97 protein-coding genes, 1 tRNA gene and 1 rRNA gene (1 of these 99 running past the window's edge) are annotated in these 115,343 nt (G+C 43.3%); 57 read left to right on the top strand and 42 right to left on the bottom strand.

Annotated features, from left to right (window positions below):
• Positions 1 to 247: the beginning of a hypothetical protein gene (locus GVN20_RS10460; protein ID WP_166558281.1), read on the bottom strand. The gene continues 605 nt to the left of window position 1, outside the view; 247 of the gene's 852 nt are visible here — the first part of the coding sequence; the start codon lies at positions 245 to 247; its stop codon lies off the left edge, out of view.
• 2 nt (positions 248 to 249) lie between these two features.
• Positions 250 to 843, bottom strand: coding sequence for an RNA polymerase sigma factor (locus GVN20_RS10455; protein ID WP_166558280.1), 594 nt, complete (start codon positions 841 to 843; stop codon positions 250 to 252).
• 165 nt (positions 844 to 1,008) lie between these two features.
• On the opposite strand from GVN20_RS10455, the gene GVN20_RS10450 reads away from it, so the two are divergent.
• Entirely contained in the window at positions 1,009 to 2,232 is a 1,224-nt protein-coding gene (locus GVN20_RS10450) for a serpin family protein (protein ID WP_229599035.1), read from the top strand.
• 68 nt (positions 2,233 to 2,300) lie between these two features.
• Here the strand turns inward: GVN20_RS10450 and GVN20_RS10445 are convergent, their stop codons facing one another.
• Positions 2,301 to 4,331, bottom strand: a complete 2,031-nt coding sequence (locus GVN20_RS10445; protein WP_166558278.1) for an FAD-dependent oxidoreductase — start codon at positions 4,329 to 4,331, stop codon at positions 2,301 to 2,303.
• Between the two features lie 146 nt (positions 4,332 to 4,477).
• Here GVN20_RS10445 and GVN20_RS10440 point away from each other — a divergent pair, with 146 nt between their 5' ends.
• Complete coding sequence (locus GVN20_RS10440) at positions 4,478 to 5,161, top strand: PorT family protein (protein WP_166558277.1); 684 nt, start codon at positions 4,478 to 4,480, stop codon at positions 5,159 to 5,161.
• 118 nt (positions 5,162 to 5,279) lie between these two features.
• On the opposite strand, the gene GVN20_RS10435 is transcribed toward GVN20_RS10440, so the two are convergent.
• From GVN20_RS10435 to hpt, 3 genes are all read right to left on the bottom strand, one after another.
• Positions 5,280 to 7,652 carry a M1 family metallopeptidase gene (locus GVN20_RS10435; protein WP_166558276.1) on the bottom strand — a complete coding sequence of 791 codons (2,373 nt, stop codon included), beginning with the start codon at positions 7,650 to 7,652 and terminating at the stop codon, positions 5,280 to 5,282.
• Between the two features lie 92 nt (positions 7,653 to 7,744).
• Complete coding sequence (locus tag GVN20_RS10430; protein ID WP_166558275.1) at positions 7,745 to 8,353, bottom strand: HupE/UreJ family protein; 609 nt, start codon at positions 8,351 to 8,353, stop codon at positions 7,745 to 7,747.
• Positions 8,354 to 8,407: 54 nt separating this feature from the next.
• Complete coding sequence (gene hpt, locus GVN20_RS10425) at positions 8,408 to 8,938, bottom strand: hypoxanthine phosphoribosyltransferase (protein ID WP_166558274.1); 531 nt, start codon at positions 8,936 to 8,938, stop codon at positions 8,408 to 8,410.
• A gap of 96 nt (positions 8,939 to 9,034) precedes the next feature.
• Here hpt and GVN20_RS10420 point away from each other — a divergent pair, with 96 nt between their 5' ends.
• Entirely contained in the window at positions 9,035 to 10,273 is a 1,239-nt protein-coding gene (locus tag GVN20_RS10420; protein WP_166558273.1) for a lipopolysaccharide assembly protein LapB, read from the top strand.
• An 84-nt stretch (positions 10,274 to 10,357) separates the two neighbouring features.
• Here the strand turns inward: GVN20_RS10420 and prfB are convergent.
• The 6 genes from prfB to gcvH form a co-directional block, all read right to left on the bottom strand.
• Positions 10,358 to 11,435, bottom strand: a protein-coding gene (prfB, locus tag GVN20_RS10415; RefSeq protein ID WP_166558272.1) for a peptide chain release factor 2 whose coding sequence is annotated in 2 segments (ribosomal slippage) — positions 10,358 to 11,374 and positions 11,376 to 11,435 — 1,077 coding nt in all. Because the reading frame shifts where the segments join, the coding sequence is not laid out codon by codon here.
• Between the two features lie 132 nt (positions 11,436 to 11,567).
• Positions 11,568 to 12,017 (bottom strand): DUF4920 domain-containing protein, encoded by a 450-nt coding sequence (locus GVN20_RS10410; RefSeq protein ID WP_166558271.1) that lies wholly within the window; start codon positions 12,015 to 12,017, stop codon positions 11,568 to 11,570.
• Positions 12,018 to 12,091: 74 nt separating this feature from the next.
• Positions 12,092 to 13,168, bottom strand: a complete 1,077-nt coding sequence (locus tag GVN20_RS10405; protein WP_166558270.1) for a hypothetical protein — start codon at positions 13,166 to 13,168, stop codon at positions 12,092 to 12,094.
• A 4-nt stretch (positions 13,169 to 13,172) separates the two neighbouring features.
• Positions 13,173 to 13,712, bottom strand: coding sequence for a DUF4199 domain-containing protein (locus tag GVN20_RS10400; protein ID WP_166558269.1), 540 nt, complete (start codon positions 13,710 to 13,712; stop codon positions 13,173 to 13,175).
• Positions 13,713 to 13,727: 15 nt separating this feature from the next.
• Entirely contained in the window at positions 13,728 to 14,999 is a 1,272-nt protein-coding gene (locus tag GVN20_RS10395; protein WP_166558268.1) for a dihydroorotase family protein, read from the bottom strand.
• A gap of 72 nt (positions 15,000 to 15,071) precedes the next feature.
• Positions 15,072 to 15,449, bottom strand: a complete 378-nt coding sequence (gene gcvH, locus GVN20_RS10390) for a glycine cleavage system protein GcvH (RefSeq protein ID WP_114070346.1) — start codon at positions 15,447 to 15,449, stop codon at positions 15,072 to 15,074.
• A 192-nt stretch (positions 15,450 to 15,641) separates the two neighbouring features.
• Here gcvH and GVN20_RS10385 point away from each other — a divergent pair, with 192 nt between their 5' ends.
• From GVN20_RS10385 to GVN20_RS10305, 17 genes are all read left to right on the top strand, one after another.
• Complete coding sequence (locus GVN20_RS10385; protein WP_166558267.1) at positions 15,642 to 17,630, top strand: alpha-L-fucosidase; 1,989 nt, start codon at positions 15,642 to 15,644, stop codon at positions 17,628 to 17,630.
• A complete protein-coding gene (locus tag GVN20_RS10380) occupies positions 17,627 to 19,135 on the top strand; it encodes a c-type cytochrome domain-containing protein (RefSeq protein WP_166558266.1) in 1,509 nt (502 codons plus the stop codon). The genes GVN20_RS10385 and GVN20_RS10380 overlap by 4 nt, the downstream gene beginning before the upstream one ends.
• A 391-nt stretch (positions 19,136 to 19,526) precedes the next feature.
• Entirely contained in the window at positions 19,527 to 20,903 is a 1,377-nt protein-coding gene (gene murD, locus GVN20_RS10375) for a UDP-N-acetylmuramoyl-L-alanine--D-glutamate ligase (RefSeq protein WP_166558265.1), read from the top strand.
• Positions 20,896 to 22,065, top strand: coding sequence for an FtsW/RodA/SpoVE family cell cycle protein (locus GVN20_RS10370; RefSeq protein ID WP_166558264.1), 1,170 nt, complete (start codon positions 20,896 to 20,898; stop codon positions 22,063 to 22,065). The genes murD and GVN20_RS10370 overlap by 8 nt, the downstream gene beginning before the upstream one ends.
• Before the next feature lie 68 nt (positions 22,066 to 22,133).
• Entirely contained in the window at positions 22,134 to 23,228 is a 1,095-nt protein-coding gene (murG, locus tag GVN20_RS10365; protein ID WP_166558263.1) for an undecaprenyldiphospho-muramoylpentapeptide beta-N-acetylglucosaminyltransferase, read from the top strand.
• Between the two features lie 45 nt (positions 23,229 to 23,273).
• Entirely contained in the window at positions 23,274 to 24,662 is a 1,389-nt protein-coding gene (gene murC / locus GVN20_RS10360; protein WP_166558262.1) for a UDP-N-acetylmuramate--L-alanine ligase, read from the top strand.
• Between the two features lie 57 nt (positions 24,663 to 24,719).
• Positions 24,720 to 25,481 carry a cell division protein FtsQ/DivIB gene (locus tag GVN20_RS10355; protein ID WP_166558261.1) on the top strand — a complete coding sequence of 254 codons (762 nt, stop codon included), beginning with the start codon at positions 24,720 to 24,722 and terminating at the stop codon, positions 25,479 to 25,481.
• A gap of 14 nt (positions 25,482 to 25,495) precedes the next feature.
• On the top strand, positions 25,496 to 26,851 hold the full coding sequence (gene ftsA / locus GVN20_RS10350) for a cell division protein FtsA (protein ID WP_166558260.1): 1,356 nt from the start codon (positions 25,496 to 25,498) through the stop codon (positions 26,849 to 26,851).
• Positions 26,852 to 26,900: 49 nt separating this feature from the next.
• The gene (ftsZ, locus tag GVN20_RS10345; RefSeq protein WP_229599034.1) at positions 26,901 to 28,403 is read left to right on the top strand and encodes a cell division protein FtsZ; all 1,503 of its coding nucleotides are present in this window, start codon (positions 26,901 to 26,903) and stop codon (positions 28,401 to 28,403) included.
• A 7-nt stretch (positions 28,404 to 28,410) separates the two neighbouring features.
• Complete coding sequence (locus tag GVN20_RS10340; RefSeq protein WP_166558259.1) at positions 28,411 to 29,112, top strand: DNA alkylation repair protein; 702 nt, start codon at positions 28,411 to 28,413, stop codon at positions 29,110 to 29,112.
• A 141-nt stretch (positions 29,113 to 29,253) separates the two neighbouring features.
• Positions 29,254 to 30,096 carry an acetyl-CoA carboxylase, carboxyltransferase subunit beta gene (accD, locus tag GVN20_RS10335; protein WP_166558258.1) on the top strand — a complete coding sequence of 281 codons (843 nt, stop codon included), beginning with the start codon at positions 29,254 to 29,256 and terminating at the stop codon, positions 30,094 to 30,096.
• Between the two features lie 83 nt (positions 30,097 to 30,179).
• Positions 30,180 to 31,151, top strand: coding sequence for a radical SAM protein (locus GVN20_RS10330; RefSeq protein WP_166558257.1), 972 nt, complete (start codon positions 30,180 to 30,182; stop codon positions 31,149 to 31,151).
• A 102-nt stretch (positions 31,152 to 31,253) separates the two neighbouring features.
• The gene (gene ybeY / locus GVN20_RS10325) at positions 31,254 to 31,667 is read left to right on the top strand and encodes an rRNA maturation RNase YbeY (RefSeq protein WP_166558256.1); all 414 of its coding nucleotides are present in this window, start codon (positions 31,254 to 31,256) and stop codon (positions 31,665 to 31,667) included.
• A 108-nt stretch (positions 31,668 to 31,775) separates the two neighbouring features.
• A complete protein-coding gene (mnmG, locus tag GVN20_RS10320; RefSeq protein ID WP_166558255.1) occupies positions 31,776 to 33,638 on the top strand; it encodes a tRNA uridine-5-carboxymethylaminomethyl(34) synthesis enzyme MnmG in 1,863 nt (620 codons plus the stop codon).
• 235 nt (positions 33,639 to 33,873) lie between these two features.
• Positions 33,874 to 35,499, top strand: coding sequence for an Ig-like domain-containing protein (locus GVN20_RS10315; RefSeq protein ID WP_166558254.1), 1,626 nt, complete (start codon positions 33,874 to 33,876; stop codon positions 35,497 to 35,499).
• A 558-nt stretch (positions 35,500 to 36,057) separates the two neighbouring features.
• Positions 36,058 to 37,896 (top strand): tetratricopeptide repeat protein, encoded by a 1,839-nt coding sequence (locus tag GVN20_RS10310; protein WP_229599033.1) that lies wholly within the window; start codon positions 36,058 to 36,060, stop codon positions 37,894 to 37,896.
• Positions 37,897 to 37,934: 38 nt separating this feature from the next.
• A complete protein-coding gene (locus GVN20_RS10305) occupies positions 37,935 to 38,456 on the top strand; it encodes a phosphoglycerate mutase family protein (RefSeq protein WP_166558253.1) in 522 nt (173 codons plus the stop codon).
• A gap of 32 nt (positions 38,457 to 38,488) precedes the next feature.
• Here the strand turns inward: GVN20_RS10305 and mraY are convergent, their stop codons facing one another.
• The 3 genes from mraY to GVN20_RS10290 all read right to left on the bottom strand — a co-directional run bounded on the left by mraY (position 38,489) and on the right by GVN20_RS10290 (position 42,538).
• On the bottom strand, positions 38,489 to 39,703 hold the full coding sequence (gene mraY / locus GVN20_RS10300) for a phospho-N-acetylmuramoyl-pentapeptide-transferase (RefSeq protein WP_114068227.1): 1,215 nt from the start codon (positions 39,701 to 39,703) through the stop codon (positions 38,489 to 38,491).
• A gap of 100 nt (positions 39,704 to 39,803) precedes the next feature.
• The gene (locus GVN20_RS10295) at positions 39,804 to 40,319 is read right to left on the bottom strand and encodes a hypothetical protein (RefSeq protein WP_166558252.1); all 516 of its coding nucleotides are present in this window, start codon (positions 40,317 to 40,319) and stop codon (positions 39,804 to 39,806) included.
• Positions 40,320 to 40,423: 104 nt separating this feature from the next.
• On the bottom strand, positions 40,424 to 42,538 hold the full coding sequence (locus tag GVN20_RS10290; protein WP_229599031.1) for a helix-hairpin-helix domain-containing protein: 2,115 nt from the start codon (positions 42,536 to 42,538) through the stop codon (positions 40,424 to 40,426).
• Positions 42,539 to 42,736: 198 nt separating this feature from the next.
• On the opposite strand from GVN20_RS10290, the gene GVN20_RS10285 reads away from it, so the two are divergent.
• Complete coding sequence (locus GVN20_RS10285) at positions 42,737 to 45,310, top strand: phosphoenolpyruvate carboxylase (RefSeq protein WP_114463210.1); 2,574 nt, start codon at positions 42,737 to 42,739, stop codon at positions 45,308 to 45,310.
• 58 nt (positions 45,311 to 45,368) lie between these two features.
• On the opposite strand, the gene GVN20_RS10280 is transcribed toward GVN20_RS10285, so the two are convergent.
• The 5 genes from GVN20_RS10280 to asnS form a co-directional block, all read right to left on the bottom strand.
• Complete coding sequence (locus tag GVN20_RS10280) at positions 45,369 to 47,117, bottom strand: family 43 glycosylhydrolase (protein WP_166558251.1); 1,749 nt, start codon at positions 47,115 to 47,117, stop codon at positions 45,369 to 45,371.
• Between the two features lie 29 nt (positions 47,118 to 47,146).
• Complete coding sequence (locus GVN20_RS10275) at positions 47,147 to 48,067, bottom strand: aspartate carbamoyltransferase catalytic subunit (RefSeq protein WP_166558250.1); 921 nt, start codon at positions 48,065 to 48,067, stop codon at positions 47,147 to 47,149.
• A gap of 87 nt (positions 48,068 to 48,154) precedes the next feature.
• Positions 48,155 to 49,018, bottom strand: coding sequence for a bestrophin family protein (locus GVN20_RS10270; protein WP_166558249.1), 864 nt, complete (start codon positions 49,016 to 49,018; stop codon positions 48,155 to 48,157).
• Between the two features lie 45 nt (positions 49,019 to 49,063).
• A complete protein-coding gene (locus GVN20_RS10265) occupies positions 49,064 to 49,384 on the bottom strand; it encodes a DUF3467 domain-containing protein (protein ID WP_114068221.1) in 321 nt (106 codons plus the stop codon).
• A 95-nt stretch (positions 49,385 to 49,479) separates the two neighbouring features.
• Complete coding sequence (gene asnS / locus GVN20_RS10260; RefSeq protein ID WP_166558248.1) at positions 49,480 to 50,931, bottom strand: asparagine--tRNA ligase; 1,452 nt, start codon at positions 50,929 to 50,931, stop codon at positions 49,480 to 49,482.
• Between the two features lie 221 nt (positions 50,932 to 51,152).
• On the opposite strand from asnS, the gene GVN20_RS10255 reads away from it, so the two are divergent.
• On the top strand, positions 51,153 to 51,800 hold the full coding sequence (locus GVN20_RS10255; RefSeq protein ID WP_166558247.1) for a response regulator transcription factor: 648 nt from the start codon (positions 51,153 to 51,155) through the stop codon (positions 51,798 to 51,800).
• Here GVN20_RS10255 and GVN20_RS10250 read toward each other — a convergent pair.
• Together GVN20_RS10250 and GVN20_RS10245 are read right to left on the bottom strand one after the other, a co-directional pair.
• Positions 51,797 to 53,614 (bottom strand): sensor histidine kinase, encoded by a 1,818-nt coding sequence (locus tag GVN20_RS10250; RefSeq protein ID WP_166558246.1) that lies wholly within the window; start codon positions 53,612 to 53,614, stop codon positions 51,797 to 51,799. The genes GVN20_RS10255 and GVN20_RS10250 overlap by 4 nt on opposite strands.
• Positions 53,611 to 55,656, bottom strand: a complete 2,046-nt coding sequence (locus GVN20_RS10245) for a tetratricopeptide repeat protein (protein ID WP_166558245.1) — start codon at positions 55,654 to 55,656, stop codon at positions 53,611 to 53,613. The genes GVN20_RS10250 and GVN20_RS10245 overlap by 4 nt, the downstream gene beginning before the upstream one ends.
• A 269-nt stretch (positions 55,657 to 55,925) precedes the next feature.
• Here GVN20_RS10245 and GVN20_RS10240 point away from each other — a divergent pair, with 269 nt between their 5' ends.
• From GVN20_RS10240 to GVN20_RS10190, 11 genes are all read left to right on the top strand, one after another.
• Positions 55,926 to 56,999: an MFS transporter gene (locus GVN20_RS10240; RefSeq protein ID WP_166558244.1), complete on the top strand. Its 1,074-nt coding sequence runs from the start codon at positions 55,926 to 55,928 to the stop codon at positions 56,997 to 56,999.
• Positions 56,996 to 57,181, top strand: coding sequence for a hypothetical protein (locus GVN20_RS10235; protein ID WP_166558243.1), 186 nt, complete (start codon positions 56,996 to 56,998; stop codon positions 57,179 to 57,181). Before GVN20_RS10240 ends, GVN20_RS10235 begins: the two co-directional genes overlap by 4 nt.
• Before the next feature lie 61 nt (positions 57,182 to 57,242).
• Entirely contained in the window at positions 57,243 to 57,422 is a 180-nt protein-coding gene (locus GVN20_RS10230) for a hypothetical protein (RefSeq protein ID WP_166558242.1), read from the top strand.
• 1 nt (position 57,423) lies between these two features.
• Complete coding sequence (locus tag GVN20_RS10225) at positions 57,424 to 57,729, top strand: hypothetical protein (protein WP_166558241.1); 306 nt, start codon at positions 57,424 to 57,426, stop codon at positions 57,727 to 57,729.
• 131 nt (positions 57,730 to 57,860) lie between these two features.
• Positions 57,861 to 59,192, top strand: a complete 1,332-nt coding sequence (locus GVN20_RS10220; RefSeq protein WP_166558240.1) for a hypothetical protein — start codon at positions 57,861 to 57,863, stop codon at positions 59,190 to 59,192.
• A 52-nt stretch (positions 59,193 to 59,244) separates the two neighbouring features.
• The gene (locus GVN20_RS10215; protein WP_166558239.1) at positions 59,245 to 61,050 is read left to right on the top strand and encodes an ABC transporter ATP-binding protein; all 1,806 of its coding nucleotides are present in this window, start codon (positions 59,245 to 59,247) and stop codon (positions 61,048 to 61,050) included.
• A gap of 192 nt (positions 61,051 to 61,242) precedes the next feature.
• Complete coding sequence (locus GVN20_RS10210; RefSeq protein ID WP_166558238.1) at positions 61,243 to 62,931, top strand: trypsin-like peptidase domain-containing protein; 1,689 nt, start codon at positions 61,243 to 61,245, stop codon at positions 62,929 to 62,931.
• Between the two features lie 91 nt (positions 62,932 to 63,022).
• A complete protein-coding gene (locus GVN20_RS10205) occupies positions 63,023 to 63,907 on the top strand; it encodes a serine/threonine-protein kinase (protein WP_166558237.1) in 885 nt (294 codons plus the stop codon).
• The gene (locus GVN20_RS10200) at positions 63,883 to 64,779 is read left to right on the top strand and encodes a Stp1/IreP family PP2C-type Ser/Thr phosphatase (RefSeq protein ID WP_166558236.1); all 897 of its coding nucleotides are present in this window, start codon (positions 63,883 to 63,885) and stop codon (positions 64,777 to 64,779) included. Before GVN20_RS10205 ends, GVN20_RS10200 begins: the two co-directional genes overlap by 25 nt.
• 26 nt (positions 64,780 to 64,805) lie before the next feature.
• A complete protein-coding gene (locus GVN20_RS10195; protein ID WP_166558235.1) occupies positions 64,806 to 66,560 on the top strand; it encodes a serine/threonine-protein kinase in 1,755 nt (584 codons plus the stop codon).
• A gap of 12 nt (positions 66,561 to 66,572) precedes the next feature.
• Entirely contained in the window at positions 66,573 to 67,187 is a 615-nt protein-coding gene (locus tag GVN20_RS10190) for an outer membrane protein (RefSeq protein WP_166558234.1), read from the top strand.
• A gap of 89 nt (positions 67,188 to 67,276) precedes the next feature.
• Here GVN20_RS10190 and GVN20_RS10185 read toward each other — a convergent pair whose 3' ends face one another.
• Positions 67,277 to 67,978 carry an SGNH/GDSL hydrolase family protein gene (locus GVN20_RS10185; protein WP_166558233.1) on the bottom strand — a complete coding sequence of 234 codons (702 nt, stop codon included), beginning with the start codon at positions 67,976 to 67,978 and terminating at the stop codon, positions 67,277 to 67,279.
• 53 nt (positions 67,979 to 68,031) lie between these two features.
• Here GVN20_RS10185 and aat point away from each other — a divergent pair, with 53 nt between their 5' ends.
• The 6 genes from aat (at position 68,032) to GVN20_RS10155 (ending at position 74,633) form a co-directional block, all read left to right on the top strand.
• Entirely contained in the window at positions 68,032 to 68,667 is a 636-nt protein-coding gene (aat, locus tag GVN20_RS10180; protein ID WP_166558232.1) for a leucyl/phenylalanyl-tRNA--protein transferase, read from the top strand.
• A gap of 144 nt (positions 68,668 to 68,811) precedes the next feature.
• Positions 68,812 to 69,300: a (2Fe-2S)-binding protein gene (locus tag GVN20_RS10175; RefSeq protein ID WP_166558231.1), complete on the top strand. Its 489-nt coding sequence runs from the start codon at positions 68,812 to 68,814 to the stop codon at positions 69,298 to 69,300.
• Between the two features lie 55 nt (positions 69,301 to 69,355).
• Entirely contained in the window at positions 69,356 to 71,509 is a 2,154-nt protein-coding gene (locus GVN20_RS10170; protein WP_166558230.1) for a molybdopterin cofactor-binding domain-containing protein, read from the top strand.
• 190 nt (positions 71,510 to 71,699) lie between these two features.
• Entirely contained in the window at positions 71,700 to 73,493 is a 1,794-nt protein-coding gene (locus GVN20_RS10165; protein WP_166558229.1) for an acyl-CoA dehydrogenase, read from the top strand.
• Positions 73,494 to 73,629: 136 nt separating this feature from the next.
• Positions 73,630 to 74,145 carry a uridine kinase gene (locus tag GVN20_RS10160; RefSeq protein ID WP_166558228.1) on the top strand — a complete coding sequence of 172 codons (516 nt, stop codon included), beginning with the start codon at positions 73,630 to 73,632 and terminating at the stop codon, positions 74,143 to 74,145.
• Between the two features lie 83 nt (positions 74,146 to 74,228).
• Positions 74,229 to 74,633, top strand: a complete 405-nt coding sequence (locus GVN20_RS10155; protein WP_166558227.1) for an Hsp20/alpha crystallin family protein — start codon at positions 74,229 to 74,231, stop codon at positions 74,631 to 74,633.
• 55 nt (positions 74,634 to 74,688) lie between these two features.
• Here the strand turns inward: GVN20_RS10155 and GVN20_RS10150 are convergent, their stop codons facing one another.
• Entirely contained in the window at positions 74,689 to 76,254 is a 1,566-nt protein-coding gene (locus GVN20_RS10150) for an OmpA family protein (protein WP_166558226.1), read from the bottom strand.
• Positions 76,255 to 76,408: 154 nt separating this feature from the next.
• On the opposite strand from GVN20_RS10150, the gene GVN20_RS10145 reads away from it, so the two are divergent.
• Positions 76,409 to 78,133 (top strand): VRR-NUC domain-containing protein, encoded by a 1,725-nt coding sequence (locus GVN20_RS10145; protein ID WP_166558225.1) that lies wholly within the window; start codon positions 76,409 to 76,411, stop codon positions 78,131 to 78,133.
• Positions 78,134 to 78,191: 58 nt separating this feature from the next.
• Here the strand turns inward: GVN20_RS10145 and GVN20_RS10140 are convergent, their stop codons facing one another.
• The 3 genes from GVN20_RS10140 to prfA all read right to left on the bottom strand — a co-directional run bounded on the left by GVN20_RS10140 (position 78,192) and on the right by prfA (position 81,001).
• The gene (locus tag GVN20_RS10140; protein WP_166558224.1) at positions 78,192 to 79,316 is read right to left on the bottom strand and encodes an acyltransferase family protein; all 1,125 of its coding nucleotides are present in this window, start codon (positions 79,314 to 79,316) and stop codon (positions 78,192 to 78,194) included.
• A 94-nt stretch (positions 79,317 to 79,410) separates the two neighbouring features.
• Positions 79,411 to 79,839 (bottom strand): (4Fe-4S)-binding protein, encoded by a 429-nt coding sequence (locus tag GVN20_RS10135; RefSeq protein ID WP_166558223.1) that lies wholly within the window; start codon positions 79,837 to 79,839, stop codon positions 79,411 to 79,413.
• Positions 79,840 to 79,924: 85 nt separating this feature from the next.
• On the bottom strand, positions 79,925 to 81,001 hold the full coding sequence (prfA, locus tag GVN20_RS10130) for a peptide chain release factor 1 (RefSeq protein WP_166558222.1): 1,077 nt from the start codon (positions 80,999 to 81,001) through the stop codon (positions 79,925 to 79,927).
• Between the two features lie 283 nt (positions 81,002 to 81,284).
• On the opposite strand from prfA, the gene GVN20_RS10125 reads away from it, so the two are divergent.
• The 4 genes from GVN20_RS10125 to GVN20_RS10110 all read left to right on the top strand — a co-directional run bounded on the left by GVN20_RS10125 (position 81,285) and on the right by GVN20_RS10110 (position 86,277).
• On the top strand, positions 81,285 to 83,687 hold the full coding sequence (locus GVN20_RS10125; protein WP_166558221.1) for a 3-hydroxyacyl-CoA dehydrogenase/enoyl-CoA hydratase family protein: 2,403 nt from the start codon (positions 81,285 to 81,287) through the stop codon (positions 83,685 to 83,687).
• Positions 83,688 to 83,804: 117 nt separating this feature from the next.
• The gene (locus GVN20_RS10120; protein WP_166558220.1) at positions 83,805 to 84,875 is read left to right on the top strand and encodes a GRAS family protein; all 1,071 of its coding nucleotides are present in this window, start codon (positions 83,805 to 83,807) and stop codon (positions 84,873 to 84,875) included.
• A 15-nt stretch (positions 84,876 to 84,890) separates the two neighbouring features.
• Positions 84,891 to 85,886, top strand: a complete 996-nt coding sequence (locus GVN20_RS10115; protein WP_166558219.1) for a phosphotriesterase — start codon at positions 84,891 to 84,893, stop codon at positions 85,884 to 85,886.
• 157 nt (positions 85,887 to 86,043) lie between these two features.
• Positions 86,044 to 86,277, top strand: coding sequence for a PspC domain-containing protein (locus tag GVN20_RS10110; RefSeq protein WP_166558218.1), 234 nt, complete (start codon positions 86,044 to 86,046; stop codon positions 86,275 to 86,277).
• 49 nt (positions 86,278 to 86,326) lie between these two features.
• Here GVN20_RS10110 and GVN20_RS10105 read toward each other — a convergent pair whose 3' ends face one another.
• Positions 86,327 to 87,619 (bottom strand): acetylxylan esterase, encoded by a 1,293-nt coding sequence (locus GVN20_RS10105; protein ID WP_166558217.1) that lies wholly within the window; start codon positions 87,617 to 87,619, stop codon positions 86,327 to 86,329.
• 156 nt (positions 87,620 to 87,775) lie between these two features.
• On the opposite strand from GVN20_RS10105, the gene GVN20_RS10100 reads away from it, so the two are divergent.
• The 4 genes from GVN20_RS10100 (at position 87,776) to GVN20_RS10085 (ending at position 92,185) form a co-directional block, all read left to right on the top strand.
• The gene (locus GVN20_RS10100) at positions 87,776 to 88,822 is read left to right on the top strand and encodes a glycosyltransferase (protein WP_166558216.1); all 1,047 of its coding nucleotides are present in this window, start codon (positions 87,776 to 87,778) and stop codon (positions 88,820 to 88,822) included.
• A gap of 150 nt (positions 88,823 to 88,972) precedes the next feature.
• Positions 88,973 to 89,734, top strand: coding sequence for a class I SAM-dependent methyltransferase (locus GVN20_RS10095; protein ID WP_166558215.1), 762 nt, complete (start codon positions 88,973 to 88,975; stop codon positions 89,732 to 89,734).
• 3 nt (positions 89,735 to 89,737) lie between these two features.
• Positions 89,738 to 90,874 (top strand): glycosyltransferase family 4 protein, encoded by a 1,137-nt coding sequence (locus tag GVN20_RS10090; RefSeq protein ID WP_166558214.1) that lies wholly within the window; start codon positions 89,738 to 89,740, stop codon positions 90,872 to 90,874.
• A 48-nt stretch (positions 90,875 to 90,922) separates the two neighbouring features.
• Positions 90,923 to 92,185: an O-antigen ligase gene (locus tag GVN20_RS10085; protein WP_166558213.1), complete on the top strand. Its 1,263-nt coding sequence runs from the start codon at positions 90,923 to 90,925 to the stop codon at positions 92,183 to 92,185.
• 25 nt (positions 92,186 to 92,210) lie between these two features.
• Here the strand turns inward: GVN20_RS10085 and GVN20_RS10080 are convergent, their stop codons facing one another.
• On the bottom strand, positions 92,211 to 92,567 hold the full coding sequence (locus GVN20_RS10080) for a hypothetical protein (protein ID WP_166558212.1): 357 nt from the start codon (positions 92,565 to 92,567) through the stop codon (positions 92,211 to 92,213).
• A 229-nt stretch (positions 92,568 to 92,796) separates the two neighbouring features.
• Here GVN20_RS10080 and GVN20_RS10075 point away from each other — a divergent pair, with 229 nt between their 5' ends.
• Entirely contained in the window at positions 92,797 to 94,065 is a 1,269-nt protein-coding gene (locus GVN20_RS10075; RefSeq protein ID WP_166558211.1) for an aminotransferase class I/II-fold pyridoxal phosphate-dependent enzyme, read from the top strand.
• 124 nt (positions 94,066 to 94,189) lie between these two features.
• Positions 94,190 to 95,287 (top strand): Gfo/Idh/MocA family protein, encoded by a 1,098-nt coding sequence (locus GVN20_RS10070; protein WP_166558210.1) that lies wholly within the window; start codon positions 94,190 to 94,192, stop codon positions 95,285 to 95,287.
• 58 nt (positions 95,288 to 95,345) lie between these two features.
• Here GVN20_RS10070 and GVN20_RS10065 read toward each other — a convergent pair.
• A tRNA-Met gene (locus GVN20_RS10065) sits at positions 95,346 to 95,418 on the bottom strand.
• 125 nt (positions 95,419 to 95,543) lie between these two features.
• Here GVN20_RS10065 and era point away from each other — a divergent pair.
• The gene (gene era, locus GVN20_RS10060) at positions 95,544 to 96,470 is read left to right on the top strand and encodes a GTPase Era (RefSeq protein ID WP_166558209.1); all 927 of its coding nucleotides are present in this window, start codon (positions 95,544 to 95,546) and stop codon (positions 96,468 to 96,470) included.
• Between the two features lie 294 nt (positions 96,471 to 96,764).
• Entirely contained in the window at positions 96,765 to 98,072 is a 1,308-nt protein-coding gene (gene der / locus GVN20_RS10055) for a ribosome biogenesis GTPase Der (RefSeq protein ID WP_114068183.1), read from the top strand.
• Between the two features lie 59 nt (positions 98,073 to 98,131).
• Here der and GVN20_RS10050 read toward each other — a convergent pair whose 3' ends face one another.
• From GVN20_RS10050 to ubiE, 5 genes are all read right to left on the bottom strand, one after another.
• Positions 98,132 to 100,282, bottom strand: coding sequence for a S46 family peptidase (locus GVN20_RS10050; RefSeq protein ID WP_166558208.1), 2,151 nt, complete (start codon positions 100,280 to 100,282; stop codon positions 98,132 to 98,134).
• 44 nt (positions 100,283 to 100,326) lie between these two features.
• The gene (chrA, locus tag GVN20_RS10045; RefSeq protein WP_166558207.1) at positions 100,327 to 101,532 is read right to left on the bottom strand and encodes a chromate efflux transporter; all 1,206 of its coding nucleotides are present in this window, start codon (positions 101,530 to 101,532) and stop codon (positions 100,327 to 100,329) included.
• 89 nt (positions 101,533 to 101,621) lie between these two features.
• A complete protein-coding gene (locus tag GVN20_RS10040; protein WP_166558206.1) occupies positions 101,622 to 102,581 on the bottom strand; it encodes an isopenicillin N synthase family oxygenase in 960 nt (319 codons plus the stop codon).
• 153 nt (positions 102,582 to 102,734) lie between these two features.
• A complete protein-coding gene (locus tag GVN20_RS10035; protein ID WP_166558205.1) occupies positions 102,735 to 103,469 on the bottom strand; it encodes a porin family protein in 735 nt (244 codons plus the stop codon).
• Positions 103,418 to 104,140: a bifunctional demethylmenaquinone methyltransferase/2-methoxy-6-polyprenyl-1,4-benzoquinol methylase UbiE gene (gene ubiE, locus GVN20_RS10030; protein ID WP_166558204.1), complete on the bottom strand. Its 723-nt coding sequence runs from the start codon at positions 104,138 to 104,140 to the stop codon at positions 103,418 to 103,420. The genes GVN20_RS10035 and ubiE overlap by 52 nt, the downstream gene beginning before the upstream one ends.
• Positions 104,141 to 104,343: 203 nt before the next feature.
• Here ubiE and GVN20_RS10025 point away from each other — a divergent pair, with 203 nt between their 5' ends.
• Positions 104,344 to 104,676 carry a phage holin family protein gene (locus GVN20_RS10025; protein WP_166558203.1) on the top strand — a complete coding sequence of 111 codons (333 nt, stop codon included), beginning with the start codon at positions 104,344 to 104,346 and terminating at the stop codon, positions 104,674 to 104,676.
• Here the strand turns inward: GVN20_RS10025 and GVN20_RS10020 are convergent.
• From GVN20_RS10020 to GVN20_RS09990, 7 genes are all read right to left on the bottom strand, one after another.
• A complete protein-coding gene (locus GVN20_RS10020) occupies positions 104,663 to 105,265 on the bottom strand; it encodes an acetyltransferase (protein ID WP_166558202.1) in 603 nt (200 codons plus the stop codon). The two genes, GVN20_RS10025 and GVN20_RS10020, sit on opposite strands and share 14 nt — an antisense overlap.
• A gap of 4 nt (positions 105,266 to 105,269) precedes the next feature.
• The gene (locus GVN20_RS10015; protein ID WP_166558201.1) at positions 105,270 to 105,878 is read right to left on the bottom strand and encodes a sugar transferase; all 609 of its coding nucleotides are present in this window, start codon (positions 105,876 to 105,878) and stop codon (positions 105,270 to 105,272) included.
• Positions 105,856 to 107,052, bottom strand: coding sequence for a glycosyltransferase (locus GVN20_RS10010; protein ID WP_166558200.1), 1,197 nt, complete (start codon positions 107,050 to 107,052; stop codon positions 105,856 to 105,858). The genes GVN20_RS10015 and GVN20_RS10010 overlap by 23 nt, the downstream gene beginning before the upstream one ends.
• Before the next feature lie 53 nt (positions 107,053 to 107,105).
• Positions 107,106 to 107,888 (bottom strand): glycosyltransferase family 2 protein, encoded by a 783-nt coding sequence (locus GVN20_RS10005; RefSeq protein WP_166558199.1) that lies wholly within the window; start codon positions 107,886 to 107,888, stop codon positions 107,106 to 107,108.
• Complete coding sequence (locus tag GVN20_RS10000) at positions 107,788 to 108,543, bottom strand: hypothetical protein (protein ID WP_166558198.1); 756 nt, start codon at positions 108,541 to 108,543, stop codon at positions 107,788 to 107,790. The genes GVN20_RS10005 and GVN20_RS10000 overlap by 101 nt, the downstream gene beginning before the upstream one ends.
• A gap of 7 nt (positions 108,544 to 108,550) precedes the next feature.
• Entirely contained in the window at positions 108,551 to 110,179 is a 1,629-nt protein-coding gene (locus GVN20_RS09995) for an acyl-CoA carboxylase subunit beta (protein WP_166558197.1), read from the bottom strand.
• Between the two features lie 180 nt (positions 110,180 to 110,359).
• Positions 110,360 to 111,136, bottom strand: coding sequence for a 5'-methylthioadenosine/adenosylhomocysteine nucleosidase (locus tag GVN20_RS09990; protein WP_229599029.1), 777 nt, complete (start codon positions 111,134 to 111,136; stop codon positions 110,360 to 110,362).
• Positions 111,137 to 111,299: 163 nt separating this feature from the next.
• On the opposite strand from GVN20_RS09990, the gene GVN20_RS09985 reads away from it, so the two are divergent.
• The 4 genes from GVN20_RS09985 to GVN20_RS09970 form a co-directional block, all read left to right on the top strand.
• Positions 111,300 to 113,987 carry an MGH1-like glycoside hydrolase domain-containing protein gene (locus GVN20_RS09985; protein ID WP_166558195.1) on the top strand — a complete coding sequence of 896 codons (2,688 nt, stop codon included), beginning with the start codon at positions 111,300 to 111,302 and terminating at the stop codon, positions 113,985 to 113,987.
• Between the two features lie 29 nt (positions 113,988 to 114,016).
• Positions 114,017 to 114,361, top strand: coding sequence for a carboxymuconolactone decarboxylase family protein (locus GVN20_RS09980; protein ID WP_114068168.1), 345 nt, complete (start codon positions 114,017 to 114,019; stop codon positions 114,359 to 114,361).
• A gap of 48 nt (positions 114,362 to 114,409) precedes the next feature.
• Positions 114,410 to 114,766, top strand: a complete 357-nt coding sequence (locus GVN20_RS09975) for a hypothetical protein (RefSeq protein WP_166558194.1) — start codon at positions 114,410 to 114,412, stop codon at positions 114,764 to 114,766.
• A gap of 514 nt (positions 114,767 to 115,280) precedes the next feature.
• Positions 115,281 to 115,343 (top strand): 16S ribosomal RNA (locus GVN20_RS09970); the annotation flags it as partial.

The raw sequence follows: 115,343 nt of genomic DNA, 5'->3' as shown, positions 1-115,343 counted from the left end.
TGTGGGTGTGTTGAGCCAAGTGGGTTTCATTTGACGAATTTGCGCGCCAAGTCAACCACCCTGCTACCAGAAGTAAACACACACCTGCCGCTGCCAACCAAGGCCCCTGCTGCCACCAACCCCCGATTCGGCGTTTTTTGTTCTGCTGCATACGTAGCTGCAGTTTTTCCCACGCTTCGTCGCGAGGTTTGATTTCAGCTTCCTTGAGCTTTTGGGCAAAGAGTTTGTCAATAGGGTGCTTTTTCATCTTTATTTCCCTTTTAAACTTTTCACCGCTTCAGCGGTTTGATTTAAATTTTCTATTTCTTTTATCATGTCTTGCAGCAAAGCACGTGCCCGATGCAGTTGCGACTTTGAGGTGCTTTCAGTAATTCCTAATTGCTCGGCAATCTCTGCATGTGAGTATCCCTCAATGGCATATAGGTTAAACACTGTACGATAACCTGTCGGTAACTTGGCGATAACTGCCATTAAGTCATCCACTTCGAGGGAGGCATCAGCCCATTCATAATTGGGAAGATGTTGTGCTTCTGGCGCATCAAGGTCTACTTTAATATGGCGCTTAGTGCGCAAATACATTAAGGCTTCATTGGTCATTAATCGACGCATCCAGCCTTCAAAACTACCTTCTCCTTTGAATTGGTCGATACGGTCAAAAATCTTCATAAACCCCTCAATCAACACATCTTCCGCTTCCATTTTATCGTTTATGTACCGTACACACACCGCCAGCAACCGCGCCGAGTACTTTTCGTACAAGTGGCGTTGTGCCTTGGCATCTCCCTTCTGTAAGGATTTTACCAATTGGGCTTCGCTCGTGAACAGTTGTAAAATTTTGACCATAATCAGGCTGTTTCAAAAGGTAGATGCAAATGCTTGGCACAAAGGTTGCATGAGTTTAAAAAAATTTATTCAAGTTCCAACCGTTATACATTCAACAACGTCATAGTGTTAGTTTCCAATTAAAACTTAACCGCTATGACAACTATTCCTAGAACAGCTTTAACCATGAGAACTTCTTCATTTTTTCAGTGCGTACTGGTCATCGCCGCGACCCTGATGCTGCTTTGGGTGGCCTTGGGGTGCAGCTCCACCAGCCCTTCGCCCGTAGGCGAAGAGGTAAAAATTTCAGAAAACTTTGCCAGTCTTACCGACGACTTTGCCTTTGATTTTTTTAAAAGGCTTAATGAGCAAGAGCCCTCCGACAAAAACGTATTTGTATCACCTTTGAGCTTGCACATGGCGCTGGGTATGCTACTCAACGGTGCCAACGGACAGACTGCCGACGAGATTCAAAAAACCCTCAAATTGAACGGAATCTCGTTGGCAGACGCCAACGCAACTTATTTAAAACTCATAGAAGGTCTACCCAAAACTGACCCTAAAGTTACGCTTGGATTAGCCAATTCGGTATGGAATCGAAATACGTTTCAGCCCGAAACCGACTTTGTTAACATCTTAAAAAATTCTTTTAAGGCAGAAGCGTCACAATTTAGTGGCTCGGATGCGACGCCCCTAAACACGTGGGCAAGCGATAAAACTAACGGCAAAATCAAGAAAGTACTTGATAAAATAGAGCCGCAAATGGTGTTGTTTTTGATGAATGCCCTGTATTTCAAGGGTGACTGGACGACAAGTTTTGACGAGCAAAAAACCACCGATTACCCCTTTCAACTGGCTGAAAGCAAAACGAAAAATGTCAAAATGATGCAAATGAAAAACAAAATTTCGTTTGCCAATCGTGATGGGTATTTTGCGTATAAACTTCCCTACGGCAATGGCCGCTATTCAATGACTGTATTGGTACCAATCGGTACACAAGGAGTCAATGATTTAGTAACCAAACTGACTGCTTCTGAATGGAATCAATTGCAACAAGGACTGAAAGAAGTGGATAATCTTTCGATTGGCTTACCTCGATTTACCATCGAATACGAAGTGTATTTGAACAATGTACTCGAAAAAATGGGCATGCCATCGGCCTTCCTCCCCAATGTAGCCGATTTAAGCAAAATCAGCAAAACGCAGAAGCTGAACGTTGGTTTTGTTAAGCAAAACACCTACGTGGCAGTGGATGAAAAAGGCACCGAAGCGGCTGCCGTAACCACCATCGGAGTAGAACTGACTTCGCTTCCTCAAACATATTATGCAGACCGTCCGTTTGTTTTTATCATCAGCGAAAAAACATCTGATACTGTTTTATTTATGGGAAAAATAGTCAATCCTTCTTAAATCAAAGCGCTTGTTGTATACCAAAAAAGGAGCCTAGGCTCCTTTTTTGGTATACAACAAGAAAAAATCTATTTGCTTGGTACAAACAAAACAGCATCTGCTACCACGACACCGTTCGCGTTTTGATTGGTAATCTCCACAAAATTTTCACTCCCTTTGGCAAACTTGTATGTGCCTAGTTTAATCCAGTCATTTACCTGTGTTTGCGACTCAACCACCACTTCTTTGATTTCAGTAGCGGTCTTTACTCTGACCATAGTTCGGCTCGCTTTAGCCTCGTCGGCAGCCTCACCAGGATTTCCACCACCGCCCGTTGGGCTGGGGTTGTAGACATACACCACATACTCTCCCGTTTGGGGAACATCTGGCTCAAAGCGTACACTGTTTTTTTCTTTGCCTTTCGAATTGTCTACCAACTGAGTCGCGGCATATTTTCCGCCCGTTTTAACAGCTTTCCAGTTACCGATTACAGTTATTTTTGTGGGGGTAACGTCATTATCCAATAAAATTTCTGCTTGGCTTCCATCCATCAGAGGGTTGGAAATTAACGCCTTCTGAAGGTTTGTTACGTTTATTTCCTGAACTGGCTTTTGGGTATCAATGGCCATTGCTGCCGCCACGGCCGAGGCTTGGGCCAATGCCATAAAAACGGGCTCCATGCGAATAGAACCATACGCAATATGGGTGGCAGAAAGACAAACGGGAACAAGAAGATTCTCGCAATCAGCCTTTTTAGGAATCAATGAACGATAACTGATAGGATAGGGGGGGAAGCCTCCTACTTGCACATCTCCTTCATTGCGAACTTCCATTTTGCCAGTTTTAGGGTTCTTGAACAAAATACGCTGGCAATTGTGCGAATCCATAGTGTAAGCCGCTAATCCAATTCCATCTTTGACCACCTCGCGCCCCTCGCAATTGTGTTGAGTCATCACGTATTCACCCACCAAACGGCGAGCTTCGCGGACGTAAAGTTGTGGACTGAAATGGTCATTGTCGATGTATTCATCCTTGGGATAGCCCCATTCTAACATTTGTTTACGGAGATGCTCGGGCATCCGTGGGTCATGCCCTACAAAATAGAGAAACCCTTTGGTGTAGTCTTCGTGGTCTTTGATGATTTTCTTACGGGTTTCATAATTGGCTTCCGCATAATCATGATTCATGCCAATCATATCGGTCGAAAACCCACCTTTGTTATTGATATCGGTTTTGGAATTGGGCATATCCGCAATGTGCATCACGCCCCAATTGATGTGCGGTGGTTTTTCAATGGCCACTTGCCTCAACAAGAGTTCATACTTAGTTGAATCATAGCGATCAGGACGCGTGATTGGAATCCGATTGGCTGGGTCTTTGGTCAGACACAGTCGAAAATTATAGGTTTGTAAAAGCTTATCGCCCGAACCGTTTGGGGCCAATGCCGCCGTCGATATTCCCCACAACAAACCACTCGAAGGGTCTCCTGGAATTTTGTAAGGGTCGACGCCCTCGGGAAATTGGTGTTTATCCAATAGCTGCACGCCATTCCATGTCTCGTTGTATTGGCTATTCGCCTCACGCCCAACGATGTAACTTACGCCCGCTTTGGCCATCAAATCCCCTTCATACGTACAGTCAATAAACATTTTTGCTTTTACCGTTCGCAGCCCTTGGCCTGGCTGATTAGATGACTCAACGGTGATTTCCTGAATTTTACCTTCTTTTTTAGAGGCAGACACTAAACGATACTCAAACCATACAGGAAAATCACCTTTTTTTACATATTCTTTAAACAGGTTTTCTGCCACATGCGGCTCAAAAGTCCATTGTTCAAACTTCCCATAGTGTTGACCTATTTGGCGGTAAAAATCCCTTGCAATGCCCGTAATTGCGTATTTATTTCCTATATCGGTTTGGCCTAAGCCTCCCGAACTTAATCCTCCTAAATGCTTTCCTGGCTCAATAAGCAACACTGTTTTGCCCGCTTTTTTAGCAGTATAGGCAGCAATGACTCCTGCCGAAGAACCCCCATACACACAAATATCATAGGTTTGGGCAACTGCTGACGCGAGAATCGAAACGATTAAAATGAATAGAAGAGCTATGCGTTTTTTCATAGATATTGGATTTATAAGAAAAAGATACAGACCTTTGAAACTTACTTTGATGCATTAAGTGGCCAAATCATTCAGCAAAACGGCACTATTTTCTTTGAATCTTTCGTTAGAAACATAAACAACTTTGAACACCATAAATATAGTATATGAAAAAGTTTTCGACTTCATTGTTTATTCTCCTTTTCGCAGCGGTTTGTTCGGGATATGCTCAGGGCGTGGAGTGGGGATTAAAAGCAGGTTTACAAATGACCCAATTTATGGGAAGTGACTTTGAGGGGGTGTTAGCTACGTCAAGTTCACGGATACCCGAGAAAATTTCCTCAAAAGGAGGCTCAACCTTTGGTTATACCTTGGGAGGATATGTGCGTTCGACTGAAAATGTATTTTTACAAGGAGAATTACTAGTTTCCATCAAAGGAGCTCAATTGGAACGGCTAAGTACATCGACCAAAACGAGTGTGCAGTACGGACAGTTGGATATTCCGTTTTCGATTGGCTATAAACACAATCAATTTGAAATCAGCGGAGGGCCTTTGTTATCCCTTCAGTTATTTGAAAATGGTACATTGAAAGAGTTTTTATCCCAATATTCCAATACGCCGCTTTCCTTTTCACCTTACAAATCGTACGCATTTGGTTATCATGCAGGAATCGGAGCAAACTTCAACAAACTTGGAGTCAATCTTCGTTATTTGGCAAGCATTCAGCCCGTTAGCGATATGTATATTTCGTACACAACGGCGGGCAGTGATCCGCAATTGCGTGAGAGTCTCTTTCAACAAAATTTCGGGTCTTTGCAATTAGCGATTTCTTATCGATTAAGTAAATAATCGGACAATAAAAAAAAGCCATCCTGACACATTATATCAGAATGGCTCTCTACAGGGGCGGGAGGGGGTAACCTTCGCCCTTTTTTTATGCCTAGATAATTATTAAGCCCTACGTTTGTTAATTCTTAGCGCCGCCTTGTTGGCCTGTTTTCGGGGGTTGGCTTTGCTGAGCTTCGCGCATTGGATTAGGCCCTCGCTGGAATCCCTGTGATTTAAACAATTGGAATTTGGTCGGTTGAGCTGGTTGACGCGGAAAACTGTTACTTTCTTCGTCAATATCAGCAATCTCACGATACGGGTCCAATGTCCATTGAACTACCTTCTTTTTGCTAGTAATAACTTTAGAAACATTTTGGTCGTTCAATCTCCAGATTTCAGCTGGGAATCTTGCTACCGAATCTGTTCCGTCCTCAAATTGCATCTTTACGATTACAGGCATAGGCAGGCCTCCTTTGTTTTTTACTTTCAATGTGTAGAAGTTCACCCCTGATTCGACCAACTTACGCTCATCTGGCGTTAAACTTGCCAAATACGTTTCGTATTTTTTCTTGTCGGCTTCCGTCACTTTGTAAGGGTCATAGGTGTTATAGAAATCCTTCATGTCAGGATTTTTATCAACTACCGACTCTTTAATGTAGTCTTTGTCTCGCTGACGAGCCACGGTGTTGCGTTTGGCTTCGGCTTGTTTTTTTGCTTCTGCTTTGTTGATTTCGGGATTTTGGGTATCCAACGCAAACCATTCCACTTCGACTAAGTCTTGGTCAACAGCCTCTGTGCCATAAAACCAACCTTTCCAAAACCAATCCAAATCCACGCCTGAGGCATCTTCCATAGTGCGGAAGAAATCAGCTGGAGTAGGATTTTTAAAGGCCCAACGGCGTGCATACTCTTTGAAAGCGTAGTCAAACAACTCGCGTCCCATTACCGTTTCGCGCAAAATGTTGAGCGCCGTAGCGGGCTTTGCATAAGCATTGGGGCCATAAAGCATGATATTGTCGGAGCTGGTCATGATAGGCACCAGATTTTTGGCATCCTGTTTCATGTAATCTACAATGAACTGAGGTTCTCCTCTTCGGGTTGGAAAATCTTTATCCCATTCTTTTTCGGCAAGGTACTGTACAAATGTGTTCAAGCCCTCGTCCATCCATCCCCACTGGCGCTCATCTGAATTGATAATCATAGGAAAGAAATTATGCCCCACTTCATGAATAATCACCCCAATCATACCGTATTTAGTACCTTCCGAATATGTTCCGTCTGGTTCTGGGCGCCCACCGTTGAACGAAATCATCGGGTATTCCATTCCACCACCGCTGGCATGGCACGAATAAGCCACTGGATAAGGATAATCTACCGAGTACTTTGAATAAGAGCGTATTGTATGCGCTACCACCATTGTAGAGTACTGTCCCCAAAGCGGATTTCCTTCTTTTGAATAAAGCGACATACACATCACTTTTTTGCCCGCTTGGTCTATCTGCATCGCATCCCAGATAAACTTACGGCTCGTAGCAAAGGCAAAGTCCCTCACGTTTTCAGCCTTATATATCCACGTTTTCTTACCTGTTGGTTTGCCTTTTTCGGCTTTTTCAGCTTCTTCTTGGCTCACAATCAATACTGGACGGGTAGCCGTTTTGGCTTTTTCCATGCGCCTAAGTTGCTCTGCCGAGAGCACCTGATTAGCATTTTGTAATTCACCCGTTGCGCCTACAATGTGATCATTGGGCACAGTTAAGGCTACTTTATAATTACCAAAAGTCAACGTAAACTCTCCTTGACCTAAGAATTGTTTGTGCTGCCAACCGTTCACGTCATCATAAACGCACATTCTGGGAAACCAGTGAGCAATAAAATAATTGGTGTTACCATCTTTCGGGAAAAACTCATAACCAGCCCGGCCGTAGTACTCATTGATAAAGTAGTTCCAGTCCACCGAAAAAGCATACGATTGGCCCGTCTTAATACCCACAGGTAGCTCTATACGCATCATAGTACCGTTGATGGTGTGTTTGAGCGGTTGTCCCGTTTTGGGGTCTTTTACTGAAGTAATTTTGAAGCTAAAATCACCAGCAACACTACCTCTAACCGAACTAGGAGCATTTAACCCCGTCACGGCATTGGATGACATTTGGTTTTGTATGCTGTTATTTTGTGAGGTAGCATTGATTGAGTTCTTTTCAAATAAATTTTGGTCCAATTGCAACCAGACGTACTTCAACTCATCGGGGGAGTTATTAAAATACGTAATGGTTTCAGTTCCTGTGATTTTGCGTTTTTCATCATCCAATTCGGCTTTGATGTCGTAGTCGGCGCGTTGCTGCCAAAAATCCTTTCCTGGCGCACCCGACGCAGTACGTGTAGTGTTTGGGGTCGGGAGCGATGCCCCCAATTGTTCAAAACGTGAGTTGGCGTTGTAGTTGCCCGCTGGAGGTTGAGCAAGCAAACCGCCAGCGGTAAGCATCAGCCAGTAAAAAATAAACTGTTTTCTCATCGGAAGTTGGTATTAGTTTGTTGGTTGTAAAAATAAAAGAAAATAGCAAAAATCGCCCTTATAGGTAGACACTTACCCTTTTTTCAGCGACATTATTCCACGGATAGACCTATAAAAGTTCGAAAAACCTCATTTCCCAAAATCAACGAAAGGGCCATTCCTGCCACAATTCCCGAAATCAAATGATTCCAAGTGAGACGCTTGACCCTTATCACATCCACAAAAAGAGAGGCAATGGCTAAGGCAATGGCCACTATCACAAGTTGACCCAATTCCAAACCAACATTAAACGCAAACAGCGGCATCACAATGCTATCTTGGTCGCCCAGCAAACTGCGCAGGTAATTGGAAAAACCCATGCCGTGAATTAAGCCAAAACACGCGGCCAATACATACCTCAGTTTGGGGGATTTTGGCTCACCCGTGCTCTTTTCTGAAAAATTAGAGACGGCCGTAATGAAAATCGTAATCGGAATCAATAATTCAATGAAGGCCGAACTGTAGGTAATCATTTTAAGCGTAGCCAGCGCTAGGGTTACCGAATGGCCCAATGTAAAAGCGGTAACCAAAACCAATACTTTTTTCCATTCTTTGAAAGCATAAATGGCGCAAAGTGCAATGACAAACAATATGTGGTCGTAGCCGTTGGGGTCCGTAATGTGGGAAAATCCGAGTTGAAGATAGGCTTGAAATTCAGACATAAGCTTTAGATAGATGTGGGTAAAAGGGTATTTAAAAGTAAAAATATCGGCCAATTAATCAGCCAGTACGTATATCGCATCCAAGTTTCGCCCCTGCTCGTCATAATCAAGGCCATATCCAACCACAAAACGATTTTCTATTTCGAACCCTACGTACTTTACAGTTAGCGGAGTTTTGAGAGCAGCTGGCTTAAAGAGCATGGAAGCAACCTGAATAGAGTCTGGTTTTTGAACCGAAAGCTGAAAAAGCAGTTTGTTCATCGTCAGGCCTGTATCCACAATGTCTTCCACAATAATCACGTGTCGGCCTTCAATCGACTCTTTCAAGCCCAAAATTTCCTTCAATTGTCCCGTGGATTCCGTTTTTGAATACGAAGAAACCCGAACAAATGTAATTTCGCAGGGGATAGGAACGTTTTTTATAAGCTCTGCTGCAAAGAGGAATGCCCCATTAAGTACGACCACAAAAAGAGGATTTTTGTCTCGGTAATCTTCGCTAATTTTGCGGCCCACTTCGGCAATCCGTTCTTCCAGCGTTTGTTTGTCAATGAATGGCACAAACCGTTTGTCTTTGACGACCTGCATGTTTGAGAAATATTAAAAAATTATTAAAAAAAACTTAAATTTATAAACTGTCCGAAAGAAATGTACGTTAATACGGTACAGCAAAGATAATAGACCATGAAAAAGAACAGTTTAAAATATTGGATATTCGGCTTTATAGGCATCATGATGATGGCTATAAAGCCTGCAAAAGCACAATTGTACGCATCTGCCGATTTTGACAGCAAATATGAGATGCTCCTCTCCAATCCTGGCGTACAAATCGAGGCCACAGAAGCCATCAATAAATTATACAACTTCAAATTTGCCGAGGCCGATGCCGAATTCCGCTGGTTACGTTATCGCTATCCAAACCATCCGATGCCCTATTTTTTGATGGGACTGGCCGAATGGTGGAAAATCGTTCCAAATACCGACGATACTCGCTACGACGACCGTTGCATTGCCCTCATGGATACTTGCATTACCTTGGCCGAAAAGCTCTACGATATTCGGAAAAATAAAATTGAACCTTCTTTCTTTTTGGCGGCAGCCTATGCTTTTAAAGGACGTATTCACTCCGAGCGCAAACACTGGTCACGGGCTACTTTTGCGGGAAAAAATGCCCTTAAATATTTAGAACGTTGCAAGGGCCAAAGCGAAATCAGCCCAGAGTTGCTGTTTGGAGACGGATTATTCAACTATTTTGCCGAATGGATTCCCGACAATTATCCGCTTCTAAAGCCTGTTTTATGGCTTTTTCCGAAAGGGAATAAGCAAACGGGCATCCAACAACTGGAAAAAGTCGGTAACAACGCGTTTTATACAAGGACCGAAGCCCGCTATTTTCTATTGCAGATTTACGGGTACGAAAATCAGTACGCAAAATCGTATGATTTGGCAAAATATTCTTGGGAAACCTACCCCGACAATCCATATTTTGAGCGCTATTATTTACGTTCAGCTTTTGTACGCGGAAACTCCGACGAAGCCGAGAAAATAGCGAATAGTATTTTGGCAAAAATTGACGCTGGAAAAACGGGTTATGAGGCCGTAAGCGGCCGAAATGCCGCGTATGTATTGGCCTATTATGCCAACAACTACCACCGCGACCTTCCTAAGGCCAAACTGTACTATCAGAAAACGCTTGATTATTCCACGCAAGCAAAAGCCTTTACCTCAGGCTATTACTTAGCGTCTTTGGTAGGATTGGGGCGAATTGCCGAGAAAGAAAAGAATTACGATGCCGCTCGTGAATACTACAAAACAGCGGTAGACAGAGGTGAGAAAAAATCCACCCAAGTGAAAGAGGCCAAAGATGCCCTCTCAAACCTCAATAAACTACGACGCGAGGAGCGTCGAAAACAACGGAATTGATTTATCAACAAAACAGGCTTTAGCCTAGATAATCTTAGGGCTAAAGCCTGCTTGTTGACAAATCATTGGGAATGAAATAAGAAATTATTGCAACATCAGATAAGCTTTAATAAACTCATCCAAGTCCCCATCCATTACTCCCTGTACGTCAGATGTTTCAACCCCAGTGCGTACGTCTTTGACCAATTTATAGGGATGCATCACGTAGTTACGAATCTGTGATCCCCATTCAATTTTTTTCTTGGAGGCTTCCACTTCGGCCCGCGCGGCATTGCGCTTTTCTACTTCAATTTGGTACAGTTTTGATTTCAACAAACGCAGGGCCAGATCACGGTTCAGGTGCTGACTGCGCTCTTGTTGGCATTCAATAACGAGTCCTGAAGGCTTGTGACGAACGCGAACGGCCGTTTCCACTTTGTTTACGTTTTGCCCACCCGCACCGCCAGAACGATACGTATCCCATTCAATATCAGCGGGATTGACTTCAATATCAATCGTATCATCAATCAAAGGATACGCATACACCGACGCAAAGGAGGTGTGTCGGCGCGCATTAGAATCAAAAGGAGAGATTCGTACCAAACGATGCACACCGTTTTCGGATTGTAAATATCCGTACGCCTGCGGCCCTTCAATCTGAATAGACGCCGACTTTATACCAGCACCATCTCCATCCTGATAATCAATCTGCGTGACTTTGTAATTGTGCTTTTCGGCCCAGCGAACGTACATTCGATAAAGCATTTCGGCCCAATCTTGACTTTCTGTACCTCCCGCCCCCGAGTTGATTTCGAGTACGGCATTAAGCTGGTCTTCTTCGTTGGAAAGCATCTTTTTCAGTTCAACTTCTTCCAACACTTTCAGCATAGCTTGGTATTCAGCCTCTACTTCGGCCTCTGTGGCTTCGCCCAATTCCAGAAATTCCTGCAAGGTTTCTAAATCACCAAGGCGTCCGTCAACGGATTCGTAGCTTTCGGTCCAACTTTTCAAACCACGGACTTCTTTCATGGTTTGTTCGGCCTTGGTGTTATCATTCCAAAACTCGGGTTGGCTTTGAATTTGTTGTAATTCGGTCAATCGTTCTTTCTTGGTATCGTAGTCAAAGATACCCCCTCAAAGCCGAAACGCGGGCTTTCAAGTCTTTCAACTGTTCTGTTGTCATAGTGTCAATGATAAATTTAAAGCTGGACAAACGAGCGAAATCAAGCTGTTCACTCTTTTTTGAACGGCAAAGGTACAAATAAAAAGCGGTCGGTCGGTTTTAGCCGACTGACCGCTTCATTTAGTGCGCATATTACTTCTTTACAATTACGCCATCGGCCACAAACGTAAGTTCGTGTTTAGGTTCCGTAATTTTTGCAATATCTTCTTTGCTTTTACCGGCATCTTCGGCGTAGTGCTGCAATTCTGCTACGGGTGTAGTTTTCATTTTAGCTTCTCCTTCAAACACTACGGTTTTGCCCGCAATGTCTTTCGGAACAAAGAAGCCGTAATCCTTAAAACTCACGCGCATGGTTTGACCATCGGCGGTTTTTACCTTCATCCAGCATCCTTTTGCCTGACACACCGACTCAACGGTGCCTACCACTTTGGCCGCAATTTTTTCTTTGGCCGCCATCTTCTTAGGCAATTCTGCCGATGCTAAGGCCCCTTTATCGTTTATTTTTTTTCCAAAATAGCTCTCCTGGGCGTAAGCACTCGTTATAAAAAGAGTGAAAAGTGCGGTAATGAGTATATTTTTCATGGTTTTAGTATTTTTTACAAATTTAATAAAAAACGTTTTCAATCAATATTTCTTCTCAAAAGGCAAAATCAAATCTACCATTCTTGGTCTGGAATAGTATAGGTTTTGAGAAATGCCCGCACAACCTCGTCATGTTGCAAATCTTTGAGGTCTTTTTTAAGATTTTTTACGGTCTTTTTAAACTCATTCACCTGCTGATTGAAAGCAAATTCTAAGCCAAAAGGGTTTGAAATCAAATAGGCCGACTGCCCCCCTAATGCAAGCGCCTGAAGCTGCAATTGCTGGTATTCTTCTTCCAGCTCTTTGGTCTGCTCACGCAAGATTTTGTTATAGTATTTGAGGTGGGTTTCAGCCAGCGTTTCAATGTGTGATTGGTCGATGCGCTCAAGCTCCAATTGTAACCGCAATAAAGCCAAGACGTCATTTTTTTCGTAGGCTTCGGTCACCCGTTGCATGATTTCTGTCTTGCGGTCTTTTTCAGTCTCGTCCGTATCGCGGTCGGGATGAAACGCCTTTACCAAATCAAGGTATATCGTTCTCACCGCTTTGGTACCCGTGCGAGTTTCCAATTCCTTTTTCGCTTCCCGGTTCAGCTGTTTTTGCGTCTTCGGACGTTGGTTGCGTTGTTCTCTCGATTGGTGTTGTTCTCCAAAGGCTGCTTGGTGTTGTGTCGTTTCCTGATTCTCTGACTTTTTTTCGTAATGTTTCCCAAACTCTTCTCCAAAATCAGCGCCAAATGCGGAAAACATATTATTGATACGCTCGGCCTCTTCAACGACTGCATCATAGCTACCTTCTGGGCTATATTTGTCATAAATCGGCTTAAACTCCTCCATCCCAGCCGCATCAATCAATTCAAACGCAATGTCCTGAATGAGATAGGCTAACTTTTTCTTTTCATTCTTTTTGAAAAATGGTGAGTCATGAGCGCGGTCAAAACGGTAGACAAGTTGGGCACGTTGCTCAAAATATTGTTTGCGTAAAGGTTCCAACTCCGTCAGGGCACGTTGTTGGATTTTGGTCATGGTTTCGCGGTACTCAACAATACTTTTTTCGAGCGTCTCAATTTTTTGTACCAAGCGATTAAACTCTTTCTGCGACTTCGTCTGTTCGGCTTTGGCCTTCGTTATTTGGACAATTTTAGCAGACATCGGCTTATGCTTCGGCTTTCTTTTTGCGGAAAATCAACGCAATCAACAAGATGGCAATGATAACCAGCAATAACGTAAACCGAAATTCATCAAAAATAAAACTTGAAGGCGTAAGCTGTGAAATATCCGCCAGTTTTTGTTGATAAATCTCTTTTCCCCACACTTTCATGGCCTCAGCCTGATTAGTAACCAACGAAGTGCGCAGCGTTTGTTTGTATCTATCAAGTGCACTTGGTGAGAAGTAAAAAAACATAGAAGTTAGATACCCGCAGAGTAATGCCCCCGTCAGCCAAACCACGTACCCAATCGAGATTCCTTCCCAGGCGTGCATGTATCCTTTCCCGATATTTTTGCGGTAATACCAACAAGCCGCCGCGATAATAATGGCGAAAAAACCCACGTCCAACGCCCGGCCAGTTCCCGAGAATTTCTCTAGGTTTTGGACCACCAAAAAGAACAAAAAACACACAAATCCCGCCAATACGCCGAACGCCAGCGGAATTTTCAAAAGGGGCTTATTAAAAAAGTTAATCACATTTCGCATGACTTATCCACAGAGTTATCCACATTTCTCCACTTTATTTCGATTAATAACGTATAAAGCTCTCCCTTTCAGCTGGTTTCCGAAAAAAGGAGAGTTTTTTGACTTAGAGCGCGTGCTGGAGAATACCCATTCTAAGTCGGGGTTAAAGAGGGTTAATTTGGCCAAATTACCCTCCGAAATTGTATGCGCTGGCAGCCGTAAAATAGTGCGCGGATGGTGCGTAAACTTATCCACAATTTGCTCAATGCTTAGCGTTTTGTTGTACGTGTTTAGCACTCCAAAAGCCGTTTCCAACCCAATAATTCCAAATTCAGCCAAGTCAAATTCTAGGTTTTTTGCTTCTTCGTCCTGAGGATTATGGTCCGAAACGACGGCATCAATGGTGCCATCGGCCAAACCTTCCCACAGGGCATCAATGTCTTTTTGCTGCCTAAATGGTGGGTTGACTTTATAATTCGTATCAAAATCTGTCAAAAGCGAATCTTCAAACGCAATTTGGTGCGCCGCAATATCGCAGGAAACGGGCAACCCCTGCGCTTTGGCCTGACGAATCAACGCCACGGCATTGGCGGTAGAGATGGTCGAGAAATGGAGTAGGGGAGTTGGGCTTTTTATGCCCACGTATTCCAACAATTTCAAATCTCGCATAATCATCAATTCTTCGGCAATCGACGGGATACCGCGCATTCCCAGCAACGTGCTGACTTCCCCTTCGTGCATTTGTCCAAACACCGTCAGATCAAAATCTTCGGGGCGATTCATCAGTACCCGGTTGACTTGCTGCAAATACTGAAGCGATTTGAGGAAAATGTGGGTATTTTGAATGGCATGAACACCGTCCGAAAAAGCCACCGCACCAGCGTGCGTTAAGTCAATCATTTCCGTAAAATCCTTGCCTTCACATCCTTTCGTGACCGCACCAATCGGGTGTACCGCCACGAGTTGGTCGGCGGCTTTTTGCTTTACATAAACCAACGTATTTTTTGAATCCAACGCTGGTTGGCTGTTGGGCAACACGGCGATTTCGGTATAACCGCCCGCAACGGCGGCTTCACAGGCGGTACTCAAATCCTCTTTGTGCTCATGGCCTGGGTCGTGAGAAGATACCCGCATATCTACCCAACCCGAAGAAATATGCCAATTGTGGCCCGTCAGAATTTCAGCATCTGGGGCATCAAGTTGGTCGCCAATTTTGGCAATTTTTCCATTTTCGACCAAAATATCTTTCGTTTGCCCATTATAAGGCGAGCGACTATCAATAATCTTAACAGAACGAATCAGTAGCATATATTTAAAAACTTTCACTTATTCACATTGCGGGTGAAAGGCTAAAAAAAAAGCCCCTTTCGGAGCTTCTATTTATTCGCCAATCAATTCTTTGTATTCTTCTACCGAAAGTAAACTATCTGTTGAACCCGTAATTTTGATACGAACCATCCAACCTTTGCCATAAGGGTCTTCGTTGACCAACTCGGGCGCGGCTTCTAATTCATCATTAAATTCAAGGACTTCACCTGATACGGGTATAAAAAGGTCAGAAACGGTTTTAACTGCTTCTACGCTGCCAAAAATCTCACCTTCTTCAACGGTCTGGCCCACCGTAGTGATGTCTACATAAACAATGTCACCCAGTTCTTGTTGGGCAAAATCCGTCACTCCAACTACTGCGGTATCATCGTCTTCAAAACGAATCCATTCGTGATCTTTGGTGTATTTAAGCTCTTCGGGGAAAGTCATGGTTTGTTGAGGCTTTTGTTTGGGCGTGCAAGATAATACGAAAACATAAATTATGCGAAATCCTTGGGTCACTTTACGTGTTTTTCTACCCAGCATCCTTCTAAATAAATCTCTATTTAGCTGATGGTTTGTGCTTAGGAAAGGAGAATAGCCTTCTACACAACTTTGATAGTATGAGTAAATAAAACCAATATGAAACTCCTGCGTATTCTGCTTGTTCTTCACTTTCCCGTTTTTCTTTTTGCCCAAACACCATTGCGGCGTTCAGAAAGTTTTTTTGGGCTGCATTTTGATTTTCATGCGGTGTTGGAAGATACACTTATCGGTAAAACCCTTACCGACAGAATGATAGACTCACTGCTACAAAAGGTAAAACCCGATTTTATTCAGGTAGATTGTAAAGGACATTCGGGCGTAACGAGTTATCCTACAAAAGTGGGCCATACCCCCAAACGCTTCGAAAAAGACATCCTTCGCCTATTTCGAGACGTGACAAAGCGCCACGGCGTTGCGCTTTATTTGCATTATTCGGGCGTGTGGGACAATGAAGCCGTGAAGCATCACCCACATTGGGCAAGAATCAATGCGGAAGGCAAACGCGACGAAAAAAAAACATCGCTGTGGAGCGCGTATTCTGACAGCTTGCTCATTCCACAACTAAAAGAAATGAGCGACTACGGCGTGGATGGCGTTTGGATCGATGGCGATTGCTGGGCCACCGAGCCCGATTACTGCGCTACCGCGGTGGATGAATTTCAAAAAACTACGGGTATTCAAGAAATTCCAAAAAAGAAATCAGACCCAAACTATGCACAGTGGCTGGAATTTCACCGAATGGCATTTCGTCGATACGTACGCAAATACACGGATGCCTTGCATAAATACAATCCTCGTTTTCAGGTAGCCAGCAATTGGTCGTTTTCGGCCATGATGCCCGAACCCGTGGATATCAACGTCGATTTCCTTTCGGGCGACACCGAGCCTCTAAACGGAGCCAATCAGTCGGCGTTTCAGGCACGGTGTTTGGCACCGCAGGGAAAACCTTGGGATTTGATGTCGTGGAGTTTTGGATACGGCTGGGACGACCAAGTGTTTTCGGCCAAAAGTGCCATCCAACTTTCTCAAGAGGCCGCGCAGGTGATTTCGATGGGCGGTGGTTATCAAGCCTATTGGACCCAACACCGAGACGGAAGCCTTAAAACCTACGCCTACGGAACAATGGCCGATTTAGCTAAATTTTGCCGCGAGCGTCAGCCCTTTTGCCAAAATACCAAACCCGTTCCTCAGGTAGGTCTGCTGTATTCAAATACGGGGTATAAAAGCGAAGTCACAACCGTTTACAATACGGGAGACGGCAAGCAAAGCCCCATGATTGGCACGCTCAATGCTTTATTATACAGTCAGTTGCCAACAGAAATACTACAAGAACACCATCTTCTCGGACATACGAAGGAATATCCCGTAATTGTCGTTCCAGAATGGAAAAAGATAAACGAACACCTACGAAACGAACTAGTAGAATACGCACAACAAGGTGGCAATCTAGTTATAATCGGTAGCGAAACCGTTAAAATTTTTGAAAAAGAATTGGGCGTTACATTAAGTCCAACCACACATCCTATTCCTTTTTGGGGCTTTGATAACCTAATCACTGGTACCAAGACAACCTATCGACCGTTTCAGTTATTGTCTGGCACACAGCCCTTTGGCCAATGGTACAGTCAAGAAGATACTCGTTTTGCCAAAGGGCCTGTGGCTACCGTTGCTTCGCTAGGAAAAGGGAAGATTGCGGGCGTTTATTTCAATTTTGGCGAACAGCATTACAAGCGCGAAACCTACGTAGGCCGCGATTTTTTGGGGAAACTGGTAAAAGAACTTTTTCACCCCAACGTGGAGGTCAATGGCTCAAAGCTGGTAAACGTGGCTTTGAATCAAAAAAATGGCACAACTTACGTAAACCTTATCAACATGGCGGGCAATCACGCCAACAAATCCATCCACGCAAACGACGAAATTCCGCCGCTTTATAACCTTCAAGTGTCGATAAAAACACCGCGTCGCCCTCGTCAGGTGATGTTACAACCCGAAAATAAACCTCTGCCATTTGCGTATAAAAATGGTAGCGCAGTCTTTGTAATAAGTAAATTAGCTATTCATTCGATTGCTGAAATCAAACTATGATTCTGTTACAAGCCTCTGATTGGGCCGCGTTTATTGGTCGTTTTCACCCTGTATTGGTTCACTTACCCATCGGTTTTTTGATTTTGGCGGGGTTGCTCGAAATCGGCCGATTGACCAACAAAATTGAAGTCAAAGAATCAACTATCACCTTTGTACTTTTTTGGTCAGCTATTGGCGCTACGGTTTCCTGCTTAGCTGGATATCTGTTGTCATTAGGAGGAGGTTATGAAGTCGAATTGTTGGATGAACATAAATGGCAAGGAATATGGGTGGCAGTAGCCGCTTGGGTAGCTTGGATGGCAAAATCGGAGTTATTGGTCAATAAAATTCCTTTTAGTAGCTTGCTTTATTTACCAGCTTTGACCGTTGGGGCAGTATTAACCATGGTTGCGGGGCATCATGGAGGCTCTTTGACCCACGGAGAAGGATATTTGACCCAAGAAACACCAGAACCTTTTCGCGGCTGGCTGGGCATGGAGCCCAAAGCCGAAAAAGGCTCCGATGAAATCAAACCCATCACCGACGTCAACAATGCGATGGTTTTCCAGGAAGTCGTAAATCCTATCCTGAAAGCCCGTTGTGTTCAATGCCATAATGCCAATAAATCAAAAGGGGATTTGCGCATGGACCAAATCGAACTGCTGAAAAAAGGCGGCGAAAATGGTCCCATTTTCGTTGCGGGTCAAGGCAGCGAAAGCGAATTAATCAAGCGTTGTCTGTTGCCGCTAGAAGATGAAAACCATATGCCTCCAAAAGGCAAAACGCAACTGTCGGACAACCAGATTGCGATACTTTCGTGGTGGATTGACCAAGGTGCACCTTTTGACAAGAAAGTGGCTGAGCTCAAAACTACCGATGCCATCAAACCCGCCTTAGCCTCGCTGAGCGGTTCGTCGCCGTCTGTTGGAAGTTCTCAGTTGACCACAACGGCCAAAGAATCTCCCGTGTTAAGCTTAAAAGTGCCCACCCCTGATGCAAAAGCCGTAGAAGCACTAAAAAAGGCGGGCCTATTGGTGATGCCGATTGCTAATGAAAGTAACTTGTTAGAAATAAATTCGGTAAATATCAGTACTTTAACCGACACTCAAGTCGCGCTTCTGGAGCCACTTAAAGAACAAATCATTTGGTTAAAATTGGGGGATACAAAAATTTCTGACCAAGCTGCAACTACAATTGCTAAGTTAAAAAACCTTCAAAAATTACATTTGGAAAATACGGCTGTTACAGATGCTACCATTCGCCAAATCAAAGCTTTACCGTATTTGGAATACCTCAATTTGGTCAATACTCAGGTAACCGATGCAGGTATAAAAGAGCTTGCTTCCTCAAAAAGCTTGATGAGTCTTCACGTTTGGCAATCAAAAGTAACAGAGGGCGGTGTAGCTGCCTTGAAGCAAGCAAAACCTAATCTGGAAGTGACGATTGGCATAAACGAACAACAAATCGCGGAGTTTATTAAAGCTGGTGAAACAGCCCCCAAACCTGAAGAAGGAAAGAAAAAATAATCTGCATTTAAAATAAAAACCATCGTAACTAGGTATCCGAGGTCTGTTGCTTGTGCGTAGAGCTTGGTTAGGCAAACGAATAAGGATATTAATACCCAATAGGGCTCATTTTCCAATATTTACCTTTTAGGTACATTTCAACGCATTGTGTATTCATCCAAAAACCAAAAATATCTCTCTTATTTTTATCGCTAAAAAGTATTTTTTCGTTTTAAAAAAACTTTGAAAATGCCTTGTTACGAGCATGTAGAAACTTAACTATAAGTACTTTATGCGATATATTTTTGGCTATTTAAGGATTTTTGCCATTTTCTTACCCTTGCTATTTCTTCCAAAAAAGCCTTAATTTGGCTTAAAGTTTCGTTTTCTTTCTTTACTCTATTATTTATTGATGATTTCCCGAAATACGTTTAAAACCGTTGTTCTAGGCGGAGGTGAAAGTGGTGTAGGCGCAGCATTGCTCGCCCAAGCCAAAGGATTTGATGTTTTTCTATCAGACAAAGGCACTTTATCTGAAGAATATCGTAATATCCTGAATGTCCATGGCGTTGATTTTGAAGAAGGGAAACATACAGAGGAACGAATCTTGGCTGCTGATGAGGTCATTAAAAGCCCCGGAATTCCCGATACGGCTCCGTTGGTCAAAAAATTATATGCTCAGGGAACACCCGTTATTTCAGAAATAGAATTCGCCGCAAGGTACACGAAAGCAAAAAAAATCGCGATTACGGGCAGTAATGGAAAAACCACCACTACCTTACTCACCTATCATTTACTGAAGTCGGCGGGCTTTAATGTAGGCCTCGCTGGCAATATCGGCGAAAGCTTTGCTAAGCAGGTCATTGAAGATAAATTTGATTGGTTTGTGCTAGAGTTAAGCAGCTTTCAACTGGATAATATGTACCAATTCAAAGCAGATATTGGTATATTGTTAAACATTACACCTGACCACTTAGACCGGTACGAGTATACTTTTCAGAAATACGTCGATTCAAAGTTTCGGTTACTTCAAAATATGCAACCGAGCGACGATTTTATCTATTTTGTTGATAATGAAGCCATCGCTTCTGAATTAGACAAGAAACCGTTCATGGTGAATCACTTACCCATTTCTTTCGTAAAAAAGGATAGCAATGGCGGTTTTTTACATGAAGGAAAATTGCATCTGACACGCCATCCCCGTACTTTTGAGATAAGCGCTAATGAATTACCGATTAAAGGTCCTCATAATGCCATCAATGCCATGGCGGCAACGTTGGCAGCCATGGCGGCAGGAGTAAGTGATGAACAAATTCGGCAGGGTCTTTTGACATTTCAAAACGCGGCTCATCGGCTTGAGCCCATCGCAGACATCAACGGCATCAAGTTCATCAATGATTCAAAAGCCACCAATGTAGACTCGGTTTATTACGCACTTAACAGTTTTGATACCCCAATTATTTGGATTGCTGGCGGAGTGGATAAAGGCAACGATTATACCCAAATCGAAGACTTAGTTCGTCAGAAAGTAAAAGCCCTTATCTGTCTGGGCAAAGACAATAGCAAACTTCTCTCGTTTTTTACCCCTATCGTTCCTGTAATCATTGAGACACAGGACGTAAGTAAAGCTGTAGCTCATGCTGTTTCGTTAGGTCATCCTGACGACGTGGCGTTGTTATCGCCTGCTTGCGCCAGTTTTGACTTGTTCAAAAATTACGAAAACCGCGGCGATTTATTCAAAGCGGCCGTTCTGGATTTTGCAATTAATTCCCAAAAAAACGATGAATAACGAGATGAATGCGCCCCCACCACAGTCCACCTCCCCATTTGACCGTTGGCAAAACGCCAAGGAATGGCTTCGTCAAAACCTGAAAGGAGATATTGTCATATGGATTATTGTAGCGCTTTTGTCCCTTGCTAGTATGCTTATTGTGTACAGCGCAACGGGAACACTTGCTTATCAGCGAGGTGGTGGTTATCCTGAATCTTTTCTGTTTAAACACGCCTTTTTTACGGGAATCGGCTTATTGGTTATGTGGGGCGTTCATCGTATCAATTATACCTATTTCTCGCGGTTATCGCGGGCTGCCCTCCTAATTTCTATTCCTTTATTGATTCTGGTAAAAGTAGCGGGGGTTACCATCAACGGCGCTACTCGTTGGTTGGCAATTCCAGGCACTGGCTTAACCTTTCAGCCCGCCGACTTTGCTCGTTTGGCGCTGATTGCCAATCTGGCAGCAATGCTTGCCAAACGTCAGCGCGTGCAATATGACTGGCAGATTTTCGGAAAAATGATTTTGTGGGTTGGGATTATCTGTTTTTTTATTGCCCTTACCAGTACCTCTACGGCCGTTTTGTTGGGATTCTCGTGCTTTTTGATGCTATACATTGGCCGTGTACCAGGCAAATATTTAGCCGTGATGGTCGTTTCTATTGGCATTGCGGGGGCAACAGGTCTTGTGGTAGGCCAACGCCTTGATACAGCTCAGGGACGTATCGAGCGATTTCTCAAACGTGATGAGTATCAAGCTAAGCAAGGTTTTATTGCCATCGCCAATGGCGGAACGCTCGGACAAGGACTCGGAAAAAGTCACCAACGAAACTACCTTACCCAAGCCTATTCTGACTTTATATACGCCATTATTATTGAAGAATACGGCATTATCGGAGGAATTATTATCATGATTTTGTATGCTATTTTGCTGGTGCGTGGAGTCCAAAATATCAATGAAACCAATCGAGCTTTCGGCGGGCTGCTCTCCGCAGGACTCATATTAAGCATTGGATTACAGGCATTTACAAATATGGCAGTAGCCGTAGGGATTTTCCCAGTCACTGGCCAACCGTTGCCTTTATTAAGCATGGGGGGAACCTCCGTTTTATTTACCTGTATCTCACTCGGAATTGTACTGAGTGTAAGCAGAGGGGATATTGAAGAAACAAATTTATAAGGCTTGAGAAGTGATAACGGGGTATCCCCCAATTTATCAAATTTTCATCCTTCTGGTCATAAAAACGTATGATAAAGAAAGTAATCATCAGCGGAGGTGGTACTGGTGGACACATCTACCCAGCCATTGCTATTGCCAATGCACTCAAAGCCATTGACCCTACCATTCAAATTTTGTTTGTGGGGGCTTTGGGTAAAATGGAAATGGAAAAAGTCCCCAAAGCAGGATACGAAATCATTGGCTTACCGATTGCGGGAATCAAACGAGAGCTTTCGGTTGATAACTTATCATTTCCCCTCAAACTCACGCGCAGTTTATTGAAAGCGCGTAGTATTATTAAAAGTTTTAAACCCGATGTAGCCATTGGCGTTGGCGGATTTGCCAGTGGGCCACTGTTGATGGTGGCCTCGTTGTTGGGAATCCCAACCTTAATTCAGGAACAGAATTCTTATGCTGGTATTACTAACAAATTACTTGCAAAACGCGCTAAAGCCATTTGCGTAGCTTATCCAAACATGGATTCGTTTTTTCCAAAAAACAAGCTCAAAATGACAGGAAACCCCGTTAGAAGCGACATTTTGGATGTAACCCACAAACGTACACAGGCTTATGCCCATTTTGGGCTGCAACCCAACCACAAAACGCTCCTTGTTATTGGGGGAAGTCTCGGCGCCAAGACAATCAATGAAAGTATTGAGGCAGGATTGAAATTACTCATTAATTCAGGATACCAAGTTCTTTGGCAAACCGGAAAACCCTATGCTGAAAAAGCCGCAAACGCAATAAACTCACTCAAAACACCTTATGCTAAGTCATTTGATTTTATCTATGAAATGGATTTAGCCTACGCGTTGGCCGATGTTGTGGTTTCAAGAGCAGGCGCTTTATCCGTATCGGAGCTGTGCTTAGTGGCCAAGCCCGCTATTTTGGTTCCTTTCCCATATGCCTCCGAAGACCACCAGACCAAAAATGCGATGAGTTTGGTAGAGCAAAATGCCGCCCTTTTGATTAAAGACAAAGATGCTCCCGAAGAACTTGTACAAACAGCCCTGCGATTATTACAAGACACTGAAAAACAACAGACTTTGAGTCAAAACATCAAAAAGCTGGGCAAACCCAATGCTGCAAAAGAAATTGCTGAAACGGTTTTAGGACTTATCTAACACTTAATTACAGGGCCTTAATAACATATAAGAATCAACAGAAGAATGCAAATTACAGACTATAAATACATTTATTTCCTCGGTATCGGAGGTATTGGAATGAGTGCGTTGGCGCGTTGGTTCGGCGTGAATGGATTTGAGGTAGCTGGCTACGACCGTACACAAACGCACTTGACCGATACGCTCCATGCAGAAGGTATTTCTGTACATTTTGAAGATTCGGTAGATTTAATACCTGCTGCTTTTTTACAAAATCCAGGCCAAACACTTGTTGTTTTCACACCAGCTATTCCAAAAAATCATTCCGAATACAACTATCTGAAAGACAATGGGTTTACCCTACAAAAACGTTCACAGGTGCTGGGCCTAATAGCCGGGGGGATGTTTACTGTTGGGGTAGCAGGAACGCACGGCAAAACCACAACATCCTCCATGACTGCGCATTTACTTCGTCATTCAGGAGTAAACTGTGCGGCATTTTTAGGAGGAATAACACAAAATTACGGTACCAATATGCTGCTCAACGCGCCTACCGCGCAGCTCAGCCAAGTACCCTGCGTGGTGGAAGCAGATGAGTTTGACCGTTCTTTTTTGACTTTGTTTCCAGATATCGCCATTGTGACCTCCACCGACGCCGATCACTTAGATATTTACGGAAGCCACGATTCTGTTTTGGAATCTTTTTCAGCCTTTGTAAGTCAAATCAAGCCCAACGGTCGTCTGTTTATGAAAAAAGGGTTGACGTTGGCTGATAAAACGAAGGCAAAAGTCGAAGAATACAGTTTGAACGAAGGCGCCTACCACGCTCAAAATATTCGAATCGAAAATGCCTGTTTTATCTTTGACGTTGTTCATCCAGAAGGAATAATCAGCGATATCACTCTACAAGTACCTGGTTTCCACAACGTAGAAAATGCCGTAGCAGCTTCGGCGGTTGGCCTCGCCCTCGGCCTATCAGGGGACCAAATCCGTACCGCTATCGAAACCTTTGGCGGTGTAAAAAGGCGTTTTGAGTATTATTTAAAAACAGACCGGAACGTCCTGATAGATGACTATGCACATCACCCCGCCGAGGTGCATGCATTTTTATCCTCTTTGAAAGCGCTTTATCCTAATCGGCTGGTGACGGCAATTTTTCAACCGCACTTATACAGCCGTACGCGTGATTTTGCGAACGAATTTGCAGAAAGTTTATCCCTAGCCGACAATGTGATTCTTTTGGATATTTATCCAGCCCGTGAATTACCGATTGAAGGGGTAAGTTCTGATTTAATTTTTGATAAAATCACAAGTGACAAAATCCAATGTTCGAAGTCAGGCTTAATAGATGTCCTCAAAAATCGTCCTTTAGACGTAGTGGCTACGATTGGTGCTGGCGATATTGATTCTTACATTGAATCCATAAAAAAAGTTTTAGAAGGAATATCCGAGTAATTTTAAAAAACTGATTTTTAGTAATTTAAAATTATAAACTACTAAATCGACACCTGTATGAAACGCTTGATTTGGGTCGTTCTTGGAATATTCATTATTGGGCTTATTGTTTTTTTTGTCGAGTTTCAACAAAAAAGTAAGCGCTGTAAGGGAATTATTGTGAAATTAGATGAAAAAGCAGAGTATCCTTTTTTTAATGAACAAGACATTAAAGATTTGATTACGCTTAAGGGGGTGGATAACATAGAGGGAATGAATTTTTCAGAAATAAACCTAAAAGGTTTAGAAAAAAGGGTTATGAAGAACCGCTTGATAAATAATTGTCAGGTGTTTCGAGATTTATCTGGAAATTTGGTCGTATCTATAGTGCAGCAACGACCTGTCGGGCGTCTAATTTCAATATCTGACACAGACCAACAACGAAATGCCTCACAGGGGGGATACCTAACCGAGACGGGTGAAATAGTCCCATTGTCAGCACGTTTTGCCGCAAGAACGGTGTTGGTATCTGGTGAGTTCTTTGTTAAAAAACAAAATTTAACCTCCCAAAAAGGAAAGCAACTGATTGACTTTTTGAAAGCCCTTCAGAAAAAACCGTTTTGGAAAGCACAAGTAGCTGAAGTAATTGTGTCAAATGACAGTGAATTAACCCTTATTCCTCAGGTAGGACAGCACCAGATTGATTTTGGTTTGCCCGAGGATTTTGAGGTAAAATTTGAAAAGTTAAAGATATTTTATAAAAATATTTTACCCCTGAAAGGTTGGGAAAAATATAAACGCGTTAGTGTTAAGTTTCGAAATCAAATTGTGTGTGAGTAAAACCCTAACTCAGTATGTCAGATAATGTTATTTTTTTAGGAATTGACATCGGCAGTACCAAAGTTGCTGCGATTTTGGCTAAGCCAAAGACCCACAACAACCATACCATGCTCGAAGTAGTAGGGATCGGTTCGGCACGTAACGAAGGGGTATATAGGGGAATTATCAACAACCCCGTAAAGACAAAAGAAGCAATCAGGCAAGCGTTGGAAATAGCGGCAAGAAAGGCAGAAAGACCTGATTTACTAAATTACCCCCTGACGGCCACCGTCAACGTAAGCGGAACACACTTGGAAACAATGTCGGAAACAGGCTCAGTTACCTGCAAATCCGCCTCTGTCAAAGGGGAAGATGTAGCAGTTTTGTTTGAGGATATGCAGCAAACCTACGATTCCGATTCTAACCAAATTATTCACCTCTTACCGCTTAAATTCGCGGTTGGAGAGCAACACGAAATCGACGACCCAGTAGGTCACATTGGGTTAAAACTCAGTGGCGATTTTAAGATTATCACTGCCAAAAAAACGGCTTTGTATCAAATCAAGGACTCCCTCCAAAAAGCCAATATTCAAGTTGACAATGAAGATGGTTTTGCAGCATCCCCCCTTGCATCAGGTCTGGCAGTTCTGACAGAAGACCATAAAAATTTAGGGGTCGTGTTGGTAGATATTGGCGGCGGTACTACAGATATTGCCATTTATCACGAAGGTCTATTGCGCCACACGGTTGTTCTTCCTTTTGGCGGCAACCATATCACGAATGATATTCGGGAAGGCTGCCATCTGACACAGGAAAGTGCCGAAGAAGCAAAAACCACGTTGAGCGAAACAAATCCCAACGCTTGTAGCCTGAATACCCTGTTAGTAGTTCCCACTGCCGACGGTATTCCGCCGATTGAGATTGTAGCGCGAAACATTGTCCTTATTGCACGGGCTCGTCTTCGTGAAATCGCCGCTTTGGTCTTTGCTGAAGTAAAAAAAGCTGGTTACGAACACAAGTTGAGGGCAGGTGTTGTTTTGACTGGCGGTACCGCAAAAATCAACGGAATTGATTCTATTTTCAGAGAAGTGACAGGGATGTACGTCCAAATTGGGAAACCACAGAATTTAGAGCGAATCAACGGTCCCTTACATGATTCACTAATGAATGATCCCGCTTTTGCTACTGCCCTTGGATTGGCATGGTCGAGTATCAAACCGTTAGATAAAAGAGTGGTAAAAAGAAGTAAAACAGAGAAAGAACAAGAAAAAAAGAAAACAGGAGGGCTTTGGGGTAGTTTTGGAATTAAAGATCTGAAAATCAAGGATGTAGGTACGTTCATTTGGAAAGGTCTAATGCAAGATGATATGGCGGGGAAAGATTCTTACTAACACCAAAAATTTAATTTCGACCTCACCAATTGTTTCTCATTAAAAAATTATGGTTTTTGCAAGAAAAAACGTTTTTGACCACGGCTACGAGTACGTCATGGAAAATTCAAAACATTCAGAAGACGCACCGATTATCAAAGTAATTGGGGTAGGTGGGGGAGGTAGCAACGCCGTAAACCACATGCATGTGAAGGGTATTAAGGATGTCGGCTTTGTAGTATGCAATACCGACAAACAAGCCCTCATGCGCAGCACCATTGAAAATAAAATTCAATTAGGCGCTGACTTGCTTAAGGGACTCGGAGCGGGAACTGATTCAGCGACTGGACGCAAAGCAGCCGAAGAAAGCATTGAATACATCCGACAACTAATGCAACCACCCACTCAGATGGTATTTATTACCGCAGGGATGGGCGGTGGTACAGGTACAGGAGCAGCCCCTGTTATTGCGCAGGTAGCCAAAGAAATGGGTATGCTTACCGTGGCAGTTGTCACGGCTCCTTATAGCCACGAAGGGCGCAGTAAAAAGAACCAAGCACTTGAAGGAATCAATGCTCTAAAAAAGCATTGTGACACAGTTCTTGTCATTTTGAACGATGAATTAGCTAAGTTATACGGAAAATTGCCCATTTTGCGAGCCTATGAGCATGCTGATAATATTTTATCTAATGCCGTGAAAAGCATTGCTGAGATTATTACAGTTCATGGGAGTGTAAACTCCGACTTCATGGATGTGAAAAAAGTACTTGAAAATGCAGGTACTTCGGTGATGAGTTCGGCTTCGGCCTCTGGCGAAAACCGTGCAGAATTGGCAATTGAAGCAGCTTTAAACTCTCCTTTGCTCAATAACCGAGATATTCGCGGTGCTCAAAAAATTCTTATCACCCTTGCTTCAAGTACGGATGAAGAATACATGGCTACCCTTGATGAGCAAATGGCCATCACAAATTACATCGAAAGTCTCATTGGTGATGAAGCTGATATGTGTAAAGTGGGGGTTATTTTTGATGACACCCTCAAAGAACAACTCCTTGTTACGGTCATAGCCGCAGGCTTTGAAGATTCACATTTGCCTTTTAACTACGATTCTACTGGTTTTAAATCCATAAAAAAAGAGACTCCTCCAGTTGCAGAGCCTACCAATCCTCCCGTATCTGGAGTTGTAATAGACCGCCCTCAAGAAGGAAAATTGGAGACATCAACCCCAACAACGGCTTTTAATCCACCTGCACCCCCCAAACAAGAAATTAAGGTTCAAGTGAAGCCAACTGTTTCTCAAACGGTTGATTTGCCAGTAGAGCAAGAACCAAGCAAACCTGAATACCAAGAGACGAATCAAGTCGCTAGTAAGCAACCTTTTATTGACAATCCAGAGCCTCACGAAGACCCGTCTATTTTGCGGCAACTTGTTCAGGATATTACTAAAGGCAAGTATTCTGCAAGCGAACTCGAAAGACCTGCTTATTTGCGTCAAAACGTGGTTTTACATCACAAACCCGCGCTTCCTGAAGAAGCTTTTATTCCCATTAAATTGGACAAGCATAAGCGTTAAGAATACCATGCTTTCACAAATAAAAAAGGATTTACAACAACTAGGCAGCCCCGAAAAGGCTGCCTTTCTTTGTCGCTTTTTCAAAACGGGAAAAGGCCAGTATGGCGAAGGGGATGTATTTATGGGAATTACAATGCCCGAAATCAGAGAAATCGTAAAAAAATACCCCACCCTAACCATCGAAGAATGGACAGAACTGCTTCACAGCCCTTTTCATGAATTTCGAATGGCGGCATTGATTGGGCTCATGAAACGGTTTCAAAAGTCAAAAAAGGACGAAACAGCCCAACATATTATTTTTGAAATCTATTTATCAAACCTCGATTACATCAATAATTGGGATTTGGTTGATGTCACTTGTAGAGATATTATTGGAGCTTATCTGTTAAATAAAGACAGAGGCATTTTATACGATTTAGCTCAGCGTCCCCACCTTTGGGCCCAACGCGTCGCGATTGTGTCAACCTGGTATTTTATTTCACGAAATCAATTTTCCGATACGATTCGAATTGCCGAAATTCTTCTTACGCATACCCATGACCTTATTCATAAGGCCGTAGGCTGGATGCTTCGGGAAGTGGGTAAACGTGATGAATTAGTGCTAGAAGAGTTTTTGGATACCCATGTAAAACAAATGCCCCGTACCGCTTTGCGCTACGCTATTGAGCGTTTTCCAGAATCCAAACGCAAGTATTATTTAACTCTTTGATGCATAGATAAATTTCTTAGTATCTTTGAGGCCGCTTTTGCGGCAGTTTTTGCGTTATTCGTTATTATTTTGCTGTAAATGAAGCATTTAACACCTCTAACGCTGGACTGTATATTTTAAACTGTTAACTGCTGACTTTTTATGTCTTGGTTTACCAGAAAAGAGAGAGGCATTCAAACGCCCACAGAAATGAAACGCGAAGCCCCCGACGGGCTTTGGTACCAGTGTCCTAGTTGCAAGCATGTAATGCATACACGAGAGCATAAACTCAATGCATACACCTGCGTAAAATGCAATTATCACGAAAAAATCGGGTCAGAAGCGTACTTCAGTCTCTTATTTGACGAAGCCGAATACACTGAACTCGATGCCGATATGATTTCAGGAGATCCTCTTGAATTTGAAGACACTAAAAAATATCCAGACCGTATTCGTGATACAGTCAAAAAAACCGGTCTGAAAGATGCTGTACGTACCGCCTATGGCAAAATGGACGATATTGACATTGTGGTAAGCTGTATGGACTTTAACTTCATAGGCGGCTCAATGGGCTCGGTTGTAGGGGAGAAGATTGCGCGCGGAATCGACCATGCATTACAAAACAGAAAGCCGTTTCTGATGATTTCACGGTCGGGAGGTGCGCGGATGATGGAAGCAGGATATTCATTGATGCAAATGGCCAAAACCTCCGCTAAATTGGCGCTCTTATCCGAAGCCAAACTGCCGTATATTTCTCTATTAACCGACCCCACAACGGGGGGAGTGACGGCTTCTTACGCCATGTTAGGTGATTTTAACATCGCAGAACCAGGTGCTCTTATCGGTTTTGCTGGTCCGCGTGTTATTCGTGAAACCATCGGAAAAGATCTCCCTAAAGGTTTTCAAAGCGCTGAATTTGTATTGGAGCACGGCTTTTTAGACTTTATTGTTGATCGAAAAGATTTAAAAGATAAATTGGCCAGTCTGTTGCGAATGCTGCAATAATTGATTTTTATGCCAAAGGCCGCAATAACAGAAGATGTAGTTGCGGCCTTTTTGCTTTTTTATGCACTTTTTCATTTGAAATCATGCGCCTTGTTTCCCATCCTGTTTTATGCAATTACTACGTGACGTACCGTTGTAACGCCACCTGTAGCTTTTGTGATATTTGGGAAAGACCATCGCCTTATGTTACGTTAGAAAATGCCAAAGCCAATTTCGAAGCGCTCAAAAAACTTGGGGTGAAGGTAGTTGATTTTACGGGGGGAGAGCCTCTTCTCCACCGCCAATTGGATGAGCTTCTCAGAGCCGCAAAAAAAGCAGGATTATTAACTACCGTCACCTCCAACGGGTTGCTTTATCCCAAATACGCTCATAAACTGCGCGGATTGATTGACATGCTCCATTTTTCACTCGACTCACCTAATCAGGAAGAGCATGATACATCAAGGGGGGTAAAGTGCTTTGATAAAGTGATGGAGTCTATTCAAATTGCAAAATCATTAAATGAACGTCCAGATATTTTATTCACGGTTTTTGAAAATAATATCCATCAAATTGAGCAGTTGTGGAAAGACATTTGTCTGCCCAATGATTTGGTATTGATATTGAATCCTGTTTTTGAATATAACAATGTAGGTTCTCAATTGTCATCTTCGGCGCTGCAAGAATTACGAAATTGGGGTAAAAAGCGCAATATTTATTTAAATGACGCTTTTATTCAACTCAGGATTGACGGGGGCAACCACGTGGATAATCCAGTCTGCCTAGCTGGCAGCACAACCATTGTCATTTCTCCCGAAAATAAGCTGGTGCTTCCCTGCTATCATTTGGGTTTAAAAGAATTCCCCATTGAAAATCAATTGGAAGCTCTGTACCAGTCAGAAGAAGTTCAAAAATTAATTGCCCTTGAAGGTCGCCTGCCTGCCTGTGAAGGTTGTGCCATCAACTGCTACATGCAGCCTTCTTTTGCCGTAGAAATCAACAAATACTGGTGGAAAGCCCTTCCTAGTACGCTTAAATACAACTTCATCAAAGGTACCTGGAAACAGTTATTTTGAATCTTACCGTTCAGTTCCCTAATTTTGCAAATCATTATTGGTTTTCAGGTAGTTATTAATTAAATATCTGGAAGTCATTTCTTCTATTTTTACCTACATAAAATGATTCAATTTTTTATTGAAGATGTGGACTTTAAAGTTCCACAATCCCGCAAAACCAAATCTTGGCTTCAGAGCATCATTAAAGCAGAGGGCTTTTCGCTGAACCAACTCAACTATATTTTTTGTTCTGATGAATACCTTCTTAACGTAAATCGACAATACCTTGACCATGACTTTTATACCGATATTATCACTTTTGATAATAGCGAAGAAGAGGCGGTTGTCGAAGGAGATATATTCATTAGCATAGACCGAGTAAAAGACAATGCTCAAGAACTCAATAAGCCTTTCGAAGAAGAGCTCCGCCGTGTTTTAGCGCATGGCATTTTACATTTAGTTGGTTATGATGACAAGGAAGATGAACAAGAACAAGAAATGAGAGCAAAAGAAGATTTTTATTTAATTGTCTCATAACTCACTATATATCAACACAATAACAAATGCTTCACGTGGAACGTTTTGACGATTTTCACAAAAACACGTGAAACAAACAAAAATCACAACATTTAAAACGAAAAACACATGTTTCCAAAATACGATGTTATTGTGGTTGGGGCAGGCCATGCAGGATGTGAGGCGGCAGCAGCAGCAGCAAACATGGGGTCCAAAGTTTTGCTCATTACAATGAACATGCACACCATTGCGCAAATGTCTTGTAACCCCGCAATGGGGGGGGTTGCTAAGGGACAAATCGTGAGAGAAATAGATGCACTTGGTGGACAGTCTGGAATCATCAGCGACAAAACAATGATTCAATTCAGAATGCTCAACCGATCAAAGGGGCCCGCTATGTGGTCGCCAAGATGTCAAAGCGACCGTATGCGTTTTGCAGAAGAATGGCGAATGACACTTGAACAAACGGCCAATGTAGATTTTTGGCAAGACACCGTTCGTGAGCTTATTGTCAAAAATGGGGTAGTGGCAGGTATAAAAACAAGCCTCGGAATGGCAATCCAAAGCAAATCAGTAGTCCTAACCAATGGCACTTTTTTGAATGGATTAATTCATATTGGAGAGAAAAATTTTGGAGGTGGAAGGGTAGGAGAGAAGTCAGCAACGGGAATAACGGAGCAATTGATTGAATTAGGCTTTGAATCGGGGCGAATGAAAACAGGAACACCTCCACGCATTGATGGGCGTTCGTTGGATTATACACGCATGGAAGAGCAGCCTGGGGACGAGAATCCCGCTAAATTTTCGTACACCTCCACGCCCAAGCTTGAACACCAACGAAGTTGTTGGATTACCTACACCAACGAAGAAGTTCACGCTGCGTTACGTACAGGGTTTGACAAATCACCCATGTTTTCGGGTCGTATCAAAGGCTTGGGGCCTCGTTACTGTCCATCAGTTGAAGATAAAATCAACCGATTTGCCGACAAAGACAGACATCAGATTTTTGTGGAACCAGAAGGATGGAACACCGTTGAAATTTACGTAAACGGTTTTTCCACATCTCTTCCAGAGGATGTTCAATACAAGGCACTGCGTTTGATTCCTGGGTTTGAAAACGCAAAAATGTTTCGTCCTGGCTACGCCATAGAATACGATTATTTTCCACCTACACAATTAAAGTTAACCCTCGAAACCCATCTTATCAAGAACCTGTTTTTTGCAGGACAAATCAACGGGACAACGGGTTATGAAGAAGCTGCTTGTCAAGGATTAATTGCGGGTATAAACGCTCATCAAAATACTCATGAGTTGGAGCCATTCATTTTAAAGCGCTCAGAAGCATACATTGGCGTATTGGTAGACGACCTCGTCAATAAAGGGACCGACGAGCCTTACCGTATGTTTACGTCAAGGGCCGAATATCGTACTCTATTACGACAAGATAACGCAGACATTCGTCTTACAGAAAAAGGGTACAAACTCGGACTCGCGGCTGAATCCCGTCTCCAACGCGTTCGTGAAAAAGTGGCTAATACTGAGTTGATTTTAAAAGAACTCAAAACCATCAAAGCCCAACCCGAAGAGATAAACGAACAACTAGCGCAATTGGGCACTGCAACGATTCGAGAAAAACAGCCCTTGTATCAGTTGCTAAAACGACCCGATATTGAGATAGATGACATTAAGAATCTTAAGGGTTCCTTTGCAGGTTTCCTGAATCAATTCGATGAAGAAGCGTTGGAACAAGCTATGATTACGGTGAAATACGAAAGCTACATTGAGAAAGAATACCTCATGGTAGAAAAGATGAATAGATTAGAGGACCTTGAAATCATCCCAAATTTCGACTATGACCGCGTATCTGCCCTGTCATTTGAAGGGCGTCAAAAACTCAAAAGCCTCCGTCCAGGTACACTCGGGCAAGCTTCCCGAATAAGCGGCGTCAGTCCGTCGGATGTATCAGTATTGATGATTTACTTGGGAAGATAAATACAGACAAGTCGTTAAAAGATGTTAATAAAAGGTGGCCTTGACGGTCACCTTTTATTTTTGCAATACACCCCTAAATTCAACTTGAGGATTTAAAAGATGTTAATTTGCAGAGGCTTTCAAACCATTTGTTCGTAGCATAAAAACAATCACACTTGTATTACATAAAAAACTGTCTGCTAAAAGCATGATAAAGATAACTTATAAACCAGTTCTTCAATCTCACCATCACCTAATGAGAAATTTTCCATTCTACATTATACTCTATATTTTGGTAATATCCTGCGCTCAGCCCATTTCTCCTACGGGAGGAAAGAGGGACACCGTACCACCAAATCTTATATCAAGCACCCCTAACAATAAGCAAACAAATTACAAAGGGCGTACAGTTGACTTAGAGTTTGACGAATACATTGTCGCGGAAAATTTACAACAAAAACTGTTGATAACTCCCGATGCAGGTGAATATGATTTTAAGGCTAGGCCAACAGGACTGCAAATCAAATTCAAAAAATCGCTTGACACAGCCACAACTTATTCACTTTCCTTTGGCGATGCCATCAAAGATTTCAGCGAAAAAAATCCAGCCCGAAATCTTCGCGTTGTCTTCAGTACGGGTGTAGGTATTGACTCTGCATCTGTAGGTGGGCAGGTAAAAGATTTACTCTCGGATAAACCATTATTGGATGTCTTGGTAGGCCTGTACCCAAATTCAGACACCCTGAATATTGAAAAAATGAAGCCAAGCTACTTCACACGTTCAGATAGTGCAGGCCGATACAGCATTGAAAATATTCGCCCGAATAAGTACAAACTATTTGCTTTTGACGATAAAAACCGCTCTTTAAGCTATAATCCAAGGGCCGAAAAAATCGCGTATTTAAGGGATAGCATCACAATTGTTGACTCTACGCAAATCTCAGGCGTTTCATTAAGGCTGTTTATGGCCAATAATACCCCCGCAAAAGTGCGAAATACGCAGCCTAGGGCCAATTATTACTCCGTAAACTACGATAAAGGATTCCTTGAATACAAAGTAAAATTTAACAACCCAGAAGACTCCATTCCGCACTTTCAGGCGGGGACTAACGAGCTGAAGTTCTATAATACAAAGAATCGCAAGGACACCCTTGTAGCCAAAATAACGATTGTGGATTCCGTAGGATTGACCTTTGAACATACCCAAAAAATAAAATTTAGGGAAGCTAGGGGAGGAGGGAAGGCCGCAGATACCAACCGCGAGCCCTTCGATATGAAGACAAATTTTCCCGATAATGGCGAAATAGAACCTAGAAATTTTGCGCTAAAATTAACCTTTAATAAACCCGTAGCCGAAGCAAGACTTAATCAAATACAGATTATTAGCGATAGCACAAAAGCCGAAGTCATCAAAATTACCGATTTTACATGGGCCAATAATCACGCTATTCTTTCACTTTCTCGACCTATTCTAGCCCGTCGAGAACTCAAAGTAATCATTCCCAAAGCCACTTTCTTTAGCGTAGAAAACGATACAATCCCTGCCAAAATTTATAAGCTCCCTATCATGGATGAAGAAAACTACGGCACATTGGAAGGGGAAATAAAAGGGGCTAAAAGTAAATTTATCGTTGAACTGCTCGACGATAAGTTTGAAGTAGTTAAGTCAATCAGTAACAAAACTCCTTATGTTTTTTCCTATCTAAAACCCGCTACATACACGCTGCGCGTTATTGTGGATGAAAATGGAAACGGACAATGGGATACGGGTGATGTAAAAGCCAATAAACTAGCCGAACCAGTGTTTTTTCACAACGAAGCCGTTAAAGTGAAGAAAAACTTTGTGATGAGTGGTATAGATATCGACTTATCCACAAAATAATCCACATCATTCACACTCTGTGGAAAAGCTATTATATAGTTTGGTTCACTTTTTGAGATAGTGTAAAAAGTAGCTAGGTAAGTTTTAGGTTGTGGAACACCTATTTCACAAAAAACAGAATTGTGAGGAGAACTTGTGAATAAGTATGTGGATAACCAATAAAGATGTTTATAGGTAAGTGGATAAGTAGTGGGAAAACGTGTAGATAACATTTGGATAATGTGGAGAACTATTTATCAACAATGCAAATGTGGGAATGTACCCTGATTTCCCACATCATTTCAAGCCGTTTTAAACATGTTTAAATGTGGAAAAATAATCATCCACAACGTGAACAAAATTATCCACAATCCACGACAAATTGTGAATAGTTGCAGATATGCCTGAAAAACAGTAATTTCAGTTGTGGATAAAAATAAAACGACGTGGATAAACCTACTACTTATACACATTTACGTTTTAACAATAAGTGGATAACGCGGGGATAACTTTCTTATCCACTTATCCCCGGTGCTAATGGATTATAATAGTTTAAAAATTAAATATATTATTATTAAAATGGGTGCAAGAAAAATGTGTACAACTCCGTATCGTTTGTGGATACTGTTTATTGGGGTCATTTTACTTTTGGTGTCTACAGAAAGCCACGCCCAAAGTGATGCCGACTTAGCAGATGCATACTTTCAAAAAGGTGAGTGTGAAAAAGTAGCACCACTCTATCAAAAAGTTTTGCGGAAAGATTTTAACAAAATCTATTTGCGGAGGTATGTGGGCTGTATGGTCAAACTCAAAAGTTTTGACGAAGCTGAAAAATTCTTTAAACGTCAGCAGAAATCTGATGAAAATGTGGGATACCTCTATACACTATACTGGGGGCGAATGTTGGAGCAAATGGGGCAAGCAGTGCCAGCCGCTCAAAAATACCAAGAGAGTATTGCCCAAATACCTCCAAAAGATTTGAATGCATTTAAAGAATTAGCTGATGAATTTAGAGAAATAGATAATACGGATGCAGCCATCAACACTCTGTTGAAAGCTAGAGATGTGGCCAAAAATGATAATTTGTTTAAAATGGAATTGGCGGCCTTATACGCTCAAACTGGAAAAACAGAACAGATGATTGAAGAATTGCTGAGCTTGGGTGTGGCGATTCAAAGCAAGGAAGTAATTCAAAACTATTTTCAAGATTTTCTGCGGGAAGAAAAAGATCAGGCAAAATTTGAAAAGATTCTGTACGAAAAAATCCAACGCCAGCCCAACGAGCCTTTCTTTGCCGAAATGCTGATTTGGTTTTTGACCCAAAAAAAACAGTTCAGTAAAGCTTTCATTCAAGAAAGGGCGTTGGATAGACGGTTTAAATACAACGGGACGAAAGTATTTGATTTAGGAAATTTGGCGCTACAAAACAAAGATTACCCGGCAGCCATTCAGTCTTTTGAATATGTCGTGAAAGATTATCCACAAGGACAACTCTATCCTTATGCCCGACGGATGATGATTGTGGCGCGAGAAGAACAAGTAAAAAATACATTTCCCGTGGAAATAACGTCGGTGAGACGCTTGATTGAAGATTATAAAAAGTTGTTGGGAGAACTTGGTCAAAACAATCGTACGCTTGAAGCTATGCGGAGTATGGCAAGTTTGTACGCGTTTTACTTGAATGAAAAAGATAGCGCTACCGTCATCTTGCAGAATGCCGTGAAAATAGGCCGGGCAGAAAGCGATTTTGTTGATAAATGCAAATTGGACTTGGGTGATATTTTTCTCTTAAAAAATGAACCATGGGAGTCGACACTTTTGTATTCGCAGGTTGAAAAATCGCAGAAAGAAACCCCGCTTGGCTACGAAGCTAAACTCCGCAATGCCCGACAATTTTATTATACAGGTGATTTTGAGTTATCAAAAGCCTTATTGGACATCCTGAAAATGGCCACAACGAGAGAAATTGCCAACGACGCTGGAGCACTGAGCTTATTGATTCAGGATAACACGGGTTTAGACACCTCAGAAGACGCGATGAAGGAATATGCAGCCATCGACTTGCTTCTTTATCAAAATCAAACACAGCTAGCGCTAGACCGCTTAGACGGGATGTTTGTAAGGTACAAAGATCACCCGCTTGCCGATGAGATTCTGTGGCTGAAAGCTCGGACCTATGCTAAAATGGGAGAAAATCAAAAAGCAGTGGATAACTTGCAGGTAATTGTGGATAAGTTTTCGACCGACATATTGGGCGATGATGCCCTTTTTATGATGGCAGAATTGTATCAGAATCGCTTTAAAGATAAAGACAAATCAATGGAGTTGTACCAGAAAATGCTCGAAAAATACCCCGCAAGTATCTATGCTGCCGACGCTAGAAAGCGTTTCAGGCAACTACGAGGGGATACTCTTTAAATCCAAAAAAAGTTATTGAGCAACCAATTGAAGGTGAAATGGCAAAAGTAACGTTAAAACAAATATTGTTGGCAATCGGCATAATGGTTAGCCTGAATTCATGCTATACCTCAAAAATCTATATCGTACGCCATGCCGAGCGATTAGACGACAGCGCAGATACGCCATTGTCGGAAGGTGGACATCAGCGGGCAAGAGCATTGTCAGATAGCCTTTACAACAAAGGAATTGAATACATTTTTGTTAGTAAATACCAACGGAATCGCCATACAGCACAACCTTTAACGGAACGTTTGGGGAAACAATATGAGATTTATGAACCCAAACCCGTCAGTGTCATTGTAGAACGGTTGGAGAAAATAAAAGGAAAAAACGCCTTAGTTGTCGGCCACAGCGACACCATTTTAGAAATAGCACAAGCATTAGGGACGAAGCCATCCATATCAAAAATTGTACATGAAGATTATGATAATCTGTTGGTGGTGACAGTCAACAAAGGGATGTTTGGAAAGAAAATTACTTTGCTAGAAAAAACGTACGGCCAAAAGACACTTCCGTGAATTTTGGCCGTAAATATTTGATAATGAATTGGTTATCTTAGTTTTAAAGTAACTAACGTAGCAATTGCTAAAATAATACCTACAATCCAGAAACGGGCCACAATTTTGGCTTCATGATAGCCTTTCTTCTGAAAATGATGGTGTAAAGGTGACATTAGAAAAATACGCTTTCCTTCTCCAAATTTCTTCTTGGTATACTTAAAATAACTCACCTGTAAAATAACGGAGACAAGTTCAACCAGAAAGATGCCGCACATGATAGGAATTAATAATTCTTTGCGCACAGCCAGCGATATAACCGCAATAACTCCCCCCAACATCAAACTGCCCGTATCTCCCATAAAAACCTGCGCAGGGTAAGAATTATACCACAAAAAGCCCACACAAGCACCCACAAAAGCCGCAATAAATATAACCAGCTCTCCAGAGTTGGGAATATACATGATATTGAGGTACTGCGAGAATTTGGCGTTTCCAGAGATGTAGGCTAAAACTCCAAGTGTTAGGGCAATAATGATAGATGTTCCTGCCGCCAAACCATCAATTCCATCCGTAATATTTGCCCCATTTGATACGGCTGTAATGATAAAAACGGCTACAATGGTGTAAATTATCCATGTGTAACTATCTGGTAATAAGCCGAATAATAATGAAGAGTAATCAAACTCATTGTTTTTTATAAAGGGCAAAGTAGTGATTGTCGGATTGATGACATCTGTATAACGCTGTACTTCACCAATGGCCGAACTGATAAGTGGCTTATCGTATTGCCTGATTTTAACATGTTGATTGAAAGACAACGTTATCCCAACAATTAGCCCCAATCCTACCTGACCCACAACTTTAAACTTGCCTTGTAACCCCTCTTTATTGTTTTTAAACTTTTTTATGTAATCGTCCAAGAAACCAATAAGGCCAGTCCAAACAGCTGTGATCAGCAGGAGAACAATATATACATTAGACAATTTGGCAAACAATAAGGCAGGGATGAGCAAGGAAGCCAAAATAATAAACCCCCCCATGGTAGGAGTCCCTTTCTTTTCCATCTGACCTTGAAGGCCCAAATCTCGGATTGTTTCCCCAATTTGTTGGTTGCGGAGAAAATTAATGATACGCCCCCCAAAAATCGCTGCAATCAATAGGGAGGTAATGGTGGCACCAAGGGCTCTGAAAGAAATATATTGGAAAACTCCGGCACCTGGAAAGTTGAATTCTTTGTCTAAATAAGAAAATAGGTAGTAAAGCATGATAGAATTTGTTTAGGCGTAAAGCCAAAATTGCCTATACGTGGCACGTTGGTGGCAAGTATAGGCAATTTTACTAAAATTCTAAAAAAAGAATGTGGAATTAATCATTTAAATGAAAAGCCCACTTTACTTCATCGTAGTTACCCATATTCACTGGTATTTTCTTTGCTAATGAATTAGGAATCAGTACGTAGCGATATTTTTGTTCTTCTGCGGGTGTAAATTTTCCTTTCAGTCCAATCGTCACTATACGCAGTTGGGAGGATTTAGGAACGGTATAGTCATAGCGTATTTCGGCGGTTGAGGTGTTTGTTGTAAATGGTAAAGGACGGATGTTATCACCAATTTTTGAATAGACATATAACTGACTTTTTTCTAGTAGGTCATTGGTAAGTCGGTATTGATTAATTTCACAGGCTCTTGCCGGAAGTCCAAAAACACTGGTTGCAACCCATTGATCTGCGGCAACCCACTCAGAAGTAATAATGTTGAGATTATCAAAATTGGCGAGTTGTGGGGGCGGTTGTACTTCATTAAAACTGGTACAATTAAGGACCCAAGCTAAAGACACTGAAATGGTTAAAGTTAAAACTGCAAATTTATATATATGCTTCATACGAGTGAGAAACTGATGATAAACAAGTACTTAGGTTTATAACCATAGCGAAAAAAGTCTATCAAAAGTTATGCCAATCTTGAAGTAGATACCAGATTGCATTTTTAAAAGCGGTGCCGAACCTGTAATTTTAGTTCAGAACGATGTGAAGCATCGATTTCATCAACATAAGAACTCAGTGTTTTTTGATTGGGCATATCGGTCCGTGCAAATCGAATCCAGATATCGGTGCGAGCATGAGGAGTGTATCTAATAAGGAGAAAATTACGGAAACCATAGTCATAGTAAGCAGGCATAGAAACGGCATAAAGTACGTCACGCTCAACGGCATATTGCCTAGAATCATAACTGTCGGTATTATAAATTGACAATCGAAGCAATGCCGAAATTTTGCCCAAATCAGCGTTTATTTCTTGTAAAATCATCCAGCCTTTGTCTACCTTAAAATCTTTATAGGTAAATGTGCTTCCTTGAAGACGGGTTCGAAAAGACCAAACTTTAGAGGCGTTGTACTCAGTATTCAAGATAAGCTGATGTCGGTTAGTGTTGGTTACGAATTTCTGTTTTGATAGTTTAGAGGCAATATTGCGTTCTTTTTGTTCTTGTCGATAAATAGCATAAAAAGCCCATTTTTTGCTGGGAGTCCATGTTCCCTGCACTAAAAAATCATAGCCGTAGGTGGGTTTCTTATCCACTAAATATCGAAACCATGGAAATCGATAACCGTCAATATAAGCCCCCGCTTTAAGTTTTTTATGAATTGTATACTTACCGCCGATGTAAACACCAGTTTCGTTGCTGTTACGGCTGCTTTCGCTAAATGCGTTTGAATAGAAGCTATGAAAGTTTTTATCAAAATATCGAAATAAAAACGTCGCATCCCAACGTTTGCTAATGCTGGCCAGAAGTCCTGCAACTGCCCCTACCCCGCCGCTTTGCGATCGTGCAACCTCGGCAAAAAGATTATAATTATGCCAAAGATAGTTGCCGTGAACACCCGTTAAGAGATTCTGTATTCCTTTAAATTCATACTCATTCCGAACTGCCACAGCACGTTGAAGCGGTTGACTATAGTGGGTGTAAAGTATCGTACTGCCGATTTCACCGCCTGAGAATTGATACAATAAATGCCCTCCCATATTTTGTTCAACGACATTGGCGCGGATGGCCAGCTCATTTGGAATTCGGTGTAAACCATCTGTTTGTAAGGTGCTGATTACTTCTTCGCCCGTCAGATCATTTGAAATACTAACGCTGCCGCTTCGACGTACTCTCGAATACAAAGCCGTTAATTGAAGCCGTTTAGTCAATGTATAGGTGAAGGAAGTACCTCGAAAAAAGCCTGATTCTGTAACCGAAGAATAGGGCCGCGCACCTGTGGTAGGTCGTCGAATGGTGTAAACGGTTTCCATGCCTTTTCCCAAAGAAAAACCCGCTGAGAAAATTAGTCCTTGCCCGATTTGTAGTTGATAATCGCCGATAACGAAGTTTTTGATACGTCCTCTATTTTGTATTTGTGCATGAAAAGAGATAAAATCTGGCCCGTAATGGTGTTGAGAAGGTTGCCATCGAAAGGCTTCACCTTCATCTTTTTCAAGAGTAAAACCAAGACTAAAATTTCTACTTTTGCTATACCGATATCGGGCGTACCATTGTGTAGAACTTCCTTCAAAGCGTTGAGGTACCCCTTCCCGCGAGATTGGCACATCGTTGGTAAAACCCCGTTTCTGTTCCAATGATTGTTCGGTTCTAATTAATAAATAGTGGTCAGTTGGATTCGTCAAATCGTTCCATAACAGTTTATTGTCAGGAATAACCGTAACAAAAGGCAGTATTTTATAAATCGTTGGCAAGTCGAATGTAGGAATAGCTTGCAACTCATAAATGGAAACCAACTTCCCTAATTGCTCACGATAGGCAAAAAAGCTATTTATTTGACGTTCATTAAGAAGATAAGTCGAGGATAAGTCGTCTCTGGTGCAGGTATTAAGGTCAAGCGGAGTGGTATAAAGTTGAATCAGATTTTCGTATACTTCATTGTAGTTTAGGTCTTCTGACTGAATCGGAAGCAAATTTTGAACCACTGAATTTGGGTCAATTTCTCGACGACGAAACTCCTGGGCGTGTGTTTGACATGTTGAATAAGTGAAAAAGAGTATGCTAATAATCGACATGCATACATAGCTTACAATCAATCTATTGGTTAAAAATAGGGTCATAAGCTAACAAATTGTAGTGAATAGACTCAATGCCTGTACATTCTCCAGATTTGTTATTTGGAAGCTATTTTAGTCTAAAAGTCACGCTAATACTGGTTAATTATAAATAAGTGAGCGATATTTAAGGTGTTTTCTTGAAAATGTACAATTTTTTTTCTTTCTTCGCTTCTCATTACCCACCTTAATAAATAACCCACAATGCCAAACGTTTATCAAGACGCTGTTGTAACGAAGTATAATATCTTCAACAGCTTGTTCCTGAGTCTACCGTTTCATGACATTTTTCGAACAGGAACACTCTTACCACTGCTTGTGCAAGCCAGCGAAGAGGGATTTGAAGCAGGAAACAGCCCGCAACAAATCATTGAGTCTTTTTTTGAAGAATACACCGAGCATGCTACCGAGCACGAAAGGCGAGATATGCTTTTCAATTTTATCAAATTTATTGAGCGTCAGGTAGTTTTGTTTGATTCAGTAGAAGACGCTGGTTTTGACCAAACGCACGATTTGAATGGACCAGGCTCCATTACGCAACTTCTGAACCGTGTAGACAGTGATGACCTGCGTGAAAAACTGCTCAAAAAATTGGATGATTTTTGCGTGAGAATCGTTTTGACGGCCCACCCTACCCAATTTTATCCAGGAAAAGTATTGGGTATCATCACCGATTTAGAGGAAGCCATCAAAGACAATGATTTTGTAACGGTCAATAATTTGCTCCTTCAATTAGGTAAAACAGGGTTTATCAATAAAAATAAACCGACGCCTTTTGATGAAGCCTTGACGTTAGGATGGTTTTTGGAGAATGTGTTCTACGAAGCGATTCCCGCCATAATGAAAAAATTATTGAAAGGGCTTAATTTCCCCATCAATAAATGGCAGCACACTGAGCTTTTCCGGTTAGGCTTTTGGCCGGGTGGAGACCGTGATGGCAACCCGTTTGTCACTTCTGATGTGACCTTGCAAGTAGCCGACCGCCTGCGCCAGATTCTGCTTAAATGTTATTGGCGTGATATAAAATACCTAAAGCGCCGGTTAACTTTTGATGGTGTGGAGGATTTTATTGCTACCGCAGAGAGAAAAGTTAATAATGCCATCTATTATCCTGAGCAGGAACATTATGCCACCGCCGAAGAATTGCTCAGTGATTTACAACAGGCCAGAGAAGTTCTGGTAAAACACCACGACAGCTTTTTTGTGGATTCGCTGGATGATACCATTCTAAAAATTAAACTGTTTGGGTTCTTTTTTGCGAGTTTAGATATTCGCCAGGTTAGTCCAAAACACTCACTTGCGTGGGAGGAAGTATTGACCAAAATTGAGAAACAGGTTCCCGTATTTACGTATACCGACTATCAAAGCTGGGACGAAAAACGTAAAATAGACTTTTTGCTTTCGTTGCAGGTTGAGTTGACAGAAACGGATTTTCATGACCCTATCACGCAGGATATTTACGGGTCAATGTTAGCTATTCGTGAAATACAGCGCCGTAATGGAGAATCAGGTGCGCATCGTTATGTAATCAGTAACTGCGCCAGTGCCTTAAACGTGGTAGAAGTATTGGCGTTGATGAAAAACGTCTGGAAAACGACTGAAATCGGCGTTGACATTGTTCCGTTGTTTGAAACAGTCGACGATTTGGCGGGTGCGGCCGATGTAATGAAGCAATTGTTCGAGAATAAATATTATCGTGAACACTTGGCCCGGCGCGGAAATCAGCAAACCATCATGGTTGGATTTTCAGACGGGACCAAAGATGGAGGCTACCTTCGCGCCAACTGGTCAATTTTTACGGCTAAAGAACAATTGACCAAAATCTCGCGTGAGTACGACGTCAAAGTTACCTTCTTCGACGGTCGCGGAGGCCCTCCAGGCCGTGGGGGTGGCAACAACCATGCATTCTATGCGTCGTTGGGTAAAGATATCGAAGACAAAGAAATTCAGCTGACCGTTCAGGGACAAACCATCAGTTCAAATTATGGAACTGTTCCAACAGCTATGTACAATCTGGAGCGATTGTTTACGGCGGGGCTTGAAAATCACCTTTTTATGGCTAAAAACACCAAAGACCAGCTTTCTGATGCCGATAAGGCCCTAATGGAAGAATTGGCTAATGTAGCGTATGAAGCCTATTTAGGATTGAAAAACCATAAGACGTTTGTACCGTATTTGGAGAAAATAACGCCGCTTCGTTTTTACGGACAAACCAAAATTGGGAGCCGCCCCGATAAACGCGGCAGTGGCGGTGGACTCAAATTTGAGGATTTAAGAGCTATTCCGTTCGTAGGCTCATGGGCGCAAATGAAGCAAAATGTTCCAGGTTTTTACGGATTTGGTTCTGCCCTCGAAACATTGAAGAAAAACGGTAAAATGGACGCGTTAAAGAAGTTATACAAGCGTTCGCTGTTCGTACGTACGCTCGTTGAAAACTCCATGCAATCACTGATGAAGGCATATTATCCCGCTACAAAATACCTCAAGGAAAATCCTGAATTTAGTACGCTTTGGAACATGATGTTTGAAGAATACGAGCGAAGCATCAATCTGATGCTGGAGTTTTCGGGCGAAAAAGAATTGATGAATCAGAATCCCGTCACAAAAGAGTCCATCATTGTACGTGAGCGTATTGTATTACCGCTTATGACGATTCAACAATATGCACTCCAAAAGCTTCAATCGGCAGATTTGCCTGCTGCAGAAGTGGATGTTTACAGTAAGTTGGTGATGCGTGCGATGTTTGGAATCATCAACGCCGCGCGGAATTCGGCGTAAACAGCAAAAAGCAGACTTGGAAAGTTTTTAAAACTTTCCAAGTCTTTTCAAAAACAGATTATTCCACCTTGATCACTTCTGTTCTTTGACCTACTCCATTTTCATTAAAAGGCTCGATTGAAAAGTAGTACGTGGTACTCTTATCCATGGCTTTTAAGTAATACTCGTTTTTGCCGTACACCATAATGCTATTGTACAGTTTATCGGGCGCAATGCCAAAGTGAATGTGATAACCCTGCGCACCGCTTTCTGGATACCATTTCAGCCATGCATTTCGTTTGTCATCTTCTTGCCTCAATACAATAAACCCTTTTACTGATTTTGGTACATTTCCTTTTCCTTTCCCAAATACGCGCAGCCCACTGATGGCAAATTTGCCCGTGGCCATGTGAATATTTTCCAATTTGATAAAATGGGTTTCAACGGGCTTCGGTAATTCGACATAATCATGTGGAACATCGGTGGGGTTTTGGCTTTTATCGACCAAAATTTGCCATTTTTTGCCGTCTAATGAGTGCCAAAGCCGATATTGGTGATAAATATTGGTGAATTTGCCAAGATACATGGAATCTACATCCTGATCAGCGTAGTTGATCTGAATGGCATTGACGGTAGAAATCGCGCCCAAATCGCTCTGAATCCATTCCCCTTTGTTGGCAGTAGCTGCGCTCCAATAGGTCTTAATGTCTTCATCAACGGCGTAATTGGCGGCAAATCCGTTCAATGAAGAGGAAACCTGCACAGGTTTATTGTAATTGAGCAACATCCAGCCTGTAAAACGGCTTTTTAAATGGTCGGCCTTACCATTGGGCAATGTGTGCGGGTAATCGCCGAATGTTGTGTTGGAATACATAATACCCTCTTTATCAAAACCCGTTGGAAACAAAACCAAACGTCGTTCAAAGTTATTTTTAACCGTCACTACACCCGTCGTAATGTGCCACCAGTTTTCAAAATTGTCTTTGAAACTACCTCCGTGGCCAGCTCCTCTGATGAAACCGCCTGGTTTGTAGCAAAATGGATTGTGTTTTTGATACGTAAAAGGCCCAAGGGGGTTATCTGAAACGTAAACTCCATCGGCATAGCCGTTGAATTCGGTACCTGGCGCACCATATTGAAAATAATATTTACCGTTATGTTTATCAACCCAAGCGCCTTCGATGAAGGGTTTTAGGAAAATATTGTCATTGTAATCGCCAAAACGTTCCCAACCGTGTTGGTCATCATGGAGGCGAACCAATTCTTTTCGCTCACCGATAGGTTGTAAAGTTTTAGGATTGATCTCCCACCCATAAAGCGGATAAGTATTGCTGGAGCCGTAGTATAAATAGAGCCGCTTGTCGTCGTCGTAAAAAAATGCGGGGTCCCATGCGGCACCTTCAAATGCTGGCACAGCAATTTTCCAATCGTCAACGGTCGGATTTGTGCTTTTCCAAATGGCAAACTCTTTGGTGTGCGTAGAGCCGATCACGTACAGGGTGTCGCCCATGACCCAAGCGGCAGGCGCACAGAGTTCGTCGTAGACTTTGTTGTGAGGCAACAGGAATTTTCGACTTACAAAATTCCATTTTGACAAATCATCGCTCCACCAATATCCCCATTGATTGGTGGAAAACAGAAAGTATTTCCCTTTGAAATTGACAATCAGCGGGTCGGCGGTCGCGCGGTGTCGGCCTGCCTCGGAAAAGTTGGGAATGGGGGTAAAACCATAATCCAGGTTGAGGGGATTACAGTATGTTTTGGGTTGTGCAAAGCTACAATTTGCCCAAAGAATGCAGCAAATAAAGCTGAAAACAAACTTTTTCATGTGCATAGGTTTTATCTGGGCTGCAACAACTATTGTTGCGCCAACAGATAAAGCACCGCCATTCTTACAGCTACTCCGTTTTCAACCTGATTTAAGATAATGCTTTGACGGGAATCCGCCGCGTCGGAAGTAAGTTCCACGCCTCGGTTGATTGGCCCGGGGTGCATCAGCAGAATCTCGTGGTCGAGTTCATCAAGCATTTTTTTGTTAATGCCAAAATACAACGAGTATTCGCGTAAGCTTGGGAAGTATTTCACTTGTAGGCGTTCCAACTGAATACGCAGTACGTTGGCCACATCGCACCATTGAAGGGTTTCTCTGACGTTGTGACTTACTTGCACCCCTAATGAAGATATATATTTGGGAATGAGCGTTGTGGGCCCACAAACCCGCACCTCAGCGCCTAATTTTATAAGGCAGAAAATATTGGACAATGCCACGCGTGAATGCAGAATATCACCGATGATGGCGATTTTTTTGCCCGCTAAATCACCAATTTTTTCTCGAATAGAAAAAGCGTCCAACAACGCTTGCGTAGGGTGTTCGTGCGTACCGTCGCCAGCATTGACTACGTTGGCGGGAATCCGTTGGGACAAATAATGAGGCGCTCCAGGGCTGCTGTGCCGCATCACTATCATGTCGACTTTCATCGCCAAAATGTTGTTAACGGTATCCAAAAGCGTCTCCCCTTTCTTGACAGAACTACCCGAAGCGGAAAAATTGACTACATCGGCCGAAAGCCTTTTTTCGGCCAGCTCAAATGATAATCGTGTTCGGGTAGAATTTTCAAAAAAAACGTTGGCGATGGTTACATCTCGGAGCGAAGGTACTTTTTTGATGGGGCGATTGATGACATCTTTAAACTGAGCAGCGGTATCTAAAATACTGTAAATGTCTGATTCGGTGAGGTTTTTGATGCCCAAAAGGTGCCGTACAGAAAGTTGTGACATAGTCAGAAGCACTAAGAAAGTTTTGCAAAGGTACAAAACCCTGCAAGTTTGCGAAATAGTAAGCCATAAAAACCTTGAAAAACGGAATTAAAGTATCTCTTCAAGATTGTCTTTGATGGTTTCGTAAATAATATCTGTCGGTAAATCATTGGCATCTGTTCCGAAAGGATCTTCGATTTCTTCGGCAATGACCTCAATGCTGGCAAAAACGTAGAAAATTATGGCAACGATAGGAATGGCCCAATACTTAAACTCAATGACAAAGCCGATGGGCATGGTAAAAACGTACAGAAAAATCACTTTTTTCAAAAAGAGACTGTAAGCATAAGGAATCGGAGTACGTTTGATGCGCTCACAGCCGCCTAGGTTGTCGGTGAAAGATTGAAGTTCGGAATTTAAAACAATGAGTTGGTCACCCGTAATACTTTGGTTATGATACAAGTTGTTGATTTCCTGATAAATAGCCCCCATGATTTGATTAGGAACATGCTTTTTTTGTTTATAGAAATCAGTATCATAAGGGCCAGTTTGGGCAAGTTTTTTGACATGAACCCCCGTACGTAAATGTTCTTTGGCGGCAAATATATAATTGATAATCAATACCCTGAATGTTTCCCTTTTGGCGCTGTCTTTGGGTAAAAACGCATGTAATTTGAGGGCTAAATTGCGGGAGTTATTAACAAAGCTCCCCCATAATTTACGCCCTTCCCACCAACGCTCGTAGGCGGTGTTGGTTCGAAAAACGAGCAACATCGAAAGCACAAAACCTACCAAAGAGTGAACAACGGTCGTGTTTTTGAAAGATGCATGAAACACATCGTTTTCAACGTAAGCTACCACGCCCGTGTAAGCGGCTACGCCAGCAATACCTGGCAGTAAAAACCGAAATGTATCACTGCGGTGAAAAGCAAAAATCAGCTTCCACCAATCTTTAGGGTTGTACCCGATCATAATTCAGCGTAATTGTATTCAGGAAAATTCTGTGGGTGTATAATGCTAGGCTTCGCCCATCGGTCCGCCGAAGTTCATAAAAGGAATGTCTGGGTCTTCTGAATGGCGAATATCGCCGTAGTTTTCTTCGTACTTACGGATGTTGTCTTTGAGAGCGGCGAGTAATCGCTTGGCGTGCTCGGGCGTCAAGATAACCCTGGCTTTTACCTTAGCTTTAGGAACGCCGGGCATCATGCGAATAAAATCCAAGATAAATTCACTGTTTGAATGGGCAATCATAGCCAAGTTTGAGTAGACACCTTCGGCCATTTCTTCCGAAATTTCGACGTTGATTTGCTGTTCGGGTTCGTTTTTGTTGTCAAGCATAAGGGTATTTGGTTTATTGTTGGCAAAAATAACTAAAAAAGCACCCTCTTGACGAAAGTGCTTTTTGTTTATCAATAACTTCTGGAAAGTTGGGTCTAAAATTCAGCCGATTTTGGGGTACGAGGAAACGGAATCACGTCGCGGATGTTGGTCATGCCCGTCACGAAAAGAATCAAACGCTCGAAGCCCAGGCCAAAGCCAGAGTGCGGAGCAGTTCCGAATTTACGGGTTTCTAAAAACCACCACATTGATTCTGGTTCGATGCCCACTTCATGCATACGGGTGATTAACTTATCGTAGTCTTCTTCGCGCTGCGAGCCACCGATGATTTCGCCGATACCCGGAAACAACACGTCCATTGCACGTACAGTGGGGCCGGGTTCGTTGGCCGTTTGCTCGTTTTGTTTCATGTAAAATGACTTGATGGCCCGCGGATAATTGGTCAAAATAACGGGTTTCTTGAAGTGTTTTTCGACCAAAAACCGCTCATGCTCTGATTGCAAATCAACGCCCCATGCCACTTCATACTGAAATTTTTTCTCTTTAAATGGCTTGGATTTCATCAAAATGTCAATCGCTTCGGTATACGTAATGCGCTCAAACGCATTTTCGACCACGAAACGAAGTTTTTCCAATAAAGGCAGTGAACGCTCGTTTTGAGGTTTTGATTTTTCTTCTTCTTCGAGGCGTTTTTGTAAGAAATTCAAATCATCTGCGCAGTTTTCAAGGGCGTAGCGGATAACGTATTTTACAAAATCTTCGGCCAAGTTCATGTTGTCTTCTAGCTCGAAGAAAGCCATTTCGGGCTCAATCATCCAGAACTCGGCCAAATGGCGCGTAGTGTTGGAGTTTTCGGCGCGGAAGGTGGGCCCAAACGTATAAATTTTAGACAATGCCATGGCACCCAATTCTCCTTCCAATTGCCCAGAAACGGTCAGGTTGGTTTCGCGCCCGAAGAAATCTTCTTTAAAATCAATGTTGCCTTCGTCGGTACGCGGCAATTTATTCAAGTCTAAGGTCGTCACACGAAACATTTCTCCCGCTCCTTCAGCATCAGATGCGGTGATGATGGGCGTATGCAGGTAATAAAAACCGTTGTCGTTGTAATATTTATGAACAGCAAACGCCAACGCGTGACGAATACGTAGAATCGCGCTGAAGGTATTGGTTCGGGGACGCAGATGCGCAATTTCCCGCAAAAATTCTAGCGAATGCTTTTTAGGTTGCAACGGATACACGTCTGGGTCGGCTGTACCATACACAAGCACGTCAGTGAGCTTCACTTCCACGGCTTGCCCCGAGCCGACGGATTCAACCAAATTTCCCGTTACTTTCAGACACGAGCCAGTAGTTATCAACTTGAGTGTTTCTTCGTTGATTTGGCCTGGCTCGGCTACGGCTTGGATATTATGAATGGTAGAACCGTCGTTGAGTGCAATAAAAATGGCGTTTTTGCTCTCGCGTTTGGTACGTACCCAGCCTTTGACAACGACTTCGCTGCCCACGTTGGCTTCTGAAAGAATCTGTTTAATCTGTATCGGACCCACGTTTATAATTTTAGTAGTGATTGCTTTAATTGTCGTGCTGTAAGCATCTAAAACACTCTTAGACGTAGTTTTAGATGCTTACAGCACGACAAGAATGAATTAAAGGCTGCAAAATTAGGGTTTTAAAGTGGTTCGGCAAAGAAGGAACCATTTTGAAATCAAGGTTTTGGGTTTAACGAAATCTTCTTTTACATTTGAATAACCCTAACGTATTATGGAAAATGTCTATTCGAGTACTCATCACCGACGACCACCAGATTGTATTGGATAGTCTTTCGCTGCTTATTTCGACCATTTCTGATATGGAAGTGGTTGGTACGCTCAACGATAGTCGTAAAGTAATGGGCTTTTTGGAGACCCACGAGGTAGATATTTTGGTGACTGATTTAAGTATGCCTTACCTTACTGGCGTGGCGCTTACGTTACAGGTCCGGGATAAATTTCCCGATTTAAAAATTTTGATGTTAACCGTATCGGAAGACGCCGATAACATCCGTCAGGCATTTCAGGCGGGTATTTCGGGCTATGTCATGAAAAAGGCCAATCGGGCAGAGTTGGAAAAAGCGCTGACGACCGTTGCTCGCGGCGAAAAGTACTTTAGCGAAGCCGTCATGAAAGAGTTGTTGAGCCCAGCGGCGGTGGCTTCTACCCCTTCGAACGAAGTACCTGGCGAGCCAATTGCGGTTACGGCGCGCGAATTAGAAATCATTCGGCTTATTGCGCAAGAACTTTCCACCTCCGAAATCGCCGAGCATCTTTTTATCAGTGTAGGCACGGTTGAAACCCACCGCCATAATATTCTTCGCAAATTGGGCGTAAAAAATTCCATCGGAATCATTAAGTACGCCGTCAGGCATAAATTGGTTTAAACGGGCACTTCAACCTTAACTTTGGTGCCCGTTGTTGGCTTACTGTCAATCAGCCAAGTTCCGTTCAACGCTTCTACGCGGGCGCTGATGTTGCGTAGGCCAACGCCCGTGGCTTTTTCAATGTTTGACATGCCTCTGCCATCGTCGCTGACGGTCAGGCTGATTATTTCATCGTTTTGTGAAATACTTATCCAAACTTGTTGTGCTTGGGCGTGTTTAAGGACGTTGTTGACCAATTCTAGGGCAACGCTGTACAATTGATATTCAATTTTGGGATTAAGGCGTTCGGTTATTCCGTTGGCGACTAAATGAAAAACAGTCTTAGCATTGCCGTTGAGTTTTTCGGTCAATTTTTGCAATGCTGCGACCAACCCCTGTGTTTCGAGTTCGGTCGGAAGCAAATTATGTGAAATAAGACGTACATCGGCATATACATCTTCGAGGGTTTGGAGAAGGCCCGCGTGAATTTTTTGGTCAGCTTCTGGATATTTTGAGGTATCAAGGGCTTCCAAACGCCAGCGTAATGCGGCTATTTTTGTGTTTAGATTGTCGTGAAGTTCTGATGCAACTCTCTTTCTCTCAATTGTTTGCCCTTTCAAAAGTGCTTCTTCTATTTCTCGGTTTTTGGTTTTTAGTTGTTGATTCTTTGCCTTTAGCTTACGGTTTGACCAGAAAATAAAACAAGTCAACAATACACCTAAGACAGAAAGCCCGATTAGAAAATTTCGGGTTTGAATTAACTGCTCTTTTTCTAAATCGGTGATACGCAATCGCTGTTTTTCGGCTTCGTATTTAGTTTGAAGTTCGGCGTAGGCTTTCTGGACCGAAAATCGGCCTAAACTGTCTTCGTGTGTTTTATGAAGTTCGTAGTATTTGAGGGCATTTTTATAGTCGCCTATGTGCTTGTAAGTTTGATAAATGTAATTTTCGGCCCGCGATTCCATTTCTTTCCAACCTGATTTTTGGGCGTATTCAAGACTAGCTTTGCGGTATTCGAGGGCTTTTTCGTACGATTTTCGTTGTTCATAAATGTCGGCTAAATCGGCGTAAGTCGCAAAAATGACTACTCGGTTGTTGTACTGTTTGGCAATGCGTAAGGCGTTGTCGCGGTAGTCATTGGCTTTTTTTTCGTCTCCGAGTTTCATGTATACATTGGCCAGACAATGCGGATTATCGGCCTTTAGCGTTGGGCTGGTGGTGTAGGGAATGTTTTTTTCTACTTCTTTATAGTAAAACAGGGCTTTTTTATAATTCCTAATGCCAAACGAATCATAGTAATTATAGTCGCCCAGAAAATCGTAAATCCAGCACAGATTGTTTTTGTTTTTAGTGGCTTTGGCATAAGGTAGGGCTTCATTCAGCATCTCAAGGCATTTGTCTGTCAATCCATTATTGTTCAAAACAAAAGCGGCCAATACGTAAGCGTATGCCAGTTCAAACGAATCCCCTCCTGCTTTTTTGAGGAGTTGAATGGCGTTGGTGTAATGTTTGAGCGCCTCGGTATAATTTCCCTTCACGTCGTTTTGTTTTCCCAAAGCCCGTTCATGTAAACCTAAGCCTTTGGGCCAATTGGTTTTTTTTGTAAAACGTTGTAACGAATCCAAAAAAAACTGATTACGAGAATCGCCCATGTTAAGTGAGCGCTCGGTCAGTAAGCTCAAACTCAAAATAATGTTGGTATCGCGTTGGATAGAGACCTTTTTTGTGGATAAGTCGTTAATGTGGTGGATAAGACTGTCTAGCAGTAGGTTTTGGGCATGAACAAAACCCAAGGAAATGGGGAAAAGAAGAAGGAAGCATACGATTTTTTTCATAATTGAATAGGTATTTCAACGCTTACTTTGGTGCCAGTTTCAGGTGAACTGTCAAGCGTTAGCTTTCCAGCTAAAACATCCACTCTGTTTTGTAAATTTTGCATTCCTATTCCGTCTGATTGACTTTCGGTGTGCATTCCAACGCCGTTGTCGCTGACGGTCAGCGAGAGTTGGGTTTCGGTTTGGCTCAAACTTATCCATACTTCTGTGGCGTGGGCGTGTTTAAGTACGTTATTGACCAATTCCAGTCCGACGTTATAAAGCTCATGTTCTACCTGCGACGGAGGGCGCGTTTGGTCTGCATCGGCTACAAAATGAAATTCGGTTTTTGTGTTTACGTTCAGTTTTTCCACCAATTTTTGTAAAGCAAAGACCAGTCCGTGGGTTTCTAGTTCGGCTGGGAGCATATTGTGCGAAATTAGCCGGACATCAGCATAAACATCATTGGCCATATCAATCAAACGACTGTGAATCTTTTGGTTAAAAGGATTAAAGTCTTCGGCTTGCATGGCTTCCAAATGCCATCTGACGGCGGCAAGTTTGGTGTTGAGATTGTCGTGAAGTTCGGAAGCCACTCGTTTGCGTTCAATTTTTTGTCCTTTGAAAAGCGCTTCTTCAATTTCTCTATTTTTGGTTTTGAGTTCTTCATTTTTGGTTTTTAACCTACGATTGGACCACAACACAAACCCCAACCCTAATACTCCCAAAAGAGAAAGCCCAATAAGAATGTTGCGCGTTTGGGTAAGTTGCGTGTTTTCAAGGGCTTGAATACGAAGTTTGGTGGCTTGTTGTTGTTTCTCAAATTCATAGGTCATCGAAGAAACGGTAATTTTCTGGAGCGCCTCGTTGTTGAGAATACTGTCTGACTCGGCTTTATAGTTTTTGAAATGAAAAAGCGCCTTTTGAGATTGGCCCAATGATTCATAGGCTTGGGCCAGTTGACGGTGGTATTCGGCCATTTCCTTGCGCAGTGGTGGCTCCGAACCGGCCGCCCATTCCAACCCAGTTTGGGCGTACGAAATCACTTTTTGGTATTGTTTAAAAACCAAATAAATCTTGCCGAAATTGATTTGAGAAAGGTGATCCAAGGATTCGTTAGAGTCTATTTGGCTTTTGTATAAACTGTCGGCAGCACGGGTGTATTGCAGTGCTTTTTCGTATTCTTTTAATTTAAAATACGCCCCGCCAATTCGTCCGTACGCTCTTGGCAACCACTGAGTTGCATGCGAAACCTCGTGGATTTTGGCCGCGCGTTGATACGAATTCAATGCTTCTTTGTATTTACCCTGATTTTCAAAAATTTCGGCGCGTTGGCTAAAAATGTATGCTCGTAGGCGTTCGTCATTAAGTTTTTGGGCAATGACTTCGGCTTCTTTGAAGCAGGCCAAGGCGTTTTCGTAGCGGCCCATTTCGCGGTAAAAACTCCCTAAATTGGGAATGGTAGAGCGCAAGGCCATCAGGTCATTGGTTTCTTCCTGAAGTCTGCGCGCCTTGAGCATCAAGTCTATGGCAGCGGCGTATTTACCGTCGCTGATGAGCAAAATAGCCATTTCGGCATATACGGTACCTTGCCAGACTTTATCTTTGGTTTCAATAAATAATCGTAAGGCCTGGTTAAGCAGTTGGTTCACCTGTGGTTGTTTCTCAAAAAAACTCTCATACAGTTGGGCCCGACGAAAATACACTTGTCCTTCCAATGATTTATCAGGAAGAGATTTTGCAATTTTTAAGGTAGCGTCGAGGTGGGCGTAAGCGGTGTTTAGGTCGGTAAGGTATTCATTTTCAATTCGAACTAATTGTAACCTTGCTTTGGCTTCGCCGCGTAAATGATGAAGTTTTTGCGCTAGCAGCACTGATTGATTACAGTACATCTTTCCCAGTGAATCGTTTCCCTGAAGCCAAAAAGCCCGTCCTAGGTCGTACAAAACGTTTACTTTATGGGTATCCACCGCTGTTTTTGCCGATACCCGTAGCAAGGAATCGGTTTTTTGGGCGTGAGCCGAAAAGCAAAGACAGCAAAAGCAAAATAAACATTTCTTCATCGACTTCCATTGATTGTAGAATAGGGAAAATAAGTACAAAACGTAATCATTTCCAAGCCGATAGCCCAAATATATAGGTTTTCCTATAGCTAAAATGTAGGTAATTATAGATGTTTCAGTGCTGAGTTGTGACGGCGGGATTCCTGAAGGAAAAAAGAAATGCAAAAGGTTGATACCATGCATTTCAGTTGGGTAAATTTGCTTAAATACAGCATTTATCTGATATTTGATAACAACTTGATGCCCAAAGTAAAACTCCGCCTAAACTAATGTTTTTCGCAAAAAAAAACGTTCTTTTTCAACACTGTCAACCTACGGTCTTGGCCTTAGGGCTTGGGCATGGTTTTTCGGATGCGGCGGCGGGATATTTGATGGGAGGCTTGGCCCATCGGGCCAATTTTGGGGAGCTTGCAGGAGTAGTGATGCTCTACAATATATTGGCTTTTGGCGGCCAACTTCCCGCTGGTATATGGCTGGACCGAATCGGTCAGTTTCGGGCTGCTTCGGTGATTTCATTGGTGGTCATGATTGCTGCACTTTTCTTTTCAACGACAAATGTTTGGTTTTTTACTGCGTTGGCGGGGATTAGTTCGGCTTTTTTTCACGTGGCTGGTGGCGGTACAACGTTGATGAGTTTTCCCCAAAAATCGGTTTTTGTGGGTATGTTTTCGGCATTTGGGGTTTTGGGGTTGGCCTTGGGCGGATGGGCGGCGGCTCTGCACTGGCATTGGGTTATGTATTTTCTGATGGCGGGATTAGCCTCAATAATGTTTTTTCTGAGTTGGGCAAAATTCCCGGACGCTCAAAAAAATGATACTCAATGGAAAGAACAACCGCTGCTCGATACGCACGATTATCTCATGATTTTGTTGCTGGCGGCCATTGCTATGCGGTCGGCAGTCTGGAATTTTGTTCAGTTGGTGTATACGCATCAATACGAATGGCTGTTTTATACCGCCTTGGCCGCCATGATTGGAAAACTCGCGGGAGGCTGGTTGGCCGACCGCATTGGAGCGAGATTGTATACCCTGACGGCCTTGGCGATTGCAGTGCCTGCGTTGTCGTGGGGGTATCGGAAATTGTTCTGGTTAATGCTCGGAACAGGTTTGTTACAGTCGGTTACACCCGTGAGCGTGACGGCATTGCAACGGATTTTTCCAAAACTGCCCGCTACCATCAGCGGGGCAACGTTTGGTTTGGCTATTGCCTTGGGGGGAGTTATACCTTATTCTTCGATGCTGTCAGAGATTTATTTTTTACCTCAATTAATTTTGTTAGGCCTGTGCGCTTGGGGATTATATTTCTACGCGTTCAAACTTCATAAAACCCTTTACAATTCATGAAAAAGTTATTTTTTCTGGTTGCGCAATTTATGGTATCGTCGGTTTGGGCTGATGAGGTTGGAAATTATAATCAATCGAGCCAATCCAGTGATAGTAGTACAGAATTGTTGTTAGTGGCGGGAGTGGTGGCCATCGCTACGTTATTTTATATCCGCTATCGTCGCGCTCGAAACAAGCCTTGATTGTTGGAGTTTATATGTTTTTAATATATTGATTATCAAATGTTTATTGTAACTGTCCTCTATGAAAAAGCTTACTTTTTGTCTTTTTTTGATGGTTGCTTCTAGCGTTGCTTTTGCAGACCTTGTGGAAGTACCGACTGGCTCGCCAGCGCCAGTTTCTGATGTATTATTACTAGTTGGTGTTTTGTCTATTGCCGTGTTGCTGTTTGTGCGGTATCGTCGAGCCCGCCAAAAGCATTAATATGTGGATTCATCTTCTCAAAACATGGTTGATTGAGATTCCAATCCTCTGCTTGTTTTTGCGACGTACCGACCGCCTGACGTCTATTGTTGGGCTGGGTGCGCTAATCAACGTATCTACTTGGACGTTTCTTGTCTACTATTATTATCAATTCGGGGGTAATATTTATTTTTTGGAGCTCCTTGTGGCACTCGTGGAGGGCCTGTGGATAAGGACTTTATGGAAGGTGAGCTGGTCAAAAAGCTTCCTCATTGGACTAGTTGCCAACGCGGTAAGTTTTGGGCTTGGCTGGTCGGGAATGATTTAATTTTTGCTTCTCTATAGGAAAACCTGTACGTTCTAAATGTATGTTTTCCTGTATTCTAAATGTAGGTGATTCCGGATTTACGGGCATTGGGTTTTGAAAGAACTTTGTATCGTTCAATCATAACGATAAAAATGCTTTCACTCATGGAATCCAACGCTGCGCCAATAGAGTATTCTAAGCCTCAAATTCATTCAACCAATGCCCATGATGAGGGCTTTTTTGCGGTTTTGTTTGACATTACCAAAAAACACACGCTGCTTTTTACGTTCTTCTTTCTAATTCCTTTCATCATCTTGCTCATTTCTTTGGGCTTAAAGTGGTATTATATTTTTTACGATACGATGCATTACCTGTCTGATTTTCAATCTGTCAACGGTAATTGGACTGACCCGCAAAATTATTTCAGCCCCGGCATTGATAAGTATATTCGTGAGTTGGACATCGCTGGTTTGGTGGGTGGAATTGTCGGGATTTTTATTGGGTTGTTTTTGACGGTTACTACTGAGAAAATAAATCGGCAAAAAGAACGCCTCAATCAACAAGAAATGGACCACATTAAAACCCAAACCGGGTTGTTGGTGCAGGCGACCAAGTCGCTGAACGGCATCATGATGGAAGTAAGCGGCAAGGTCAACGAGAAAGTGCAGCTCATGGAAGGTACCAAAGATGTGTTGGAAGGTATTGATAAGGTAATAGAGCTTTCAAAAATGCAGGGAAATAGCCTATTGGTGCTGTCAAATACGGCCAAAATTGAGGCGATTTCCCCTTTTCGGATGGACTTGGTGGCCAAACACGCTGATTTAAAACCCCATGAACTGCGCCATGCTACCCAATTTGACTACGCCCGACGCGCCGAAGCGCTCTTGCGAGATTGTACCGATGTTGAAAATAAACTCAAAGAAACGGCTATTTATCTGCAAAAAATCGGCAGCGGTGCCCGCGTTGAATTTGTAACACTCAATGATCAAAACGAAGGTTCAAGCCACGCTTTTCTAAAATATTTAGGCAAAATATTCAACGAACATGTGTCGGTCGAAACCTACCGAAGTGGTAGCAATTCGGCGCTGGCCGTTAATGAAACCGTACCCCACCACAACCGTTTTATGATTGCCATGAACGGACAAGACGAAACGAATGCACAGTCAGTTTTGATTCGTCAACTCTACAACCAACATTCGCAGGCCATGCGCGAAATGCTGGACTTGGGGGTCCGCGTTACCAAAGTCAACAAGACACTGCCCATTCAATTGTTTATAAGCACCCCCCGTGAAAACACCCCTGGTATTCAGAAAACCTTGTGTGTGTGTATTTTAGGGAGTGGCTCCAACTCCAGCGGCCGCCCTTCAAAATTGACCGCTTTCCTCACCGATGACCCGCACATTGTGTCTTCTATGGTTGAACTGTTTTATGATTACGAATCAGACGCCACGCTCAACACCCGTGAGTTTATGCAGAAATTGTAAAATAAGTACGGGGCCGCTCGTCCTATCTCCTCACTTCTCACCCCTAAAGTTCATGTCGACCGTCACCCTTATAAAAAAGCTTTGGCCGTTTGTTCAAAAGTATCGTCAGAGTTTAATCGGTGCTTTTATTCTCACGGGCGTAGGCGCTTTATTGGCCCAAGTAACCCCTTTGGTGATGGAATATACCGTCAATACCGTTCAGGAAGTTATTGACAAAAAAAACCAAACCCAAGAACAAATCGCTTGGATAGTGGGCGGGCTAGTGTTGGTTTTGTTTGCTAAAGAAATTATCAATTTGCTGGTACAATTGGGGCAAAAATTCTTGAGCGACCGCCTGCGGTTTCGGTTAGCGGCCGATTTACACAACTACAGCATCAAGCGAATGGTATCGTATCATTTGTCTTTTTTTGCGCTTTCGCAAAACCAAATTGGAAAGCTTGAAAAACGCATCGACAAAGGCATCGAGAGTCTGACCAAAACCGTCAAAAATTTGTTTGTGGATATTGTGCCCATGTTTGCCAATGCGTTGTTGGCTTTGGCTCTGATGTACAAAAAAAACATTTGGGTGGGCGTATGTGCTACCCTCATCATGCCACTTTATGCGCTCATCAGTCGGGAACAATCCAAACGTCAAAAACTGATTCGACGCAATATTCAACAGTTGCGTGAAGAAAAAGCCAACACACTTTTTAACCTTATTGAGTCTATTTTTGTCGTAAAGTCTTTTGTAAGAGAAGAATACGAGACGGGTCGCCAATGGAAACTAACCCAACAACTCTCAGACAGCGAAGTAAAACACCACCGAACCAATTATCTTTTTGATGGCCTCAAAAGCATTGCGGAGCAGTTGGGCGTGGTCATGGTTTTTGTGGTCACCATCTACTTTGTCCTGAACCAACAAATGACCATCGGGGCGATTTTGCTGCACTTGATGTTGTTCAACAACGTTTCGGCGCCCGTGCGGCACCTCCACCGCATTTATGATGAATACAGCGAAGCCCTCACTTATGCCGAAGGCTTTTTTGACATGATTGAGAACAACTCCTATCTCGAAAACAGTCAAAGCAAAACGAAAAACCATTGGAATCTTGTGCATAAATCTTTTGCTGGAACCTTCGAAATGAAAGCCGTTGATTTTGTTTATCCCAACGGAAAGCAAGCCTTAAATGGGGTAAATCTGCATTTGGAAGCAGGAAAAACAACGGCATTGGTGGGTTTGTCGGGGGCAGGAAAAAGTTCAGCCATGAATTTATTGGCGGGCTTTTATTTCCCCACGCATGGAGAAATTCTGCTTGATGGAAAACCCTTGACGGAATACGACCCGCACTGGATTCGTCGAAATGTGGGTTTGGTGATGCAGAAAAACCATATTTTTTCGGGTACCATCGAAGAAAATATTCGTTACGGAAAATTGGAAGCTACCCCAGACGAAATCGTATCGGCGGCTAAGCAAGCGAGTCTGCACGAACAAATTTTACAGATGCCCAATGGGTATCAATCCGAAGCCAAAGCGCTGTCGGGTGGGCAGCAGCAGCGGATTGCTATTGCGCGTTTATTTCTCAAAAATCCCCCCATTATCTTCTTGGATGAACCCACCGCAAGTTTGGATGCCATCACGGCGGAGCAAATCAAAGACAGCATCGATGCCATCAAGAAAAATCGTACCGTATTGATTATCTCGCACAGTATCAGCCAAATCATGGACGCTGACCAAATTTATGTAATGCAGGAAGGTGAAATTATTGGTAAAGGTAGCCACGAAACGCTGTATGCGGCAGGGGGGCTTTACCGCGAAATCATCGATTCAAACGCCCGTACCCTCAATATCGGGCGGCTTGCCGCCACGGTTTTGGGCTAACTACAGGTTTTCCTATACTTCAAAATACAGGTTTCCCTTACCCAAAATGTAGGTGTTTCCGGATTTACCAGCGTGGCTTTTTGGAGGAACTTTGTATCATCAGAAGCGAGGCAACAAAAGCACTGAAAGTAAAGCAACTTCCTGATATTCAAAAAGAAATAGTCATCAAAAAAATCTGAAAACATTACAACAATGAACGCTACCGCCAAACAATTCGTCATTCGTCACCTTGTGGGAGCCAAAGCAAATCAAGTGGAAGAATTTGATTTTAACGGTCACAATGAACTTACATTGGGCCGCTCAAACGACAGCGATATTCAGTTCGATCCTGAAATTGATACGGTTGTTAGCCGTGAGCATGGCAAAATCGTCAAAGAAGGCCCGTTGGCTTTTGTGTTGATTGACAACAACAGCCGCAACGGAATTTTTGTCAACAAAACACGCGTAAAAGGTCAAACTTCCATCGAGCCAGGCGACGAAATCCAACTCGGAAATAATGGCCCCGCTTTTATTTTTGACATTGACCCGCGTCCCGCCGAATTAATGCCCGCCACTCGATTGGTAGAAGTCGTTAAACCTACCAATGAATTTGTACCGTTAGAAGTTTCTGAATCAACACCCATCAAAACGGGCATTGGCAAGCAGACGTTTGAACGGGTAATCAACACCGAACGCAGCAAATCTCGTCGTACGCTTTGGGCTGCTATGGCCGCTGCTTTTGTGATTTTTGGCTCTTTAGGATTCGTGTTCTGGAATTCGACCCGAGAAGACCAAGCAGAGATGGATGCTAAATACAATCAGGCGCTCCAAAAACAACAAGAAGAAGCCCGAATCCAAATGGTGGCATTGCAGGAAAAAGTAGAGCGGGGCAAGCCAATTTCTACTGCCGCTATCGCTTCTGCCAACACCGATAAAGTAGTGAAGATTTTTATTTCGTGGGAACTGTACGAAGTGCAAGAAAACGAGGAGTTGTACCATGAATACCGCCCCGATGCGCAAGGTACATTCCGTCCGCTGTTTGTGCAGACCCAAAACGGCATCGAGCCTTATTTAGTTACCAAGAAAAAATCATTGGTGGGCTTACCCGTGGGCTCTACCGGAACGGGCAGCGGATTTGTAGTAAGCTCCGACGGTCAGATTTTGACCAACCGCCACGTGGGTGCTGCTTGGAAAACGCGCTATTCGGGCTTTGCATGGAACAACTTCCCGGGTTATTTGGTGCAGGGGCTTGATAAAACGGGCCAGCCTGTATTGGCCAAAGAGCCAACCGTAGGAGCTGAACAAATTTTTGGCTGGGTTCCTTCGGAAGCTACCATGGTGGATGGTCGGCCAGCGCAAGTGGAAGGCCGCAACAAATACTTAAAAGTGGTCTTTGCCAATACCTCACAGCCGTATGAAGCCCGTTTGATTACGCCTTCACAAAGTCATGATGTGGCGCTTATCAAGGTGGATGTCAACAATCTAGCTCCCGTGACGCTCAAAGATAATTACGGTTCGGTAAAAGCGGGCGAAGAGATTATCGTGATGGGTTATCCCGGTGGTGCTCCGCAGCAGCGCGTAGTTCGTAAGTCAAATGACCCTTTCAAACCCAATGCTGAGGTATTTGAAGTGGCTTCGCCCGTTACTTCGCCAGGCCACGTGCAGCAAGTAGTGGCAAGCTCCACCGAATTTTCAACCAAACAATCGGGTTTCGGCGACAGCTACCAACTGGATTTGAACGCCACGGGCGGCGGCAACAGCGGTGGGCCGATGTTTGACGAAAAAGGAAACGTCATCGGGATTTATTACGCGGGGGGGGGCGATGCCCGGCAGGGAATCATCTCATTCGCCATTCCCATCAAGTACGGAATGGAATTGTTGAAAACGCCTAAAAGTGAATAATTAGCAGCTTATTAATCTATGCTTTAAGGGTGTAATTTTCTGATAATTAGATTCTTTATTCGATAAAATCAATCATCGAAAATCCAATAAAATGCAATTAGGCCAAAACATAAAAGGCTACGTTTTAACGCAATGGCTCGGCTCGGGAGGAATGGGCGAAGTGTATCAAGCACAACACCAGACCTCTCGCCGCCCTGCGGCGGTGAAAGTCCTCTATCGTGCCGACCAAGCCGCCCGATTTCGTAACGAGGCCTATATTCAGGCTTCTGTGCAACATCCTCACATTGCGGCCCTTTACGAATACGCGATTGAAAACGGTACGCCCTGCATTATCATGGAATACGTCGAAGGAATTACGCTTGAAAAACTCATCAAACGACAAGGGCGATTGCCCGAAGCGTTTGTCTGGAAGATAATGGAGCAGATAGTGTTGGCGGTAGTTTATTTGCACGAACGACACATCATCCACCGCGATTTGAAACCGGGAAACATAAAAGTAAACCGTGAGAGTTTTGCCAAATTGTTGGATTTTGGAATTGCCAAATCGACTTATACGCCCAAACTCACGCAGGAAGGATACATCGTCGGAACGTCGCATTATATGGCTCCTGAGCAGTTTCATGGCAAAGTAAGCATTCAATCTGATTGTTGGTCGTTAGGGGTTTTACTCTACGAAATGCTGACGGGGCATTTGCCTTTCGACGGTCGCAGCGAAACGGAAGTTCGCTTAAAAATAGAACGAGGAGAGTACACTTCCCCTGATTTATTGGTTCCACACTTGACAAAAAGAAGCAAGCGTCTTATTCATAGGTTGTTGCGAATCAATAGCACCAATCGAATGACGGCGACGGAACTGCTGCAAGAATTAAAAAGCCCAGCAGACAACGGATTTTCGCTTGCAGAATGGGTGGATACTTTCACAGATTTTATGGAAAAAATCCCTGTAAAACGTTGGCTAAGAACAAAAAATCATTGACCTACACCGAACCTCTACGTGCCATGTTCTGGAAAAAATGGTTATCAAATAAAGCAACTGACGCCTCCCTGTCAGAATCTTTCAGCGACTTACGGGCCGTGGTGGTATCGGATGTAGGTTGTGTGCGTACCAACAATGAAGACGCGGCGCGGTTTGTGCGCCCAGCAGATTTGTTGGTACGGTCATCAAAAGGTTTTCTGGCGATTGTGGCAGATGGCATGGGAGGGCACGCCGCGGGAGAAATCGCTTCTCAAATGGCAGTGGAAACCATTGCCAAAACGTATTACCAACGGGAAGAAACACCCGAAGAAAGTTTGTTTTTGGCATTTACCAAAGCCAATCGTGCCATTTGGCAGGCGGCAAGCCGTAATGTACGTCAGCGCGGCATGGGCACAACCTGCACGGCGGTGGTGGTGTGCGATGCTAAATTGTACATTGCCCATGTAGGTGACAGCCGATTATATCTGCTCAAAAACGGCCAACTTTTACAATTATCAACTGACCATACGTATGTTCAAATGCTTGTTCAGCAAGGGGTTATTGCTCCTCTAGAAGCCGAAAAACATCCAGAACGAAACGTACTCACTCGTGCCATGGGTACCCACAACAAAGTGGAAATTGATGTCGAACCCATGACCCATTCCCTCGAAAGCGATGATCGTCTGCTGCTATGTACCGATGGTTTATACGACTATCTCACCAATGATGAAATTGCGCAACTGATGCTTATGCCCACCTTGAATGAATCGGCGCAGCAGTTGGTAGAAGCCGCCAAACAACGCGGTGGCCACGACAATATCACCGTGTTGTTGATTGAGCGTCTCTCTTCTGAAGCACAGCAAGCCCTCCGCCCAACTGAAGAAATTGCCTAAATAATTAACCGTTACTGTTTACTGAAATGATTGGCCGAACCCTACAAAACTATCATATTGAAGAGCTCCTCGGCGAAGGAGGTATGGGGACGGTGTATCGTGCCACCGATACGTTTCTTCGTCGTCCTGTAGCCATCAAAATGCTGCATCCACATTTGTTGCGCGACGCTACTTTCATGGAACGGTTTCGGAATGAGGCTGTGCTTTCTGCCCAACTTAACCATCCGAATGTGGCGACCTTATACAATTTTCTTCAAGTTCGGTCCGACAATGTGATGGTGATGGAGTTGGTGGACGGAATGACTTTAGAGCGCTTGGTGTCTAAGCAAGGAAAATTGCCATTAGAAACGGCCATCAGGATTGTTATTCAGGCCCTTGATGGGTTGCAACACGCTCATTATAAAGGGATTTTGCACCGAGACATCAAACCCGCAAATTTGATGCTCACCCGTGAAGGAACGGTTAAACTGATGGATTTTGGCATTGCGCGAATGGTTGGCAGTCAGCGCCTCACCCGGGTAGATAGGGTGGTTGGTACCTTGGAATACATGGCCCCTGAATTATTGAATGGCGCGGAGCCGTCAGTACAGTCGGATTTGTACGCCGTTGGGGTGTTATTGTACGAACTATTGACAGGAAAACTGCCATTTGAACCTGCCACTGATACAACCCTTATCAACCAAATTCTGACTAAAAAACCCATTTCGGCACGAACACGGGTGGGCGATTTGCCCAAACAGATAGACGAAATTTTGGAGGTACTGCTTCAAAAGAAACCAGAAAAACGCTTTTCTAAAGCCTTAGAATTACGTCAGGCCTTGACGTTGGTGGTTGCACCTGGGCCGATTAACCTCCAAATATTTGATACGACTCCCAAGCCCCTACCCTCCACTCGTTTGGCAGATGTTAAGACTGATAAACCACAGGTAGCACCTACTCGGTTGGCGGGTGCCGATACGCAACCTAAGAAGCAATCAGGAACGCAACAACTCACGGCTAATCTGTTGAGTTTGGAAGGGTTGATATTGTTGGGAGCTATCGTGATTGCGGCGGGGATTGTCGGGTTTTGGCTTGTTGGCGTAGATAAAAAAGACGATGACCGTAAAGAACCACCCTTTGGTCTGGTTCAAACAGACACAACAAAAAAGGTAGTTGGCCCAGCGGTTGAAAAAAAACAGAACAGCCTTCCTACAATTGCTCAAGCGGAAGTGGTAGTGCGTTTGCCACCTAAACAAGAATCAGCCCTTCCGATTGATAAACCTTCAAAGCCCATTAACAATACCCCATCCAACCCAGTAAAAAAGAAGGTACCAGTCGACGAAAAACCAGAAGATACCCCCCCCGTAAAGGAAGAGCCTAAGCCTGTTGAAAAAGAAGAAAAGCCCAAAGAGCCAGAGCACAAAGTACCCGTTCGAATGGCAACGGTCGAAGTAAGAAATGAGCCTTTTGCGGTAGAGTTCACCCAAACAATTTCATCGGACGCGGTGGCAGGGCAAATCGTTTGGCTGAGAGCGGTGTCACCCATTCAAATAGATGGCTTAATGGTGGTGTCAACAGGAGCTCGGGTGCGGGCCCGCGTTACGTCAGCTCGACCCGCTTCCAATTCACAAAAAGCGCTTTTAGCTGTTCAATTTGAAGCCGTTGAAGCGGTCAATAATCAATGGATAGCCATCAAATACCCCGAATACAGCGATAAAGCCAGCGATGAGGTGGTGTTTCAGCAAGGCCGCCGCATCAATAATCTACGTACCACTCGTACTACTCTTACCGTTCCATTCTAACCTTTTAAAACAATGCTACGACAGATAATTCTATTGCCTCTCTTGTTTCTGACCACCTCACTTTTACTGCGTGCGCAGGATATTCAGTCTAATATCGAAGGCTTAAATGTGCATTTGTACGGCAGTCTTGTTCAATGGTCGTCCACGTTTTTTGACCAACTAGATGAATCAGATCCAAATGGAATAGGAGCTGGTGTTCGTTTGGGGTATGGTTTTAACCAGCGTTTTGAGGCATTTGCCCAATATGAAGCCCAAACCCTAAAATTCAAGTCAGAATGGGACATCAATCAAATGGGAACGCTAGTTGCTGGTATAAGGGCTAATTTTGGCGGAACATTGCAAAAAGTGCGTCCATTTGTAGAAGGTGGCTACGCATTGACAAACCTGAAAATAAAGCCCGTTTTATTGAATGCTCGATTTTACGAGTTTCAGTTGAAAGGCCCTGGGGTATGGTTGGGCGGCGGCGTAAACTATTTTATCACCACTCAATTGGCTATAAATGGTCGGATTGGCGGTACTTTTGGGAAGTTTAACAGTTTTTTAGCAAATGGTCAGGGGTTTGAAGACCGTCCTGATGTGCGTACTTTTCGGGCGTCTTTGGGAATAGTATATTTTTTTAATCAATAAAAGTGACTTTTCTTAATTCAATACGTATATAAGAAGATATTCAAAATCGTTTTAGGATATTTCATTTTCCTTAACACATTTTACCCTACTTATTTATTTACCCGATTTTGTGCCGTTGGTAAGGCAAATTCAGCCCACTGACGGTACATTTTTCCCGAAAAATGAAGCCCGTCATCCGCAATAAGTGAGGCATCGTTGCGAGCCGTACGAGAGAGTGGGGTTATATCGATAAATACAATCCCTAATTTTTCACATTCCTCCTTGGCAGCATTGTTAAATGCATCAATTTCGGTGGCAATTTTGGCCTGGTCGGTTCCTTTGGCAAATGGTGTTACGCCCCAATCGGGGGTTGAAAGCATAAAAACGCGTTCGATATTTCCGCCCGCAAATCCAATGGATTGTTGAAGAAGTTCGTGCAACTCTTCGCGGTATCGCTCAATGGATTGACCACGGTATTGATTATTTACCCCAATCAAGATAGAAACCAAATTGTAAGGGCCTTTAGGATTTCTGCCTTTAATACCTTCCATCAGCTCGGCTGTTGTCCAGCCCGTTTTGGCGATAATCTCTGGATTGGCGATGTTTATGTTGTTTTTGCGCAACAAATCACTCAAAATGACGCTCCAACGTTCTTCGGGCGTTACCCGTTCACCAATGGTATAAGAATCGCCTAGGGACAAATAACGATATTGTCCGGGGACGAGTGTAGGCGCTGGAGTCTGGTCGTTGTTCATAGGAGATTCGGCGGCACAAGCCATCATCAAAATTAGAATACTTATCGTCCATTTCATCGCTCGTTGACGTTTTTATTGTATTTTTGGGGTTGAAATACGGGTAGTTTTTTATGAATTTTTTGTCGGCCGACGATCTTATTTATGGGTACATGAATGGAATTTTTCCAATGGCCGATGCCGATGGTACGCTCTATTGGTACTCTCCAGACCCTCGGGCCATTATTCCGCTTGATACCTACAAACCTTCCAAATCGCTGCGCCCCATCCTCAATAAACAACAATTTGAGATTCGAGTGAACGCTGATTTTGAGGGTGTAATGAAAGGCTGCGCTTTGCCCAGACAAGATGAAGAATCCACTTGGATTTCTGATGAAATCATCAGCGCCTATTCTGAGTTGCATCGAATGGGTTTTGCACATAGCGTCGAGACCTACGAAAATAATGAACTGGTGGGTGGTTTATACGGTGTTGCCATTGGGGGTGTTTTTTTTGGAGAATCCATGTTTCACACCGTAAGCAATGCCTCCAAAGTCGCTTTTCATTATTTGATTGAAATTCTTAAACAGCAAAGTTACGATCTTCTGGACACGCAGTTCATCAATGACAATGTACGTAGATTTGGGGCGATTGAGATTCCCAAATCAGAATATATAAAGCTGTTAAAAAAAGCCCTTCTTAAAAAAGCCCATTTTGTCGAAACCGATATTAAGCATCTTTTTCAAAATCCGTTCGGAAAAACAAAATAACGAACTCACATCTACGGGCATTTCAGGCGGGTTTTATGTATTTTGGGTTTGGAAAATTGTGCTTTCATCCGTAAAACTTGGTTTTGCCCCATATTCTCTTAAACTTTACTTAAAAATAAACTCCAATAGAACCTTTTTGAAACTATGGCCGCGATTTCTTTGAATGTCAACGGAAAAAACTTTTCCCTTGATATTGACCCCAAAATGCCGCTCCTCTGGGCAATCCGCGATTTTGTAGGACTAAAAGGTACCAAATTTGGCTGCGGAATTGCGCAGTGTGGTGCCTGTACTGTTCATTTAGAAGGTAAACCTACCCGTTCATGTGTGCTTCCTGTGCAGGCCGTAATTGGTAAAAAAATTACGACGATTGAAGGTCTCGGCACTGAAGAAAATCTGCATCCAGTACAACAGGCGTGGATTGAGGAGCAAGTGCCGCAGTGTGGTTATTGCCAGTCGGGCCAAATCATGGCGGCAAGTGCTTTGTTGAAAGAAAAAGCCAACCCTACCGATGCCGATATTGATTCTGCTATGCGCGGCCATATTTGTCGTTGTGGTACGTATGACCGTATTCGTAAAGCGATTAAACGAGCGGCAAAAGATACTCCTAAAACAGGCGTAACTGGCGGAAAATAAACCACAACATGCGCATCAACAGTGATGTGTCATTAGGCAAAAAAAGACAAAAAAGATGAGCAATCGCAGAGATTTTATAAAAACACTTGGCTTATCATCGGCGGGTCTGATGATGGGCCTTTCGGCTTCCTCTAAGCCAACGGTCATTCATTTAAACGGAGCAGGGCCTTCTGCATTGGCCCTCGAAATCAATCCATTTATTGTGATTGAGCCAAACGGAAAAATCATTTTGATTAATCCGCGACCTGACATGGGCCAAGGTTCTACGCAGGCTGTACCGTCGCTGTTGGCCGAAGAGCTTGAAGTGCGTCTTGATCAAGTAACTATTTGGCAGTCAGATGGAAAAGGAAAGTACGGCGACCAAACCTCGGGCGGAAGCAGCAGCGTACGGGCCTTATGGAAGCCAATCCGTCAGGCAGGAGCAGCTGCCCGGGAAATGCTGGTGAAAGCCGCCGCTCAGCGCTGGAGCGTTCCTGAAAGCGAGTGTTATGCCAAAGAAGCCAAAGTTTTCCACAGACCGAGTGGAAAATCGTTGACTTACGGAGAAGTAGCCGACGAAGCCTCAAAATTTGAAGTACCTAAAAACCCCGCACTCAAAGAGGCCAAAGACTTTAAGATTGTAGGAAAATACGCCCCCCGACTCGACGTACCAGCGCGGGTAACAGGCAAGGCCGTTTTTGGTATTGACGTTGAAGTACCTGGAATGGTCTATGCCGTCATGATTCACAATCCCCACATCTTTGGAAAAGTAGTATCAATTGATGATACCGAAGCACTCAAAATCAAAGGGGTACAAAAAGTTTTGAAGTGTGAGCGCCCAATGCCTCACCGCACGGCCGAAGCCGTGGCAATCATCGCAGATAATTATTGGGCGGCCTTATCGGCCAAAAAAGTAGTAAAAGTTCATTGGGACAACGGAACAGTACCACATACCTTAACTACCGATGCTTATTTCAAAAAATGCGCGGAAGCGGCTACCAAAGAAGGCCTAAAAGGTGAAGAATCGGGTGATTTTGCAGCGGCATTTGCCGGTGCAGCCAAAAAATTGGAAGCGCTTTATGAAACTCCGTTTTTGGCACACGCACCAATGGAGCCTGAAAATGCCATTGCGCACGTAAAAGAAGACGGTACGGCGGAAGTTTGGGCACCAATTCAAGGGCCAGATTGGGCCTTGCGCGACTTGGCTGGGTATCTCAAAATCAAACCTGAACAAATAAAAATAAACGTAGCGTTGTTGGGCGGAGCCTTTGGCCGTAAAGCCTACCATGATTTTTTGTTGGAAGCTTGTTTTCTTTCGAAAGAAGTGAAAAAACCAGTCAAATTGGTTTGGACGCGCGAAGATGACATCACCCAAGGGCCGTACCGCCCCGGTATGATGGCGCGGATGCAGGGAGGGGTTGATGAGAAAGGCAATATTGTAGCCTATCACCACCATCCTATTGGAGAATCTATTCAGTTTCAGGTATTCAAAGCGCCAAATGATAAGCCAGACGATTGGATTTGCGGGGAGTTGAGCCAAAAAGAACAAAAATATACGATTCCAGCCTTCAAAGTGTCGTTTACGCACGTGGATACTGAGATTCCGATTGTGTGGTGGCGCTCGGTTTACGCGTCCAATTTTGGGTTTAGTCAGGAAGGGTTTTTGGACGAACTTATCCATTCGGCGGGCAAAGACCCATTGAAAGCGCGTCTTGAAATGATAACCGATGAGCGATTCAAAAAAGTGCTCGAAACATTGGGAGAAAAAGCCAAATGGGGAGAAAAACTTCCCGCTGGACACGGAAAAGGCATCGCTGTATTTAAATCTTTTGGTAGTATCAGTGCGTGTTGCATTACTGTAGCCAAGCACGGAGCGGGCGTGAAAGTGGAAAAAGTCGTGTCGGTCATTGACTGTGGGCACTACGTAAATCCAGACAATGTGAAAGCCCAAACTGAAGGCAATATTGTGATGGGTATCACGGCGGCGGTTAAAAAAGGAGTGACGTTTACGCACGGGCAAGCCGACCATACCAATTTCCATCAATACCATGTAATGCGTTTTAACGAGATGCCTGCGGTTGAGATTCATATCGTAGAAAGCGGCGCCGAACCAGGTGGAGTAGGTGAGCCAGGATTGCCACCGATAGCTCCAGCGCTGGCCAATGCTGTTTTTGCCGCAACGGGCAAGCGCATCCGAAAATTGCCGTTTGATTTGAATACCTTGGCGTAGAAAACGGAACACTTTCCAAGTCTTGAAGACTTGGAAAGTTAAGTGTATGGATATCATACCAAAAGCGGCTTTCGGGCCGCTTTTTTTGTGGGTCTGTTTATCTTGTAAAGTTTTTATATATCTTTGCAATTCGGTATGCTTGCATACTAATAAAACCATTTTGCTTAACCTTCTAACTGCTTAACTGTCAATGGCCCAGTACTATAGCCGTCGTAACCTTAATTTTCTTCTCTACGAAGTATTTAATGCTACCGAGTTAACGCACTACCCCTACTACAGCGCTCATGACCGCGAAACGTTTGACATGACGATTGATGCCGTCACCCAGATAGGCGATACTATCATGTTTCCGCATTTTCGTGATTTGGACCGAAACCAGCCAGAACTGAAAAACGGCAAAGTAACCGTACATCCAAAAGTAGGCGAATACCTCAAAGCAATGGGCGACGCGGGACTGATTGGCACGGGCTTTTCTTTTGAAGACGGCGGCCAGCAATTGCCCGAAATTGTTAATTCTATTCTTGGGTTTATTTTAATGGCAGCTAACAACGGCATGATGTACACTGGCCTTACTTCGGGGGCGGCCCGGCTGATTGCTTCTTTTGCTTCAGAAGAATTAAAACAAACCTACGTAGAAAAAATGCTTGGCGGAAAATGGCAAGGCACCATGGCCCTGACCGAACCCCAAGCTGGAAGTTCATTATCTGATATTACGACCTCAGCTACTCCGCAGGCAGATGGCTCTTACCGAATCAAAGGCCAAAAGGTCTTTATTTCGGCTGGTGACCACGATCAGTGCGAAAATATTATTCACCTGATGTTGGCACGGATTGACGGTGCGCCCAAGGGTACCAAAGGCATTTCTCTTTTTGTAGTACCCAAATACCGCCTTGACGGCACCGAAAATGATGTAACTTCTACAGGAATCTATCATAAATTAGGTCAACGGGGTGTTCCTGCCATGCACCTGACCATGGGGGACCGCGATGATTGTCACGGCTGGTTGGTGGGCGAACCGCACCGAGGGCTTAATTACATGTTTCAGATGATGAACGAAGCCCGCATCGGCGTAGGAATGACGGGCGTGGCAATTGCTTCGGCAGCGTATGGTGCTTCGTTGCAATACGCCAAAGAGCGTCCCCAAAGCCGTCGATTGAATGAAAAGTCGGCCTTGGATAGCCCTCAAATTCCAATCATTCAACATCCAGATGTAAAACGAATGTTGCTGCTGCAAAAGGCAATCGTAGAAGGATCGTTATCACTTTTGATGGAAACTGCCCGTTGTGCTGACATTGCTCACGCGAGCGAAGACCCAGAAGAGAAGGAAAAATACCATTTGATGCTTGAATTGCTGACGCCCGTGGCAAAAACCTATCCGACCGAAATGGGAATGGTGGCCGTGAGCAATGGACTACAAGTGCTAGGAGGATATGGTTTTACGGAAGATTTTCCGTTGGAACAGCTTTATCGTGATATTCGTATCACTCCGATTTATGAAGGAACCACTGGCATTCAGTCACAAGATTTGCTTGGTCGTAAGATGACTATGAAAGGTGGTAAACCTGCGCAATATCTTTTTGGGGAAGTGGCCAAAACCATTGCCGAAGCAGAAAACCACGAAACCCTGAAACCTTACGCCCAAAAATTGAAGACTGAATTGGCCCGTTTACAGGAAGTAACGATGGCCTTGATGCCCTTTGCAATGCAGGGCGATATTGAGCGATTTTTGATGGATGCCACCTTATACATGGAAATGTTTGGCATCAGTACCGTGGCGTGGCAGTGGCTGAAGCAAGCCGTTGTGGCGCAGCGCACCATTGTTACGCAAAATCCTGACGGCGAAGAGCTGGCTTTTTACGAAGGAAAAATTCATACGATGAAATTCTTCTTCCATTATGAAGTCCCCAAAACGCTTGGATTGGCGGTGCGTTTAAAAGACAACGAAGTATTGACAATTGCCACTGAAAAAGAGGTGATTTTGTAACGATATGGGGTTCATACCCAAAAAATTTTATCATCAACTAAAAACCGAAGCAACAGTCCCGACATTTGTCGGGATTTGTTGTTTATAAGGGAGTTTGGGTTTATGTTTGCGGCTGAACCCTCACTCATCACCTACCATGATTATTGGCATTGGCGGACGTAGCCGATCTGGAAAAACGACGTTTGCCGAAACATTGGTTTGGCATTTTCGTGCTCAAAACAAACGGGCACTCGCTCTGCACCAAGACGATTTCGTTAAAATTCTTCACGACATTCCCCTTATTCATGACCGTACAGATTGGGAAACGCCAGAATCTATTGATTTTGAGTTATTAAGGAAAGCTACTGCGTTTTTGCATCAGGATTTTGAGGTACTCGTTATCGAAGGAATTTTAGCATTTGCTGATGATGATTTGAATGCGTTGTATGATTTTTGCTTTTTCACGCATATTTCAGAAGAAACGTTTCGTATTCGTAAAGCCGCCGATACACGCTGGGGCGAAGAGCCTGTTTGGTATATCAATCATATTTGGGAAAGCTTTTTAAAATATGGCCAACCTCCCCAAGAGTTGAAGAACCTGATGGTCATAGATGGGGAAAAACCGTATCAAATGGGGGAAATAGAGGAATTTTTGCGCCATTTTGACAAATAATTTTATTGTAAATGGCCATTTTGTCATAAAAGTGGGCTTGGTACGCTGTTTGAGAATTTAAAAGCAACTAGCCAAGTAGCAAAATGAAAGCAAAAATTCAAATTCCGCAAGAAATTCTGACCGCAATAGATTACGCTAATACAACCAATGGTGGAATGAGTGAACCTAATTTGTCTATCACTCAAGACGAAAAAGGGTATGAAGTACGAATCAAAGCGGCCGGTTTAGGCCCCGATAGTTTTCAGGTAGATGTGCTGAACAATCGTTTGTGGGTATATCATTTATTGCCCCTCTTTGCAGACCGCCCCGATGGGATGGATAATCTGCAAACTGCCCGTACGCTGGGCAACTTGTTTTTGCCTAATGACGTCAATGTTGATAAAATCGTGGCGCATTATGAGCAGTCAACCCGTGAACTTAATATAACCTTACCCTATAATCATCCGACGCGTAACTTCCGTCGACACATTGATGTGGATATTGAGTAAGGTGTTCATTGTCAATTAACTACGAAATATATCTCGTAGTTAATTGACGCGAATATTATTTTTTCAAAATCTTAAATTCTACCCGACGGTTGATTTGCTTGCCTTCGTCCGTATCGTTGGATGCTTTGGGTTTTGATTCTCCGTAGCCTTTGCTTTGCACGCGGTCGGGCTCAATTCCTTTTCCAATAAAATACTCTCTTACTGAGTCAGCTCGGTCTTGAGAGAGTTTGATGTTAGAGGCATCGCTTCCTACATTGTCGGTGTGACCACCTATTTCCAATACTAAGCCTGGATTTTCGTTGAATGTCAGCACCATTCGGTCCAATTCTGGATTAGATTCGGGTCGTATCTCAGCTTTACCCGTATCAAAAAACAAATTATTCAAGACTCCGACGGCGTTGATTTCGATGGGGACCAATTTTAGGTTTGTTCCTGCAACTTCTTTATAATCAGTCACATTTGTTAAATCAATGTTTTGTGCTTCGGCAATAAAGTCTTTCGCAACGGCTCGTACGCCATATTTAATCCCTTTGGGAAGGACAATTTTATATTCGCCCGTTCGGGGATCGGTTTGTGCGGTGCCTACTTCGGTGCCATCGGCCAGATTTTCGTAAATGATGCGTGCGTCAATTGGCTTACCAGTCTTAGTGTCCAATACTTTGCCGCTCAACAACACCACGGGATCGGGTGCGGGTACAATGGAAGGCTTACTGGGCTCTTCGGATTTAATCTTGATTTTTACAATATCTCCTTTGCCGAGCGTATTTTTTTTGGAAACCATGTAGGCATAATCGCCCGCCGCGGCAATAGTGTAATAGGCGTCATAGCCGTCGGTGTTGATGGCTGGGCCTAAATTGACGGGCTTAGACCAAACTTTCCACGTTTTGTCAATGCGCTTGGTGTAATAAATGTCATTGCTCCCCTGCCCACCAGTGCGGTCGCTAGAAAAATACAAGGTGGCTCCATCAGCGGCTAAAAAAGGTGTGGTTTCGGTAAAATCGTCGGTATTTACGTCAAGGCCCAAACTCATTGGCTTGGTCCACGTGCCGTTTTTTTGTTGAAAGCTTACATAAATGTCATCTTTGGTGCTTTTCTTTTTTTCACTGAATGCCATCACCAGCGTTTTACCGTCGTTTGATAAAAATCCGCACATATATTCCCCTTTACTCATTCCTTCTAGCCCCGCAATATTGAGTTTTTGGGGGGCCGACCAGCCGTTTGCGGAACGTTTGCTAAACGAAAAACCACGCGTTTGGTAAGTGCCTTTTTCATAAGCCCCCATGATAAGTAATGTATTGCCGTCGGGAGTGATGCTGTAAGCGCAATTGTATTCTTCTTTGTTAATGGGCGCAGTCATGCGACGAGCCAAACCCCATTGGTTATTGGTGAGTTCAGAAAACCAAATATCTTGGCTACCTTCCAATCCATGCGCGTTTTGGGGATGGCTTACCCGCGCAAAAAATAATGTTTTACCGTCTGGAGAGATAACTGGATTGATTTCATTGTATTCAGAATTAACAGAATTGCCCAGATTTTCTACCTTTGGCTGGCTAAAGGCAATAAACGAACAAGAAAGTGAGTGAATGAGTAAATAGTAAAAGGCCGTTAGCTTTGGATTCATCACAAATGAAAAGTTAGGGAACAACATCACCAAGAAGAGCGAATTTCGTACCATTTTAACGAATTTGTAGATAAAATTGATATTCAAATTGTTTTTACTGTAAAACTTCCCCTAGTGACCTTGTGTATTTCCTCAAAAGTTGAACGGACATTATATGGAATCAATCCCCTCACGTGAACCTGCGGCGCCCACCGAACTGCCTCCCAAATACTATTTGGATTACTTCCTGTTTTTGGTGACGTTTGTAGAAAGGCTGTATGGTGATATTCTAAATACCAATGAAAAAGAGTTTATCCGAGGTTTTCGGGCATTATCCGAAGATGCGCAATGTTTGTTTGTGCGTTTTAGTAATCGGCGCGGGTTGTTTTTTCGGACGAGTAAGCTGAAATACAACGAAATAGAAGATATTCCTGCCGCTTTGTATGAGTTGGAAGACACAGGTTTTATCAAAGAATTGAGCGCCCTGCACGAATCCTATGCGCTTGAAATCCTCAATTTATTTACCAAAGAAGAATGGATTAAGTTGGCCCCACCCACCGAACTCTCGCTCAAGCCCCTCAAAAAACCAGACTTGATTCGCTATTTGAATCATACTTATACGTTTGGTTTGTTGGTCAACCAAATCAACACAGCGCCTGAAGAAACGGTCATTAAAGTAGGGTTTGAAGTGGAAGTGATGATGCTAAAATTCCTGTTTTTCGGTAATCGACACGCCGATATGACGGAGTTTGTAGTGCGGGATTTGGGCAAAGTAAACTTTGAACGCTACCGTGACGATGCCTACACGGCGCGGTTTCCTACACGGCAAGATGCGGAAGATAAACTCATGGTGTCGCTGACGGCGGAGCAATTCTACGAAATGCAGGAAGCCGCCACGCCACCCGAGGAGATTTTTGACTGGTTTATGAACTGGCAGGCGTCGGTTCATACGCTGGGAGAAGTGGCACAACCGGGATATATAAAATTGATTAATCGGATTGGGATGTATTTGGAGCGGCAAAAATTGCCTGAACAAGCCCTGACAGTCTACCAACTGACCGACCATATTCCTTCGCGGGAGCGACGGGTACGGCTGCTGCATCGAATGGGTTATTTGGAAGAAGCTATTGCTCTCTGCGAAGCTATTGCCCAAGACCCTCAAAATGCCGACGAACGCTTTTTTGCCCTTGATTTTCGGGAAAAAATAGCCAATGCCAAGAAGCGAGTCAAAAAAAGTGTGACGCGGTTTTTGCAGGATTCGGAAAGTGTACAGATTTCGATTGATTTTAAATATCGGGTAGAACAGGGGGTGGTGGAGTACTTTATCAACAGCGGTCGCGTGGCGGTTCATGCCGAAAATTATCCTTGGCGGGGTATTTTTGGTCTTATTTTCTGGGATATTATCTACGATACCAACGTTCAGGCCATTCACCATCCGTTGCAACGAATGCCTTCTGATTTTTACCAACCTGACTTTTACCGCAAGCGTGTTACACAAATTCGGCAACGGTTGTCTGAGTTGGAAACCTCCGAAAAAATAGCGCAGATATTGGAAAGTACCTTTATCGAAAAATTCGGAATTGCCAACGTATTGGTGGATTGGAACGAAGTATTATTGGAATTGGTAAAACTCATGGCGCTGAATTTAACACCGATGCAACTACGGGCAATTTTGCTCGAAATGGCGACCAACCTCCGTGAAAATACGCGCGGTTTTCCAGATTTGATGGTTTGGGATGAAAAGGGTTTAGAACTCATCGAAGTAAAATCTCCCACCGATCATTTATCCTCCCAACAACTCCACTGGATGCATTTCATGGCTGATTTAGGCGTAAAAGCACGGGTTTTAAGAGTGGAGTGGAAAAATGCGCCTGAGCCTACAAATCATCAGGCCATTTAAATAATAATCCCCCTCTCCTTGGATAAGAAGAGGGGGCGAGCGAAGCGAGGAGGTGAGGCTACACCTTCAAAAATACCTTTTTCTTATACAGGAACCACAGCATCAGCCATTCTACAATAACATACCCAATGGCGTAGAATACTTTTTGGTAGGGTTCAGAAAAATACTTGACAATACCCCGAAAGAGACGTTCTGATGTATGTTCAAAATCAATAAAGTGTTGCGCCATGTAAATCAAAATGGAATTCATACCGATAACCGCCAATACCCAAGCGTAGCGATTCCACCCCTGTACGTCGATGAGCCAGTAAAAAATGGATAAAAGAATGAGGCTCCATCCGCCCACTGTCATCACAAATGAACTAGTCCACAGGTTTTTGTTGATGGGGAAAACATAATCCCAGAGTTTTCCGATAATCAGAAAAAGAATGCCCGCTACAAATAAAAATAACACTTTTTGGGTACGGGATGTGGAGCGTTCGTCGGAACGGAGTAGATTTCCCGCAAAAATCCCCAATAAACCCGTTGCAATGGCGGGCACCGTAGAAATAAGCCCTTCTGGGTCGTGAATATCTTTGTGCAGATGGCCAGGGATAATTAAACGGTCGAGGTAGCTGACGGGATTGCACTCCATGGTCATAAGCCCGGAACCGCATCCCGGCACGGGAACCAACATCACAAAAGCCCAATATCCAAGCAGCAGACTTACAAACCAGATGTATTGGGTTCGGGTACTTGTATACAGATAAATAATTTGGGCAAACATCCCTGCCAGACCGATACGCGCCAATACGCTCGGGAAACGCATATCTTCCAAAGGCCTGATTTGTAGACCATTGTTATAGATAATTCCCAAAATAACCAAGGTCAAACCCCGTTGAATTACTTTACGCAACATTTTTCCTTTGTCATCCCCGCGTTCAAGACGAGTACCCAACGAATAAGGAGCCGAAACTCCTGACAAGAAAAGAAACAAAGGGAAAATAAGATCGTAGGCGCGAAAACCGTTCCACTCGGGGTGAGAGAGTTGCTCCGCCATGACAATGGCGACCGACCAGCCAGTAGCTTTGGCCAAAAGGTGAAAGATTTCTTCGCCGCCGGTAATCCAAAACATATCAAAACCGCGCAGGGCGTCCAAAGACAATAGCCGATGCGGTCGGGTATCGGTAGAAGGTTGACTCATAGGTTAAGGGTAGATGAGTAGTGAGTATTAATATAAAGGTTGAAGGAACGGTTATTTAACTTTACTTAAAAGCGGGGATGATGTACTATCGGTGCTATCCTTCAAATTTTACCTTTACGTGTGAACCATCACAATAGGGCTTGTTTCCAGAATGGCCACAGCGGCAAAAAGCCGTTACCTGCGATTTTTTGGTTTCATTGCCTGCGGTGTCTTTCACTTTCAAATTGCCGTATACTAACAAAGGTCCGTTCGACAAAATTTCCACTACTGTATCGCCTTCCAGTTCTACGGGGCCTTCTATTTCATTGTTCATAAAATAAGATAGCGCTCCCGAAGGACATTTTTTTATCTGCTCCACAATGGCTTCGGTAGTGCCGCCTTCGGGCGTGACCCACGGGCGTTTGCGAGGGTCAAAAACTGTGGGTAGTCCTTTAAAACAAATGGTGGAGTGAATGCACATGTGGGGTTGCCACACGACCGTCACTTCACCATTATCGTATTTTTTGGTAATTTGCTTTTCCATTTTCGTTGGCGATAGATTTTAGAGGATGTTGGGTTGTGTTAAAAACAAATCTAATTAAATCCTCCTAAATCTAAAAATTCAACGACTAGGCTGGCATTCCTTCTTTCATACGCTCGGCATTTTCAGCAATCCGCAGCTGTTCAATAAAATCGCCGATTTCACCGTCCATCACTGTTGGTAAATTATAGACGGTATAACCGATACGGTGGTCGGTCACGCGGCTTTGGGGATAATTGTACGTTCTTATCTTGTCCGAACGGTCGCCGCTGCCGACCAAGCTTTTACGTTGAGAAGATACTGCGTCGTTTTGTTTCTTCAACTCCATTTCGTAAAGTTTTGAACGCAGCATGTTCATGGCGCGCTCGCGGTTTCCGTGCTGACTACGCTCTACCTGACACACTACCACAATGCCCGTTGGCTTGTGGGTTAGTTGTACTTTGGTTTCTACTTTGTTAACGTTCTGACCACCAGCACCTCCCGAACGGGAAGTGATGATTTCGATATCGGCCGGGTTGATTTCTACTTCTTCAACGTCTTCCACTTCTGGCATCACTGCCACGGTAGCCGCCGAGGTGTGCACACGGCCCTGTGATTCCGTGACCGGAACGCGCTGCACGCGGTGTACGCCTGATTCAAATTTGAGTTTTCCGTAGACGTCTTCGCCAGTCACGCTCGCAATGATTTCTTTATAGCCGCCCGTACTTCCTTCCGTAAAATCCATAAGTTCCATTTTCCAGCCCATACGGTCGCAGAAACGCTGGTACATCCGGAACAGGTCTCCCGCAAAAATGGCCGCTTCGTCGCCGCCGGTACCGCCTCTGATTTCCAGGATTACGTTGTGGCTGTCGTTGGGGTCTTTCGGAATGAGCATTTCTTTGAGCGTTGCTTCAAGTTCATCGGCTTGTGGCTGAAGCTCAATAAGTTCAGCTTTAGCCATGTCACGCATTTCTTCGTCACTCTCCGTTGCAATCAAGTCTTTCGCTCCGTCAATATCGCTCAATACTTTTTTGTAGGCTTGATATTTCTGAACAATCTTGTCCAGGTCTTTATACTCTTTGCTTAATTTTGAGAAGCGTTTTTGATCAGCCATGGCTTCAGGTTGCACAATTCGCTGTGCAATTTCATCAAAACGCTCTTTTATGGCCTCTAACTGTTCTAACATTGGTCATTAATGGTTAATCGTTATCCGATAACTTGCATGAGTACTAACGGATTCAAACCACAAAGTTACGATTTTAACTCCATACTTGGATGGAATTTGGCTTACAGACGCGGCACTTTAGCTTAGCTCATGTATCTCGTAAACGCTCTATCACCTAAATCTTAATTTTTTAGACTATTTTGAGAGACAATTTTTAATAATGGTATGCTTGCATACTTTTTTTTTTTACTTTTGAAGGGCAAAATTCATCCGATTATACATTTACTAATTCATAATTACATAAATGAACCGCAGCATTAAAAAAGTAGCCGTATTAGGCTCGGGCATTATGGGGTCGCGCATTGCGTGCCACTTTGCTAATATTGGCGTAGAAGTATTGTTGTTAGACATTGTTCCCAAAGAACTTAACGCCGCCGAACAAGCCAAGGGATTGACTCTGGACCATCCCGCTGTGCGCAACCGCATCGTTAATGAGGCATTTCAAAATACCTTGAAATCCACGCCAGCTTCTTTATACAGCCCTAAATTTGCAAGTCGGGTCAAACTCGGGAACTTTGACGATAACTTAGCCGAAATCAAAAATTACGACTGGGTACTGGAAGCAATTGTGGAGCGGTTAGACATTAAGCGCTCGTTGTTTGAAAAAGTTGACGCTCTGCGCAAACCTGGGACGTTGATTACATCCAATACATCGGGGATTCCCATTCATTTGATGTCGGAAGGGCGAAGTGACGATTTTCAACAACATTTTTGCGGAACGCACTTTTTCAATCCGCCTCGCTACCTGCGTTTGTTTGAAGTCATTCCCGGACCAAGAACAAATCCACAAATCCTTGATTTTCTGCTGCATTATGGTGATTTGTTTTTAGGAAAAACGACCGTACTCTGCAAAGATACACCTGGATTTATTGCCAACCGGCTTGGTATTCATGCCTTGGTTGAAACGATTCGTATTGCCGCTGAAATGGGCTTGACGGTGGAGGAAGTTGATAAATTGACTGGGCCAGTGGTAGGACGCCCAAAATCGGGCACCTTCCGTTTGTCGGATGTAGTTGGTTTGGATACGACGGTCAACGTGTGCAACAATCTCGTACAGATGCCGCATGATGAGTCGCGCGCGGCGTTTGAATTGCCACCCATTATGGCCAAACTCATGGAAAACAAATGGCTGGGTGATAAAACGGGGCAAGGTTTTTATAAGAAAACAAAAGACGAAAAGGGCAAAACCGTCATTTTGGCGCTCGACCTCGCTACGTTGGAATACAAGCCTTCCGTGAAGGTGAAATTTGCTACGCTGGAAGGAACCAAAACCATTGACGACCTCAAAAAACGTTTCGGCGTATTGCTCAAAGGTACCGATAAAGCGGGTGAATTTTATCGTCGCACTTTTGCGAGTGGGTTTCGCTATGCTTCCAACCGCATTCCTGAAATTTCGGATGAACTTTACCGCATCGACCAAGCCATTTGTGCGGGATTTGGGTGGGAAATGGGACTTTTTGCTACTTGGGATGCCATTGGAGTAAAGAAAATGGTTGAAATCATGGAATCGCTGGACGCCAAGCCGGCGCAGTGGGTCTATGATATGCTGGCGGCGGGCAATGAAAGTTTTTACAAAGTACAAAACGGACAAAAGCTGTATTACGATATTCCTTCGCAGTCGTACAAAGCCATTCCGGGGCAGGAGGCATTTATTATTCTCGAAAATAAATCCCAAAATATCATCTGGAAAAATGCGGGGGCGTCTATTTATGACTTAGGTGATGGCATTGCGGGCGTAGAGTTCCATTCCAAAATGAACACCTTCGGCGCAGAGGTAGTCGAAGGTCTCAACCGTGCCTACGCCGTAGCCGAGAAGGATTTTCGAGGATTGGTAGTAGGAAATGATTCCAATGAAGCGTTTTCGGCGGGAGCAAATTTGGCCATGTTGTTCATGTTTGCTATTGAGCAGGACTATGACGAAATCAACATGATGATTGCTCAATTCCAGCAAACCATGATGCGGGCGCGGTATTCATCTATCCCCGTCGTGACGGCCGCGCACTCGTTGGCATTGGGCGGCGGTTGCGAATTGAACTTACATGCTGACAAAGTAGTAGCTCATGCCGAAACCTACATGGGGCTGGTGGAATTGGGCGTTGGTCTGATTCCTGCCGGGGGCGGTACCAAAGAAATGGCGTTGCGGTGCTCTGATTTGTACCAAGCCGGCGACCCTGAACTGAATATACTGCAATCGGCGTTTATGAACATTGCCCAAGCCAAAGTTTCCACTTCGGCACAGGAAGCGGTAGAAATGAACTACATTAAAGTCGACCGCGATCAGATTGTGCTGAATCGCAGTCGACTTATTGCTGAAGCAAAGCAAGCCGCCATTGATTTGGCCGAGAATGGTTATACCCAACCCAAGCACCGCACCGATATCAAAGTGCAGGGAAAAACGGGCATTGCGTTGTTTAAAGCAGGCATCGGTAGTATGCGTATGGCGAATTACATCACCGAACACGATGCCAAGATTGCGGATAAATTGGCTTACGTCATTTGCGGCGGCGATTTGAGTTACCCTCAAAATGTTACCGAGCAGTATTTGCTCGATCTGGAGCGCGAAGCCTTCCTCTCGCTGACGGGTGAAAAGAAAACCATGGAGCGGATGCAGGGGCTGTTGACCGGAGGCAAACCGCCAAGGAATTAACGGTAAACTTTCCAAGTTTCAAAACTTGGAAAGTTTGACACCACTTGGAAAGTTTTATAGAGCCACGATGTATTTACGTCGTGGCTTTTTTTAAATTTGAAATTCTAATGCATCGGTATGAAAAACGTTTTACCGCAGCTCCAAGCCCTCGCTCAACGCCTTCCGGACCAACTCACCGAAGCCGACAAAGCGGAGTTGGAAGCAATTTATCAACAAAGTCTTGAAAAGCTCGACGACTCGGCGGCCATGTTTGGGTATGTGTTGGCCAAAGCCATGCGTAAACAGGTAGCGGGCGGGCAGTCCAACGAGCATATTTATGTCCAACAATTTGAAATTCCACAGATTCGGCTGTTTGAATTACTGATCCAACAGCTGCCTTTGGCGGCTCTTACGCAAAAGTGCGCCAATGCATTGTTGGTGGAAAGCTTAAATAATGTACAAAATGCCGTTCTTTTGGACATAGGCATCGGAACCGGAATGCAAATTGTGAATGTGCTTCAGTTATTGGCACAACAGCCTGATTGTCGGGTGAAGCAGATAACGGTAGTGGGGATTGAACCTTTTGCCGATGCCGTTCAAGCGGCAGAAAAGAATTTTGCGGAATTGCAGCTCCCTTTTCAGGTAAGCTTCACTTCATTTATTGGATTTGTTGAGAAAATGACGTTAGCTGAAATACGGGCATTGTTGCCGACTCATTACGATGCTCTAGTGGTCAATGCCTCTTTTGCACTGCACCATATCCAACAGGCGGCACAGCGTGAAGCGGTTTTTGGGTACATTCGCGACTTGTCACCCAAAGCTTTTGTTTTGTCTGAACCCATTTCAGATCATTTTGAACCCCACTATGCTACCCGCTTTCACAATGCCGTTAACCATTATGGTCTAGTATTTGAAGTGATTGACAGTTTGGCGATTACAAATAAAGAAAAGGCGGCTTTGAAACTATTTTTTAGTCGAGAGATAGACGATGTACTGGGCTATACCGAAGACGTTCGCGTAGAAAAACAGTACGCCACGCACCAATGGTTGGAGTTATTTAAAACAACAGGCTTTACGTTGAGAAAACTGTTAACTTCGTATGATGTACAGAAAATGAACGGAGCCATCCTGCGTACCGATTTGACGGAACGTTACGCGGTTGTTTTCAAAAACGAAGAGATTACAAATGTGTTTTTGGCAACACCCTAACTTCAATATAATCTGATGCTTACACGTCGCCAGTTCTTGTTGACCGCCTCTGTCGCCCCTTTTTTGCAAAAAAAAGAGCAAATTATCACGATAGATGGAGCGATTCGACCGCAACAAATAGGGAAAACGCTCATTCATGAACACCTGCTCGTGGATTTTATCGGAGCGGATAAAATCAGTGCTGACCGGTGGAGCCGAGAAGAGGTGCTAAAAACGGTGTTGCCTTATTTATTAGAAGTAAAAAAGCAGGGCGTAAAAACGCTTTTAGATTGTACCCCCGCTTTTCTGGGCCGTGATGTGCATTTGCTGAAATTGGCTTCTCAAAAAAGCGGCCTACAAATCTTGACTAATACGGGGTATTACGGTGCGGTTGACAATAAATATTTGCCAAAATGGGCGTTTACCGAAACCGCCGAGCAACTCGCGGACCGCTGGACCACCGAATTTGAAAAAGGAATTGACGGCACCGATGTTCGTCCTGGTTTCATAAAAATAGGCGTAAATCCTGGGCCGCTCTCTGAGCTGCATCGAAAATTGGTACGTGCTGCAGGTCTTACCCACTTGCGTACTGGCCTGACCATTTGTTCGCACACCGGCCCCGCGTTAGCAGCTTTTGAAGAAATAGAAGAATTGCAGCGTACAGGCGTACACCCAAGCGCTTTTGTGTGGGTTCATGCGCAGGGCGAGTCTAATAAAAATTTGTACACAAAAGCGGCGCAGATGGGCGCTTGGGTAAGCCTTGACGGCATGGGCTGGGGCGATTTTGAAAACTACGCTTCTTGGATAGACCTTCTTAAATCCAATCGTTTGCTGCACCGTGTTCTTATTTCTCACGACGCTGGTTGGTACAAACCTGGCGAAACGAATGGCGGAAACTTTGTGGGTTTTACCGCCATTTTTGAAAAAGTGTTGCCTATTCTACGCCAAAAAGGCTTTACGCAAAATGATTTTGACCAACTGCTGATTCGTAACCCTGCCGAGGCTTTTCAAATTCGGGTTAGAAAAACCTGATTTCAGTTTATTCTTCCCTAAAAATAACCGTTTGGCAAATGCTCAAACCATTGGTCCATATCCGTTTTGATTACTTGGTAATGCATAGTACCTTTGATTCAACATAACAGCCAAAGAAAACAAAAACAGCCTTAAAAACATTTAAATACATAAAGCCATGACAACGAAACAATTGCACCGAATCCCTTCCGAAAGTAAAATAGGTGGTGTAGCTGCCGGTTTAGCCGACTATTTTGGAATAGATACTACCTTAATGCGTATTTTGTGGATAGCGTCTTTTTTTGCTTTCATTCACGTACCCGTTATTGTTTTTTACATCATCCTCTGGGCCATCATGCCCAAAGGAGTTCGTCAAAGCAACAACGAAACGGTGGAAATTCATCAAGTATAAACAGCCAATAAATAATTAAAAAAGCCGAGTGTGAACTCGGCTTTTTTAATTATTTATTGGTTAGCTTATTGACCAGCCAGGCGGTCATCCGTTCCTGTTGTTCAGGATATGTCCAATGGCCAGTTTCGAGCGCTAAATATAACTCTTTTGGAGCCGAAATGACATTGTATGAAGCATACATGGAGGTAGGAGGGCAAGTTTCATCGTTGAAGCCCCATGAATACGAGCCTGGTATTTTCACTCGACGCGCAAAATTGACCACATCGTAGTAAGCGAGTGTGGTGATTCTTTCGGGTTTATTGTTGTACGCCACCGCGTTTTTGTCAAAATAATGCGGCCACCCCCCCGCGCGGCCTTTGAGATAACCCGTAACGTCGGAAAGAGCAGGGTAAAAAGCACCTAGCCATTTGACGCGGGAATCGAGCGCGGCGGTAATGATAGAAAGGGCTCCGCCTTGGCTTCCGCCCGTTACGGCCAGATTACTGCCGTCGTATTGGGGCAAACTCGTCAGAAAATCATTAGCCCGTACACAGCCCAAATATACCCGTTTGTAATAAAAACGGTCGCGATCGTCGGAACCGTAATTCATGTAGCCATTAAGAGCACCCGCGCCCAAATCAAGATATACAGAAGGATCCATTGTAACTGGAACACCGTGAATACCGATTTGAAGGGTAATGATGCCTTTGGTCGCGTTGGCAATATCTCCATAGTAAGCACGGACGCCCGCCCCGGGAACGTGCAGAAGCGCCGGGTATTTTCCTTCTTTTTTGGGCATGCACAAAATTCCGTACAAACGGGCACCGTTGCGGAAATTCTGCAAATTGAGATGATACACATTCACCGTTTCGGTACAACGCTCTGGCAAAAGAGTCATTTTTGCGTCCATTGGTATCTTGGCTAAGTCTGCCTTTGCTGTTTGCCAGAATGTGTCAAAATCAGCGGGATTCTCTACCGTAGGTTGAATGGCGAGTGGGTCGAAGCCTGCCGTGGCAAGGTTTCGGTATTCTTTCCCGTCGATTTCGGCAATGGCAATACAGCGTAGAAATCCGCCTGTTTTCATTGTTCCACCGTCAAGGGTGATACTACCACTGGGTAGCGTAATTGTCTCTTTTTTGGTGGGTTCCATTTTCTCGGGCCCTATTTCATAACGTACACGGGCGTTTTTGACGAGGTTGCCATTTTGTAAGACTGAAATGGTAAATTTTACATTTTCGCCCGATTTGTAATTCCAGTCAAAATGGTCGGGAGCGACTACGACTTTGTACAGTTTCTCTACTGGTTGGGCAAAAGCAACCGAAAAACTAAGGGCGAAGAAAAGAATATTCGCTATTTTTTTCATTGAATAAGGGGGTTGAAAGATTTTGCGGCAGAGCCATGATACTTTGGAAATAGGAGCTCTCCACATGACAATGTAAATATACAAAAGCGTTTACCTGTACATTTCTAAGCACAATTTGTATTTTTGTCGTTCCAAATTTTATAAAACCACTTTCCATTGTCTTCTGCTTTGCCCAAAGTCGTTGTTTTACCCGATGCGGGTACTGAAAACCCTTTTCAATACGAATTGGTGCGATATTTACGAAAACACGGAATGACAGTGACCGTTGGTAAGAAATATACCTTGGGAAGTACCTTCCAAGCCCTGAAAGCCCACCACCCAGAGGTGATCTATTATGATTGGGTCCATAGCTTTATTATTGGTAAATCATTGCTGTGGAGCTGGGTAAAATCGCTGGTCTTCATGGCCGAAATCCTGTGGGCAAAATCTATCCAAGGGGTCAGAATCGTACATACATTGCACAATCTGCAAAACCATGCGGGGGTTTGGTTGAGTTTAGAGAAGCACGTTTATGGTTTTTTTTTACGTCGCTGCGACTCTATCAGGGTTTATTCGGAAACGACAAAACAACAGGCGATTCATCGGTTTGGATTGAAACCCGAGGTTGTTTCGGTAATTCAGGATTTACCGTATCATGCATATTATCCTAATGACTCAACCAAATTAGAAAGTCGTGAAAAATTGGGAGTAGACCGAGCTGCTTTTGTGTTTTTATTTTTTGGAGAAATAAAGCCTTACAAAGGCCTTCATCAGTTGTTGAAAGCGTATTCAGCGTTGGGCTCCCTAAATACTTGCCTTCTTATTGCTGGAAAAAGTTACGATGCTGATCATTGGGAATCATTATTGGCCGAAAGTAAGAATATTCCAACCATTCAGTGGCACCATCGATTTATTGAAGATGCAGACGTTCAGTACTTTTTCAATGCGGCTGATGTTGTCGTCTTGCCCTTTGTAAGAATTGATCATTCAGGCTCCATTGATTTGGCAATGTCATTTGGAAAACCTATCATTACATTGCGAACCGAGGGTACACTTCGGTTGCTGGGCCACCAGCAAGAATTATTATTTGATAATACATTTTACCCGTTAATTGAATGCCTTAAAATTGCCCAAGAGATGAATCTTTTGGCGATTGGCAAAAAAAACTTTGAAATAGCTGATACAACAAATTATCAGGACATTGTGAGGATCTTTGAAGCGTAGAAACAGTAAATGCGCACCCAAAATAGAGAGGCTACGAAAGAAAATGTTCTTTGATTTGGATACTGCTACTGCATCGCCGTACTGCAAACGTTGGTTGCTTGACCACACCACTGTCTTAGAATTTCGTTGTTATCTTATCGTATGCCTAACATGAAACCCTACGCTCAATTAATTGCCAGTCAAGCTTTTATGAATCGTTTGCGCAATATGCGCTTACAGGTAAGGAGTATTCCATACCGAATGGGAGACACCGTGGAGTGTCCCATTTGCCAAAATCATTATAAGGCCTTTATGCCTTTTCGCTACCGGCACAATGCCTATTGTCCGAGCTGTAAATCGCTCGAACGACATCGGTACGCCTATCTTACGTTACGCGACCGCCTGGGCTTCTATGATGTTCCTCTCAAAAAAGTATTGCATTTTGCGCCCGATACCTGCTTGTCTACGACAGTTAAGGGAAATCAATATATCGACTATCTTACGGCCGATAACATGACATCGTTTACTAACAGTATTACTGATAAGCCTGATTGTGTGATGTCAATTGATGATATTCAGTTTGAAGACAATACTTTTGACGTTGTCATTGCCATTGGCGTGTTAGTGATGGTGCCTGATGATACCAAGGCTATGAGGGAAGTATACAGGGTACTCAAACCTGGTGGATACGCTATTTTTCATGATCCGATTAATTATAAGCAGTCATATTCGTTTTCAGATACGAGTTTGACGAAAGAAGAGAAACTGGGCTTGTATCATGGTCATGACCAACGCTGGTACTATGGAGCTGATTATGCCGACCGGATGCGCGCCCAAGGGTTTGAAATAGAGGATGATACCTATGCTCAACAGATAGATAACAAGAGGTATGGAATTTCTCCTAATGAGAAAATCTATATTGCCAGAAAGTAAAGAATGAAAATACTTTTTTGTACTAACGCCTTTGAAAATATTACCAACGGCCCGGTAAGATTTGCCAATATCGTACCAGAAATTAATAGGTTGTTTCCGCAACACGAAATCAGGATTTTAACGGAAGATGTTTCGGAACAACGCCTGAAGGATGTGCCTTATGTGTATAAAGTTTCGCTCAACATTCCCCGTTTGCTCAAGCCGTTGGGGCAGATTTTGCGCTGGTTTATCTATTATCGTCAGATAAAAAAAATCGAAGAACAGTACGATTTTGATGTATTGGTTTTTATTAATTCGTTTAATGGTACATGGGCAAGTTTGGTCTCGCCAAAGCCCACAGTGGGGATGCTCAACGACGAGAAGAATATGCTGGCGACGTGGAAAAACGCGGAACTTACGCCTTTGTGGCTGAAACGGTTTACTTTTCAGCAATTTGAAAAGCTCTCGGCCGTTAAGCACCAACTTATGATTGCCAATTCCGAATTTTTGAAACAACGCCTCATCAATACGTATCACCTGCCTGAAGCCAAAGTAAAGCGTTTGTATAAATGCATCCCGTTGGAGGGACTGAAATTTAATCCGCAACGGACTTTTGGGGCAATCATCAACGTATTGTTTGTTAAGGCTGATTATTTGGTTGGCAATTTGCCAATGCTGGTGCAGGCCCTTCAAAAAATAACAGAACATCAATTTCGACTGACCGTCGTGGGGCCTGAGCCTGCATTTGAACCGCATTTACGGTCTATTTTTGCTGGTGTTTCTAATACAACACTTGATTATGTAGGGCCACAACCTCAGGAGCGAGTATTTGATTACATGAGTACCTACGATATTTTTTGTGTACCTTCCTATACTGAAGCGTTTGGGGTGGCTAATATTGAAGCATTGGCCCACGGAATATCGGTCATAAGTACATCGGTGGGTGGGATTCCAGAGGTACTGGATAACGGAAAAAATGGTTGGTTGGTAGAATCTGGAAACAGCCAAGCGTTGGCCGATGCCATAACGGAGTGCATTCAAATGCCCGAGTTGCGCGTTCAAAAAGCAGAAAATGGCCTGAGTTTTATCCAAAAGTTTTCAAAAGACGAAATGTTACGCAATTTTGTGGAAATGCTTGAATCAGTGACCCGTAAACGATAGCCGCTCGACTGGCTTTCTGACAAACGGTGAATTGTAAACTCTAAATTAATGCACTGGCGTAATCTGTTTCGGAATCAACAGCATTGGGACTGGCATCTTGTTTTGTACTTTCTCAATGTGTTTTTAGTGGTATTCGGGTATAGCTTGAGAGGGGAGGAGTTTCAGGCGGCAAAACTCTTTCGAACGGGTTTGGTCATTTTTTCCTTGGCAGGTATTATACTGGCCCAAGGGGAAATAAAGTACATCTTCGATAAAAAAAAGAACTGGGTTTTATACCTGTTCCTGTTTTTGAATTTGGTTGTTTTGCCGTTCAGTGTTGATTTTTTGCGCAGTTTTGAACGTATTGTGGCTTGGATTCCCTTTTTAATTTATACCAACTACTTTATCGTCTATCTTTTTGCCCATTATTCCAAAGACGAAGCCAAAATCAAACTATTACAGATTTTTAGCTTGGTATACTTCTATCCTGTGCTAGTAATGCTTATTGCGGGCGTAGCTTTTCAATCTGAGAACGTGTACGGGCAATCAATTGGATCTTATAAGGCAAACGTAATCGGATGGGGATGTACAATATTCATTGTTATGGGTTTTGATTTGTTTGCCAATCGCCCCATGGCTAAATGGGCCCGTAACATATTTTTTTTAGTGGTTTTTTTAGCATTATGGGCCATTGTTCTGACGGGTTCGCGCAGCAGTTTTGCTGCTTTGGCGCTCTCTACACTGGTATTGGTGTTGCGCAGCAAACAAATTTCCATTTATCTGAAAGTAGCGGCCACCTTGTGTATTCTTGGGTTTGCCTATTATATCATTGCCAGTCCCGACTCGGTGGTCAACTTGCGGGCGCAGTACGCAGATATTAGAAAGCAGAAAGGGGAAGTGCGGTTTAAATTGGCCGAACAGGCTCTAGGGATATTTATCAACAATCCAGAAGTATTTTTTACGGGGTTTGGATTTGACGGCTTTCGGGCAGGACTCCAGTTTTATGCAGGGATACGAACCGATTTAGCATCGCATAATTCGTACTTAGAAATTCTGTTTTCGGGGGGGATTTTTTCTTTTTTGTGCTTTATTGTTTTTTTTGCCCTCAATGCACTTTTGAAGTACGTACGCTTTGATAGTCAATCCTTTGTTTTTTTGCCCGCGCTGATGGTGATTCCGTACTTTGAGTCTAATCTTAATGCTGGGCAGTTTTTGTTTTTCCCCTGGATGACCTTTTTATTTTACTATATTCACCTTTCTTCTCTTCAGTTTCCTGTAGCCGAAATGAATATTTCCAAAAAGAAAAAAATGCAGGCTGCAAACCCCAATTGATGCGTTGTTTACAGCCTGCGTTCAATTATTTCTTTTCTTCTTTTGCTTCGCCTTCTTCATCGCTGCTAAAAAGACCTTTGATGAAGCCCGTGGCTTTTTCAATGGCTTCTTCAGCTTCTTCTTTCAGGTCTTCAAATTTTTCCTGCGCTTCCACGGCCAACTCTTCCGCTTTTATTTTCGCTTCGGCAAAGGCTTCGGTGGCTTCTGCTTTCATTTCTTCGGCTTTGGCTGATGCCTGCGCTTTCAGCGCTTCTACGTCAACACTTTGTAGTTTTTCGGTGATTTCACCTTTTATTTCCTCAAATTTTTCTTGGGCTTCAGCCGCTAATTCTTGTGCTTTCGCTTTGGCTTGCTCTGCCGCAGATTTCAATTGTTCGTCCATAAAGTTTATTGGTTTAAAGTATGTAAAATAAGGCAACACACAAAGTTAGAATATTCACAGATGGATTTTTCGCCCGGATTCATTTTTAATTTTGGGGTAAAATTCGTAGTATTAAACTTTGTCTTAATCACGTCACAGTGGCTAACTCTTTGAAATTGAGTTAGGAATATATAATTTTGCACAAAATTTATTCAAAAACGATATCAAACCCAAAAAACAGCATAGTAAAGTGGATATTTTCGAGAAACTACGCAACAACTGGGGACCAATTGGGGCTTCTGCAAAAGCGCTAAACAGTCATCATTATTTCTCATTTCCAAAACTGGAAGGCGAAATCGGACCGCACATGAAGTTTCGCGGTATGAACGTGCTCAACTGGAGCCTGAACAACTATCTGGGTTTGGCTAATCATCCAGAAGTGCGCAAAGCCGACGCAGAAGCTTCTGCAAAATGGGGCCTTGCTTATCCAATGGGTGCCCGTATGATGTCTGGAAATTCTGACTTGCACGAACTATTTGAGAAAGAGTTGGCGGAGTTTGTAGGAAAGAAAGATGCATTTTTGCTCAATTATGGGTACCAAGGTGTGATGTCGGTCATTGAGTGTGTATGCGACCACCGCGACGTGATTGTGTACGATGCCGAAGCTCACGCCTGTTTGATTGACGGGATTCGACTTCATAAAGCCAAAATGGGACAATACTATAAGTACAACCATAACGATATGGCCAGTTTGGAGAAAAACCTGATTAGGGCGGCCAAACTCGCTGAAGAAAAAGGCGGAGGGATATTGGTGATTACGGAAGGTGTTTTTGGAATGTCGGGCAAAGTAGGGAGTTTGGATAAAATCGTTGAACTCAAGAAAAAATATAATTTCCGGTTGCTGGTTGATGATGCACATGGTTTTGGAACGATGGGTGAAAACGGCGGCGGTGTAGGGGAGATGTTTGGTGTATCCAAAGATATTGACCTCTATTTCTCCACCTTCGCCAAGTCGATGGCGGCAATCGGCGGTTTTGTAGCGGCCGATGATCCAGATATTATTATGTTTCTCAAATACAATATGCGTTCGCAAACCTACGCAAAGGCATTGCCGATGCCATACGTTGAAGGTGGCCGTAAACGGTTGGAGCTTATAAAAGCGCATCCCGAATTGCGCACCCAGTTGTGGGAAATCGTCCATGCGCTTCAAAATGGCTTGCGTAGTCGGGGCTTTAACATTGGTGACACTGAATCGCCCGTAACGCCCGTCTTTATGCAAGGATTGGAAGGCGGCCTGCCAGAAGTAACCAACATGGTACGTGATTTACGAGAAAATATGGGCATTTTCTGTTCTATTGTTGTGTATCCAGTTATTCCGAAAGGGCAAATTATTTTACGCCTTATTCCTACGGCCTCCCACACGCTAGAAGACGTAGAGAAAACACTAAATGCGTTTGATACAATGCGTGAAAAATTAGATGCGGGTGTTTACCGAGCCAATTTGGCCGTACCTGCCTAACTAAAATATTTTTTTCAACAAAAACGGGCGCTTTCATTGAAAGCGCCCGTTTTTGTTGAAAACCAATGGGGAAGTTTAGAACAGCGTTTACTTTTAGTACCAATAGTACCAAAACTCGTTGATTATGAACCTTTCGCTACGCTTTCTTTCCCTCATTTTAATTTTATGGGCATCGGCCGTTGCTGCCAAACCACTCAGGTTAGGTATTGCAGGCTTTACACATGACCATGTACACCAGATTTTACGGCGTCCTGCGCAGGGAGATGTTGAAATTGTGGGTGTGGCGGAGCCAAATAAGGAATTGGCGATGCGCTATCTAAAGCGCTATAAACTGCCCGAATCGCTTTGGTATGCATCACTCGAAGCCATGATTGCGGCCACTAAGCCTGAAGCTGTTTGTGCGTTCAACAGCATATATGAGCATAAACAAGTCGTTGATATTTGTGCGCCCAAAGGCATTCACGTCATGGTTGAAAAACCGTTGGCGGTCAACACGGCTCATGCCAAGGCGATGATTGCGTTGGCCCAAAAGCACAACATTCAATTACTGACCAACTTTGAAACAACTTGGTATTCAAGCCATCAGCAAGCGTACGATTTGATTCACACCCAAAATGCGATGGGGGATATTCGTAAAGTAGTAGTGCATGATGGGCACCGTGGGCCCAAAGAAATTGGCTGTTCGCAGGAATTTTTGAGTTGGTTGACCGACCCCGTTCAAAACGGTGGGGGAGCTATTATTGATTTTGGTTGCTACGGTGCCAACCTGATGACGTGGCTCATGAAAGGCGAACGCCCGCTGACAGTAACGGCCGTGACCCAACAAATAAAACCTGATGTGTATCCGAAAGTAGACGACGAAGCCACCATTATTTTGACTTACCCCCAAGCGCAGGCCATTATTCAAGCGTCGTGGAATTGGCCCTTTGATCGCAAGGACATGGAAATTTATGGGCAAAAGGGCTACGTAATATGTGATAAAACCCAACAAATGCGCGTCCGCCTCGGTGATGGCGTCAAACGGGATGCATCAGAAGAAAAGCGCGATATTCCTGCCCTTTCGGCTCCTTATGACGACCCATTCTCTTATTTTGCGGCCGTCGTAAAGGGAGATATTAAGCCCCAAAAAGACCTTTCTTCGTTGGAAATTAATCAAATAGTGGTCGAAATTTTAGAAGCAGCGGTACAATCTTCCAAAACGGGTAAGCCAGTGAAGTTGTAGGGAAAAACAATTTGGGTATAAAAAATAAAAAGTCGCTGAAATTCAGCGACTTTTTTCGTAGCGGGAACAGGACTCGAACCTGTGACCTCCGGGTTATGAGCCCGACGAGCTACCAACTGCTCTATCCCGCGATGTTGGGAGTGCAAAGGTAAGAGCTTTTATCGAAAAAACAACTATCTTTGTGAAAAAATATTTTATTGAATATTTTTCTTTGACCAAAACAAAGGAATAATAGCGCAGTAAAGACGGAATACGAATGGAGACTACAGAAAATATAGAAGTGTACAACAACCCCAATCACCGCGCAGGATTCGTGAGCATTGTGGGAAAACCCAACGTAGGAAAATCGACGTTGATGAATGTATTGGTGGGTGAGAAGATGTCAATTATCACTTCTAAAGCCCAAACAACACGTCACCGAATTATGGGGATTTTGAACGGTGTTCACGAAGGTGTTGATTTTCAGTTGGTTTACTCCGATACGCCAGGGATTATTAAACCTCAATACAAACTGCACGAATCGATGATGGATTTTGTGCAGGGCTCGCTTGAAGACGCCGACGTGGTACTTTTTGTGACTGATATTTTTGAGAAACACGACGACGAGGAGGTGCTCGAACGATTGGCCAAAACTGAAGGAGCAGTCATTTTGATCATCAACAAAACCGACCTTGCCACGGAGGAACAAGTCAATGAAAAAATCGCTTTTTGGAAAGAAAAACTTTTTACGGCGGCTATTATTCCCATTTCTGCGCTCAAACAGGAAGGAATAGATACCTTATTTACGGCCATCATGGAATGTTTGCCGGTTCATCCGCCGTATTTCCCCAAGGATGAGCTGACCGATAAACCCGAGCGTTTTTTTGCGGCTGAAATAATCCGGGAAAAAGTGTTCTTGAATTATAAAAAAGAAATTCCTTACAGTACCGAAATCATTGTGGAGGAATTTAAAGATAAAAAGGACATCCTTGTTATCAGGGCGGTGATTTTGGTAGAGCGCCAGAGCCAAAAAGGAATCATCATTGGCGATAAAGGAACCATGCTCAAAAAAATAGGTTCGGCCGCACGCGCAGATTTGGAACAGTTCTTTGGTAAAAAGGTGTTCTTAGAACAATACGTCAAAGTGGAGCCTGATTGGCGCAATAAAGTACAGAAATTGAAACAGTTTGGGTACGAAGGCTAAGTGTAATTAAGAATACGCCGCGTTTTTGTAAGGTAATTTCCTAATATTGGGCTGGCTCTCTAGTGTTTGAGGTATTTATATAGCCAATTTCTTCTGAAATTCCACTTAGTGTACGACAAGCAACGGAACAATGAAGGGACTTATCGTAAGAATTGGCGTAATAAATAACATTAAGTTTTTTTGAATTAGACAAAAATGTAGGCGAATAAAAAACACTCTTTGCCTATCAAACGATTAAGAGAGCGTATTAAGTAAAACGCTTCACTTTACACTCTCTCCTTTACACTTATTACAATGTCAAATATAGTAGCAATAGTAGGACGCCCCAATGTGGGTAAATCAACGCTTTTTAACCGTTTGATTAAAGAACGCCAGGCCATCATGGATGACCAAAGCGGCGTAACGCGTGACCGCCACTATGGTCATGCCTTTTGGACTGAGCAGTATTTTACCGTCATTGATACGGGTGGATACGTGGTAGGCTCGGAAGATGTATTTGAAGATGCAATCCGCGAGCAAGTCGAAATAGCCATGGAAGAGGCCACCGTGATTTTATTTATGGTAGACAGTATGTCTGGGCTGACCGATTTGGATAAAGATTTTGCCAATGTAGTCCGTAAATCTAAAAAACCCGTTTTTCTGGTTGCCAATAAAGCAGAAACGGTGGAACGCCAACACGCCACGGCGGAGTTTTATGAGTTGGGTTTGGGTGATCCTTATCCTGTTTCTTCGCAAACAGGCCACGGAACGGGCGATTTACTAGATGATGTGGTAAAACATTTCAAAACGGCAGGAATAGAAGATCCTGATGCAGGAATTCCGAAAATCTCTATCTTGGGACGACCCAATGTGGGAAAATCGTCGTTTTTGAATGTTTTGACGGGCAAAGAGCGCAGCATCGTAACGGACATTGCAGGCACTACGCGCGATGCTATCAATACCCACTACAAAGCTTTCGGAAAAGATTTTATTTTGGTCGATACCGCTGGTATCCGTCGTAAAGCCAAGGTTAAAGACGCCATTGAATTTTACTCTACGTTGCGTACCGTAAAAGCGATGGAAGAATCAGACGTAGTCATCGTAATGCTCGATGCAACCCGTGGCTTAGAAGCCCAAGATATGCACATCATCGGGATGGCGCACAAGGCCAAAAAGGGCATTCTGATTATGATTAACAAATGGGATTTGGTCGAAAAAGACTCAAAAACGGTCGATAAACTCCGAAAAGAAATGCTCGAACGTTTAGCACCGATGGATTATATGCCCATTATCTTTGCTTCCGTGGTTGAAAAACAGCGGATTTTCCAAGTAATGGAAAAGGCAATGGAAGTGTACGAAAATAAGACGAAGAAGATTACAACTTCTAGGTTGAACGAAGTAATGCAGGCCGAAATTGAGAAATATCCGCCGCCTGCGCACCGTGGTAAGCACATCAAAATCAAGTACATGATTCAGTTGCCGACACCGTCGCCGACCTTCGTGATGTTTTGTAATTATCCCAAACATATCAAAGAGCCGTATGTGCGGTATTTGGAAAACCGGATGCGTGATAACTTCGGTTTTGAAGGGGCACCGATTACCATTTTCTTCCGCGAGAAATAATAAACAGTTTACAGTAGGCAGTTTTTGAATACTGCCTACTGTAAACTGCCTACTGAATACTACTTCACTATTTTTAATTCTTTTACTAAGTCGGAGCCACCGAGTTTTTCGATGCACCAGAGTACATAGCGAATGTCTACGTTGATGCAGCGTTTGTATTTTTTATCGAATACAATATCGCCCGACATTGCTTCCCAGTTGCCGTCAAACGCCAAACCAATCAATTCGCCTTTGGCATTCAGTACAGGGCTTCCTGAGTTTCCTCCCGTAATATCGTTGTTGGTAATAAACCCTACAGGTACTTCTCCCTGTGCGTCGGCGTATTGGCCGAAATCTTTATTTTTATACAATTCCAAAAAGTTTTTGGGTAGGTCAAACTCGTAATCGTTGGGTTTGTATTTTTCAATTACGCCCGTAATGTTTGTTTTGTAATTGTAATGTACGCCATCGCGCGGGTCATAATCCTGCACATTTCCGTAGCTGACGCGCAGCGTGCTGTTGGCATCTGGGTATTGAACCAAAGAAGGATCCATTTCCGTTAATCCTTTAATATAAATACGCGAAAGTTTTTTGTCAGTTTCCTGAAAATCAGCGTTATACTTTGCATATTTAGTGAGGTAATTTTTGCGAAAATCGCTGAAGTATTTCAACGCCCAGTCGTTGGCAAGGACCTCAGCGGAGGGGTTTTCTACAAATTTAGCAAAACGGTCCTTGTTGGTTACAACGCTGGTTAAATACATTTCTTGCGCAAACTTCTTGAATGATTCCTCGGGTGTTCCTGCCGAAAACTTTGTCAAAATCTCCTGAATAATGGCGGGATGCTGTTCTTTGGGAATGTCGTTATAAAACGCCAATAACGTTTGAGCTACAATTTTTTGGTCTGAAGGCAAATTAAATGATTTAAAAAACTCATCCGCCGAGCCTTTCATGCGTTCAGCCATTGCCTTAGCTCTTACTGGGTCTTTGAGTTGTTCTTCGGCCATGACCAACGGCAGTACTAGATTGACGATATTGGCGCCGATGATGCCTTGATTAAGGTAGGTGGAGTGAGTAGCATAAGGCTCATAAGCAGCGTATGCTTTCTGCCATTCCTCAAAAATCCCTTCATACTCGGGTTTTCCTTTGGCCCAAGCGTTAAATTTGGTCTCCATAGCTACCTTTTGATCATACACTTTGAGGCGTTGAAGCTGTTGGGTTTGACCGATAAAATATTTCCAGTAGTTGGCAATGTTGGCGTACTCTGACGAAAGGGCCAGTTTGGTAGCCACATCCTTGTCCATTTCCTCTTTCCAGGCCTTTAGGCGAATGTCCCGATTTTTAACAATACCTGGGTTTACCTTTTCAATTGCTAGTTTGATACCCATTGATGTTTCGTATCGATTGGTGCGGCCTGGAAAACCAAAAACCATGGTAAAATCTCCTGGCTTGATTCCTTTGAGCGACACTGGTAGAAATTTCTTAGGTTTATAGGGTACATTTTCCTGCGAGTAGTCCGCGCCTTTGTTGTCTTTGTTGGCATAAATACGAAACACTGAGAAATCGCCCGTATGCCGTGGCCATTCCCAGTTGTCGGTGTCGCCGCCGTATTTACCAATACTCTGGGGAGGGGTACCTACGAGGCGAATGTCTGAGAATTTCTCAAAAACAAACAAATAATAGGCATTTCCTTTGGCAAACTCACGTACAGAGGCGTTGAAAGTTGTTCCGTCGGTAGCTTTTTTTGAAAGCTCATTGCCCAACTGATTGACTTTTGCGGTTCTGTCTTTTTCGCTGAGTCCTTTGAGTTCGGGCAAAATCTTATCTGTCACATCTTCCATTCTGACCAAAATGTCAATAAATAATCCTTCTACGGGGCGTTCTTCAGCGTTAGACTTGGCCCAGAAACCATTGTCTAAGATATTGTCGGCGGGGGTAGAAAGCGTGGCAATGGCATCATACCCGCAGTGGTGGTTGGTAAATAAAAGCCCCTTGTCTGAGACAATTTCTCCCGTACAAAAACCGCCTCCCATGCGTACAATGGCGTCTTTAAGACTGGCATTGTTGATATCGTAGATGTCTTTGGTCGTTAGTTTGAAGCCCTGTTTTTTCATCTGGGCTTCGTTTTTGCCAATCAAAGAAGGTAGCCACATCCCTTCGTCGGTTGGGTCGTTGGCATAAGACACACTTACCCCCAAAACAAAAGATAAGAGTGTGATTTTTAGTCTGTTCATAGAAAAATTTGGAATGATTGAAAAAGAAAAGATATACGGTAAAATTAATGAAAAAGGATTCCCAACAAGATGCCTCCCAGTACAATCACGTAAGGAGGGGTTTTGGTATATTGGAGTATACCGAGTGTTCCGATGATGGTAATGATAGCCGTGGTATTGGTAGCAGTAGGGATAAACATCCTGATTACTGCGGCTGCGGTAAGACCTACACTTGCGGCATTTATTCCCTCTAGCGAGGCGCGTACTCCACGGTATTTTTTTAAGCTGTTCCAGAAACGATAAACAAAGAATATTAAAAATGTTCCTGGTAAAAAAATTCCCGTTGTAGCTGCTAAACTTCCCCAAAGTTGACTTCCTAGCCCGCCTTCGGAGCGCATGGATAAAGCTCCGATGTAGGATGCAATCGAAAAAACAGGTCCTGGAATCACTTGAGCCAGCGCCATACCGCTCAAAAACTCTTGTCGGGTCAGGTATTGTTTAAATTCAACAAACTCGGTGTAAAGCATCGGATTCAGTACCTGCCCCCCTCCAAAAACGAGGCTACCGTTGCGGTAAAAATTTTCAAAAAGACGAACAGGCAGCGACTGGGTAATTGCTCCAAGGGCTGCCGCAAAAACCAACACACTAAGCCATAGAATGAAATTGGCCCACTGAATGTGAATGGGGTTTTTGTCCATTTTTTCGTGTTTGCGAAACCCCAAAGAAGTAACAAACCCACCCAAAACAATCACAATGGGGGTCATGTAAGGAGACGGGAACAAATAAGCGATAACCGCAGCCGTAATCAAAATGAACCAATGCGTGTTTTTGTGAATAACCTTGGTGCCAATCGTATATCCACCATACGCCAAAAAACCAATCGCCATCGGTTCCACAAAACGCATGAAAGTGAGCGAAATCTGATTTTGTTGGAGGTAATAAATCCCAAGTGCGGCGAGTGTCATCACTAGTACTGCGGGCAATGACCAAACCAAAACCGTAGCGTAGGCCAGATTAGGCCCGCCTAATTTAAAACCTAAAGCGGTAATTGTTTGGGTAGAGGTTGGGCCGGGCAGTATTTGGCAAAGGGCCTGTAACTCAAGCAATTCTTCCTCGGTAAGGTAGCGGCGTTTTTGCACAAACCGTTCCAAAAACATTACTAAATGTACTTGTGGTCCTCCAAAGCAGGTTAACGCTAAAATCAGCACATCTTTCAAAAAGATGAGGTGTCGAATCCGCTTAACGGGCGGGTGAAGGAGTGATTCTGACACGCTGAAGAAGGAATTTTAGGGGTTAACAAAAAAATCTGTCGGGTAGTTTTCGGCCTGTTCGAAAACTACCCGACTGGAGAAAAAGCAATTTATGCTTTTTTTAGACCCAATTCAATGAGGCGCTCATTGAGAAATTCTCCCGCCGTCATGTCGACGTAGAGTTTTGGATAATTGGCATCGACACAACTCTCCAGACACGTCAAATTCATATCGCCTCGAGGGTGCATAAAAAACGGAATAGAATACCGCGAAGTATTCATTTTCTCTCGGGGGGGATTGACAACGCGGTGAATCGTGGATTTGAGATTATGATTGGTCAATCGGTCGAGCATATCACCTACGTTGACCACAATTTGATCAGGTAATGCCGTAATAGCAATCCACTTGCCGTCGCGGCGCAGTACTTCAAGCCCTTCGGCACTGGCCCCCATGAGTAGGGTAATAAGGTTGATGTCTCCATGCGCCGCTGCCCGAACAGCCCCGTCGGGTACTGTTGCGGGGTCGAGGGGAAAATAATGCAGCGCCCGCAAAATGCTGTCGCCGTTGCGGACTTTATCTTCAAAATAATTTTCATCCAGCCCCAAATATACGGCGATGGCCCGCAGGAGGGTTTTGCCAGTGTTCTCAAAAGTTTCGTATACTTTGAGCGTGTATTCTTTAAACTCGGGGACTTCTTCGGGAAAAATATTGTGTGGCATTTCGCCTTCTGGAGCAGGCTGTCCTACGTGGTAAAACTCCTTTAAATCGGCTACTTTAAAGCCTTTGGCGGTCTCTTTTCCTTTGCCGATGTAGCCGCGCTGGCCAGACAACTCAGGAAATTCGTATTTTTTCTTTACGTCGTCGGGTTGTTTAAAAAATTGTTGTACTGAATCATATAGCTTCAGGCGAAGGTCTTCAGAGAGGCCGTGGTTTTTGATGCAAACAAAACCGATATTGTTAAAAGCTGTGCCTAAATCTTGGACAAATTGGGATTTGCGGGCGGGGTCTCCACTGGTAAAATCGGAAATATCTAATGACGGAATTTCGTCTAGAAGTGCAGTTTCTGACATGATTTGGAAAGTTGGTAGTGAACAATTCTACGCGATTATTATCCTTGTTTTTATCATCTAAATAAATTAATGATTTGATAAAGAAGTACTTAATAAGTGACGTACAGTAAGCGGGGATAAACGCTTACTGCAAAGTTTAGAAAAACAATCGGTTTATTCAAACATCAAATACAACGTAACGGTATGCGACGTAAGCCGGCGGATGCTAGCTGTAGAGTTTGGGTCGTTTGTACGGTATAAATTTACGATTCCGTGAGAAAATCGTAGTTCAGGAGAAAACTTGGTATATGCCAAAAACTGCTCAAATCCAAATCCATAATCAATGGTCAAGTCAGCACTTTTGGCATTTAGACGGTCAGAGCCAGGTAATTGACGTTTGCGAACATTGGTTTCAAACCCAAACGTGGCCCCCGCCAACATATACATGCGTGAGTTCATCCGCCGTTGCGATTTGTATTTAAACAAAAGGGGGATTTCTATCCACGTGGCTTCACGTAGTTCACGGCGTTTTTTGCCGCTGCCGTACTCATATTCTACGGCCCGGTTGTAGAGCGATACAGAGGGCGTGGTGCGAATGTCCCAGTGGTCGTTGAGATACCCATTCATGACAAAACCAAAACGAAATCCAACGGTGACTGGTGCCGTAATGCGGTTTGTGGTGTCTTGTGTTAAGAATGAATCGTCATGGACAAGGCGAAAGCGTGTAACGGGCAATGCAAACAAAAAACCATAATGGATTGGCTTGTCGTCATAAAACTCCTGATGCTTTCGGAAATAGCCTACGGTTTGTGCATCGGCAGTATTAAGCAGGCCGCAGCCTATCAATAATCCGAGTATTATTTTTTTCCAATGTAAATCGAACAAATTCCAAACGTGAGTGGTATGCATTTTGTGTTTTTGAAGCCCGCCTGTTCGTAAATTTTCAAAAAGTCGTTTCCGTCTGGAAACGCCTGCACCGATTCGGGAAGATAGGTATATGCCGCAGAATCTTTGGAGACCATTCGTCCTACAATCGGTAAAATGTAACGAAAGTAAAAGTTGTATAATTGTTTGAACGGGAAAGTTTTCGGTTTTGAAAATTCCAAAATCACGCAAGTGCCCCCTGGTTTCATCACCCGACACATGTCAGTGAGGCCGTGAAGTAGATTTTCAAAATTTCGAACACCAAACGACGCAATTACTGCATCAAAAGAATTACTTTCCAAAGGCAAATTGGCCGAGTCTCCCGTACGGAGATCAATGACATTTTCCATGCCAAGTTTTTTGATTTTCTCCCGCCCCACTGCAAGCATACCTTCCGAAATATCAATACCGACAATCTTTTTGGGTTTGAGGGCTAGAGCTTCAATGGCAAAGTCGCCAGTGCCAGTAGCAATATCCAAAATCGTTTGTGGGTTTTCTTTTTTCAGAAGTTTGATGGCACGTTTGCGCCAATAAATATCAATGCCCGCGCTGAGGAGGTGATTCAAAAAGTCATATTTGGGCGAAACATTGTCAAACATCTCCGCTATCTGTTCGCGTTTGCTTGAATCTTTATCTTTGTATGGTACAACAGTCATAATAGTTTGAAGTCAAAATAAGAGAGAAAGCGATAGAAACACTCCTTTGCAGTTCTGAAACTGGCTCTTTTCAGAGCGACAAAGTTACGAACCACAAATGGGAAACGCTTTGTAAGACTCAATAGTTTTATGTAAAATTGTTATCAGACAGAACTTGTCTGCGTCGGATAACAAAAAAATATACATCATCAATTCAAAAACCAATGTTTGAAAAAATAGAAGAGGTCCGGAATTACCTTTTTAAATACCTAGAAACGCGCTTGGATTTGATAAAAACAGAAACACAGGAGCGTCTTGAAAACATTGTTATCCAGCTTATTTATTTAATAGTGCTGTTGTTATTGGCAGCCCTAACGGGAATTTTCCTGTTTATAATGTTAGCGCTTGGGATTAACGAATGGCTCAATAGTCGCTATGTAGGTTTTTTAATTGTCTTCGGATTATTGGCGGCAAGTACCGCTATTTGGGCGAGGGCGGGGCGACAAGTACAACAAGCGGTGCGACAATTATTGTTTCGGGTGTTTAATCATAAGTAATTTTAAGGACCCGCGCTGGATTTCCCCGTACAATGGCATAGTCAGGAATGTGTTTCGTAATAACACTCCCTGCCGCAATCAGGCAGTTTTTTCCAATCGTGATGTTGGGTGTCACAATGGTTCCGGCACCAATGAGCGTTCCCTCGCCCACCCGTACATTTCCGCAGAGTGTTGCATTTGGGGCAACATGTACAAAATCACCTAAGATACAATCATGATCTACCGACGATGAAGTGTTGATAATGACGTGTTTGCCAATACTTACATCGGCTTGTACCACCACGTTATGAAATATGACGGAACCTGCACTTATCTTTACCGACTCGTCGATAATGGCCGAAGGATGGGTTACTTTCCCGAATGGATGCTGGATAAAACTGGCTATTTTGCGGCGGATTTGATTGTTGCCGATGGCAATAATGAGTAAACTTTCATTATCAAAATCGGGGTTGTACTTGCCAATAACGGGAATCGACCATAAATCTTTTTTTTGTAAATCATCATCAAAAATTCCAGAAATAGGAACTCTGTTTGCTCGTAAGCAACTGATAATGACTTTGGCATGGCCACTTGCGCCGTATAAAAGCATGTTATTAGTTGTTTCCTTTAAATTTCTCCATTGTAACCGACGTCTCCGAACTGATGCCTTCGCGTTTGAAAACTTTTATCAGCGTAAGCCAAAGTATCTTAATGTCAAGGCCCAAAGATATGTGTTCTGCATACCAAATATCGTACTCGAACTTTTGAGACCACGAAATAGTATTGCGTCCGTTGATTTGCGCCCAGCCCGTGATACCTGGTTTTACTTCATGCCTGCGTTGCTGACGTTGACTATAAAGAGGCAAGTATTCGGGCAGTAGAGGCCTTGGCCCAACCAGTGACATATCTCCTTTCAAAACGTTGATTAACTGCGGTAATTCATCCAAAGATGTTTGGCGTACAAACCGTCCCACGGGCGTTAAGCGGGCACTATCAGGCAATAACTCTCCATTGGCTGCCCGGCGGTCGTTCATGGTTTTGAATTTTATAATTTTAAAAATTTTACCGTTTTGCCCAGGACGTAATTGAAAGAAAAAAGGTTTCCCTTGATTGTAAAAATATAATAATGAGGTGACTACCAACGTAATGGGAAGGGTCAGTAGAAGAATAAAAAAGGCGGAAATTTTATCAATGACCGGTTTAAGAAATCGTTGATAGCTCATTTTGCAAAATTACAGATTCGTACGCGGCCACCAAGCTTTGGTATAACTGTAATTTTGCTTCCCATACATCAACAGGGCAAAAATGTTGAACAATCCAGGCGCGGGCGGCCAATCCGTGTGATTCCACAATCGGTTTATTATCAAGATAATACAGAATTTTATGCATTAGGTCGTCTGCCGAACGAGCTGGACAAAAAAGACCCGTATGATTCTTCAGAATCGTATCTTTCAACCCCGTCACATACGAAACAATAGATGGTTTTTTCATGGCAGCCGCCTCTAAGACTACATTCCCAAGGCCTTCGCGATGGCTGGGAAGTACCATAAAATCCATCAATGCATAATGTGATGCCATATTCTTAACTTCCCCCGTACAAACAATGGTTGGATCAGTGGCCAATTTCTCCAACCATTGTTTGGAAAGCGGGACCCGTTCATCCACGCTGCCTATGACCAATAACATCGCCTTTGGAAACCGTTGTTTGACTTTTTGCCAAGCTTCATACAATTCTATAACACCTTTGTCTTTGGTCAAACGCCCCACAAAACCCACAACGGCCTGATTGGGAGCAATCCCGTATTTTGTTTTAAGGGCTTCAACTTCCTGATTGTTAGTGAATGAAGGGTTGAATTTGAGCATGGCATCAATACCATTGCAGCTCCCATTGTGCATAACCGATATTTTTGAAGGGGCTACCAGACCTTTTGTAATGACCAATTTTCTTAACGAAGGACTAACGGCTATGACGTGAGTGGCGAGTTGACAGCATATTTTTTCGGTTAAAAAGTAAACGATTTTCATTCCCCATCCCGCTGTTTCGAGGGGTAAGCCGTGCATTTCGTAAATGCGGATTGGGATATTTGTCGCTTTGGCCGTAATCATGGTCAACAAAGCCACTTTGGGGGTGTTTCCGTGGACAATAAGAGGTCTTATTTTTTGAAAAAAACGCTTTAACTGAAAAAAACTCTTTACGTCATCCATGCTTAGATGCTTGGTTCGGCAGAATGAAATACAAGAAGTTTGGACGTTATTTTGCTGGCCAAATTTGCCCAATTCTTCACACCCATTGGTTAAGACATGAATTTTGTAGCCATTTTGTGTCCAAAAATGCGTTTGCCCTTCTAAAAATAAAAGCGACATTGGCACGGCGAAGGTCTGTACAATACGAATCATCCCTACCGGTAGTAATTTAGGTCTACTCTTTAGACGCTATTGTCTTCGGTATGTCAACATCTTCTTATAAAAAAATCACGAAAAAATTTAATAAAAACAAAAAATAAGCTAATTGTATACCAAATAGGTACCCCCTTTTGTATATAAAAACGATGCATCATCAAAGCGGATCCCCAACGGGAAAAAAGGGATTTGCGAAAGGAGTAAATGAAAGTATAGTCTAATAAAATTTCGGGCAAATTGGCGTAAGTGCTGCCTTCATGCGCACGGAGCAGAAGATCTTGGTCCTCGTTTTTTAGAATGTCTCGGTATTTCCATTGTTGAAACCACGCCGTTTTGCCACACCAAGTGGGATGGGCAACTGAAATACTTTTGAGCCAAGGTCTTGCGGTAATTTGAGCATGGTAGCTCGGGAAAACACGAGTGCCTATGTCTTGACCTTCACGGTTGAGGAGACGAATATGAGTCCCTACCAGATCAACGCTAGGGTGCGTTTCCAGAAATTCCACTTGTTTTGAAAGGCGCTCAGGATAAGAAAAATCATCCGAGTCCATTCGAGCAATGTATTTTCCAGTGGCTAGGGTAACTGCCTGATTCAGTCTCGCGGCAATACCCTTATGTTGGCCCTCAGCCAATACTTGAATCCTAATGTCACAAAAGCGGTTTGCTACCTCAATGGTTTCATCAGTAGAGCCGTCGTCCAGTACAAGAAGCTGCCAATTGTGATAGGTTTGATTAAGAATTGAACTGACTGCTCGTTCCAGTGTTTTTGCGCCGTTGTATACGGGCATTATGATGGTGACTTTTGGAGTATTGGCGGCAGATTTTTTTGTCATAGTCTCTGAAGGCCCTGAAAATCAATTGTATAATAGTGTTAGCCTTTTCAAACTCCTTTTTTTGAGGATATGCGTGTGAATAAGTAGCAGGACAGTGATAGGCGTATTTATGAAAAGTATTTTTGCAAAATATTTCAAAATAATAGCTTGTCCCATCTAAAACAATCATTTGTTTTCCTCGGCTTCTTCTGCCTACTACTCGAATGGAATCATTGATGATTTCTACGCGGGTAGTATCTCTAAACTGACGCATTTTTTGACCCTCTTCTTTAAAAACGTCCCTTACAATTTCTGTACCATTAGGTAACGTTAAAACATCATGGGCTGTTAGGCTACTCCACAATGATGTGTCTTTTATAGAGGCCTTAAACGTAACTATATGTTTTAGATACTGCGTTTTTTGGGAATAAAAAAAGTATTGCTTGAGCGTAAGCCGATTCTTTTTCTGATGAATAACGTACAATTCCTGCGCATCGCCGTAAGCTAGAGCGGTTTTCACCCATAGCCGAATCTCATACTCTTCGTTGCGGGGCTTGGGATGTTTTATGTCAATTTTTTGGGTTAAGTCAGCAAAATACAACAAAGAGTCATTTGTTGAGGCAAACGAGTTGCCCCAACTGAATAAAAGCACAGTAAGAAAGGAGAAAATTTTCATCTTTCAATTAGGTCTGAATGACGCCTACACTGAATGATTTGGAAATCGGCGCGTGATTGGCGGCTTCAATTCCCGTGGCAATAATATGGCGGGTTTCCAGAGGATGAATGATGCCGTCGGTCCAGAGGTGAGAAGCAGCGTAATAAGGGGAAAGTTGCGTAGTATAGCGATCTGTGATTTCGGTCAACAGCTCGTTTTCGGCTTCGTGCGTGATGGTTTGGCCTTTGGCTTTGAGCGTTGCCACCTGAATTTGTAATAAAGTTTTGGCAGCTGATGCCCCGCTCATCACGGCCAATTGCGACGTAGGCCACGCAAAAATCAACCGAGGGTCGTAGGCTTTTCCGCACATGGCGTAGTTGCCAGCACCATAAGAGTTACCGATAATAAACGTAAATTTGGGTACAATCGAGTTGGCGACAGCGTTTACCATTTTGGCGCCATCTTTGATAATTCCGCCTTGTTCGGACCGACTGCCCACCATAAAACCAGTGACATCATGCAGAAAAACGAGCGGAATTTTTTTCTGATTGCAGGTCATGATAAACCGAGCGGCTTTGTCGGCTGAATCTGAATAAATGACGCCGCCCATTTGCATTTCGTTGGCTGTGCCGCTTCCTTTTTTTGCTTTCACAATTTTGCGCTGATTGGCCACGATGCCCACCGCCCAACCTTCTACGCGGGCGTATCCGCAGAGAATTGTTTGCCCGTAGAGCTTTTTATATTCCTCAAATTCTGAATTATCCACAATCCGTTCAATGATTTCCCGCATATCATACGGCTTATTGCGGTCGGAGGGCAGAATGTCAAAAATTTCATCGGGATTTTTGACTGGTGGAGTAGGCGCAATACGGTCAAAACCAGCGGTTTCGTTGTGGCCTACTTTATCAAAAATACGTTTGATAGCATCCAAACAAGATGGGTCGTCAGGGTATTTATTGTCGGTCACACCCGAGATTTCACAATGCGTAGATGCTCCACCTAAAGTTTCGGCATCGACCTCTTCGCCGATGGAGGCTTTGACCAAGTACGGCCCTGCCAAAAAGATGGAGCCTGTTCCTTCCACAATCAGGGCTTCGTCAGACATAATAGGTAAGTAAGCTCCCCCCGCTACGCAGCTTCCCATGATGGCCGCTACCTGCAAAATGCCCATGGACGATATGATGGCATTATTGCGAAAAACACGCCCAAAATGCTCTTTATCAGCAAAAACATCGGCTTGAAGTGGAAGGTAAATGCCCGCGCTGTCGACCAAATAAATGATTGGTAAACGGTTTTCAATGGCAATTTCCTGCGCCCGCAGGTTTTTCTTGGCCGTTATCGGAAACCAAGCTCCCGCTTTGACGGTAGCGTCATTGGCGACAATCACACACTGCCGACCCGATACTTTGCCAATTCCAATCACAACCCCGCCCGACGGGCAGCCGCCTTCTTCGGCATACATGCCATCGCCGACAAAAGCACCGATTTCTACAAAATCATTTTCATTGTCCAATAAATACGCAATGCGTTCGCGGGCGGTTAGTTTTCCTTTTGCTTTGTGTTTTTCAATGTTTTTTTGTCCACCGCCAAGTTTGACTTGTTCATATCGTTTTTGGAGTTGGTCCAGCAGTTGTTGATGAAATTCACGATTTGTCATAATTGATGAAGGTTTTGCGCTTGATAGACGCTCATTATTGGGAATACAGTATGTAACGCTAAAGACACACTTGAAATATGCATTGTTTTAAAAAAAAGATACAACATTTTATCTTTCTTTTAAAGATAAACAGCCCCTTTTTAGGTAAGGTTGAACGGCAAATTAAGCGCAAAAAGTTTACTAATTAGGCAGTTTAGATAACATATTGAGTAAAAGATGGGCCGAATTAAAAGATGCCGTTTTTTTGAAGCTGTCAATACTTTCCCGTGCTTTGCTGTCGGCTTTATCGCTCATGCTTCTGATGACCAAACAAGGCACTTGCTGTTGCCAACATAACTGGGCCACGGCAGCACCTTCCATTTCGGTGGCATCGGCATTAAATTGTTTACGGAGGTCATTGACTTTTGTTTCTGATGTAACAAACAAATCGCCCGTGACGATGGTCCCTGTTATGATATAAGGAAGTTTGGCTTGACTGGCTAATTTTTGGAAATCTGTGGTTTTAGCGGCCGATTGCGCAGCAGCTAGCAACAAAGAATCGGCTTGAAAAAACAAAGGGTTTAGTTCACGATTGATGGGGTTGCGGGTTTTTCCAGTTTGGAGGCCCTCGTTGGTAAATTGCCCGAAATCGTATTGCAACGTTTGTTTCCCGATAACAATGTCGCCAGGATTTAAATCGGGATGAAGCCCTCCTGCAATGCCGGTGAATATAACGCGCGCTGGGTGAAATTTTTGGAGTAAAAAGGCGGCAGTCATGGTTGCATTGACTTTCCCGATTCCCGTTTTTACAATTACAACGCGGTGCTTCCCGATTTTACCATAGTAAAACGGTATTCCATGAACCATTTTTATCTTGGGTTTTTGTAACGAACTACGTAATAATTCGATTTCTTCATCCATGGCCCCCAACAGCGCGGTAACGGGTTTATGTGGATAAATTTGCGCAAAACCAGCCATAAAGGGGGTGAAAATCAGAAGAATTATTAACTTCTGGCGTAAAAAAGAATTAAATACCATAGCGATGAGGGTTAATAAATGCTTATTTGGTACAAATTTGCACAAAAACGTATTGGGTATTCACTATTTTTGTGGATTCCCAGTTAACCCATTTTAACTTACGATGAAAGATACTGCCGAAAGAAAACGTATTCATGCGCGGGCCGATAACAAAGGATGGAAGAAATGGGGTCCCTATTTGGCCGAACGCCAATGGGGAACCGTTCGCGAAGATTATAGCTACTGGGGAGACTCTTGGGGCTTTATTTCTCATGAGCTCTCTCGCTCTTATTCTTATCGTTGGGGTGAAGATGGCCTTGGGGGTATTTCCGATAATAAAGGCCATATCTGTTTGGCTTTTGGTTTTTGGAACCACCAAGACCCAATTATCAAAGAGCGTTTTTATGGCGTAACTGGTCCCGAAGGAAACCATGGCGAAGATGTAAAGGAATTGTACTACTACTTAGATAGTACCCCTACGCATTCTTACATGAAAATGCTATATAAATATCCACAGGTGGCGTTCCCTTACGCCAAACTCGCCGAGGAGAACCGTAAACGCAACCGCCTCCAGCCCGAATACGAGATTGTGGATACGGGTATTTTTAATGACAATCGCTACTTTGATATATATATTGAGTACGCCAAGGCCGACGAAAATGACATTCTCATCAAAATAACGGCCCATAACCGTTATACTGAAGACGCTCCACTGACCATTTTGCCGACCCTTTGGTTTAGAAATACGTGGTCATGGGGATATGATCAATTTAATTATAAACCTATATTAAATGGAATCGCCAATCGGCAAATAGAAGTAAATCACCGTTTACTGGGAAAATATAAGCTGTTTTTAGAAGGAGCGGATGAGTTGCTTTTTTGCGAGAATGAAACCAACAGTGAGCGTATTTTTGGAAAGCCCAATGCCAACCCGTATACAAAAGACGGAATCAACAATTATGTGGTTACTGGTAAAAAACACTATGTAAATCCTAATCAGATAGGTTCTAAAGCCGCTGGGCATTTTAAGAAAGTAGTTCCTGCGGGCGAAAGCGTTTCGATTCGTTTGCGTTTTTCTAATCAAACTAATCAGGCCAATGCTTTCAGTGATTTTGACGAAATATTTAAGCTACGTCAAGAGGAAGCCGATGAGTTTTATGATGACCTCCAGCAAAATGTAACCGACCCTGAATTGCGCACCATTCAGCGCCAAGCCTTTGCTGGGATGCTTTGGAATAAGCAGTTCTTCTATTATAACATCAATGAATGGCTCAAAGGTGACCCTAAAATGCCATTTGAGTTTAAAGGCCGCGCTTATCCTCGTAACCTTACATGGAAGCACATGTATACCGCGAACATCCTTTCGATGCCCGATAAGTGGGAATATCCGTGGTTTGCTGCGTGGGATTTGGCTTTCCATACCGTTACTCTCTCTCGTTTGGACCCTTATTTTGCCAAACGTCAATTGGCGGTAATTCTTCGGGAGTATTATATGCACCCCAACGGACAACTTCCTGCGTATGAATGGAATTTCTCGGATGTTAATCCACCCGTACATGCGTGGGCTACGTGGAAAGTATATGAAATTGACCGTGAATTAAATGGAATTGGGGATGTAGCCTTTCTAGAACGGATTTTCCATAAGCTGCTTCTTAATTTTACTTGGTGGGTAAACCGTAAGGATGCAGAAGGAAACAACATTTTTGCGGGAGGCTTTTTAGGCCTTGATAATATTGGAGTATTTGATAGAAGCGCCGAATTGCCAACAGGAGGGCACCTCGAACAGGCCGACGGTACTGGATGGATGGCAATGTATACCCTCAATATGCTCCGGATTGCCTGTGAGATTTCGTTGGTGCGCCCAGTGTATCAGGACATGGCTTCCAAATTCTTTGAGCACTTTTTGCACATTACAGCGGCAATGAAATCCCTTGGAGATCAAAAAATCAGCCTTTGGGACGAAGAAGACCAGTTTTATTACGATGTACTTCATACCCCCGACGGCAACAGTAAACTGTTGAAAGTACGCTCGATGGTGGGCTTGATTCCGCTTTTTGCCGTTGAAATTTTGGATGAAGAACTTCTCACCAAACTTCCCGATTTTAAACGTCGCGTTGAATGGGTGTTAAATAACCGCCCAGATTTGGCCTCGTTGATTTCGCGTTGGCACGAGCCTGGCAAAGGAGAGTCACATTTGTTGGCTTTACTGAGGGGGCACCGGATGAAAATGCTCCTAAAGCGCATGTTTGACGAAACAGAGTTCCTTTCGGCTTATGGAATTCGGGCATTATCCAAATACCATGATGAACATCCCTATGAATTTTTTGTCAACGGCGAAGTTCTTAGGGTAAAATATACCCCCGCAGAATCTGATAGCAGTATTTTTGGCGGCAACTCCAACTGGCGTGGACCGATTTGGTTCCCTCTCAATTTTCTCATCATTGACTCCCTATTGAAATTCTACAATTATTATGGTGATGATTATGAAATAGAATATCCTACCAATTCGGGGAATGTAATGACGGTAAAAGAAGCGGCGGTTTCACTCGCAGAGCGGCTTATTAGTATATTTCGTAGAGATAAGCTCGGAAATATTCCTGTATATACTGGAAATGAGTTGTTTCAAGAAGGTATCCACTTCAAAGATTTGTATCTGTTTTACGAATACTTCAACGGAGATACGGGTGCAGGCTTAGGGGCGGCCCATCAAACAGGTTGGACGGGCTTAGTGGCGGATTTAATAGAACACACATCTGTCCATAAAATCAAATATGGAAGTCTTCCCACTTCTGTCGAAACAACACCCGAATAAGTGAATTTTGTACCTTATATATATACAGTATGTCATTAGTAGAACAATTCAATGATTATCGGAGTCGGATGAACGACCGTATTATGGACTCCGATAATCTCGTCATTAAGAGAATATTCAATCTTGATACCAATTGCTACGCTCCTGGGCATCTCGATGAAGCTACAAAAGAGATGTTGGGGCTGGCGTGTTCAATGGTCCTCCGCTGTGATGATTGTGTGAAATACCATCTGGGCAAATGCAAAGAGCTTGGTGTAACAGAAGCGCAGATTCAAGAGGTATTTTCTATTGCAACACTTATCGGTGGTACAATTGTGATACCTCATCTCCGCCGTGCCGTAGAGTATTGGGATGCTTTATCCGAGAATCCCTAAATAAACGTTATTTTTTGACGCTCCTAGAGCAAATTAAACGCATAAGACATGACAAATGTGGATGAGCAGTTAGTCGAAGAGTGGGAAGAACTTCTCAATGTACTTGAAAAAGTGCTTGGAAAGAGACCTGCAGATTTAAACGGTGTACTGTTTTTGATTGGTGTACAAGAGTTAGGGAAAGGCCCCATCACGTTTACAAAAGAACAAAAGCAAGATTTAATGCATATAGCTATCTGCAAAGTATTGAGTCTTTCGGGTTTTTATGAGTTGGAAGGGCTAGATAAAGATGGATGGCCCCACTGGAAAGTAGTCGAAAAGCTACCTCATTTTAGTCTTATCTCTCAAGAAACGCTGTTAAAAATGCATGTAATTCGCTATTTTAGAGAAGAACTTGATTTTTTTTAAAACTGCATATCCCTCTTTTTCAGTCTATTGCAATAAAATAGAGTTTTTTTTAAAGAAAAACAGGTCTTAATTTTTGCGCTTGTTATAATTATTTGTACTTTTGCACTCCCAAACGGTGGGGGTGGTATTTGGAATCCGAATAAAATTTTGAAAGCGAAAATATTTTAGAATAAAATTTGGAGGATTGGAATTAAATTGAGACCTTTGCAACCCCAAACAGAGAGGGCGGGGAAAGAGAAGATAGAGAAGTTGTTCTGAGTAGGTTTTAGGGATTGAAAAAAAAACTTAAAATAATATTTGGAGAAGCGAATTTAAATTCGGACCTTTGCAACCCCAAACGATTAAGGGGGGAGGGAAAAAGAGGAGATTAAAATAGAGTAAGCTGGAAGCGATTCAGCTCAATGCTTGAGATTTAACAAGCGAAAGTTCTTTGACAGGTTGGTGAGAAAAAAAACGACAAATTGCGTAAACAGTACAATTAAATGACTTGTGAAAGTCAATTTCAATAGAATTTACGATGGAGAGTTTGATCCTGGCTCAGGATGAACGCTAGCGGCAGGCCTAATACATGCAAGGC

It is taken from the genome of Runella sp. CRIBMP (assembly GCF_009905605.1).
Classification (GTDB): Bacteria; Bacteroidota; Bacteroidia; order Cytophagales; family Spirosomataceae; genus Runella.
The sequence above is the reverse complement of the archived record's forward strand: the minus strand, read 5'-3'. Positions and strand labels throughout refer to the sequence as shown.

Excerpts from the sequence above, each read along its gene's own strand:
- GVN20_RS10455 (WP_166558280.1), bottom strand. The coding sequence starts at position 843 with ATGGTCAAAATTTTACAACTGTTCACGAGCGAAGCCCAATTGGTAAAA.
- GVN20_RS10450 (WP_229599035.1), top strand. The coding sequence starts at position 1,009 with ATGAGAACTTCTTCATTTTTTCAGTGCGTACTGGTCATCGCCGCGACC.
- GVN20_RS10445 (WP_166558278.1), bottom strand. The coding sequence starts at position 4,331 with ATGAAAAAACGCATAGCTCTTCTATTCATTTTAATCGTTTCGATTCTC.
- GVN20_RS10440 (WP_166558277.1), top strand. The coding sequence starts at position 4,478 with ATGAAAAAGTTTTCGACTTCATTGTTTATTCTCCTTTTCGCAGCGGTT.
- GVN20_RS10435 (WP_166558276.1), bottom strand. The coding sequence starts at position 7,652 with ATGAGAAAACAGTTTATTTTTTACTGGCTGATGCTTACCGCTGGCGGT.
- GVN20_RS10430 (WP_166558275.1), bottom strand. The coding sequence starts at position 8,353 with ATGTCTGAATTTCAAGCCTATCTTCAACTCGGATTTTCCCACATTACG.
- hpt (WP_166558274.1), bottom strand. The coding sequence starts at position 8,938 with ATGCAGGTCGTCAAAGACAAACGGTTTGTGCCATTCATTGACAAACAA.
- GVN20_RS10420 (WP_166558273.1), top strand. The coding sequence starts at position 9,035 with ATGAAAAAGAACAGTTTAAAATATTGGATATTCGGCTTTATAGGCATC.
- GVN20_RS10410 (WP_166558271.1), bottom strand. The coding sequence starts at position 12,017 with ATGAAAAATATACTCATTACCGCACTTTTCACTCTTTTTATAACGAGT.
- GVN20_RS10405 (WP_166558270.1), bottom strand. The coding sequence starts at position 13,168 with ATGTCTGCTAAAATTGTCCAAATAACGAAGGCCAAAGCCGAACAGACG.
- GVN20_RS10400 (WP_166558269.1), bottom strand. The coding sequence starts at position 13,712 with ATGCGAAATGTGATTAACTTTTTTAATAAGCCCCTTTTGAAAATTCCG.
- GVN20_RS10395 (WP_166558268.1), bottom strand. The coding sequence starts at position 14,999 with ATGCTACTGATTCGTTCTGTTAAGATTATTGATAGTCGCTCGCCTTAT.
- gcvH (WP_114070346.1), bottom strand. The coding sequence starts at position 15,449 with ATGACTTTCCCCGAAGAGCTTAAATACACCAAAGATCACGAATGGATT.
- GVN20_RS10385 (WP_166558267.1), top strand. The coding sequence starts at position 15,642 with ATGAAACTCCTGCGTATTCTGCTTGTTCTTCACTTTCCCGTTTTTCTT.
- GVN20_RS10380 (WP_166558266.1), top strand. The coding sequence starts at position 17,627 with ATGATTCTGTTACAAGCCTCTGATTGGGCCGCGTTTATTGGTCGTTTT.
- murD (WP_166558265.1), top strand. The coding sequence starts at position 19,527 with ATGATTTCCCGAAATACGTTTAAAACCGTTGTTCTAGGCGGAGGTGAA.
- GVN20_RS10370 (WP_166558264.1), top strand. The coding sequence starts at position 20,896 with ATGAATAACGAGATGAATGCGCCCCCACCACAGTCCACCTCCCCATTT.
- murG (WP_166558263.1), top strand. The coding sequence starts at position 22,134 with ATGATAAAGAAAGTAATCATCAGCGGAGGTGGTACTGGTGGACACATC.
- murC (WP_166558262.1), top strand. The coding sequence starts at position 23,274 with ATGCAAATTACAGACTATAAATACATTTATTTCCTCGGTATCGGAGGT.
- GVN20_RS10355 (WP_166558261.1), top strand. The coding sequence starts at position 24,720 with ATGAAACGCTTGATTTGGGTCGTTCTTGGAATATTCATTATTGGGCTT.
- ftsA (WP_166558260.1), top strand. The coding sequence starts at position 25,496 with ATGTCAGATAATGTTATTTTTTTAGGAATTGACATCGGCAGTACCAAA.
- ftsZ (WP_229599034.1), top strand. The coding sequence starts at position 26,901 with ATGGTTTTTGCAAGAAAAAACGTTTTTGACCACGGCTACGAGTACGTC.
- GVN20_RS10340 (WP_166558259.1), top strand. The coding sequence starts at position 28,411 with ATGCTTTCACAAATAAAAAAGGATTTACAACAACTAGGCAGCCCCGAA.
- accD (WP_166558258.1), top strand. The coding sequence starts at position 29,254 with ATGTCTTGGTTTACCAGAAAAGAGAGAGGCATTCAAACGCCCACAGAA.
- GVN20_RS10330 (WP_166558257.1), top strand. The coding sequence starts at position 30,180 with ATGCGCCTTGTTTCCCATCCTGTTTTATGCAATTACTACGTGACGTAC.
- ybeY (WP_166558256.1), top strand. The coding sequence starts at position 31,254 with ATGATTCAATTTTTTATTGAAGATGTGGACTTTAAAGTTCCACAATCC.
- mnmG (WP_166558255.1), top strand. The coding sequence starts at position 31,776 with ATGTTTCCAAAATACGATGTTATTGTGGTTGGGGCAGGCCATGCAGGA.
- GVN20_RS10315 (WP_166558254.1), top strand. The coding sequence starts at position 33,874 with ATGAGAAATTTTCCATTCTACATTATACTCTATATTTTGGTAATATCC.
- GVN20_RS10310 (WP_229599033.1), top strand. The coding sequence starts at position 36,058 with ATGGGTGCAAGAAAAATGTGTACAACTCCGTATCGTTTGTGGATACTG.
- GVN20_RS10305 (WP_166558253.1), top strand. The coding sequence starts at position 37,935 with ATGGCAAAAGTAACGTTAAAACAAATATTGTTGGCAATCGGCATAATG.
- mraY (WP_114068227.1), bottom strand. The coding sequence starts at position 39,703 with ATGCTTTACTACCTATTTTCTTATTTAGACAAAGAATTCAACTTTCCA.
- GVN20_RS10295 (WP_166558252.1), bottom strand. The coding sequence starts at position 40,319 with ATGAAGCATATATATAAATTTGCAGTTTTAACTTTAACCATTTCAGTG.
- GVN20_RS10290 (WP_229599031.1), bottom strand. The coding sequence starts at position 42,538 with ATGACCCTATTTTTAACCAATAGATTGATTGTAAGCTATGTATGCATG.
- GVN20_RS10285 (WP_114463210.1), top strand. The coding sequence starts at position 42,737 with ATGCCAAACGTTTATCAAGACGCTGTTGTAACGAAGTATAATATCTTC.
- GVN20_RS10280 (WP_166558251.1), bottom strand. The coding sequence starts at position 47,117 with ATGAAAAAGTTTGTTTTCAGCTTTATTTGCTGCATTCTTTGGGCAAAT.
- GVN20_RS10275 (WP_166558250.1), bottom strand. The coding sequence starts at position 48,067 with ATGTCACAACTTTCTGTACGGCACCTTTTGGGCATCAAAAACCTCACC.
- GVN20_RS10270 (WP_166558249.1), bottom strand. The coding sequence starts at position 49,018 with ATGATCGGGTACAACCCTAAAGATTGGTGGAAGCTGATTTTTGCTTTT.
- GVN20_RS10265 (WP_114068221.1), bottom strand. The coding sequence starts at position 49,384 with ATGCTTGACAACAAAAACGAACCCGAACAGCAAATCAACGTCGAAATT.
- GVN20_RS10255 (WP_166558247.1), top strand. The coding sequence starts at position 51,153 with ATGTCTATTCGAGTACTCATCACCGACGACCACCAGATTGTATTGGAT.
- GVN20_RS10250 (WP_166558246.1), bottom strand. The coding sequence starts at position 53,614 with ATGAAAAAAATCGTATGCTTCCTTCTTCTTTTCCCCATTTCCTTGGGT.
- GVN20_RS10245 (WP_166558245.1), bottom strand. The coding sequence starts at position 55,656 with ATGAAGAAATGTTTATTTTGCTTTTGCTGTCTTTGCTTTTCGGCTCAC.
- GVN20_RS10240 (WP_166558244.1), top strand. The coding sequence starts at position 55,926 with ATGTTTTTCGCAAAAAAAAACGTTCTTTTTCAACACTGTCAACCTACG.
- GVN20_RS10235 (WP_166558243.1), top strand. The coding sequence starts at position 56,996 with ATGAAAAAGTTATTTTTTCTGGTTGCGCAATTTATGGTATCGTCGGTT.
- GVN20_RS10230 (WP_166558242.1), top strand. The coding sequence starts at position 57,243 with ATGAAAAAGCTTACTTTTTGTCTTTTTTTGATGGTTGCTTCTAGCGTT.
- GVN20_RS10225 (WP_166558241.1), top strand. The coding sequence starts at position 57,424 with ATGTGGATTCATCTTCTCAAAACATGGTTGATTGAGATTCCAATCCTC.
- GVN20_RS10220 (WP_166558240.1), top strand. The coding sequence starts at position 57,861 with ATGCTTTCACTCATGGAATCCAACGCTGCGCCAATAGAGTATTCTAAG.
- GVN20_RS10215 (WP_166558239.1), top strand. The coding sequence starts at position 59,245 with ATGTCGACCGTCACCCTTATAAAAAAGCTTTGGCCGTTTGTTCAAAAG.
- GVN20_RS10210 (WP_166558238.1), top strand. The coding sequence starts at position 61,243 with ATGAACGCTACCGCCAAACAATTCGTCATTCGTCACCTTGTGGGAGCC.
- GVN20_RS10205 (WP_166558237.1), top strand. The coding sequence starts at position 63,023 with ATGCAATTAGGCCAAAACATAAAAGGCTACGTTTTAACGCAATGGCTC.
- GVN20_RS10195 (WP_166558235.1), top strand. The coding sequence starts at position 64,806 with ATGATTGGCCGAACCCTACAAAACTATCATATTGAAGAGCTCCTCGGC.
- GVN20_RS10190 (WP_166558234.1), top strand. The coding sequence starts at position 66,573 with ATGCTACGACAGATAATTCTATTGCCTCTCTTGTTTCTGACCACCTCA.
- GVN20_RS10185 (WP_166558233.1), bottom strand. The coding sequence starts at position 67,978 with ATGAAATGGACGATAAGTATTCTAATTTTGATGATGGCTTGTGCCGCC.
- aat (WP_166558232.1), top strand. The coding sequence starts at position 68,032 with ATGAATTTTTTGTCGGCCGACGATCTTATTTATGGGTACATGAATGGA.
- GVN20_RS10175 (WP_166558231.1), top strand. The coding sequence starts at position 68,812 with ATGGCCGCGATTTCTTTGAATGTCAACGGAAAAAACTTTTCCCTTGAT.
- GVN20_RS10170 (WP_166558230.1), top strand. The coding sequence starts at position 69,356 with ATGAGCAATCGCAGAGATTTTATAAAAACACTTGGCTTATCATCGGCG.
- GVN20_RS10165 (WP_166558229.1), top strand. The coding sequence starts at position 71,700 with ATGGCCCAGTACTATAGCCGTCGTAACCTTAATTTTCTTCTCTACGAA.
- GVN20_RS10160 (WP_166558228.1), top strand. The coding sequence starts at position 73,630 with ATGATTATTGGCATTGGCGGACGTAGCCGATCTGGAAAAACGACGTTT.
- GVN20_RS10155 (WP_166558227.1), top strand. The coding sequence starts at position 74,229 with ATGAAAGCAAAAATTCAAATTCCGCAAGAAATTCTGACCGCAATAGAT.
- GVN20_RS10150 (WP_166558226.1), bottom strand. The coding sequence starts at position 76,254 with ATGAATCCAAAGCTAACGGCCTTTTACTATTTACTCATTCACTCACTT.
- GVN20_RS10145 (WP_166558225.1), top strand. The coding sequence starts at position 76,409 with ATGGAATCAATCCCCTCACGTGAACCTGCGGCGCCCACCGAACTGCCT.
- GVN20_RS10140 (WP_166558224.1), bottom strand. The coding sequence starts at position 79,316 with ATGAGTCAACCTTCTACCGATACCCGACCGCATCGGCTATTGTCTTTG.
- GVN20_RS10135 (WP_166558223.1), bottom strand. The coding sequence starts at position 79,839 with ATGGAAAAGCAAATTACCAAAAAATACGATAATGGTGAAGTGACGGTC.
- prfA (WP_166558222.1), bottom strand. The coding sequence starts at position 81,001 with ATGTTAGAACAGTTAGAGGCCATAAAAGAGCGTTTTGATGAAATTGCA.
- GVN20_RS10125 (WP_166558221.1), top strand. The coding sequence starts at position 81,285 with ATGAACCGCAGCATTAAAAAAGTAGCCGTATTAGGCTCGGGCATTATG.
- GVN20_RS10120 (WP_166558220.1), top strand. The coding sequence starts at position 83,805 with ATGAAAAACGTTTTACCGCAGCTCCAAGCCCTCGCTCAACGCCTTCCG.
- GVN20_RS10115 (WP_166558219.1), top strand. The coding sequence starts at position 84,891 with ATGCTTACACGTCGCCAGTTCTTGTTGACCGCCTCTGTCGCCCCTTTT.
- GVN20_RS10110 (WP_166558218.1), top strand. The coding sequence starts at position 86,044 with ATGACAACGAAACAATTGCACCGAATCCCTTCCGAAAGTAAAATAGGT.
- GVN20_RS10105 (WP_166558217.1), bottom strand. The coding sequence starts at position 87,619 with ATGAAAAAAATAGCGAATATTCTTTTCTTCGCCCTTAGTTTTTCGGTT.
- GVN20_RS10095 (WP_166558215.1), top strand. The coding sequence starts at position 88,973 with ATGAAACCCTACGCTCAATTAATTGCCAGTCAAGCTTTTATGAATCGT.
- GVN20_RS10090 (WP_166558214.1), top strand. The coding sequence starts at position 89,738 with ATGAAAATACTTTTTTGTACTAACGCCTTTGAAAATATTACCAACGGC.
- GVN20_RS10085 (WP_166558213.1), top strand. The coding sequence starts at position 90,923 with ATGCACTGGCGTAATCTGTTTCGGAATCAACAGCATTGGGACTGGCAT.
- GVN20_RS10080 (WP_166558212.1), bottom strand. The coding sequence starts at position 92,567 with ATGGACGAACAATTGAAATCTGCGGCAGAGCAAGCCAAAGCGAAAGCA.
- GVN20_RS10070 (WP_166558210.1), top strand. The coding sequence starts at position 94,190 with ATGAACCTTTCGCTACGCTTTCTTTCCCTCATTTTAATTTTATGGGCA.
- era (WP_166558209.1), top strand. The coding sequence starts at position 95,544 with ATGGAGACTACAGAAAATATAGAAGTGTACAACAACCCCAATCACCGC.
- der (WP_114068183.1), top strand. The coding sequence starts at position 96,765 with ATGTCAAATATAGTAGCAATAGTAGGACGCCCCAATGTGGGTAAATCA.
- GVN20_RS10050 (WP_166558208.1), bottom strand. The coding sequence starts at position 100,282 with ATGAACAGACTAAAAATCACACTCTTATCTTTTGTTTTGGGGGTAAGT.
- GVN20_RS10040 (WP_166558206.1), bottom strand. The coding sequence starts at position 102,581 with ATGTCAGAAACTGCACTTCTAGACGAAATTCCGTCATTAGATATTTCC.
- GVN20_RS10035 (WP_166558205.1), bottom strand. The coding sequence starts at position 103,469 with ATGCATACCACTCACGTTTGGAATTTGTTCGATTTACATTGGAAAAAA.
- ubiE (WP_166558204.1), bottom strand. The coding sequence starts at position 104,140 with ATGACTGTTGTACCATACAAAGATAAAGATTCAAGCAAACGCGAACAG.
- GVN20_RS10025 (WP_166558203.1), top strand. The coding sequence starts at position 104,344 with ATGTTTGAAAAAATAGAAGAGGTCCGGAATTACCTTTTTAAATACCTA.
- GVN20_RS10020 (WP_166558202.1), bottom strand. The coding sequence starts at position 105,265 with ATGCTTTTATACGGCGCAAGTGGCCATGCCAAAGTCATTATCAGTTGC.
- GVN20_RS10015 (WP_166558201.1), bottom strand. The coding sequence starts at position 105,878 with ATGAGCTATCAACGATTTCTTAAACCGGTCATTGATAAAATTTCCGCC.
- GVN20_RS10010 (WP_166558200.1), bottom strand. The coding sequence starts at position 107,052 with ATGATTCGTATTGTACAGACCTTCGCCGTGCCAATGTCGCTTTTATTT.
- GVN20_RS10005 (WP_166558199.1), bottom strand. The coding sequence starts at position 107,888 with ATGACAAAAAAATCTGCCGCCAATACTCCAAAAGTCACCATCATAATG.
- GVN20_RS10000 (WP_166558198.1), bottom strand. The coding sequence starts at position 108,543 with ATGAAAATTTTCTCCTTTCTTACTGTGCTTTTATTCAGTTGGGGCAAC.
- GVN20_RS09995 (WP_166558197.1), bottom strand. The coding sequence starts at position 110,179 with ATGACAAATCGTGAATTTCATCAACAACTGCTGGACCAACTCCAAAAA.
- GVN20_RS09990 (WP_229599029.1), bottom strand. The coding sequence starts at position 111,136 with ATGGCTGGTTTTGCGCAAATTTATCCACATAAACCCGTTACCGCGCTG.
- GVN20_RS09985 (WP_166558195.1), top strand. The coding sequence starts at position 111,300 with ATGAAAGATACTGCCGAAAGAAAACGTATTCATGCGCGGGCCGATAAC.
- GVN20_RS09980 (WP_114068168.1), top strand. The coding sequence starts at position 114,017 with ATGTCATTAGTAGAACAATTCAATGATTATCGGAGTCGGATGAACGAC.
- GVN20_RS09975 (WP_166558194.1), top strand. The coding sequence starts at position 114,410 with ATGACAAATGTGGATGAGCAGTTAGTCGAAGAGTGGGAAGAACTTCTC.